Below are 112,465 nucleotides of genomic sequence, written 5' to 3' on the forward strand. Positions count from 1 at the left end.
CATGATGTCGTTGGCCGGAAAAGGAATTTCTGCGGGCAGCGTACCCACCTGCACCACCCGCCCGCCACGGCGCACCGCAGCCAGGCAACTGGCCAGCGCAGCCGGGTGGCCGGCGGCTTCCAGTGCTACATCGACGCAGCCCTTCCATGTGGAGGCATCGGGCAAAGCTTCGTCAGCGCCCACGGTCAAGGCCATCTCGCGCGCCCGCTCGCTGGGGTCGCAGGCAATCACGCGGCCGGCACCGGCCAGGCGCGCGGCAATCACCGACATGCAGCCAATGGTGCCAGCCCCGGTCACCAGCACGGTAGCGCCCAGCACTTCACCCGCGCGGCGCACCGCGTGCAGGCCGACCGACAGCGGCTCGGCGCAGGCAATCTCACCCAGGCTCACGTCCTCGTCGATGCCGGTGAGCTGGGCTTCATTCATCACAAAGTGCTCGCGGAAGAAGCCGGGGATGTGCGGGAAGATGGCCGCACTGCCCAAAAAAACCATCTTCTCGCACAGGTTGCTGCGCCCTGCGCGGCAGGCAGGGCACACGCCGCAGGGGTGGGCCGGGTTCACAGCCACTTTCTGGCCCGCTTTCACCTTCGTCACGCCTTCGCCCACTGCGTCCACCACACCCGACGCTTCGTGCCCGGGCACAAAGGGCGCGCGGATGGCGAAGATGCCGGCACGGCCGTGCTGGTAGTAGTGCAGGTCCGACCCGCAGATGCCACCAGCGCCCAAGCGCAGGCGCACCTGGCCGGGGCCTGGCTCCTGGGTGCTGAGTTGCTCGATGCTCAGGTTCAGCGGGCCGTTGAGGGTGCAGGCAAGGCTCATGGTGGTGTCCGGTGGGGTTAGGCTTCGGCGGGCGTGGTCCAGCCGGCCGAGAAACGTTGGTGCGATTTGTCCAGGTGGCCACTCATGGCGGCGCGGGCCATGTCGGAGTCGTGGGCGGCAATGGCTCGCACCACGGCGCGGTGCTCGTCCACCGCCTCCTTCCAGGTGGCTTCGCGCTCAAAGTGGCCGCCCAGGGTGGTGAACAGCGGGCCATTGCGCTCGTCAAACAGCTGGGTCACCACCGCTTGCAAGGCGCTGTTGTCGCTGGCCTGCGCAATGCGAATGTGAAAGGCCCGGTCGCCACGGATGGGCAATGTGCGCGCCGCAATGTCGGCTTCCATGTCGCGCAGGGTTTCCAGCAGGTCAGGCACCAGCGTGGGGTCTGTGCTTTTGGCGGCCAGAGCGGCCAGCTCACATTCGATCAGCTGGCGCGCGCGAATGATTTCCAGCGGACCGGGGGTGTTGTCCAGCATACGCACGCTCTCACGGCCCACCACCACGATGCCGGAGCCCATGCGCACTTCGATCAAGCCTTCCACTTCCAGCGCAATCAGCGCCTCACGCACGGAAGGGCGGGACACGCCCATCTTGGTGGCTAAGTCGCGCTCGGCCGGCAGTTTGCTGCCTACCGCAAATTCACCGCTCTGGATCAATTGGCGCAGCTGATCGGCAATCTGGCGGTACAGCCGGCGTGGCTCTATGGGCTGGAAGGGCATGCGGGGGATTTGGCTAAAAGGTAAATTGGTCTGACCAGTTGGCCGGATTGTGGGATGAATCCGGCCACAGGCGTTCTAGGGTTTTCCCGACAGCGTGTGCTGCAGGCGTAAAAAAACCGCCAAGAAGGCGGTTTGTGCTATCAAGTTAGGAGCTGTTCGCGCAGTTCCTATGAGGGCTAGGTGCCAATTTGACTATAAATCCAGCACCAGCCGCGCACTGCTGGCGCGCGAGCAGCAGGGCAAGAACTGGTCGTTCGCAGCCTGCTCGTCGGGCTCCAGGTACTGGTCGCGGTGGTCCGGCGTACCGGCCTTGATGCGCGTGAGGCAGGTGCCGCACACGCCCTGTTCGCAGGACATGGGAATGTCAATGCCGGCGGCATGCAGCGCCGCCAGCGCGGTTTGGTCGGGCAGCACCTTGATCACCTTGCCCGTGCTGGCAATCTCCAGCTCAAAGCTGCCGTCCTTGCTATGGTCCACCGGGGCGGCGCCAAAGTATTCGCGGTGCAAACGCTCTTCGGGCCAGCCGGCAGCGCGGCCGGCGTTCAGCACGGCGTCCATAAAGCCCTGCGGGCCGCACACATACAGGTGCGTGCCGGCTGGCGCGCTGGCCAGCGTGGCGGCAATGTCCAGCTTTTGCGCGGCATCGCCGTCGTCAAAGTGATGGTGGCTGTGGGCGGCAAACGGCGCTGCGCTCAGCCGCTCCACAAACGCCGTGCGCGCGCGGCTGCGGTTGCAGTGGTGCAGTGCGAAGGATTGGTCCGTGGCGGCCAAGTGCTCGGCCATGGCCAGCATGGGGGTGATGCCAATGCCACCGGCCAGCAGCAGGTGGTGCGGCGCCGCAGCCTCCAGCGCAAACAGGTTGCGCGGCGTGCTGATGGTCAGCGTGCTGCCCTCGGCTACCAGGTCGTGCACTGCGGCCGAGCCACCGCGCGACGCCGCATCGCGCAGCACGCCAATCACATAGCGGTGCGTTTCACTTGGCGCGTTGCACAGCGAGTATTGGCGCTGCAGGCCATTGGGTAGGTGTACGTCAATATGCGCGCCGGCCGTGAAGGCGGGCAGGGCACCGCCATCCAGCGCTACCAGCTCCAGGCTGCAGATGTCTTGCGCCTCGGTGCGCTTGCGCGCCACGCGCACCTGCAGGGTGGGGTGGGTACTCATGCTGCCGCTACCGGATTGCGCTCGGCCGCCACGATGCGCTCAATCACTTTGCGCGACTGCACGCCACCGGCGTCAATGTTCAGCATCAGCAGCTTGCGGTCCGGGTAGGCCAGCAGGTTGTGTTGCTGGCGCTCCAGCATCTCCTGGTCTTCGGCAAAGATCTTGCCCTGGCCTTCACGGATTTGCGCAGTCAGCGCCGCGTCCTGCGGCTTGAACTTGCGCGCCATGCCCCAGAAGTAGTGGATGGACGTGTCTGTTTCGGGGGTGATGAAGTCCACCACCCAGCTGGCGGCCTTGAACTCGTCCGGCGCCTTGTAGCCGCCATGGCCATGCAGCGCCACGCCCACTTCGATCATGATGTGGCTGGGCGGCGTGAAGTGGCAAATCTGCCAGCGGTCCACCAACTGGTCGTCAGGCAGGCCGTTCATGCGCAGCGCCATCTTCCAGAACGGCGGCGCCTCAATGCCTTCCATGAAGCGCTCGGTGATCACATGGTCGCCGTCCACGCGCGTCTGGCAGGGCACCTCGTCAATTTCCTTCTGGCCGATGCTGGTGCTGTGCACATAGGTTTCGTGCGTCAGATCCATCAGGTTGTCGATCATCAGGCGGTAGTCGCAGGCGATCTGGTAGAGCCCGCCGCCATAGCCGAACTGCGGGTTGCCCAGCCATTCAAATTTCGGGATGTCGGCCACATTGGCCTTGGTTGCGTCTCCGGGCCAGACCCAGACGAAGCCGTGTTCCTCGTGGATAGGAAAGCTGCGGATGGCAGGGAAGCCACGCGTACGCTGGCAGGGCATGGACACGGTTTTGCCATCGCAGCCCATGGCCAGGCCGTGGTAGCCGCAGACCAGGGTGTCACCCACTACCTTGCCCAGCGAAAGTGGGGCGCCGCGGTGCGGGCAAAAGTCCTCCACCGCCGCAACAACGCCTGCGCTGTTGCGGAACAGGGCCATGGGCAGATCGCAGATACGGCGGCACATGGGGCGGTCGGTTGGGACCTCTTCGCTGCGGGCGGCAACGTACCAGGTGTTGAGAGGGAACATGGCGCGGCTCCTTTAATAGTATTTCATTCAGTATGCTGAATGACGCAAATCATAGACACAAGTCAAATCCCCGGCTAGGGGGTACGGATGAGGGTTTTCCCTTGCCAGGGTTCAGTCGGTGCTCTCAGCCGGGGTGTCGGCCGCCGTCGTATTGAGGTGCACAAACTTGCGCAGCAGGCGCAAAAACTCGTCCCGCTCGGCGGGCTCCAGCGCGTCCAGCAACTGGGCATACATGGGCTGCACGCGTGGCAACATTTCGGCCAGCACCGCCTCGCCCAACGGCGTGAGGCGCAGCGCGCGTTGGCGCCGGGGCAGCAGTTCCCGCACGATCCAGCCCTTGGTATCCAGCCGCGCGGCGATGTCGGCGGTGGTGGAGGTGTCCAGCGCCACCCGGTCCGCCAGCGTCACCTGGTCGATGCCCGGGGTGTCCTGCAGGGCACGAAGAATGGCGTACTGCACCGGCGTGATCTGCTTGCCATGCGTCTTGGCAAAGGTGCCCACCGCCAATTGGTGCGCCCGCCGTATCAGGTGGCCGGGTTCGGCTTGCAGGGGGATGGGGGCGGTGCTGGGGCTGTTGGGCATGGAGAGGAACTATAAAACAGCAGTCATATTGGGCTTTACACCAATTTATATGAAACTGATAATTATCGGAATTAGCTAAAAGCGCCTAAATATGAACACCTCCGACCAGATCTTCCACCGCAAGACCTACGCTGAGCAGATGGCGCAGCAGCTGCTCCAACCCTCACCCTTGCACATGAACGTTCGCTCGGGTGTCTTTTTATCCGGCATCCGCCGGGTAGGCAAAACCACTTTCTTGCGCCGTGACCTCGTGCCCGCGCTAGAGGCTTTGGGAGCGCTGGTCATTTATGTAGACCTATGGGCCGACCGCAGCAAAAGTCCTGCCGCCTTGGTGTTGGAAGCCGTGCGCAATACCTTGCTACAGCTGCAAACCCCCGGCTCCGGGCTGCTGCAGCGGTTCAAAGGGCTCAACCTGGGCGCTGCGGGCTTTAGCTTCGGGTTTCAGCTCGATAGCCTGGGCACCACCAGCGGCACCACGCTGGCCCAAGCGTTTGCCGAGCTGGTGGCCAAGGCGCAAGTGAATGTGGTGCTCATCGTGGACGAGGTGCAGCAAGCGCTAGGCAGCGAAGACGGCAACAGCCTCCTGCACGCCCTTAAAGCAGCGCGCGATGCGGTGAACTCCCAGCCCGGCACGCCTGGGCATTTCTTGTTTTTGGGCACCGGATCACACAAATCGCTGATCACCGACATGGCGACCCGCCGCGCACAGCCGTTCACCGGTGCGCTCACCACGGCGTACCAAGTGTTGGAGCAAGACTTTGTGCAATGGCAGCTGGACGCCATCGCCACCACGCCCGGTGTGGTGCTGCCCAGCGTGGCGGTGGCTTGGGCGGGGTTTCAGCTCATGGGTCACCGGCCTGAGGAATTGTTGAAAGCACTGGTGCAACTGCAAACTGGCTCCGCCTCTTCGTCCACTCCTGCTGACCAAGCGTTTCCCATCATCTGCGCCACGCTGGCCTCGGTGGCGGCGGACGTGGAGCTGCGTGCGATTGAAGAATTCGGCGAACTGGGCCAAGCCATTTTTGCGCGCATTGCCGAGGGTAGTGAGTCCGGTGTGTCGGGTTTGTTTGGTGAAGAAGCGCTGGCCGCGTATGCCGAGCGCACCGGCTCGCAAGTGCTACCCCCGCAAGTGCAAAACCTGGCCGACCGCATGATCAGCGCCAACCTCATTGCCCGCCCGGGCCACGGCGTTTACACCGTGGCCGACCCCTTTGTGCGCAAAGTCTGGCTGGACCGGCACAAGCTGCTCAAGTTGTAAATATGCGCTTGCAGAGATGAATATGCTATTGATTTGGTAGCTGCTTGCGCACATTCCATGAGGGCTAGAGGCCGATTTAATACCTAAACCCCTTCCACCCGGCTCCCCGTCCGCCCCCAGCGCCGTGCGGCTTCTTCCGGCCTTTGGCCTTGCTCCATGAGCGCGCCTAGCGGCGCCAACAGGGCCTTCAAATCTGCTTCGTCAAACTTGGCGGCACCCTCGGTGTCATGGCCGAGCACGCTGTCGGACAGGGCGAGTTTGCGGGCCTGCAGTTCCAGCATGCGTTCTTCGATGCTGCCTTCGACCACCAGCTTGTAGACGAACACTGGCTGGTCCTGGCCGATGCGGTGGGCGCGGGCGGTGGCCTGGTCTTCCACCGCCGGGTTCCACCACGGGTCCATGTGGATGACGGTATCGGCGGCGGTGAGGTTCAGGCCCACGCCACCGGCTTTGAGGCTGACCAGCAGCACCGGCACCTCTAGGTTTTGAAAACGCTGCACGACCTTGCCGCGTTGGCCCGGTGAGGTGTTGCCGGTCAGGCTCAAAAACGGCAGACGCAGGGCGGAGAAGGTATCCGCAATCAGCTCCAGCAGCTCGGTAAACTGCGAGAACACCAGCACGCGGCGGCCTTCATCGACCAGCGGGACCAATAGGTCCGTGAGCGCATGCAGTTTGGCGCGTTCCATGTCGGGCGCGATGTCGCTGCCTTTCACCAAATAGGGATCGCAACACACCTGCCGCAGCTTGAGCAGGGCATCGAGGATGCTGATCTGTGCCCCGGCAAAGTTCTGGCGTTGCAGCACGCGGCGCACTTGTTTGTCGGCGGCAACGCGCACGCTCTCGTACAGCTCGCGCTGGCGGCCCTGCAGTTGCACGCGCTGGATGACTTCGGTGCGCGGTGGCAGCTCGGTGGCCACGTCTTGCTTGCGGCGGCGCAGGATGAAGGGGCGCACGCGCTGGGCGAGCAGGGCGGCGCGCACCGTTTCGCCGTTTTCTTCAATCGGCTTGCGCCAGCGGGCGGCAAAGCTGCGCTGATCGCCCAGAAAGCCGGGCATCAGCCAGTCGAACTGGGCCCAGAGTTCGCCCAGGTGGTTTTCCAGCGGCGTGCCGGTCAGGCACAGGCGGTGGCGGCTATGCAACTGGCGCAGGGCGCGGGCGCTGCGGCTGGCCGCGTTTTTGACCATTTGCGCCTCATCCAGAATGACCAGATGAAAAGGCTGCGCGGCCAGCGCCTCGATGTCGCGCCACAACAGCGGGTAGGTGGTGAGCACCAGGTCGTGCGCGGGCATGGCTGCAAACAGCGCGGCGCGGTCCGGGCCGTGCAAGTTCAGCACCCGCAAATCCGGCGCCATGCGGCGGGCCTCGGCCTGCCAGTTGAACAGCAGCGAGGTGGGCAGCACGACCAGCACCGGGCGGTCCAGCCTGCCAGCCTGTTTCTCCAGCAGCACATGGGCCAGCGCTTGGGCGGTTTTGCCCAAGCCCATGTCGTCGGCCAAGATGCCGCCCAAGTGTTGTGCGCGCAGGTATTGCAGCCAAGCCAGGCCTTCGAGTTGGTAGGGGCGCAGTTGTACCTGCAAACCGGTAGGCGCAGCTACCGGCTGGGGCTGGCCTATGGTGTGCAGGCGTTGGGCCAGCGCGGCCAGGCCCACATCGCCTTCCAACTGCCAGCCTTGGTGTGCGCCTACGCGCGAGGCGTCCAGCAAGCTGGCGCGCAGGGTGTTGATGCGGCGGGCTTCCCATGCGCCAAGCTGGATGGGGCCCTTGGTCGCCATGCGTTGCGGGTCGGTGAGCAAGTCCACCATGGCGCCCACGATGGCTTTGAGCGGGCCCGCTTCGGCGTCGATGCGCTTGCCACCTGGTGCGCGCAGCGACACGGTGGCCAGGTCGTCCAGCGTGTCGAGGTAGTTGCGGACCAGCCAGCGCGGGTCGCGCTTGATGAGGTTGGCCAGCATGGGGGCGAGGTCCAGCGTCTCGCCGTCAATCTCAATGCCCAAGCTCAGCAGCCATTCACCCTCGCGCCCGAGCAGGGCCAGCTTTTCGACGCCGCGTGCGGGTTTGGCCAAGGGGCTGTCCAGCTCTTTGCCCAGCACCTCGCCGGTGTCGGGGCTGAGGATGAGCTTCCAGCGCTCCACGGGCACGCTCTCGTGCGCAAAACCGGGTTGCACCACCACCGTCCAGCCTTTGGCCTGCAGCTGAGGCACCTGGTCGCCCCAGAAGTCGCCAAAGTGGTCTTCCTGCGGCAGTGTCCACACGCTGCCCAGATGCGGGCGCTGCTTCTGGCTGCGCCACTGGAGGGTGGCGTCGGCCAGCGGCATAAAGCCCATGTCCCACACCGCGTCCATGGCGTCGGCCTCGGCCACCAGGTTGCGCTGCAGGCGTACCAGCGGGCCGCCGGTGTCGAACAGGTCTTCAAACTCCGCCGGGCGGCTGTTGAGGATGGAGCTGGGGGCGGGCGTCTCCCAGCGGTCGCCGGCCGGGGTGCGGTACGTCCAGTCGAACTGCGCCAGCGTCACGCTGTCGCCGCGTGGGCCCAACTTGCCTTGGGGCTTGAGCCCCAGCAGGCCTTCGCCCCGGCCCAGCGTCATCAGCGTGATGCGGGGGCGGAACTCGCCGATGACGGGGCCATCCGCGTCGGGCTCCGGGGGGCTGGGGTTGGCAGGCAAATGCGGTGTGCGCTTGCGGTTCATGGTCAAAATGGCTGCTAGCGCTCGTGGAGTGTGCGCAAGCAGCTATCAAAAGAAGAGCAAATCTCCGTCAACACCCGCAGGTTAAAGGCCCATGCTTTGCAGCGTGACCAGGCCCTTGGGCGTCTTGAGCGTGGCGCTCAGGTTGGCCGGGCCTTCGGTAATGGCCACGCCTTCCAGACCGATGGCCGCGTAAGCGGCTTGCAGCTTGGCCGCGCTTGGGTGGCTCACCGCGATGCTGTCCAGGCTGACGCGGCTGCGCGGCAGGCTGTTGCGTGGGTGCAGGCGCAGGGGCTCGGCGTCGTCCGGCTTGCCCCATTGGATGAGCGTGGGCAGGCAGCCTTCAAAGAGGCGGTAGCCGTCTTCACGCACGGTAATTTGCCAGTGCAGCACGCCTTTGCGCGAGTGGCGGCTGGCGGGCATGGCCGGGCCGCGGTCGATGCCGATGTTCTTGAGGGCAATGCGGGCGGCTTGCAGTTCATCGGTGCCGGCCACAAAGTGCACCAGTCGCGGCTCTTGGGCCACTGCGGCACGAAGCTCGGGGTTGTCCAGGTCAAACCAGCGTTTGGCGTGGGGGTTGGCCGGGCCTTTGGCGCCGGGGTTGATGGCAATGATCTCGAAATACGCCAACGGGTGGGCGGGCGTGGCGATCTTGAAGAGCTTGTTGTGGGTGCCGAACTGACTGTGTTCACCGCCGGCTTCCGGGGTGATGCCGAGGGTGGCTTCGCACCACTGCACACCCTGCTCCAGGGTGTGGGCTGCAACGACGAGGTGGTCTATCTGTGTTTTCATCGCCGCACGATACCACCCCGGCGCAGCCCCAACGCTTTAGCGGCTGACCCAGCTCACCAGGAAGTTCAGCAGCTTGGTGCGGCCCGGTGTGTAGGGCGGGAAGAACATGCGGATGCTGGGCAGCCAGCCGCCCTTGAGCACAGCACGCTCGTGCGAGAAGGCCTTGAAGCCGTAAATGCCGTGCGAGCTGCCGATGCCGGAGTTGTTGACCCCGCCGAAGGGCAGGTTGCCGTGGGCCACGTGCAGCACGCAGTGGTTCACACAGGCGCCCCCGGAGCTGGTGTTGGTGAGCACGGTGTCGATGTTGCTCTGGTTGCTGCTCCAGATATACAGGGCCAGCGGCTTTTGGTCGGCATTGATGGAGGCAATCACCTGCTGTAAGTCGGTGTAGGGGATGATGGGCAGCACCGGACCGAAGATTTCTTCCTGCATCAGGGTGGAGTCCATGGGCACGTTGTCGACCAGGGTCGGGGCGATGTAGTTGCCGGCGGTGTCCACCTCGCCGCCACTCAGCACCCGTGCGCCGCGCGACGTGGCGTCTTTGAGCAGGCCTTCGATGCGCTGGGTGTGGCGCTGGTTGATGATGTGGGTGAAGTCCGCGTTGCTGCGCTGGCGCTGGGCGCTGTCGCCATAGCGGGCCTTGATGACGGCCTGGCAGGCGGCCACAAATGCATCGCGTACCGAGGCGTGCACATACAGGTAGTCGGGCGCCACGCAGGTCTGGCCGGCGTTGACGAACTTGCCCCACAGGATGGTTTCAGCCGCCTTTTGCAGGTCGGCGGTCTCGTCCACGATGGTGGGGGACTTGCCGCCCAGCTCCAGGGTCACGCTGGTCAGGTTCTTGGCTGCAGCCGCCATGACCACCTTGCCCACAGCGGGTGAGCCGGTAAAGAAGATATGGTCAAACGGCATGGCCAGCAGGGCCTGCGAGGTGGCCAGTGCCCCTTCAAACAAGGCCACTTCATGGGCAGGGAAGGCCTTGGCCACGATGCTGGCCAGCACCTGGGCCACGCGCGGCGCCATCTCAGAGGGCTTGAGGATGGCGGTATTGCCTGCCGCCAAGGCCGACACCAGCGGGCTGAGCATCAGGTACAGCGGGTAATTCCAGGGCGCAATGATCAGGCAGCGGCCGCGGGGCTGGTACTGCACATGGGCACTGTTGCCCATGGTGAGTTCGGTGGCGCGGATGCGGGTAGGGCGCATCCAGCCTTTCAGGTGGCTGATGTTGTGGCGGATTTCGTCCAGGCTGGGCACGAGTTCGGTGCCGTCCACTTCGAAGCGGGGTTTGTGAAAGTCGGCGGCAAAGGCTTCGTAAAGGGCCTCTTTGTGAGCCAGCAAGCTGGTGCGTAGCCGCTCCAAACGTTCAATGCGCTCCGCTGCGGTGGACCGGCGCCAGGCGAGGGCAGTGGCCCGCTGTGCCTCGAAGGTGGTTTCCATCCGTTGCGGGTCGGCATCTTGAATCGCTTGGCTCATGCGGGCTCCAAAGGTGAGGTGTGCGAGGAAGGCACGCCCGGGTTAGGCGTGCAGGGTGTCAGCCGGCATTGTGGGGGCGAAGCAGCGCCGAGTCTGTCGCATGCGCTGTGTTTTGAGCGCCCGCTCCAAACGGACTGCGGGTTGACCCTAGGGGCGTCTGGCTGGGGCGAAACGGCGTGCGCCGTGAGGTTCAGCGGGCGGTGGCCTGCTGCTGGGTGTCTTCGGGGCTGACGCGGCGTGCGCCGTCGAAGCGCTTGGCCCAGTAGCTCACGCCCATGTCTTCGACACGCACTTCTGCGCCGGGCTTGGGTGAGTGGATAAACTTGCCGTTGCCCACATAGATGCCTACGTGGCTGAAGGCGCGGCGCATGGTGTTGAAGAACACCAGATCGCCGGGCTTGAGTTCGGTTTTGTCGATTTTTTGGGTGGCGGCAGCTTGTTGCTCGGCGCGTCGCGGCAAGAGCAAACCAGCAGTTTGCTCATAAATGGCGCGGACGAAGCCGCTGCAGTCGAAGCCGGTGTCTGCGTTGTTGCCACCGCGTTTGTAAGGCACGCCCAGAAAGGCCATGGAGTTCATGACCAACTCCGTGGCACTGGCTTCCACCTTTTCACCCACAGAACCAATCCTCGACAACAGGCCACGTTCGTTCATGAAGTGCCCCATCTCATCACCTGTGCCTTGGGGGCTGGCCTGGACAGATGCGCAGGCGGCGAGCAGGGAAGTGAGGATGATTTTTCGCATGCGGCGCACTGTAGAGGGCGGGGTCTTGCTTGTCAAGCAAAGTGACTTCTCAAATTGCTTCTCTAAGTGATTGATTTATAACAACTCGGACTGAATATACAAAAGTGTATGCAGTTGTTTGTAATTAAATTTGAACAAAGTTTAATAATTAAAACAAAAAGTTTTTTGACAAACAGAGTTTGCAATAATGGACTCATGTTTGAAAGCAGGGCCTTCTCCTTCTGTGAATGATTCCCGTCGATCCCGGCAAGAGGCTATGGCGCAAACTCGGCGCGACTTGGTGCTACGTGCCGTGCGCCAGGCGGTGGCAGACGGCGGCGTGACCAACGCCAATGTGCGCGACATTGCCAAGCGGGCGGGTTACACCGCAGGTGCGCTGTACGCTTACTTTCCGAGTAAGCAGGCGTTGTTTGAAGCGGTACTGGCCGACAGCTTGGCGCGGGCGCAGGCGGCTGCCCAGTCCGCCAAGGTAGCCAAGGGCGCACCGGAAGGCGCCTTTGCCGCGCGTGCTCAGGCCTGGTTTGCCTACTTTCTGGCGCATCCGGCTGAGGCGCATTTGCTGCTGCATGTGTTGTCCAGTGACGGGCGCGGGCTAGGGTGTGTGGGGGAAGAGCTGGCCACGGCACTCATGGCGTCGCTGGCGCCAGTGACCCAGGCTTTGGTAGTGCTGGGTTGTAGCCCGATGCTGCTGCAGCGCGAAACCATGGCTTTGTTGTCCATGGCCATGGGGGTCCTGCTCATCCACGACCCTAGCAAGCTTAGTGGCACCAACGCATTGGCGGTAGAGGCATTGGCCTCTTATATAGAGAGTGTGCAGTTGCGTCTGGTGGCGGCGCCAGAGCAGCCAGCCCAGGCACTTGCCCCAGAGGGGTTTGCACAGGTAGATCTGTTTGCTTGAGGCTTGCCCGCACGGCGTTGGCTGGCGGTTATGCTCACACGCAACGCAAGGAGAGTGGCGATGTTGATTGAATTGGAAGAGAGCCAGCTGGTGCTGGTGGACTATCAGGTACGCCTGATGCCGGCCATGTTTGAGCAGGCCGCGGTGGTGGCCAATGCCGTGCGCCTGGCGAAGTGGGCGGCCCTGCTGGAGGTGCCGGTGTTCTACACCGAACAATACCCCAGTGGTCTGGGCGCCACGGTGCCCGAGTTGGCGCCGGCGCTGCAATCGGCGAATGCCCGTTTGCTGAGCAAAATGCAGTTCAGTGCGGTGGAAGAGGGGCTGGGCGAATGGCTGCGTCCACCGGCCAAGCCGGTGCAGGGCAATGCCCGTAGCCTGCCCAAACACCTGCAGAAACCTGCGGCCTCTGAGCGTGGCATGGTGGTGATTGCCGGCTGTGAGGCCCATGTTTGCCTGCTGCAAACGGCCTTGAATTTGCTGGAAGACGAATTTGACGTGTGGGTGGTTACGGATGCCTGCACCTCCCGTACCGAGCGCAACCGCGATGCTGCGTTTGACCGCCTTGCTGGTGCGGGCGCCGAACTCGTGACTACCGAGATGGTGGGCTTTGAATGGCTGCGTTCGGCCGAACATCCGGCCTTCAAGGAAATGCAAGCGCTGATCAAATAGCGCGGTCTGGGTCTTTGAGGGTGTTTTCTGGGCGCGGTGGGCACGCCGCGTCCCGGTGTCGGTGGACAGAATTCGGGCAAGTCAGCTTGTAGCAAGTTGCTTATCCATAATTATGAATTCAGTTTTGATAGGCCCGACCGGAGACACACAATGACAGGCTACGCCGACTTTCACCGCCGTTCCATCGATGACCGCGATGGCTTTTGGGCTGAGCAATCGGCCCTGATCGACTGGAACACCCCGCCCCAGCAGGTGTGTGATTACAGCAATCCGCCCTTTGCCCGCTGGTTTGTGGGTGGCACCACCAACCTGTGCCACAACGCGGTCGATCGCCATCTGGCCAGCCGGCCCGACCAGGCGGCCCTGATCGCTGTCTCTACCGAAACCAATACCGAGCAGGTCTACAGCTTTCGGCAGCTGCACGCCGAGGTGCAGCGCATGGCGGCCAGCCTGCTGGCCTTAGGGGTGCGCCAGGGCGACCGGGTGCTGATATACATGCCCATGGTGGCTGAAGCGGCTTTCGCCATGCTGGCCTGTGCGCGCATTGGTGCTATCCACTCCGTAGTATTTGGTGGTTTTGCTTCGGGCTCGCTCGCCTCCCGTATTGAAGATGCGTCACCCACAGTCATCGTGAGTGCCGATGCTGGCTCGCGCGGCGGCAAGGTGGTGGCGTACAAGCCGCTGCTGGACGAGGCCATTCGTCTGTCCAGCCACAAGCCAACTGCGGTGCTCTTGGTAGATCGGTCACTCGCTGCTATGGATTGGGTCGCTGGCCGCGACCATTTGTGGGCGGACATGCGGCAAAAACACATGGAAACGCAAGTGCCTTGCACATGGGTAGACGCCACCCACCCGAGCTACACGCTTTACACCAGCGGGACCACGGGCAAGCCCAAAGGTGTGCAGCGCGATACCGGCGGTTATGCCGTGGCGCTGGCGGCCAGCATGAAGCACATTTACTGCGGTAACGCAGGGGAGACCTATTTCTCGACCAGCGACATTGGCTGGGTCGTGGGGCACAGCTACATCATCTATGGTCCGCTGATTGCTGGCATGGCCACCATCATGTACGAGGGCCTGCCCACCCGGCCGGACGGCGGCGTATGGTGGAGTCTGGTGGAGAAGTACAAGGTGACGGTGATGTTCAGCGCGCCCACGGCGGTGCGGGTGCTCAAGAAGCAGGACCCGGCGCTGCTCCACAAATACGATCTGTCCAGCCTTCGCGCCCTGTTCTTGGCGGGCGAGCCGTTGGACGAGCCGACCGCGCAGTGGATTAGCAGTGCGCTGGGCAAGCCCATCATCGACAACTATTGGCAGACCGAGACGGGCTGGCCGATTCTCAGCATTGCCAATGGCGTGGAAACAGCCGCAAGCAAGTTTGGAAGCCCGGGCGTAGCCATGTATGGCTACAACGTGAAGCTGCTGGACGAAAACACGGGCGAGGAGCTGACCGGGGCTGATCAAAAAGGCGTGGTGGCGATTGAAGGCCCACTGCCACCAGGTTGCATGCAGACCGTCTGGCAAGACGATGCACGTTTTGTCAAAACCTACTGGAGCAGCATTCCCGGCAAGCTGGTGTACAGCACGTTTGACTGGGGTGTGCGCGACAAGGATGGCTATTACTTCATCCTGGGCCGTACCGATGACGTGATCAATGTGGCGGGCCACCGCCTGGGCACGCGTGAAATCGAGGAGAGCATTTCCAGCCATCCCAATATCTCGGAGGTTGCGGTGGTGGGGGTGGCCGATGCGCTGAAGGGCCAGGTTGCCATGGCCTTTGCGGTGGTGAAAGATGCCAACATGCTGGTGGATGATGCTGCCCGCCTCAAGCTCGAAGGCGAGGTCATGAAAGTGGTGGATCAGACCATAGGTGCGGTCGGGCGCCCCGCACGTGTGCGCTTTGTGAGTGTCTTGCCGAAAACGCGCAGTGGCAAGCTCCTGCGTCGCGCCATTCAGGCGGTGTGCGAGGGGCGGGACCCTGGCGACTTGACGACGATGGAAGATCCTGCAGCCTTGCAGCAGATCCGGGATCAGGCAGGAAGCCCGGCCTAGGGGCTATAGGCGCTTTCAGCACCTTTGGCCAATCCGGCTGCACCTTTGATGTCACCAATAGCGGTACCGGTAATTTTGTAGGTGAGGGCGGCTTTGGCTGCTCCTGCACCGCTGAAAATGCCGTTGACTATCAGGGAGCCAGACGTTGAAAAACTTGCATCGCTTCCAGAGCCGTAGCCGCTACCGCTGTAGCTTGTGCCATTGAAGACGGTATTTATGGTGATGCTGTTGATAGAGGTGTATCCGCCGCTGAAATTCACCGTCATGGATGCGCTGGAGAGCGTACCTACCTGAAGCACGCCGTTGGAAAGTGCGGTTGGTGCTGTGCCACCTATCAGGTTGTAGTCGAAAGTGCCTGTGTTGGGCATGGACAACGTGGGTGTTGGTCGCGCCAGTGCGTAGTGGGTATCGCTCAGGTTGGTCGTGTTCGCGCCCGCCGTTTTGCTGCCGACCGCCCAATAGCCCCAGCCCACATAGTCTGCGGCGAAGGGATCGCCAGATGTATTGAAGCTGGAGACACCGGTGGTCCCTGCTTTGTATAGCGTGCCGTCGGAACCGGTGTAACTCACCATGGGCAGGTCTGCCACGATGGCGACGGCAGCGCCATTGGTGTTGCTGGCCGAACCGCTGAGGGGATTGCCTTCAAAGATTGCCTGTAGTCCATTGGCGATGAAAATTTTGTCGCCCGACACGGCCTGACTCTGGGGGGCAGGAACCGCCGTCGCCGTGCTGGCGCGCTCGGTGGTACGTGCTGGATCCTCGTTCTTGTCTTTGACGACTACGGTCTCCCCTGCGGTCAGGCCAGTGCAGCCCGTGTTGGTACAGACCACAATTGCGTCCTGTTCTGCGTTCACCGTAACGGAGCCGTCGGCGTTGTAGCTGATCAAGAAAGACGATCCACGTATTCCGATAGTGGCTGTGCTGGTGATGACTTTGTAGTTGTCACGGTTGCGCTTGCCGATCAGGCCGGTGATGGCACGCATGCCGCCTTTGGCCAGTTCCACCAGAAAGCTGTCGGTCTTGGCGTCATTTTTGTCAGCATAACTTGCCAGTTTGAATTGGGAGTTGGGCTGGATGGCTACCATGCCGCCATCACTAAAACGGATCTGGGCTTGGGCACCTGCCCCTGTGACAATGTCATCCCCACTTTGTACCGAACTGCCTTTCTGGAGTGGGCTCGTGCCGCCATTGGCAGAGCGGACAGCGACATCACCAAACACGAAATTTGCGATACCGGCATTGGCCAGTGCGCTGGCAGGGAGCGCCAGGGCCAACAGCAAACTGATGGAGAGGAGGCTTGGGCGAGGTGTGAACATGCCGATGTCCTTGTGTCAGAACTCGCGTCGGGCCGAGACCGACAGAGTGTGCTTCTCGGAGGAGGATGTGCTGATGTTGGACACCGTTTGCAGGTAGTTCCATTGCGGCGTAATGCGCCAGGCTTTGGCTGGTATCCAATGCATACCAGCGGAAAGCCCCCATTGCTGGTCGTGGCGGGTATCCAGAAAGAAAGGGTCAGGGCCGTTGTAGCGGCGGTCTTCCACGTTGAGTGCTCCAAACAGAGCCAACGTGCTGCCAAAAGGCTGCTGCATGCCAAGCCGCCCGCCCACCAGTCGGTGGCCGAGATGCCCAACGCCGGGTTGGCTGGTAACCTCTTGGCCTAGGTAGGCGCTGGCGTAGACCGATAGCTCGGACCGAAACTGCTGTCCGTAGGCTGCGCCGAATACGTACCGATCGACATTGCGTGTTTTTTGGGGGTAGCTCAATTGGCCAATCTGGGCGTAAGCGTTGAATTGCCGGAACGCGTCCAACCGGTGGGTCCACTCTCCTGTGATGTTCCAGCCTGAGCGGGCTGGTGCATTCGCAATGGTGCTGTTGTCTATTTGCAAGGCTGCCGTGTACTCGTTGCGACCCGCACGGTAGCTGGCGCCCAGCGACGCATCCAATTGATTGGAATCGTAGGTTAGGGCGTTGGCATCATGTGCCCGGCTCACCGCCCCGAAGCTGCCAATGGCAGACCAGCGTGGCGCAATCGCTTTGCGGCCCGATACTTGAAACCCCAAGCCCGAGAAGCCGCTGGCGATAGGTTTCAAGCCAAACACCTTGCTTGTAGGTCCACTGTTCACGTTGTTGTCATGGCCCAGTATGGCTTCAACGTAGGCGCGGGTCGAAGATCCAGCTTCAGATTCAATGCGGTCAATGGTTTGCAGGAGCTGGTCGATGGTACGGGCGGCTTCGATGGGGATTCCTTGGGCTTTTGCTTGGCCCAACATGGATTTGGCGCTCGTGTTGTCGCCCACGGCATACAGTGCTCGCCCCAGCTCCGCCCGGGCCCGCGCGTTATTGGGCGACACCATCAGGGCTCGCTCCAGTGCGAATATGGCGCGCGTATAGTGCCCGGCCTGATTGGCAGCGATGCCCAATACCAAATCAAAGTCTGGGTCGCCCGACCGCTCCATCTCCTTCGCCTCCAGAAGTTCGAAGGCTTGCTGGGCTCTTCCTGCCTCTGTCAAGGCCAAGGCCTGGTCCAGTGACGCATCCCAAGCGGCATGGGCTGGTATGCCGAGTAGCAGGCCTGAGAGCGTTAGGAGCGCTAACGAGCGGGTTGGCAAGCGCATGGAGCGGGCTCTCCGTCGATAAATGCAGGGGGAAAAGCGGCTTTTTGGCTCGACCAGGCCGCGCCAGTGCAATGAATTTTAAGTCCGTGGAGCGCTGGCAGTGGGAGAAATCCGTGTCGAAAAATTAGCTTTGCCCGCTCACGCATATGGTGGCACAATCCGCCCTGCAATGAAGGCCCTTCCCATGCCACAGTCGCATCCGCCAATCGGTTCAGCCGTGTCGCGGAAGGTTAATTAACCAGCTTTAACCAGCTAATGTTCCCTGAAGGGGAACGGAGGTCAGCGAAATATGAGTGATTCCAGCTCCAATGGTTCTGGTACGGCTTCGTCCGTGTACCAAACCTACCAAGGCAATACCTACCTGTTTGGTGGCAATGCCCCGTACGTCGAAGAGATGTACGAAAACTACCTGGCCAATCCTGGCAGCGTTCCCGATACTTGGCGCGATTACTTCGACGCACTGCAGAACGTACCCGCTGCAGACGGTTCGACCTCCAAAGACGTTGCCCACATGCCAGTGATCAACGCTTTTGTTGATCTTGCCAAAAAGGGCGTTAAGCAGACAGTGATGGCGACGGGCGCGGATTCCGAAATGGGCCGCAAGCGTACGGCAGTGCAGCAGTTAATTGCGGCTTACCGCAATGTCGGCGCTCGCTGGGCGGACCTCGACCCCCTCAAACGCATGGAACGCGACAAGATTCCTGAATTGGAGCCATCTTTCTACGGCTTCAGTGATGCAGACCAGGAAACGGTCTTCAACATCAGCAACACTTTCTTCGGCAAAGAGTCCATGAGCCTGCGTGAGCTCATGAACGCTTTGCGGGAAACCTACTGTGGCACCATCGGCGTGGAGTACATGTACACCACCGACCAAAACCAGAAGCGTTGGTGGCAGCAGAAACTGGAGGCCAGCCGTAGCAAGCCCCAGTTCAACGCAGAAAAGAAAAAACACATCTTGGAGCGCCTGACCGCAGCGGAAGGCCTGGAGCGCTATTTGCACACCAAGTATGTGGGTCAAAAGCGTTTCTCGCTTGAAGGTGGTGAAAGCTTTATAGCCGCCATGGACGAGCTGATCCAGCAAGCTGGTGCCAAAGGCATTCAGGAAATTGTGATTGGCATGGCGCACCGTGGCCGCTTGAACGTGTTGGTCAACACCTTGGGCAAGATGCCTGCGGACTTGTTTGCCGAATTCGATCACACTGCCCCAGAGGATCTGCCTGCCGGTGACGTGAAGTACCACCAAGGCTTCAGCTCGGACGTATCGACTGCTGGCGGCCCCGTTCACCTGTCCTTGGCCTTCAATCCGTCTCACCTCGAAATCGTGAATCCGGTGGTGGAAGGTTCTGTGCGCGCCCGCATGGATCGCCGTGATGACCCCAAGGGTTCCCAAGTGCTTCCCGTGCTGGTCCATGGCGATGCAGCCTTCGGCGGCCAGGGTGTCAACCAGGAAACTTTGGCGCTGGCCCAGACCCGTGGCTACACCACCGGCGGTACGGTTCATCTGATCATCAACAACCAGATCGGTTTCACCACCTCTGATCCGCGCGACATGCGCTCTAGTGCGTTTTGTACCGACATCGTGAAAATGGTGGAGTCGCCCGTCTTGCACGTGAATGGTGATGACCCTGAAGCCGTGGTGTTGGCGACCCAGCTGGCGTTGGAGTTCCGTATGGAGTTCCGCCAGGATGTGGTGGTGGACATCACTTGCTACCGCAAACTGGGTCATAACGAGCAAGATACGCCTGCGCTGACCCAGCCTTTGATGTACAAAAAAATTGGTGCCCACCCTGGTACCCGCAAGCTGTACGCCGACAAACTGGCTGCCCAAGGCCTGGGTGCTGAGCTGGGCGATGCCATGGTCAAAGAATACCGCGCTGCCATGGATGCTGGCAAGCACACGGTGGACCCTGTGCTCACCAACTTCAAGAGCAAGTATTCCGTGGACTGGTCTCCATTCCTCGGCAAAAAATGGACGGACGCTGGCGACACCGCTATTCCATTGACGGAGTGGAAGCGCCTGTCTGAAAAATTGACGACTATCCCGGAGAGCGTGACTCCTCACCAGCTGGTGAAAAAGGTCTACGACGATCGCGCGGCCATGGGCCGCGGCGAAATCAACGTCGACTGGGGCATGGGCGAGCACATGGCCTTCGCGTCCTTGGTCGCCAGTGGTTACCCCGTGCGCTTGTCGGGTGAAGACTGCGGACGCGGTACCTTTACCCACCGCCACGCCGTGATTCACGATCAAAAGCGCGAGAAGTGGGATGCCGGCACCTACGTGCCTTTGCAGAATGTGGCTGACAACCAGGCTCCGTTTGTTGTGATCGACTCCATCCTGTCTGAAGAGGCGGTGTTGGGCTTTGAGTACGGTTACGCGTCTAACGATCCCAATACCTTGGTGATCTGGGAGGCCCAGTTCGGCGACTTCGCCAACGGTGCCCAGGTGGTGATTGACCAGTTCATTGCATCCGGTGAAGTGAAGTGGGGCCGTGTGAACGGCATCACCTTGATGTTGCCGCACGGTTACGAAGGCCAGGGCCCCGAGCACAGCTCGGCTCGCTTGGAGCGCTTCATGCAATTGGCCGCTGATACCAACATGCAGATCGTGCAGCCCACCACGGCCAGCCAGATCTTCCACGTGTTGCGTCGTCAGATGGTGCGCAATCTGCGCAAGCCGCTGATCATCATGACGCCCAAGAGCCTGCTGCGTAACAAGGACGCGACATCTCCGCTCTCCGAGTTCACCAAAGGCGCATTCCAGACGGTCATTCCCGAAAGCAAGGAACTCAAGGCCGACAAGGTCAAGCGTGTGATTGCCTGCTCCGGCAAGGTGTATTACGACCTGGTGAAGAAGCGCGAAGAAAAGGGCGAGAACGATGTCGCCATCATCCGTGTGGAGCAGCTGTACCCCTTCCCGCACAAGGCATTTGCGACCGAACTGAAGAAGTACCCCAATGCCACTGACGTGGTGTGGTGCCAAGACGAGCCTCAGAACCAAGGTGCATGGTTCTTCGTGCAGCACTACATCCACGAAAACATGTTGGAAGGCCAGAAGCTCGGCTACTCCGGACGCGCAGCGTCCGCGTCGCCGGCAGTGGGCTACTCCCACTTGCACCAAGAGCAACAAAAAGCTCTGGTCGAAGGCGCATTCGGCAAGTTGAAGGGCTTTGTTCTGACCAAGTAAGTCAGTAGCACTTCATTCCCAACACATTACGGAAAGAATTTGATATGGCAATCGTAGAAGTCAAAGTCCCACAGCTGTCTGAATCTGTGGCGGAAGCAACCTTGTTGCAATGGAAAAAGAAAGTCGGCGAGGCAGTTGCTGTCGACGAAATCCTGATCGAAGTCGAAACCGACAAGGTTGTGATGGAAGTGCCCGCTCCAGCAGCCGGTGTTCTGGTGGAATTGGTGGCCGCCGATGGCGCTACTGTGGCTGCCGAGCAGCTGATCGCCCGCATTGACACTGCTGCCGTCGCTGGTGCCGTGGCACCTGCTGCTGCTCCCGCTGCTGCGCCTGCAGCTGCAGCTCCAGTGGCCGCTGCTGCCGCAGCCGGCAACTCCAAGGCCGGCGTGGCCATGCCCGCGGCAGCCAAATTGTTGGCTGACAACGGCATTGCTGCTTCCAGCGTTGAAGGCACAGGCAAAGACGGTCGCATCACCAAGGGTGACGTGTTGGCCGCCGCCGCTGCTCCTAAAGTGGTAGCTGCTGCCGCAATCCCCACGGGCGTTCCCACCAAATCCTTGCCTCAAGTGGCGGCGCCTTCCGTGAACCTGGGCGACCGCCCTGAGCAGCGCGTGCCCATGAGCCGTTTGCGTGCGCGCGTGGCTGAGCGTCTGCTGCAGTCCCAGTCCACCAACGCGATCCTGACCACCTTCAACGAAATCAACATGGCTCCGGTCATGGAAATGCGCAAGCGCATGCAAGAGCGTTTTGAGAAGGAACATAGTGTGAAGCTGGGCTTCATGAGCTTCTTCGTCAAGGCGGCTGTGCACGCCCTGAAGAAGTTCCCTGTGTTGAACGCGTCGGTGGACGGTACGGACATCGTCTATCACGGCTACTTCGACATCGGTATCGCCGTGGGTTCCCCCCGTGGCTTGGTGGTGCCCATCCTGCGCAATGCGGACCAGATGAGCTTTGCTGACATCGAGAAGAAGATTGCCGAGTTCGGTCAGAAGGCCAAGGACGGCAAGCTGGGCATTGAAGAAATGACCGGGGGTACCTTCTCCATCTCCAACGGTGGCACCTTCGGTTCCATGATGTCCACCCCCATCATCAACCCGCCCCAGTCTGCCATTCTGGGTGTGCACGCCACCAAGGACCGCGCCATGGTCGAGAACGGCCAAGTGGTGGTTCGCCCCATGAACTATTTCGCCATGTCCTACGACCACCGCATCATCGACGGCCGCGAAGCTGTGCTGGGCTTGGTGGCCATGAAGGAAGCGCTGGAAGATCCCGCACGACTCCTGTTTGACATCTAAGACGGTTTCAAGGGCAGCCAGGGCTGCCCTTGATCTATGTGTCTGCGTACATTTGATTGGAATTTTTCATGAGCAAGAACTTTGACGTGATCGTCATTGGCGGTGGCCCCGGTGGCTACATCGCCGCTATCCGTGCCGCCCAGTTGGGCTTCAACGTGGCCTGTATCGATGAGTGGAAGAACGCCGCTGGCGGTCCTGCTCCAGGTGGTACCTGCACCAACGTGGGCTGCATTCCTTCCAAGGCGCTGCTGCAATCGTCTGAGCACTTCAACCACGCCAACCACCACTTTGCCGAGCATGGCATCGAGGTGAAGGGTGTGAGCATGGATGTGGCCAAGATGATTGCCCGCAAGAACACCGTGGTGAAGCAGAACAACGACGGCATCCTGTACCTCTTCAAGAAGAACAAGGTGGCGTTCTTCCATGGTCGCGGTTCATTCGTTAAGGCGGCGGAAGGTGGCTACGAGATCAAGGTGGCCGGCGCGGCTGAGGAGGTCATCACGGGCAAGCAAATCATCATCGCCACCGGCTCCAATGCCCGCGCGTTGCCCGGCACACCGTTCGACGAAATCAACGTGCTGTCCAACGACGGTGCGTTGAACATCGGCGCGGTCCCCAAGAAGCTGGGCCTGATTGGTTCCGGCGTTATTGGCCTGGAAATGGGCTCGGTGTGGAAGCGCTTGGGCGCAGAGGTCACCATCCTCGAAGGTCTGCCCACCTTCCTGGGTGCGGTGGACGAAGGCGTGGCCAAGGAAGCCTTCAAGTCCTTTACCAAGCAGGGTCTCAAGATTGAGCTGGGCGTGAAAGTCGGCGAGATCAAGAACGGCAAGAAGGGCGTGTCCGTCGCCTACACCAACGCCAAGGGCGAAGCCCAGACGCTGGATGTGGACAAGCTTATTGTCTCCATTGGTCGCGTGCCCAATACCATCGGCCTGAACACCGAAGCCGTCGGCTTGGCGCTGGACGAGCGCGGTGCGATTGTGGTGGACGCAGACTGCAAAACCAATCTGCCCGGCGTGTGGGCGGTGGGCGACGTGGTGCGTGGCCCCATGCTGGCGCACAAGGCGGAAGAAGAGGGCGTTGCCGTAGCGGAGCGTATTGCTGGCCAACAGGGTCACGTCAACTTCAACACCATCCCTTGGGTCATCTACACCAGCCCCGAGATCGCGTGGGTGGGTCGCACCGAGCAGCAGCTCAAGGCGGATGGCGTGGCTTACAAGGCTGGCCAGTTCCCGTTCCTGGCCAACGGCCGTGCACGCGCATTGGGTGACACCACTGGTTTCGTGAAGTTCCTGGCCGACGCCACGACGGATGAAATCTTGGGTGTTCACATCGTAGGCCCTCAAGCCTCCGAGTTGATCTCTGAAGCCGTGGTAGCGATGGAGTTCAAGGCCAGCGCGGAAGACATCGCACGCATTTGCCACGCCCACCCCTCGTTGAGTGAAGCCACGAAAGAGGCTGCGTTGGCGGTCGACAAGCGCACATTGAACTTCTGATCAAAATTAGTGCCAAATAAGCTGCTAGGTCGCATGAATAGTGCGCTAGCAGCTTCTCTTTTTGTAGCATACCGGAGCTTGTTTTGAGCGTCAAAGAAGCCTATTCGGCGGAGTTGAAGGCCCGTGGATACACCGCAGACCCCGCACAATTGCGGGCCGTCGACGCGCTGGAGCGCTGCGCGCATGACTGGGCGGTGTACAAATCCAAGCGCTCCAATGCCCTGAAGAAACTGATCAATCGGCCTGAAATCCCGCGTGGGGTTTACATGTACGGTGGCGTCGGCAGGGGCAAGAGTTTTTTGATGGACTGCTTTTTCAACGCAGTCCCCTTGAAGCGCAAGACCCGATTGCACTTCCATGAATTCATGCGCGAGGTGCACCGCGAGCTGGTGGATTTGCAGGGGACGGTGAATCCCCTGGACGAATTGGGCAAACGCATGGCGAAGCGCTATCGCCTGATTTGCTTTGACGAGTTTCACGTGGCGGATATCACCGATGCCATGATCCTGCACCGCTTGCTGAATGCCTTGTTTGACAATGGCGTGGGCTTTGTGACCACGTCCAATTTCAAGCCTGACGACCTGTACCCCGGTGGACTGCACCGCGACCGTATATTGCCAGCCATTGCACTGTTAAATGCCAAGTTGGAAGTGCTGAACGTGGATAACGGCACCGATTACCGCCGCCGGACTTTGGAGGACGCCAAGCTTTACCACGTGCCCTGCGGTTCTGAGGCTGACGAAGCCATGGCTGCCACCTTCAGCGCGTTGGCCGAGATGCACGATGAAGATCCTTTGCTGCACATTGAGTCGCGTGAAATCAGGGCGAGACGCAAAGCAGGTGGCGTCGTATGGTTTGATTTCAAAACCCTCTGCGGGGGGCCTCGCTCACAAAACGACTACCTGGAGATTGCTTCGCAATTTCATACGGTTTTTTTGAGCGACGTTCCCCACATGCCCGTGCGTATGGCGTCTGAAGCAAGACGTTTTACTTGGCTGGTGGACGTGTTGTATGACCGGCGCGTCAAACTCATCATGTCGGCTGCGGTAGCGCCCGAAGCGCTTTACACCGAAGGGCCCATGTCGCATGAGTTTCCGCGCACGGTGTCCCGCTTGACGGAGATGCAGTCCAAGGAGTTTTTGGACCTGGAGCGTCGAACGGTGGATACCCGACTGACATGATTCGCACGCGCATGATCGGGCTTGTGTTGGTCTGCGGGGGATGCATTTGGGCCCCGGTGCTTGGCTTGGCGCAGGAGGCAGCCCAGTCCCAGTATGACGACATCACCTCAGCGCGCACGCGCGCAGAGGCCGACTTTGCCGAACAAGAGCAGGCGTGTTACGGGCGTTTCACGGTCCAGTCTTGCCTGGACCGGGTTGCCGCCAAGCGTCGAGCGCTGGAGCGTGATCTCAAAAAACAAGAGGACTCATTGAACGCTGCCCGGCGCCAGCAGCGTGCCCAAGAGCAGTTGCAGCGCAGCGCAGAGAAGGCGCGTGACCGGGAAACCCCTATTGTTGAGTCGCCGGACTTTGCTGCGCGACGCCAGCTGGTTCAGAATGAGAAACAAGAAGCCCATCGTCGGCTACCGTTACCTTCCGTGGCTGTCAGCAAACCGTTGCCAACAGCGCCATCATTGGCTGAGCAGTCTGCTATGAAAGACGCTCATGCTGCCAAGCAGCGTGCCGCGCAAGAGCGGCGCACAGCGCGCGACGAGCGCTTACGAGACGCCAAGGAAACAACACCCGTCTTGCCTCTGCCCCAGTAAGCGGGCGGCGGATTCCGCATGTACAAATCAGGCGTGAAGGGATTCGACTTTCACGACCACCAGCGACAAATTGTCGCCCCCACCGTGGGCACGTGAACGCGCCTTCTCGATCAGGAATTCGGTGGCTTCGCGTGCCGACAAGGTGGACAGCACAGAGCCCAACTCGCCGTTGTTGAAGTAGTGCCAGACGCCATCGCTGCAAGCCAATAGGACGTCCCCCGCGCGCAGCTTGGGTATGAAATGGAAGTCCACGGGCGGATCACTCTCGGTCCCTAGGCAGCCCATCAGGATGTTGGACTGGGGGTGTACGGCAGCCTGTTCTTCGGTGAGTTCTCCGCGGTTCACCAGTGCCTGCACATACGAATGATCCATGGTGCGCTTCACGAAGCGATTGCCGTGGTAGTGGTAGACCCGGGAGTCGCCTGTATGGGCCCAGTGGCAGTCGCCACCTGGGTTGATCAGGAATGCGGCCAGTGTGCTGTGGGGCTCCTCCTCAGAGGAGATGGCCGTCAGCTTAATAACAATATGGGCTTCCTGCACCACCTGCATCAGGGTGGCTGCAGCGTCATCGGTATCCGGGTCGTAGCGCTCAAACAGTTGCTTGGCCGTCATCATCACCTGGTCTGAAGCCTTGCGTCCACCGCTGCGGCCACCCATGCCATCGGCGACTACGGCCAACAGACAGCCGTTCACCCGAGGGTGCTTGAGCAGAGCCACCTGGTCCTGCTGGTATTCGCGGTCACCCTTGTGGATGCCGGTAGAGGCGGTAAGACGGTATCCGGTCGTGGCCATGGTGTGCGAACAAATAGGGTGTTTGGGGTTGTGGGGTGCAGTCCGGCCGTATTATCGAGCGGGCACCTTGTAGTTCGGTGCCATTTAACCACGTACTTCTCCCCATTTACCCTTGGAAACGAATCACCACTCCCCGCAGCGCCGCCTGATTGAATTGCGCATGGAGCACAGCGATCTGGATGCGCTGATTGACCGTGCCCATGAGGACGCTCCGACCGACGAGTTGATGATGCGCAGGCTTAAAAAGCGCCGGCTTGCCCTGCGTGATGAGATTGCGCGTTTGCAAGGCGCTTTGCAACCCGACGAACCTGCCTGAATCGTGACGCTTACCCAAGCCGTTGAGCAGGCCATGGCGGCCCAAGGTCCACTGGCACGTTCGGTAGAGGGGTTCAGGCCGCGCGAAGGCCAGCGGGTGATGGCCGATGCCATCGCAAAGACGCTGGAACAGGGGGGGGTGATGGTGGTGGAGGCTGGGACCGGGGTTGGTAAGACCTTTGCGTATTTGTTGCCGGCCTTGTTGAGTGGTGGGCGTACCCTGATCTCAACGGCAACCAAGGCCTTGCAAGACCAGCTGTTTGGCCGCGACATTCCGCAGTTGCTCGCTGCCCTGGGGCTGCCCACCCGCGTGGCGCTGCTCAAGGGCCGAACCAGCTACCTGTGCCTGAGTCGCCTGCAACAGGCAAGGCATAGCGGTATGTTGCCCCGCCCTGCAGATCTGCGAGCATTGGCATCTGTAGAGCACTGGGCCTTGGTGACACGCAACGGTGATTTGGCGGAGCTGGCGGCTCTGGATGAACAGTCACCAGTCATTCCGCTGGTTACATCGACCCGGGAGAACTGCACAGGTACACAGTGTTCCCAGTTCCAAGGCTGTCATGTCTACCGGGCCAGGCGTGAGGCGATGGCTGCCGACGTGGTAGTGATAAACCACCACCTGTTTTTTGCAGACTGGAATGTGCGCGAATCTGGGGTTGCAGAGTTGTTGCCCACCGTAAACGCCGTTGTGTTTGATGAAGCGCACCAACTCAATGAAATTGGCATCCAGTTTCTGGGCCGCCAGTTGGGAACGGGGCAGTTGCTGGCGTGGGGGAGGGATTTGGTCACGCTCGGGCTGCTGCATGCGCGGGGATTTGCCGATTGGCAAGAGCTTGCCATGCGCCTGGAAGGGGCGCTGGCAGAGTGGCAACTGGCGTGCAAGGCACCAGCTGCCCCTCAAACCCGATTGCGATGGGTAGGGGAGGCACCTCAGGGTGTTGTGCCTGCGCAGTGGCATCAGGTCCTGGCTCAAGTGGATAGGGCTTTGGCTGATGCCATTGCCGCATTGACCAGCGTGGCAGGGGCAGCAGAGGCCCTTGTTGCCCTGCATTCACGGGCCCTGGCGCTAGTAGAGCAGCTGACGCATTTCCGTCAGCCCCCAACAGACGGCGGTGTGCGGTGGATTGAAAGTGGCATACGCTTGCGGATGCAGGAGTCGCCGTTGACGATTGCGGATGCACTGCGTGAGCGTCTGATCGAGAGTGGCGACGTGCACGCAGGCCCTGCGTGGGTTTTTACGTCTGCGACCCTGGGTCAGGATGCCGGTTTGGCTTCTTTCGTGTCTACGCATGGACTGGAAGGGGCCCAAGTCCTGCAAGTTTCAAGTCCCTTTGACTATGCGCGACAAGCGTGCCTCTATGTTCCTGCAGGCTTTCCCAAGCCTTCAGATACGCGCCATAGCGACGAGGTCGCAGAATTGGTCGGGCAGGCAGCGCATCTATTGGGGGGGCGGACCCTCGTTCTGACGACCACCTTGAGGGCAATGCGGCGCATTGCTGACATATTGCGCGCCCGCTTGCCCGAATCCGGCTCCTTGCAGGTGCTGTTGCAAGGCGAGGCATCCAAACGCGAATTGTTGGCCCGCTTTACAGGAGCGGGTGAGTCTGGCTATGTCCTGGTCGCTACGGGCTCCTTTTGGGAAGGTGTGGATGTGCCTGGCGATGCTTTGCAGTTGGTGGTGATTGACAAAATTCCTTTTGCCCCTCCCGATGACCCGGTGGTGGAGGCGCGCTGCCTTCAGCTGGAAGCAGAGGGTAAAAGTCCCTTCACCTGTTACCAGCTACCCCAAGCAGCCATGGCGCTCAAACAAGGCGTTGGGCGCTTGATCCGGCGTGAGACAGACCGTGGCGTGTTGGTGATTTGTGACGTGCGGTTGCTGCAGATGGGTTATGGCCGAAGTCTGCTGGCGAGCTTGCCAGACATGCCTCTGCTGGGACATGTCGAAGAGTTTCACCAAGCGCTGCGTGCGCTTACCAAACCTTCCACCATGGATCCGTATTCGTCTTTCCGCCTCTGAGTACATAGTCAGATTGCGGATAGTTCTTTTCCAGAATTCGCTTGGCATCATCACGCAGTTGCTCCATGCCCAATGCGTCATACGATTTGTACAAGATGAACAGCGCCTCCTCGATGGCGGGCACGTCGCGGTAGTCCGTGACCGCTTGTTGAGCCCGGTTGGCAGCAGCAAGGTAGGCACCACGCTTGTAGTAGTAGCGGGCCACATGCACTTCGTACTGTGCCAGGGAGCCAACGATATAGGCCATGCGTTGCCGAGCGTCGGGTGTATAGCGTGAATCGGGAAAGCGCGAACTCAACTCTTTGAAGGATTCAAACGATTCTTTTGCCGCCTTCTGGTCCCGCTCAGACAGGTCCTGTCGCGTAATGGACGAGAGCAGTCCCAGGTCATCGTTGAAGTTGATGATGCCCTTGAGGTAGAGGGCGTAGTCTAGTGCCGGACTCGCAGGGTGCAGTTTGAGAAAGCGGTCTAGTGTCGCAAGGGCTTGCGCAGGCTCGGCCGCTTTGTAGTGCGCATATGCTTTATCCAGCTGTGCCTGTTGGGCCAGCGGTGTACCGGCAGCACGAGCCTCCAGTTTTTCAAGCAACGGAACAGCCTTGTCCCATTGGGAGGAGCCCATTTCATCTTTGGCTTCGGCGTACAGGCGGTTGGGGCTCATGCCGGCTGTCTTGTCGATAGGGGTCGATGAACATCCGGCTACGACCAGCGATACGGCCGCCCATAGTGAGGCATAAACGACCGATAATTTCACACGCAGCATCTTGGGGACCTTCTTGAATCAGACCGGCGGAATTATATCGACGCATACCAGTGAGCCCGATTCGGAAGACGAGGCATTGGATGGGGTTTCTGAGGTTGAGCTTCGCAAGGTTTCGGTCAATGCGGAACAGCATGGTGAGCGTATCGATCGTGCCCTGGCTCTTGCTGCTGGCGAGTTTTCTCGCAATTACCTGCAGCAATTGATCGATGAAGGGGCCGTGACCCTCAATGGCCGGGCGGTTGGCAAACCCGCTCTGCGCGTCAAGGCTGGCGACGTCATTGCAGTGGAGCTGCGACCTACCCAGCAAAGCCAAGCCTTCAAGGCCCAGGCCATGGATTTGGAAGTTGTCTACGAAGACGCCCACCTTTTGGTCATCAATAAGCCAGCCGGTTTGGTGGTGCATCCTGCACCGGGGAACTGGAGCGGGACCCTGCTCAATGGTTTGTTGGCCAGAGATCCTGAGTTCGCAAGTGTTCCGCGAGCCGGTATCGTGCATCGGCTGGACAAGGACACCAGTGGATTGATGGTTGTTGCTCGTACGCGTGCGGCTATGGATGCCTTGGTCAAGGCGATCGCCGCACGTGAAGTCAGTCGGCAATATTTGGCGCTGGCCCACCAGCCTTGGAGGGGTGGGGCACAGGTAACTGTGGACAAACCCATCGGACGAGACCCCCGCAATCGCTTGCGTATGGCTGTGGTGGATTTATCGGTTTCCCCGGGTAAGCAGGCCAAGACGGATGTGTTTTGGCAGGCCAATTCGGTCGCAGGATGTTGGGTCCGTTGTGCCTTGCATACTGGGCGAACACACCAGATTCGCGTGCATATGGCCTCGCTGGGGCATCCCTTGGTCGGTGATGTGCTGTACGGAGGGCGCCCCGAGTCCGGTATGCACCGGCAGGCCTTGCATGCATTTCGTCTGGCTTTTCACCACCCGGTTACCGGGGTGTGGCAGGAATTCCATGCCGAACCGGCCGCTGATTTTCTGGCTCTTTTGGCCTTGTGGGGGCTCAGTTACAATCCCAACGCAGGTCCGGGAGGACACTGATGCGCCCAAGCCCACCGCTTGTGGCCAGCCACCCATGCGCTGCCAACGCGCCGATTGCCAACGACGATCATTGTGATCGCTCAATTTGCTGGTGACTTTTTCGAAACGTCGTGACTATGAACATGGTCGATGCCAAGCGAGTCCTTGAGACCGCTTTGATGTGTGCACAACAACCATTGCCGCTGAAAAACATGCGGGAGCTGTTTGCGGATGCGATTGGTGTGGATTCCATCAAGCAAATGCTGGAGGATTTGCGCAATGATTGGGCCGGGCGCGGCATGGAGTTAGTCAATGTGGCTACAGGGTGGCGCTTTCAGAGTCGTCCCGAAATGCGGGAATTCCTTGATCGCCTGCACCCTGAAAAACCTCCCAAGTACACCCGCGCCACGTTGGAAACTTTGGCCATCATTGCGTACCGCCAGCCTGTGACCCGGGGTGATATGGAGGATATTCGCGGGGTAACGATTAGCTCTTTGTTGATCAAGCAGTTGGAAGACCGGGGTTGGGTCGAGGTGATTGGTCACCGTGAGGCGCCCGGCAGACCTGCCCTGTTTGCTACCACCAAGCAGTTTTTGGATGATTTAGGGATTGCTTCTCTAGACCAGTTGCCTTTGCTGGAGCCCCCTGCCCAAGCAGGTGATGCACTCGTTGAGATGGCATCGGCCCTGGAAGACCCCGTCAGCCCAGCTACAGCAGGTGATGCGGGTCCTCAAATGACGATGTCCCTCGACGCACCCCTTACCCTTGAATCTGAAATGGGTCCCACACATGAATGAAGCCCCTGAAATCATGCCTTCTGATGCCACCGAGCAGGTCCAGACGCCGTCTGTAGCTGGGGTGGCGCCGCCCGTGGAGGCAAAGGTAGCTACCGATAACAGCACCGTGTACCGGTTTGAGGACGTGGTGTCCGGCCAGTTTGATGCTGACGATGCTGCCGAAGAGTTGTCTCCCCCAAAACGGGTGTTGCAACCTCAGGCAGAGACTCCCAAGTTACACAAGGTCCTTGCGCAGTCCGGAATGGGATCTCGCCTTGAGATGGAGCAACTTATTCTTGAGGGCCGTATATCCGTCAATAACGAACCGGCCCATATCGGTCAGCGCATCCAGTTTGGCGACAGTATCAAGGTTAATGGCAAACCGATTCGCTACCGAATTGATCCGCCGCCAGCACGTGTAATTGCGTACCACAAGCCTGCGGGTGAGGTGGTGACCCATGATGACCCGCAGAATCGCCCCACTGTATTTCGCAAGCTGCCCAAGTTACAGCAAGGCAAATGGCAATCGGTTGGGCGTTTGGACTTGAATACTGAAGGTCTCTTGCTCTTCACCAGCTCTGGCGAATTGGCCAACAACCTCATGCATCCGCGTTTTGGACTCGAGCGCGAATATGCAGTACGCGTTTTGGGGGCCTTGAGCAAGGAAGAGAAGCAGGCTTTGCTCGATGGTGTTCAGTTGGACGATGGCATGGCGCAATTCGGCTCTATCGAGGAGGGCGGTGGCGAAGGGTCCAACTGTTGGTACCGTGTCACGATTTCGGAGGGGCGCAACCGAGAAGTGCGCCGTATGCTGGAGTCTGTGGGACATGCAGTGAGTCGGCTGATCCGAATTCGCTATGGTGCCATGGTGCTGCCTCGTGGCCTGAAGCGAGGCGCTTGGATGGAGCTTGACGATGGAGATATCCGCGCCTTGGCGCAAGCCGCTGGAGCTGCGCGCCCTCGGGCAGATAGTCCCGGCGATGGTGCAGGGCGCACTGCAAGGGCGTCAGGCAAACGCAACCCCGCTCGCGGCCGATCGTCAGGGGGGCGAGGGCCTTCCCATCCAAAAGCCAGTCCTGCTCCAGGCACGAATTCTGGCCGTGCGGGCAGTCGCAAAGAAAAGCCTGTCGATCGCCAGGCAAGCGCCCAACCTGATCCCATGAAAACGTCTTTTGGGTATATCGGTGCCGACAGTTTCTCACGTCAACGCCAAGAGGGCACTGGCCGACCCCGCGGCGGGCAGGGTGGGCAGCGCAGAGGCGGCCGGAGTCGTTAATCGCAGTGTAAAATCCAGCGCTTTGCCTTTGCTAGGGCAAATGTCTCTTCACTCATAACAGGAATCCTATGGCTATCGAACGCACACTCTCCATCATCAAGCCCGACGCAGTTGCCAAAAACGTGATCGGCCAAATCTACGCCCGCTTTGAGGCTGCTGGCCTGAAGGTTGTTGCTGCGCGTATGGCGCACCTGTCTCGCGGTGAAGCAGAGGCTTTTTACGCAGTTCACAAAGCTCGTCCTTTTTTCAAGGATTTGGTCGATTTCATGGTTTCCGGTCCCGTGATGATCCAAACCCTGGAAGGTGAAAACGCCATCCTGAAAAACCGTGACCTGATGGGCGCTACCGATCCCAAGAAGGCTGCTCCCGGCACCATTCGTGCTGATTTTGCAGACAGCATTGATGCCAACGCCGTGCATGGTTCTGACGCAGCGGAAACCGCCGCTGCCGAAATCGCGTTCTTCTTCGCTGGCATGAACGTGTACTCCCGCTAAGACATGCAATGACGGCCAATCTTCTTGAATTCGATCTTGAGGGATTGGCCGCTTTTTGCGAGCGGCTTGGGGAGAAGCGTTTCCGGGCTACGCAGCTGTTTCGCTGGATTCACCAAAGAGGGGCCTCATCCTTCGATGACATGAGCGACCTAGCCAAGTCTTTGCGCGAAAAACTGAAGACTTGTGCCGAGATGAAGCCGCTGGCGGTGATTACCCAGCACATATCGGCAGATGGCACCATCAAGTGGTTGTTCGACGTTGGTGGTGGTGACGCTGTGGAGGCGGTTTTCATTCCGGAAGATGATCGCGGTACGTTATGCATCTCCTCCCAGGCGGGCTGTGCGGTCGGTTGTCGTTTTTGTTCCACCGGGCACCAGGGCTTTAGCCGCAATCTGACTACTGGCGAGATTATTGCCCAGTTGTGGTTCGCGGAACATTTTTTGCGCAAACACCTTGGTGTTAGTCAGCGCGTTATTTCGAACGTGGTGATGATGGGAATGGGTGAGCCGCTGCAAAACTATGCAGCGTTGGTTCCCGCACTGCATGTGATGCTCAATGACAATGCCTATGGGCTGTCGCGGCGCCGGGTCACAGTATCAACCTCGGGCGTAGTGCCCATGATGGATCGCTTGGGTGCTGACTGCCCCGTCGCATTGGCTGTCTCTCTGCATGCGCCCAATGACGCTCTGCGCGACAACTTGGTTCCTTTGAACCGCAAATACCCTTTGTCTGAGTTGCTGGATGCTTGTCGCCGTTACTTGGCTTTTGCACCAAGGGATTTCATTACCTTTGAATACTGCATGCTCGACGGTGTCAACGACACTCCCGCGCATGCGCGAGAACTGGTTGCGTTGGTGAAGCTTGTAGATGGGCATGCTGTTTCCTGCAAGTTCAACCTGATCCCTTTCAATCCGTTTCCGGCCTCCGGGCTCAAGCGCTCCAGCGCAGCTCAGGTGCAGGCCTTCTCCAAGATTCTGAGTGACGCTGGTATCGTGACCACCGTACGGAAAACACGCGGTGATGACATTGACGCTGCCTGCGGTCAGTTGGCGGGTGATGTGAAAGACCGTACGGATGTAGCGAAGCGCATGTCCAAGCAGCGAACCGTTATGCTCCAGCCGGTAATGGAAATAGCTCGCACTGAGCCGACAAAGGGAACCAATGCCTGATTTGTTTTTCTCTGCCCGTTCGTTATGGCACTGCCTTAAAAGTCTATTGGTGCTGGGTGCCTTGGCGCTGATAATTTCAGGTTGTGCCTCCAGTTCGCAGCCCGCAGCCCCCGGAAGTGATTTGTTGACAGAGTCGGATGAGACTTTGGCACGAAAACGTGCTCGAATCCGACTAGAACTGGCAGTGGGGTATTACAACAACGGGCAGACTACGATCGCGCTAGATGAATTGAAGCAATCTATTGCCGCGGATCCCACCTTGTTGGAGGCCCACAATTTACGTGGCCTCATATACATGCGATTGAATGATGCCTCACTGGCGGAAGAGAGTTTTCGCAAGGCCCTGCAAATCAACCCGCAAGCTTCCTCCGTGCAACACAATTTCGGTTGGTTGTTGTGTCAGCAAGGGCGCATGGCAGAGTCGAGCCGTCAATTTCTTGCCGCCATCTCTGAGCCAAGCTATGTGGACAAGGCCAAGTCTTGGATGGCCATGGGCGTCTGCCAAGCCAAGGCCGGACAGCGGATGGAGGCTGAAGCTAGCTTGCAACGCGCATATGAACTAGACGCCGGTAGCCCTGTGACAGGCTACAACTTGGCCTTGGTACTTTTTCAACGTGGAGAGTATGTACGCGCGCAGTTCTACATCCGCCGCATCAATAACGCGGATTTGGCCAATGCAGAGTCTCTGTGGTTGGGTATCAAGGTGGAGCGAGCGTTGGGTAATCGCGATGCGGTTGCGCAGTTGGGGGCGCAGCTCAGCAAGCGCTTTCCGCAATCCAAGGAAGTAGGCTTGTTTGAACGCGGGGCATTTGATGAGTGAGGTCAGTTCTTTGCCGACGGCAGATTCGGTAGTGTCAGACGAATCGCCTGCTCTTGTTACTGCCGGGGCCTTGTTGCGGGCCGCACGCGAGGCCGCGGGGCTGCATGTGGCGGCATTGGCCGTGTCGATGAAGGTGCCAGTCAAAAAATTGGAAGCGCTGGAGGCAGATCGTTTTGACTTGCTTCCGGATGCCGTTTTTGTACGTGCCTTGGCTTCCAGTGTGTGCCGTACGCTGAAAATAGACCCGGCGCCAGTCTTGTCCAAATTGCCGCATCAACACGTTCCTCGCTTGGGGGCCAGTGAGGGCGGCATCAATACGCCTTTTCACGCAGCGGGAGAAAGGCGTTCATTTTCTGTACCTGCAGCCCTCAGGCAGCCTGCGGTCATTGTCGTGATGGTTTTGTTGGCGGCAGCACTGGGGGTCTTTCTCTTCCCGGAATGGCAAGCTGACACAGCAACCAATGCAGTGTCCATTTCCCCAGAGACTGTGCAGCTGATGCCGACAAGCAGCAGCGATGCACCGGATCCCGTTCCGCCAGTGGCGGTGGAGCCGGTTGCAATAGCCGCTGTGGCTGTCGCGTCGGCGCCAGAGGTATTGACCCAGTCCCCACCAGTCGTTGTTGCACCGGTTGCGGTCGCTGCGCCTCCATTGGGTGTGGGCAGTGCGCCTGTGCCGCTTGTCGGACAACACTTGGTGTTTCGTGTGAAAGGTGCGTCATGGGTGGAGGTTACTGACGCCAAGGGTCAAGTTTTGATGCGTAGAAACTTGATACAAGGCGATGATGTAGGCGTCTCTGGAGCGCTGCCTTTGTCGGTGGTCGTTGGGCGTGCTGACGTCACTGACGTGGAGGTAAAAGGTAAGCCCTTTAATTTGGCTGCGATTGCCAAAGACAATGTTGCAAGATTTGAGGTGAAGTAGTGGAAAGCGGCTCTCCTGTTCCGATGATTGTTCCCCAGTTGCGCGACTCCTTGCAAGCGCGTGTGGTATGGGGTGGGAATGTGGTAACCGTGGGCGGCGGTGCCCCTGTGCGCATCCAGTCAATGACCAATACTGACACAGTTGATGCAATTGCCACAGCGATTCAGGTCAAGGAATTGGCCTTGGCCGGTTCTGAAATGGTGCGCATAACGGTTAACACACCGGAAGCCGCTCAGGCAGTGCCTTACATCCGTGAACAGTTGGATCGCATGGGCATAGCGGTTCCGCTTGTTGGGGATTTTCACTATAACGGCCATCGTCTGCTCAGTGAATTTCCAGACTGTGCCCAGGCACTGTCCAAGTACCGCATCAACCCTGGCAATGTGGGCAAAGGCGACAAACGGGATAAGCAGTTTGGCCAAATGATCGAGGCCGCTGTGAAGTGGGATAAAGCCGTTCGTATTGGCGTGAATTGGGGCAGTTTGGATCAAGATTTGCTGGCGTCTTTGATGGACAAGAACAGCAAGCGCATCGAACCTTGGGATGCCAAGCAGGTGATGTACGAGGCATTGATCCTTTCGGCCTTAGAGTCTGCCGAGCGTGCTCAGGAGATCGGCCTAGCTGCGGAGCAAATCATTCTGTCTTGCAAGGTCAGTGGTGTGCAGGATTTGATCTCGGTGTATCGGGCATTGGCACAGCGTTCACGTTATGCCCTGCACTTGGGTTTGACCGAGGCCGGAATGGGCACGAAAGGAACGGTGGCGTCTACCGCTGCTTTGTCGGTACTGTTGCAGGATGGTATCGGCGACACCATTCGAGTCTCTCTGACACCAGCTCCCGGTGAAGCTCGAACTCAGGAGGTAGTGGTCGCCTCCGAAATCTTGCAGTCTCTCGGCTTGCGAAAGTTTGTGCCAAGCGTTACAGCATGCCCTGGATGCGGGCGGACAACGAGTACCACCTTTCAGGAACTCACGAAGCAGATTGATGATTTCTTGCGAGAAAAGATGCCGGTCTGGCGTTCTGCCTACCCAGGGGTAGAGAGTTTGAAGGTTGCGGTGATGGGCTGTATCGTGAATGGCCCTGGTGAAAGTAAACATGCGGATATTGGCATCAGCTTGCCAGGAACTGGCGAGGCGCCCGCCGCCCCGGTTTTTATTGATGGTGAAAAGCGCATGACCCTTCGTGGTGACGCTATCGCTGCGGAGTTTCAGGCGGTAGTCGAAGACTACATTCGGCAACGGTTCGCGCCGTCCTCCCAAAACACTTGATTTGATTGCATATGGATGAGAAGGCAGTTCCGCGCAAGGCGGAGAAGTTGGTTGGCGTAAAAGGGATGAATGACATCCTGCCGCCAGAGTCGGCACGTTGGGAGTGGTTCGAGTCGATGATTCGTGTCTGTATGGCGCGTTATGCCTTTCGCAATATCCGAACACCTATCCTTGAACACACTGCACTGTTTGTGCGCGGCATCGGTGAGGTCACAGATATCGTTGAGAAGGAAATGTACTCCTTCGAGGACCGCTCTGACAAACATGGCCAAGCCGAACATCTGAGCATGCGTCCGGAAGGGACTGCCGCTGTTGTGCGTGCAGTGGTTGAGAGCAATTTGCTCTATGACGGTGGCAAGCGATTGTTCTACATGGGGCCGATGTTTCGGCGCGAAAAGCCCCAGCGTGGCCGTTACCGTCAGTTTCACCAGGTCGGTGTCGAAGCGCTGGGGTTTGCCGGCCCGGATACCGATGCGGAAGTGATTTTGCTTGCCACTTCTCTTTGGAAAATGATTGGCCTTACCGATGTTCGCCTGGAGTTAAACAGCTTGGGTCAACCTGCAGAGCGGGCGCAACATCGTGCACAACTGATTGCTTATTTTGAGAAGCACGTAGACCAACTGGATGAAGAAGCGAAGCGCAGACTACACAGCAACCCCTTGCGCATCCTAGACACCAAAAACCCGGCTATGCAGGAATTGGTCGCTGGAGCACCGCGTCTATTGGATTTCTTGGGTACCGAGTCTCTTGCTCACTTTGAAGGACTCAAAGCCATTCTCGATGCCAACGGTATTGCCTACACCATCAATCCGCGTCTGGTGCGTGGACTCGACTACTACAACCTGACAGTTTTCGAGTTTGTTACGGACCGTTTGGGGTCTCAAGGCACGGTTTGTGCGGGTGGCCGTTATGACGATCTGGTTGTGCAGATCGGTGGCAAGCCAACACCTGCCGTTGGCTGGGCCTTGGGCATTGAACGTGTGCTCGAACTCTTGAAGGAGCAAGGCGGGCAAACCCCTCTGCAGGTGCCACATGCGTATGCTGTGGTGCCTGATGCCGCTGCCATGCCGCAGGTGTTGCGGACATTGCAACAACTGCGTGAGCTGGGCGTTTGCGTACAAATGCATGCCGCTGGTTCTGAAGGGATGGGTAGTTTCAAGTCGCAGTTCAAGAAAGCGGATGCCAGTGGCGCTGCATTTGCCTTGGTGTTCGGTGCCGACGAGTTGGCGCAGGGCCAGGTTACGGTGAAGCATCTGCGCGATGGTGTGGGAACCCAGACTATGCAGCCACTGGCTCATGTCGCGCAATGGGCGTCCAGCCTACAATTCAACGCTTAAACGGATACCTTTTATGGCAAATCACCTCGATCTCGAAGAACAAGAACAACTCGACCAGCTGAAGCATTTCTGGAACCAATATGGCAACCTGATTACGGGCTTGCTGATCGTGGTGCTGGGCGCATTCGCCGCCTGGAACGGTTACCAATACTGGCAAAAACGCACAACAGCCCAAGCCTCGGTGATGTTCGAGGAGGTCGAAAAAGTCTTGCGCAGTGGTGATTTGGTGTTGGCTGAGCGTGTGTTCAGTGATATGAAAGAGCGCTTTGGTTCGACGGTGTATGCGCAGCAGGCCGGTCTTTCGCTCGCCAAACTGGCCTACCAGGGGGGCAAGGTCGACTTGGCCAGAGGTGCCTTGACCTGGGTGGGTGCAAGCCAAGCAGATGCGGCCTATGCAGCGGTGGCCAAGCTGCGACTTGCAGGGGTTCATATCGACGCCAAGGAGTTCGAGCTTGCCTCCAAGGTTCTGGCTGAAAGTTACCCTGCATCGTTCAATGCGTTGGTGTCAGACAAGAAGGGTGATTTGTTGGTAGCGCAAGGAAAAGGCGCGGAGGCTATCCCCGAGTACCGTAAAGCTTGGGCTGGATTGGATGCCCGGGCGGAATACCGTCGTTTAGTGTCTGTGAAACTGGGGGCCTTGGGAGCATCCGAAACGGCGGTTGATTAATGATGGTGTTGTCTGTGTTGCGTCAAGTGTGCCGGAGCCTCTGTGTTGTCGCATTCGCTGCGGCGGTCGCTGCATGTTCTGGTCCGAGCAAGCCGGTACCCAAAGAATTGGGTGCCAACATCGGGCTTATCGGGGTGAAATCTGCTTGGACCGCCCAAGTCGGCCCTCTGGATGCGACCACGCAAGCGCATGTGGTTGGCGCGCAGGTCTTGCTCTCATCTGCAAATGGAACTGTGACGGCCCTGCAAGGTGAGACGGGACGTGTGGTGTGGCAATTGGGTGTTGGTGCTCCCTTGGTCTCAGGTGTGGGGGGCGACGGTCAGACGTTCGCTGTCGTTTCGGAGGCTGGTGAACTGATTGCCTTGTCTTCTGACAAGGTGCTGTGGCGCCAGCGCATGGGGGCTTTGAGTTTGACAACCCCCCTAGTTGCAGGCGCACGCGTTTTTACCCTTTCAGCGGATCGCACTGTCACGGCTTTTGATGCCGCGAGTGGTCAACGTCTGTGGCAAATGCAACGCACTTCGGATCCATTGGTATTGGGACAAGCAGGCGTCCTGATGGCTGTTGGGGACACCTTGGTGGTGGGTGTTGCAGGCCGTCTTTTGGGCTTGAATCCTCTGAATGGAGCCGCACGATGGGAGGTGCCCGTAGCCGTGAGTCGCGGTACCAACGAGGTTGAGCGCCTCGTTGACCTGGTGGCAGGCGTAAGCCGGCTGCAGAGCAATGTATGTGTCCGCTCTTACCAAGCTGCGGTTGCCTGTGTCGATGCCAGCAAAGGAGCCCTGTTGTGGAACAAGGCGGCTGCGGGGATGACAGGATTGGCAGGAGATTCCGAGTATGTTTTCGGTACCGAGGCAGATAGCAAGCTGATGGCTTGGAGTAGAAGCTCGGGTGAACGTGTTTGGGTATCTGAGACCCTGCGCTGGCGCGGCTTGGGGACGCCGTTGGTGGCTGGCCAAACCTTGGTGGTCGGCGACAGCTCAGGTTTGTTGCATTTTCTCTCGCGGACCGATGGTGCTCCGATGGATCGCGCTAGCACGGATGGTTCGTCGATCGTGGGTGCCCCGGTGCTCGTTGGTAAGACATTAATTGCCGTTACGCAAAAGGGCGGCGTTTTTGCGTTCCGACCCGAATAAGTTTGAAGGGTCTAGAAGCATGAAACCAGTGATTGCCTTGGTGGGGCGCCCCAACGTGGGTAAGTCCACGCTATTCAATCGATTAACCAAAACGCGGGATGCGATCGTTGCAGACTACGCAGGTTTGACGCGGGATCGCCACTACGGCAACGGCAAACAAGGTAAACACGAATTCATCGTGATTGATACCGGAGGTTTTGAGCCTGACGCCAGCAGCGGTATTTATCGTGAAATGGCTAAGCAGACTCAGCAAGCGGTGGCTGAGGCGGACGTGGTTGTATTTGTCGTGGATGCGCGCGGCGGATTGTCGGCACAAGACCATGACATCGCCAAATACCTCCGCAAGTTGGGTAAGCCTTGTCTGGTGATTGCCAACAAAGCCGAAGGCATGAAAGAGGGCGTCCAGCTTGTCGAGTTTTATGAACTGGGACTGGGCGAGGTTTTTCCCGTGTCTGCAGCGCATGGCCAAGGCATTCGCTCTTTGGTGGACATGGCCTTGGACCGATTGGGTTGGACCTTGCCCGATGAGACCGATACGGTTGAAGACCCAGCAGTCATCAAGCTTGCTGTCGCAGGCCGACCCAATGTTGGTAAATCCACCCTCATCAATACGTGGCTGGGTGAAGAGCGATTGGTCGCCTTTGACATGCCAGGAACGACCAGAGATGCCATTTCTGTGCCTTTTGAGCGTGGTGGGCAGCGATTCGAACTCATTGACACGGCAGGATTGCGCCGCAAGGGCAAGGTTTTTGAGGCGATTGAGAAGTTTTCTGTTGTCAAAACTTTGCAGGCCATTGAGTCGGCCAGTGTGGTGCTGTTGCTCATCGATGCGACCCAAGGCGTGACTGACCAGGACGCCCACATTGCTGGCTACATCTTGGAGTCCGGTCGTGCCGTAGTCGTAGCCGTCAACAAATGGGATGCAGTGGACGATTATCAGCGGGAGCTGGTCCGCCGTTCGTTGGAAACTCGACTGGGTTTTCTCAAATTTGCTGCGTTGCACATGATTTCTGCGCAGAAACGTCAAGGCTTGGGGCCTGTGTGGGACTCAATCGCCCAGGCGCACCGTGCCGCCAACTGCAAAATGCCAACACCTGTGCTTACGCGCTTGCTGTTGGAGGCCGTACAGTTTCAGACCCCTAAGAAAAATGGCGCATATCGCCCCAAGCTGCGATACGCCCATCAGGGGGGCATGAATCCGCCCATTATCGTGATCCATGGCAACTCGCTGGAGCACGTGACGGAGGCCTACAAGCGCTTTCTGGAGGGGCGTTTCCGCAAGGAGTTCAATCTTATTGGTACCCCCTTGCGCATTGAAATGAAGTCCTCCACCAATCCTTACGCAGACAAGGATGACCGCTAGGCCTGTGGCGATCAGCCCGGGCCAAGTCCGGGCTTGCGCGGCTGTGGTATCGTCCAACTTCATTCACTCTTGAACACGGAGAATATCGTGAGCAACAAAGGCCAACTTTTACAAGATCCGTTCCTCAATGCCTTGCGCAGGGAACATGTGCCGGTGTCCATTTATTTGGTTAACGGCATCAAACTTCAAGGCCAGATCGAATCGTTTGACCAGTACGTGGTGCTTTTGCGTAACACCGTGACCCAAATGGTCTACAAACACGCCATCTCTACCATCGTTCCCGGGCGGGCTGTGAATTTGGCAGCTGTTCCAGAAGACAACGCCACTGCGTGATGCGGGGGGCTGTTGCCCCATCCGCTTGCGCTGGTCCAGACGCCTTCACCCGTTTGACATCCCGAACTCCGCCAATCGTTGCGCCCACCATATTGGTTGGCGTCGATTTGGGTGTACCCAACTTTGATGCAGAGCTGGAGGAGTTGGGCTTGCTGGCGCAGACCGCAGGCCTGACCCCGGTAGCCCGTATTACGTGCAAACGCCGTGCACCTGACGCTGCCTTGTTTGTAGGGTCGGGCAAGGCGGATGAAATCAAGCTACTTGCACAGCAGCATGGTGCTACAGAAGTCCTGTTCGACCAGAGCCTAAGCCCTGGCCAACAGCGCAATCTGGAGCGGCACCTTGAGCTGCCAGTCAATGACCGCACTTACCTGATTCTGGAGATTTTTGCCCAGCGTGCGCGTAGTCATGAAGGCAAACTCCAGGTGGAATTGGCACGTTTGCAGTACCTCAGCACCCGTTTGGTTCGTCGTTGGTCGCACTTGGAGCGGCAGACGGGTGGGGCAGGTGTGCGCGGTGGTCCGGGAGAGAAGCAGATCGAGTTGGACCGCCGCATGATCGATGAGACCATCAAGCGCACCAAAGAGCGTCTCTCCAAAGTCAAGCGCCAGCGCCAGACACAGCGCCGTCAGCGCGAACGTCGAGATGCCTTCAATATTTCGCTGATTGGGTATACCAACGCAGGCAAGTCCACATTGTTTAACGCCATGGTCAAGGCTCGCGCCTACGCGGCCGATCAGCTGTTTGCGACTTTGGATACCACGACACGCCAACTCTATTTGGGTGATGCACAGCGCACAGTGTCCCTGTCGGATACCGTAGGTTTCATCCGAGACCTTCCGCACGGGCTGGTAGATGCTTTCCAGGCGACTTTGCAGGAGGCCATCGATGCGGACTTGCTGCTGCATGTTGTCGATGCATCCAACTCCAACTTCACTGAGCAAATTGAACAAGTTCAATCCGTGCTGGCGGAAATCGGTGCGGACCAGATTCCGCAGTTGCTGGTATTTAACAAAGTGGATGCCTTGCCGCCAGAGCTGCAGCCGCTGCGGATGGAAGATACTTACGATTTGCATGGGGTACAAACCCCCCGCGTGTTTGTGAGCGCTCGTGAAAACTTGGGCCTCCCGCTTTTGCGCCAGCACTTGGCGGCTTTTGCCAGCGCGGGCCCCAAGGCAAGCCTTGCTGATGAGTATTCCCCTGAGCCCCATGGGGCCGGTTCGTAATTGGGCACAATCCCGAACTGTTGTACGCGAGACAAAAACATGAAACTATCCCTGCCAAATCCCCCCAAGGTCTGCTGGCCTCAGTGGATGCGCAATATGTTCAACCTGAACGACTCCCGCTGGGGCCGTGGAGATGATTCTTCTGCGCCTTCCGAGCGGCCAGAAGGCGCAGCACCGGAGAGCGATCCCCCCAAACCTGCGAATCCCCCGCAAACGCAACCAGACCGTCGCGGTGCCGCGCAGTCGGGCCCACCGGATCTCGACGAGTTGTGGCGGGATTTCAGCCGCAAGCTTGGCGGTTTGTTTGGTGGAGGCTCTGGTCCAAGGGGCGGCAACGGCGGTGCTTCGGGCGGCGGGTTTCAGCCCGACATGAAGAGCGCCGGGATTGGCGTGGGACTGATCCTGGGGGTTTTGGCCCTGATTTGGTTGGGTACTGGCTTCTTCATTGTGCAAGAAGGCCAGCAGGCTGTGATCACCCAGTTTGGCAAGTACAAGTCCACGGTCAATGCCGGTTTCAACTGGCGCCTGCCGTTTCCGATTGAAAAGCATGAGCTGGTGTTTGTCAGCCAGATCCGCTCGGTGGACGTGGGACGCGACACCGTGCTCAAGGCGACCGGACTGAAAGAGTCCGCCATGCTGACGGAGGATGAAAACATTCTCGACATCAAGTTTGCTGTGCAATACCGTTTGAGTGACGCCCGCGCATTCCTGTTCGAGAGTAAAAACCCGAACGACGCTGTGGTGCAAGCTGCAGAAACTGCGGTACGCGAGGTCTTGGGCAAAATGAAAATGGACGCAGCCTTGTCAGAAGAGCGTGATCAGATTGCGCCACGCGTCCGTGCCCTGATGCAAACCATCCTGGATCGCTACAAGGTGGGCGTGGAAATTGTGGGCATCAACTTGCAGCAAGGCGGCGTGCGTCCTCCTGAGCAAGTGCAGTCGTCTTTTGATGATGTGCTCAAGGCGGGCCAAGAGCGTGAGCGCGCCAAGAACGAGGCCGAGGCCTATGCGAATGATGTCGTGCCTCGCGCGGTGGGTACCGCATCGCGCTTGAAAGAGGAGGCGGATGCCTACAAGGCCCGTGTGGTCGCGCAAGCACAGGGTGATGCGCAGCGCTTCCGCTCGGTGTTAGCAGAGTACCAGAAGGCGCCTCAGGTCACCCGTGACCGCATGTACCTGGACACCATGCAACAAATCTATGGCAACGTGACCAAAGTGTTGGTGGAGTCTCGCCAAGGCAACAGCATGTTGTATTTGCCGCTCGAGAAAATTCTGCAGATGAATGCAGCCCCGGCTTCAGATGCATCAACACCTTCCACTGCCGCCCAGCCGGCTACCCCTGCCGCGCCCATTGTGAACAATGATGCCCGCAGCCGTGACGCTGCCCGCTCGCGCGAACGCGATTCCCGCTAGGACCCGACCATGAACCGCATTGGATTTATTCTCTCTTCGCTGCTGGTGTTGCTGGCTTTGGCCAGCTCCACCTTGTTTGTGGTGGATCAGCGCCAATTTGGCGTGGTCTACGCCTTGGGTCAGATCAAAGAAGTTATTACCGAACCCGGTTTGAACTTCAAGCTGCCCCCGCCTTTCCAAAATGTTTCTTACATCGACAAACGACTGCTGACCTTGGACAGCACCGACGCTGAGCCGATGTTGACGGCGGAAAAGCAGCGTGTTGTGATCGACTGGTACGTACGTTGGCGCATCACAGAGCCAACCGAGTACATCCGCAACGTGGGCTTGAACGAAAGTGCGGGCGCCAGCCAGTTGAACCGCGTGGTGCGCAACGCTTTCCAAGAAGAAATCAACAAGCGTACGGTCAAAGAGCTGCTGTCGCTCAAGCGCGAAGCGCTGATGGCTGACGTCAAGGCCGAGGTGCTGGACAAGGTCCGTGGCGCCAAGCCGTGGGGGGTAGATGTCGTGGATGTGCGCATTACGCGTGTGGACTATGTAGAGGCCATCACCGAGTCGGTGTACCGCCGTATGGAAGCTGAACGCAAACGCGTGGCCAATGAGTTGCGTTCCACCGGTGGTGCTGAGGGTGAAAAAATCCGTGCGGATGCAGACCGCCAGCGCGAAATCACCATCGCCAATGCCTACCGCGATGCCCAGAAGATCAAGGGTGAGGGCGATGCCGAAGCTGCGCGTATTTACGCCGAGGCGTTTGGCAAAGACCCACAGTTCGCCCAGTTCTACCGCAGCCTGGAGGCCTACAAGTCCAGCTTTGCGAACAAGAGTGACGTGATGGTGCTGGACCCTTCGTCTTCCGAATTCTTCAAGGTGTTTCGCAACGGTGGTGGCAGCGGCCCCGGTGCTGCCAAGAAATAAGCCTTGAGCGCCGACACCCTGTGGATGGCGCTCGCCCTGGTGCTGGTGGTGGAGGGGCTTTTCCCTTTTCTGTCACCCGCCAGGTGGCGGCGCATGTTCACCCAGCTCTTGCAACTCAACGATGGCCAGATCCGCTTTTTCGGATTGGCGAGCATCTTGTTGGGCTTGTTGACGATTTGGTGGCTGCTGCCCTGAAATCCGGGTCTCAAGCCCGGTAAAATCGCTGTTTTAACAGCCCCCTCCAATTCCATGTCTGCTTGGGTCCTGCCGGATCACATTGCCGATGTGCTGCCGTCTGAAGCGCGCCACATCGAAGAAATACGTCGAGACCTGCTGGACATGGCGCGCTGCTATGGCTACGAGCTGGTCATGCCGCCTTTGCTGGAGCACCTGGAGTCGCTGCTCTCGGGCACCGGCGAGGCGCTCGATCTGCAAACCTTCAAACTGGTGGACCAGCTCTCGGGTCGCATGATGGGCTTGCGGGCTGACAGCACGCCCCAAGTTGCCCGCATTGATGCCCATTTGCTCAATCGCCGTGGTGTGACCCGCCTGTGCTATTGCGGCCCGGTATTGCACACGCGGCCTGCAGCGCCGCACGCCACGCGTGAGCCGCTGCAGTTCGGTGCCGAAATCTATGGTCACTCCGGGTTGGAAGCGGATCTCGAAATTCTGACCCTCGCATTGGATGCGCTGAAGTCTGCCAACGTTGGCACCCTCACCGTGGACTTGGCCGATGCTCGCATCGTGGAGGCTTTGCTGGCACTGTCGGGGCTGAGCGCCGCCCAGCAGGTGCAGGTACACGCGGCCTTGGCAGCCAAAGATCGCAGCGAGCTGGCTACCTTGGTGCAGCACTGCCCGGCTGCCACGGCCCAGGGTCTGCTTGCGTTGGTGGACCTGTATGGTGATATCGCTGTTTTGGCGCAAGCCCGCAGCGCATTGCCAGATCTGCCGGGCATCCGCGAAGCGCTGGCCAATCTGGAGTGGCTGGCTGGCCATCTGGACGGCGTGCGCGTGTCCTTTGATTTGGCAGACTTGCGTGGTTACGCCTATTACACCGGTGCACGCTTTTCAGTCTTTGCCGCCGGTGCCAGTGATGCCTTGGCACGCGGCGGTCGTTATGACGAAGTGGGTTCCGTGTTTGGCCGTAAGCGGCCCGCCGTGGGGTTCAGCCTGGATGTGAAGATGCTGGCCGGTGCCGCAGCAGTGCGTCCTTTGCGCGCTGCCGTGCGTGCGCCATGGGGAGAAGCGCCAGCCTTGCGTGCTGCCATTGCGCAGCTGCGCCAACAGGGCGAAACCGTGGTGTGTGTCCTGCCGGGGCATGAGAGTGAAGTCGATGAGTTTCAGTGCGACCGCGAATTGGTGCAAACCGCCGGTCAGTGGGTCGTAACAGCAATTTAAAGCAGAGCGAAATGAATACAACCAAAGGTCGAAATGTAGTGGTCGTGGGCACCCAGTGGGGCGACGAAGGCAAGGGCAAGCTGGTCGATTGGCTTACCGAAAGCGCCCAGGGCGTGGTGCGCTTCCAGGGGGGCCATAACGCCGGACACACACTGGTCATCAACGGCAAGAAGACCGCCCTGCACCTGATCCCCAGCGGTATCATGCGCCCCGGTGTGAAGTGCTACATCGGCAACGGTGTGGTGCTATCCGCCGCCAAGCTGTTTGAAGAAATCGAAGGCTTGGAGAAAGTTGGCGTTGAGTTGCGTTCGCGCCTGCGCATCTCCGAGGCCTGCCCGCTGATTTTGCCGTTCCACGCCGCACTGGACGTGGCCCGCGAAGCCTTCCGTGAAAAGGGCGGCACCGCCAAGATCGGCACCACTGGCCGCGGCATTGGCCCCGCCTACGAAGACAAGATCGCCCGCCGTGCCCTGCGTGTGCAGGACCTGAAATACCCCGAGCGCTTTGCCGCCAAGTTGCGCGAACTGCTGGACCTGCACAACCATGTGCTGACCAGCTACCTGGGCTCGGCTGCGTTTGACTTCGGCCCCACGCTGGCACCTTACATGAAGGACGGCCAAGTGCAGTTCGACCCGGTGTACGCCGAAGCCATGCGCCACGCCGAACTGCTCAAGCCCATGATGGCCGATGTGTCGCGCGAATTGAACGACGCACACGCCCACGGTGCCAACCTGCTGTTTGAAGGCGCACAGGGCACGCTCTTGGACGTGGACCATGGCACGTACCCGTATGTGACGTCCAGCAACTGTGTAGCCGGCAACGCCGCTGCGGGCGCGGGTGTGGGCCCAGGCATGCTGCACTACATCCTGGGCATCACCAAGGCCTACTGCACCCGTGTGGGCGGCGGGCCGTTCCCCACCGAGTTGGACTGGGAAAAGGAGGGGACACCCGGTTACCACATGAGCACCGTGGGTGCCGAGAAGGGCGTGACCACCGGCCGTTCGCGCCGCTGCGGCTGGTTTGACGCCGCGCTGCTCAAGCGCTCGGCGCAGGTGAATGGCTTGTCCGGCCTGTGCATCACCAAGCTGGACGTGCTAGATGGCCTCAAAGAGTTGCAGCTGTGCACCGGCTACGAGCTGGATGGCGAAGTGGTGGACATTTTGCCAATGGGCGCGGACGACATTGCGCGCTGCAAGCCCATCTACGAAACCCTGGAGGGCTGGAGCGACAGCACCGTGGGCGTGACCCAGTACGACAAGCTGCCCGTGGCCGCGCGCCTGTACCTGCAGCGCATCGAACAGGTCACCGGCGTGCCCATCCACATGGTGTCCACCAGCCCCGACCGCGACCACACCATCATGATGCGCCACCCCTATCTGGCCGATTGATGCTCCTTTTTTAAGTCAAATAGCCCTCTAGCCCCCGTAAATACTGCGCAAGCAGCTATAAATTTAGGAGTATTCTGATGTTGACAGAAGACGGCAAGCACCTCTATGTGAGCTACGACGAGTACCACAACCTGATCGAAAAACTCGCCATCAAGGTGTTTCAGTCGGGTTGGGAGTTCGACACCATCCTGTGCCTGGCCCGTGGTGGCATGCGGCCTGGCGACATCCTGTCGCGCGTGTTCGACAAGCCCTTGGCCATCATGTCCACCAGCTCATACCGTGCCGAAGCCGGCACGCAACAAGGCAATCTGGACATTGCGCGCTTCATCACCACCCCCAAGGGTGAGATCGCTGGGCGTGTGCTGCTGGTCGATGACCTGGCTGACTCTGGCCACACGCTCAATGCGGTGATCAACCAGCTCAAGAACAATTACAAGCCCATCACCGAGCTGCGTAGCGCCGTGATCTGGACCAAGGCGGTTTCGGTGTTCACACCGGACTACTCGGTTGAATTCCTGCCCACCAACCCCTGGATTCACCAGCCTTTTGAGGGCTATGACTCGCTGCGTCCGCAGCAATTGATCCAGAAATGGAGCGTGTAGAGCCCCCACGCTCTACCGCTGCGCGGGTCGCTGCCCCCCACGGGGGCTAATTTTGCTTGGGGCGGCCCGGCGCAAAATTGTCTTTTTCTCCGAGAGCTTTTCCCATGACCCAGCAGATCACCGATCTGATCCACCACCCCTACGTTCCCCCCGAGGGCTTTGAAGCGCCGCAGCCCGGCGTTTTCAAGGCTTCGACCGTGTTCTTTCCGACTGTGGCCGCCATGCGCAGCCGTGAGTGGAAAGACAAGTCCGCCTACACCTACGGCCTGCACGGCACACCGACCAGCTACGCGCTGGAAGAACGTTTGGCCACGCTCGAAGGTGGCAGGCAGTGTTTGCTGGTGCCCAGCGGTTTGGCTGCGTTGGGTCTGGTGGCTTTGTCCCTGCTCAAGAGCGGTGATGAAGTGCTGTTGCCCGACAACGTGTATGGCCCCAACAAGTCGTTGGTCGAGGGCGAGTTGATGGGCTGGGGCATCACGCACCAGTACTACAACCCCATGGACCCCGAGGACCTAGAGGCACAAATCTCCAGCCGCACCAAGCTGGTCTGGCTGGAAGCAGCTGGCTCCGTGTCGCTGGAGTTTCCCAATCTGGTGGAGATGGTGCGCATTTGCCAGCGCCGCAAAGTGCTGACCGCGCTGGACAACACCTGGGGCGCAGGCCTGGCCTTTTGTCCGTTTGACCTCGTACCAGGCGCCAGCCCGGCCGTGGGTGTCGATGTCTCCGCCCACGCGCTGACCAAATACCCTAGCGGCGGCGGTGATGTCCTGATGGGTAGCGTCATCACGCGCGACGCTGGCTTGCATCTCAAACTCAAGCTCACCCACATGCGCTTTGGCATTGGTGTGGGCATGAACGATGTGGAACTGGTGCTGCGCTCCCTGCCCAGCATCGCCTTGCGCTACCGCGCCCACGACGCAACCACCCGCGCTTTGGCGACCTGGGCGCAGACGCAGCCTGAGTTTGTGCAGGTGCTACATCCGGCGCTTGAAGAGTCTCCCGGCCACGCGCACTGGAAGGCCCTGTGCGGTGGTGCCGAGGGCACGGCAGCCGGCTTGTTCAGCGTCATTCTGGACCAGCGCTTCACCCAGGCGCAGACCGATGCGTTCTGCGACGCCCTCAAGCTCTTCCGCCTGGGTTACAGCTGGGGCGGGCCCATCAGCTTGGTGGTGCCTTACGAGCTGGAAACCATGCGCAGCGGTTGGCCAGCGCATTTGCTGCCCGGCACCTTGGTACGTTTTTCCATTGGCCTGGAAGACGTGGCCGACCTGCAGGCCGACATTGCGCAAGCGCTGAACGTGCTGCGCTGAGCCAACCAGGCGCAGCTGCCGGGTGTTCGCCTGGCATCTGCGTGTTTTCCTCAGTAGGCAAGGGGCCGCAGCGTCTTTAAGCTGTGGCCATGCAGCCCTCGCCCCCCCCAGAGTCTCCCGAGCAAAGTCTCCCCGTGATGGCACAGCCGTATGTGCCACCGCCTTCCGACGCACCGCGCAAGACCATTGTTGCGCTGGGCTGGGTGCAGCCTTTTGTCTGGCTGCGCAAGGGCGGAGCGGACCTGATGGCGCACCCCGGCATCGCCGCCTTTTACGGCGTGGCCTTTTGCACCATGGCCATCGTGCTGGCCGCAGTGTTTCGCTCCAAGCCTGAATACACCATGTCGATCGCCTCAGGCTGCCTGCTGGTGGGGCCGTTTTTGGCCATGGGCCTGTACGAGGTGAGTCGTCGGCGAGAACTGGGCATTGCGCCGGAACTCGGGGCGTCGGTCACCTGCTGGGACCGCCACCTGGGCAGCATGGGCCTGCTGGTCTTGGTGCTGGTGGTGCTGGAGCTGCTGTGGGGCAGGGCGTCACTGGTGGTGTTTGCCGTGTTCTTCAACACCGGCATGCCATCCACCACCGGGGTGCTGGAGGCGGTATTCAACCCGCAGAATTGGGAATTTGTGGCTGCCTATGCGGCAGTGGGTGGCGCGTTTGCCATGTTGGTCTTCTCCACGGCGGTGGTCTCCATCCCCATGATTCTGGACCGCGATACCGATGCCATCTCCGCCGCCATCACCAGCCTGGAGGTGGTGTTCCACAACACCGGCGTAATGGTGCTGTGGGGGCTGTTGCTCACCGCGTTGGTGGTGTTGGCCATGTTGCTGCCCTGGAGTCTGGGCTTGGTGGTGGTGGGGCCTTGGCTCGGCCACGCCAGTTGGCACGCCTACCGTGGCGCCGTGCAATGGCCCGGGGATGTTACAGTGGCTTCCACACATTGAAAGAACACCTTGGCAACACCCAATTACGGTTACGAAAAACGTCAGAAAGAACTGGCCAAAAAGAAGAAGAAAGAAGACAAGCTCAAGAGCAAAGCCGAGCGCAAGCAGCTCGGCGAGATGCCCGAGTCCGAGGGCACTGACGAAGCATCCGACTCCCCTGCGCCTGACGCTGCGGGCAGCGACAACACCTGAGGCCGCGCCTCAGACTCCCCCAACTGTTTACGCCTGGCGCTTTTAGTGCGCCAACAAGGCCTTGGCCACCGCTTGCATCGCTTGCGGTGAGCGCTCTGTTGCCTCAATGCTGCGGGCCGTGCCGAAATGCCGAAAGTTGTTCTGCATGGACTTGAGGTAACTCGGGTCGTAGTGCTGGGTCAGCAGGTCTTGCACCACGGGGCGGAAGTCGCCAGCCGCCACCAGGTCTTTCCAGCCTTGCACCACCACCTTGCCACGGAAGTCGGCCATCACGTCCAGCCGTTGGCAAAAGTAGGCCGTGTCCTGCACCAGGTGGTGGTAATCCTCCAGCAGCAGCGCGATGCGCTCTGCCGTGGGCAGGCTCAGCTGGATACAGGGGCTGTTGTGCATGCGCTCCACCAGCGCTGTTGGCAGGGTCAGGTTGCCAATCTTTTTGCTTTCGCTCTCCACATACACGGGCTGGCTGGCGTCGAACTTGCGTAGGGCGTCCCACACCAGCGTGTCAAAGCGTTTTTGGGTGGGCTGTGGCAGGCCAGGTACGGCGCCCAAGAGGGAGCTGCGGTGGTTGGCCAGGCCTTCCAGGTCCAGCACCTGCGCGCCCTCGGCCGCCAGGGCGTGCAACAGGCGGGTTTTGCCACAGCCCGTGGTACCGCATACCACCTCAAACTGCAGGCGCTGGGCCTGCAGCACGGTGTCCTCCAGCATGGCGGCGCGAAAGGCCTTGTAGCCGCCTTCCACCAGCGTGACCTTGAAACCAATCTGGTCCAGCACCAAGCTGAGCGAGCCGCTGCGCTGGCCGCCGCGCCAGCAGTAGGTCAGCGGCGCCCAGTGTTTGGGTTTGTCCAGCGCGTGGGCTTCGATGTTGCCGGCGATGTTGCGTGCCGCCAGGATGCCGCCCAGTTTGCGCGCCTCAAACGGGCTGACCTGCTTGTACATGGTGCCCACAGTCACGCGCTCGTCATCGTGCAGCGTGGGCCAGTTTTGCGCACCGGGGAGGTGGTCCAGCGCATATTCACCCTCGCTGCGCGCATCAATCACCGCGTCAAACTGATCCAGTTGGGCCAGTGCCTGGGCGGCCGGCATCAATTTCAAACTCATGAGGGCCTAGCGCAGCAGCGCGCGCACGGCGGGCCACATGGTGTTCAGGATGGTCGGGTGCGCCGACTCGTTGGGGTGGATGCGGTCGGCCTGGAACAGTTTGGCCGCGTTGGATACGTCCGCCACGCCCTTCAGCAAAAACGGCACCAAGGCGGCCTTGTTGGCCTTGGCCACGGTGGCGAAGGTGTCGCTGAAGCGCTTGGTGTAGTCCTGCCCGTAGTTGGGTGGCACCTGCATGCCTGCCAGCAATACCTTGGCACCGGCGGCCTGGGCGGCCTGGGTCATGGCTTGCAGGTTGTCTTGCGTCATGGCCAGTGGCAGGCCGCGCAAGGCGTCGTTGCCGCCCAGTTCAATCACCACCACTGTAGGCTTGTGCTGGGCCAGCAGTGCGGGCAAGCGGGAGCGGCCACCCGAGGTGGTGTCGCCGCTGATGCTGGCGTTCACCACCTTAGTTTGCGGGCTCTCCTTGGCCAGGCGTTGCTCCATGAGCGCCACCCAGCCGGTGCCGCGCTTGAGGCCGTATTCGGCACTGAGCGAGTCGCCCACCACCAAAATGGTGTGTGGCTTGGCCTGCGCCAGAGAAGCCCCTGCAAATCCCGCCAAAATAAGCAGCGCGATACAGTGTCGTCGAACTACAGAGAGCCCCATGTCTGATTCCATCATTTCGGTTGACCATGTTTTCAAGGCGGTGACTGATTCCACCGGCACGCTGGAGATCCTGCGCGACATTGATTTTGCACTCAAAGCCCGCGAGACCGCGGCCATCGTCGGAGCATCCGGGTCTGGCAAGAGCACATTGCTCTCTATCATCGCCGGGCTAGACACCCCCACCAGTGGCACCGTGCGCCTAGCCGGGCACGACATATTTGCCATCGACGAAGACGCCCGCGCCGCGCTTCGCGCCAAGCAGGTGGGTTTTGTGTTTCAGAGTTTTCAGCTGCTGGGCAACCTCACGGCGCTAGAAAATGTGATGCTGCCGCTGGAACTGGATGGCCGCAAAGACGCCCGCAGCGCCGCCACCGAGATGTTGGCCCGCGTGGGCTTGTCGCAGCGCCTCAATTCGTACCCCAAGGTGCTGAGCGGTGGCGAGCAGCAGCGCGTGGCGCTGGCGCGTGCCTTTGTGGTGAAGCCTGCCGTGCTGCTGGCCGACGAACCCACCGGCAGCCTGGACTTCGCCACCGGCGAAAAAATCATGGAGCTGATGTTTGACCTGAACCGCGAACAGGGAACGACCCTGGTGCTGGTCACCCACGACCGCGGCATTGCCGCCCGCTGCGACCGCCGCATCACCATCGAGGCGGGCAGGGTGGTCGCAGAGCCGGTGGCTGAGGTTTAAGCCATTTTGGCCTCTAGAGCCCGTGGATATTGCGCGAACAGCTCCTGAAAACGTAGCAAACATGGTGCCTTTGTGACCTGGAATGGTGTGCGCAAGTACCTGCAAACCGCTTGGCGCTGGCAGCGTGGCCGCCAAGGAACGGGCTACGACAAGATGCTGCTGCTCACCGCACGCTGGCCGCTGCCCTTTGACAGCTATTTGATCCGCTACCCCGAGGGCTCGGAGATCCCGCCGCACACCGACCCGGTGCAAGCCGGGCGCCACTACCGGCTCAACATCGTGCTCAAGTCGTCCCCATCGGGGGGCGAGTTTGTCTGTGCCACGCCCATCTACGCCAGCCGCCGCATCAAGCTGTTTCGCCCCGATGCCTGCGAGCACAGTGTGACCCGGGTGGTGGGTGGCAGCCGTTATGTGTTGTCGGTGGGCTGGGTGCGCAAGGCGTAGGCCCGATAATCGGGGTATGTCATCCCCCAAAGTGCTATTCGGCTTTCACGCCGTGGGCGTGCGCCTGAAGACCGCCCCCAAATCCATCATTGAAATCTTTTACGAGCCCACGCGCCGCGACGCGCGCATGCGCCAGTTTCTGGAAAAGGTCGCAGAAGCGGGCATTCGCGTGGTCGAAGCCGACGGCATGCGCCTGGCCAAGATTGCTGGTAGCCACGGCCACCAGGGCGTGGCCGCCCGCGTGCAAGAGATCAAACAAGTCCATTCGCTGGACGAGCTGCTGGAAAACCTGGAAGCCGCCAACGCGGACCTGCCAGTGGCTGAACGCACCAACCCGCTGATCCTGGTGCTGGACGGCGTGACCGACCCGCACAACCTGGGTGCCTGCCTGCGTGTGGCCGATGGTGCGGGCGCCCATTGCGTCATCGCGCCCAAAGACCACGCAGCCGGCATCAACGCCACCGTGGCCAAGGTGGCCAGCGGCGCGGCCGAGACCGTGCCGTACTTCATGGTGACCAACCTGGCGCGCACGCTCAATGAGCTGAAAGAACGCAACATCTGGATCATCGGCACCAGCGATCAGGCCACTGGCACGCTGTACCAGGCCGACCTCAAAGGCCCCGTGGCCCTGGTACTGGGTGCCGAGGGCGATGGCATGCGCCAGCTCACCGCCAAGACCTGCGACCAGCTCGTCAGCATTCCCATGCAAGGCGCGGTGGAAAGCCTGAACGTCTCGGTAGCCAGCGGCGTCTGCCTGTACGAGGCGCTGCGCCAGCGCACCGCAGTCGCTAAATAAGGAATCGCCCAGGAAGTGCCATGATTGCTATGAAATCAGGAGCTTTTCGCGCAATATTGGTGGGCCTCATGGCCACTTTTTTATTAATGGGCTGCACCCAGGAGCAGCAAAACAAGATCAGCCGCGACATCCAGAACTGGACCGGCACTGACGGCGTGCTGGAGTTTTATGCGGGCGACAAGCTGGTGCGCCGCTTCCTCAAGATCGACAAACTCAGCACCGCCATGGGTACCGACGACGGCAAACCGCGCAACTACCGCTTTGGCTACGGCGTGCTGGACGAAAACCTGAACATGCAGGCCGACCCCGGCGAGAAGAAGGTCTACTTCGAGATCAGCGATTTCGGCTCGAACTACATCTTCTTCGAGAACCCGCGCTAAACGGCCCCGCCATGCCCGCATCCACCGCGCCCCTGAAATTGGCCGCCGTGGCCTGCGTGCTTTTGTTTGTTGGGCTGGGCGCGTACCTGGCCCCGCTACAACCCAGCGTGGTGGCACTGCAGCTCACCTTCACGCCTGAAGCCTTTGCCCGAGTGCTGCAAGCCTGGGGCCCCGAAGGCGTGCAGCGCTTTCGCAACCACTTGGTCGTGGACGGGCTCCTGATGCTGAGTTACGGCGCAGCAGGTTATTTGGCCGTGGTACGCACCCATTTTTTTGAACCCCTGGCGAATAGGCTACCCCTGCGCTGGGTAGCTCTGCTGTTGCCAGTGGCGGCGGTGTGTGATGCGGGGGAGAACCTGCTGCACTGGGAGCTGACGGGTATCGACGCGTTGGCTGCGCCTGCGGTCGCCGCTTGGTACTTGGCAGCGGGGCTTTGCGCGGCGTTCAAATGGGTCGGTATTGGGGTGTTTGCATTGGCCGCATTGATCGCGCGGTTGCGGCGCTAGTTGGACTTTGAGTTAGCAGATCTCCATTGGCTGATTGCGACCCAAAACGGAAATCAGTCGGTTCATACTGATTGCTTGACAGCAGTCATTCTCCTCCGGCCCATTATGGTGGATCGATTGACGGCCGGTATGGGGCGGAATTGGTACGAGAATAAGTTGACGCTGGGGTCTCCAGGACTTTTCCTATGCGCCTAGTCCGAAGATTGCCCAGACAGCGGTATCTGGCGTGTGGTTCACGAAGCAGTGTGACTCACCCTTGGCGGAAAATTGCAGATCACCAGTAGAAAACCCAACACGCACCGTCCCGCGCACGAACTCACCTTGTCCGGTCACGACAACATAGACCGCGTCGCGATCATGCGGGGATTGTGGATCCGGATCCGGTGGACGGTACCAATGCGCTTCAAGACCGGAGGTGTTCAGCACCTGTTTGCTCAGTCGGTCATCTGGCACCGGCAGCGCGTCGCCCTGAGCAGTGGTCACGCGAGTGGGCATAGGCGGCGTGTTCATATCAGCTTTCGGTGCTGGACAAAGCTGCTCTTGTCGGCGATCTTGTCGTAGAGGTGCATGGCATCGGTGTTGGTCTCGTGCGTAAGCCAATGCACGCGGCTTGCTCCTTTCGCCTCGGCTGTGGCATAAACATAATCAATCAGAGCCCGTCCCATGCCCTTACCACGCTGCTCTGGCGAAGCAAACAGGTCTTGTAGGTATACGTAATCTCCCGCTGTCCAGCAACTACGGTGAAAGATGTAATGGACCATGCCGACCAGCATACCGTCTTGCTCGGCCACGGCGCAGTGCATGGGTTCTGCGGGATCGAGAAATCGGGCCTAAGTTGTCTGATTGACAGCCTCAGTGAGGCTCAACTTGTAAAAGGTTTTGTAACCCTGCCACAAGGGAAGCCACTGCGCATAGTCTTGTTCTGTTGCAATACGAATGTCCATGGTTTTTCGTTCAGAGTAGGTCGAGTGGACTTACTGTCGTGCTGTCGGAAGGCCAGTGGGAACGCGAGATACCAGCCTCTGGCGGATGTTTACCAATGACATGCATTGCGTGCCATCCGGCTCAAAATTGTCTTCCGAGAGCCAGGTTTCCAATGCGGCTTTGATGACGGGCCACTCACTATTAATGATGGAGAACCACGCAGTGTCGCGTGAACGGCTCTTGTAGATCACTGCTTGACGGAAGATGCCCTCAAACGTGAAACCGAGACGCAGTGCTGCGCTGCGCGAAGGTGCGTTGAAGCTGTCGCACTTCCACTCATAACGGCGGTAGCCGAGTGTCTCGAACACATGCTTCATCAACATGTATTGCACTTCAGTGGCGGCTGGAGTCCGTTGCAACAGGGGCGAGTAATAGACGTTGCCAACTTCCACCACGCCAAAGTTTGGATCAACACGCATCAAGGTGAGGTAACCCACGGCAGACTGGGTCTTACTGTCAACGATGGCAAAGAACAGAGGGTCTCGGCTTGATTGTATGGATTCCAGATATGCCATTAGAGCCCCCATTGTGGCGAAGGGTTCACTGAAGAGGTACGTCCAGTCGCGATCATCAGGAGCGGTCGAGAGGGCGGCAAACAGTTCGGGACCATGGCGCTTTGCGTTGATAGGCTCAAGGCGGCAGAACTGCCCTTGCAGGGTGGTGGGTGTTGGTGCCTGACGGGGCGTCCATTGGAGTAATGGATCACCGATCGGCTGGTTGAATTCATTGAGGCGTGGCATGGTTTGGAAGCTCTTGCGGAAGTGAGAAGAGCACACTGTAAGCACATCATGGCCTGATATAAAGTGCCAATAACAATGATTCTTATAGTGCCACGAACCATGAACTCTCAGCCTTCACTGTTGGAAGCGCCTCTCGACAAAAGTAGCACCGAGCCTTTGCAGCGACAACTATGTGCTCGCATCAAGAGTGCCATCGTGGACGGGCGCCTACCTGCGGGTGTGCGCTTGCCGGCCACACGGGTGCTCGCACAAACTCTAGCCATATCTCGCAATACTGTCAGCATTGCATATGAACAGTTACTGACTGAAGGCTATGTGTTGTCCGATCGCCAAGGCACGGTAGTCGCAACGCTACGCCCTTCTGTGTTCCCACACGCGCGTCGTCATGACCTGCCCCGCAGCGAGGCACTACTTTCCCATCCAAATCTGGCCGATCGTCTTAAGAGCCTGCGTCCCACAGCATCAGTGGCGGCCGACCTGACCGCTATGCGCCCGGGCGTGCCTGCACTCAACCAGTTTCCGCTGGCGCAATGGCGCAAGGCTTTGGACAACGTTACCCGCACTGACACACCCTACATGCTCAATTACGGTGACCCGTTGGGGCAAAGTGCACTGCGCTCTGCGATTGCCGAACATTTGGCGCTTACTCGGGGCGTGCACTGTGAAGCAGCGCAGGTGGTCATAACCGAAGGAGCGCAAGAAGCACTGGCGTTGTGCGTGCGCTTGCTTACCAATCCGGGTGACACGGTTTGGATGGAGGACCCTGGCTATCGGGGTGCTAAGTCCGCTTTCTACGCTGGTGATGTTCGCGTACGTCCCATGCGACTGGACACTGAGGGCTTGCAGTTCACCAGCAGTGACTGGCGCAATCACACGCCGCGGGTGGTCTACACAACGCCATCGCATCAATACCCTCTGGGCAACGTGATGTCGGTGGCGCGCAGACTTGCGCTGATAGCAGCAGCGCAAGCGCACAACGCATGGATTATTGAAGACGACTACGACAGCGAGTTTCGGTTGGAGGGCGCACCCATAGGTGCCATGCAAGGTCTGGTGGATGACGCCCCAGTGCTATACGTGGGCACGTTTTCGAAAACTATGTTCCCCGCCTTGCGCTTAGGATTTTTGGTCTTACCCACCCGATTGCTCGCAAGGTTGGAATCGCCTTTGCGCGAACTGCTTCGCGGTGGCCACAGCCACGAACAGTTAGCGATGGCGAAGTTCATCACGTCCGGCCAATTTGCCCGCCATCTGGCCCGCATGCGCCGCTTGTACAGAGAGCGCCAGCAAGTCCTTCGGCATGCTCTTACACAACATTTGGGTGTGCCGCACAGTCTAGAGGGCGGACGTTGCGGATTGCATTTTTGCGTACGATTTGATGCGATGTACCCGGATACAGCTGTCGCCGAAGCCGCTCGGCGCTACGGTATGGCGCCGCAAGCCCTGTCTGCCTTCGCGCTCTCAGCCACACCAGAAGACAACGGGCTGGTTTTAGGCTACGGCAACACGCCGATTGAGACCATGGTATCTTTGGTATCTCGCTTGCGACGAATTCTTCACAGTGTCGAATTGAAGCCAAATTTCACTGGCTAGAAGCACGCAACCACACGGGAATTGAGCCGTCATCGTCCCCAAACACGTCCCAGATGCTGCCGTGCGGGGCCGATTTCGCAGCGGCCACCAACGTCTTCGCGAGTTCGCGCCGGGCAATGGTTCGCTTCATGTCTAGACGGTGCGTCGCCGGGGTGACTGCGATTGCACGTGCCTGACCCATGGTGTCATCCGCGTTGACCAGCCTTGCCGCTCTCACAATGACGTAAGGCAGTCCACTTTGAGCCAGCGCGGCTTCGCGATCCACCACGTTTTTCTGCATTCCTCGCTTGGCAAGGTTGAGCAAATGCCAGACCCATGAAGGCTTGTCCGGTCCAATCACGGACAGCAGCACGATCTTGGGATGTTTGGTTTGTTTTTTGGCTGCATGGATTGAATTCATGAATCCGTCGAACATCAAGGATCGAACTTCCTGCCGGGATGCAAACCGCTTGTGAATGTCCGCCGTAAAGAAGACAGCATCGAAGTCTCCATCCAACGCTCGTGCTATGGCATTTGGTTCGGTCACATCGGCGCTGTACGGCTCGATAAATTCTGTTGCGGGTAGCGGCCGCCGAGAGATTGCTCGAACGTGCTGCCCACGGCTAGCAAGAAGGCGGACGATCTCCAGCCCAGTCCCACTGCTGGCGCCAATCACTGCAAATTTCTTCATTGAGATGCCTTTGGTATCGTTTAGTCTTTCTGGGTGTTCAGGCAACTTGCTGTAGCACTTTGACTGCAGCAGTGTGCAAACCTGGTGCGGCGGCAACAAAATCGGAGCTGGCCAGCGTCCACGGCGCGCCATGCCAGTCCGTCACTACGCCACCGGCCTCGCGCACCAGAAGCGCTCCAGCTACCAGACCTGAGAGAACGTTGCTGGATTGCCAAAAAGCGTCCAGACGTCCAGTCGCCACGTGCACCAGTTGCATGGTGGCGGGTACTGCTGTTTTGACCAATAAGGCCTGTTCCAGCATGGCTGCCATTGAACGGGCCAGACGAGCCCGTGTAGACGTATCTTCATCTGGTGTGGCTTGACCTGTGCTAACGAGCGCCGCTCGTAAATCTTGTTTGCAGGATGTTTGCAGTGGCTGGCCATTCAGAAAGGCTCCATGACCGCGCAGCGCGGTGTAGACCCTGAAGGTCAATGGCTCGTCCACCACCGTTAGTACGACTTCGTTATCACGCACCAAAGTGGCGGTCACACTCCAGTCGCCCATGCCATGGATGTGGTTTACGTTGCCCTCCACCGGGTCCACTACCCACCATTCGCCAACCGGCAGAGGTCCTGTGGCTTTCTCATCCTCCAGCCAGTTGGCCTTGGGGCGGATCGCCTGCAGCAATTGACGCAAATGGCCTGTGGCCGCCTCGTCATTGGCATCGATCATCGCAAGCAGACTGGGCAAGTCTGCTGGGCGAGCACTGGCGTCAAAACGCTGGAGAAGGACCTGCCCCGTCTGGTGGACGGCTTGCGCCGTCTGCGCCAGCAGTAGAGCGTCTTCAGAATGGGAGAGAGGCTTGTTCATAAATTTGTCCTTGCGCTGTGATTGCGATACCTCAATAATATGAGCCATCGCTCATTATTGAAACTCGCATTTATGCCAAACACCCAGCACCGGGCCGCAACTGCCTTGGCCCCTCGGAAAAAGCCATTGCAGGCACGATCTGCGGCGACCGTGCAAGCCATCTTGGAGGCCGCCGCTCACATTCTGGACACAGATGGCTTGACGGCTTGCTCCACCAACGCAGTGGCATTGAAGGCTGGCGTCAGCATCGGCTCTCTGTACCAATACTTCCCTTCCCGCGATGCCATCACCAAGGCGCTAATCCTGGCACAAACAACTGCGTTACTCGAACAGGTGGAAGCCATTGACACCCGCCAGGGGGGCCGAGCCGCAATGCGGCAGTTAGTGGGGGTTGCCATCGCACAGCAGCTCGATCGGCCGGCCCTAGCCAGAATTCTGGATGTTGAAGAGCAACGCCTCCCCATCGAACCAGACTTGCAAAGCTACGTTGCCAGGTTGCACGCTGCGATGCGCGGGATCCTGGCGCAACCAGACATGCCACCCGACGCACGGCAGCCCGAAGTCGCTGCCGACGTACTAGCCATCATCCGGGGCCTGGTGGATGCTGCGGGTGGACGTGGCGAGAGCAACTCTGAGTCCTTGGCACGGCGGGTGCTGCGCGCAGTTTTTGGTTATCTGGATGCCGGTGGTGGGTGAGTGATGGCACATTCACTTGACGCACTTCCACTAAGATTCGTTTCTGTTTTAGAGCCCTGTTCGACCCCACGCAGTATTCGACAACGCCCAACCGCCCACCGGTAAGCGGTAATTGGTCACAGGATTGGCGGGTGAATTCAACGCTCGCAGCGCACCGACGTGATCGTGCGCTTGGCGTGGCGGGTCGATGGATGCTCGACGAGTTGCGTCGAAACCTCGTCTCGTGATCCAACGGAACACCGGAAAGCGGCCCCTCGCGAACGCCTGCTCCTGGCCCCAAGCTGCCGTCGACCCATAGAGCAAATCCCTAGAACGGAAAAGTGGCCGCTCAACGCCCGCGTTAGGCGAAATAACCTATCTCCGAGTCAGCGCGCACGTCGGTAGTGCATGGCGACCGCACCGCAGCGCAGCGGCTTCGCCGTAATCAGTTCGAGCTGCCGGGTGCTGGGCAGCCCGCTCTCATACAGAGTAGGGCCGTGACCGGCAATCCTGGGGTGGACGAGGAACTGGTACTCGTCGATCAAATCCAGCCTCTCCAGCTCGGTCGCAAGCTTGCCACTGCCGAGGAGCACGCCGCTAGGGGTCGCGTCTTTGAGTTTTTCTATGCTCCCGCGCAGGTCACCGGCAATGTGGTGGCTGTTGTTCCAAGGGAAGTCCTTTCGCGTGGAGGACACCACGTACTTTGGTTTGGCCTCCAGTTTGACCGCCCATTCGCGCAGGGCTAGTGGTGCTTCCGTATGACCGCGGGCGACAGCGGGCCAGTAGCTCTCCATCATCTCGTAAGTGATGCGCCCCCACAGCATCGCCCCGCTCTCGTCCATAAGCCGGGTGAAAAAGGCGTGTGTCTCGTCGTCGGCAATGCCTTCCTGGTGGTCGATGCAGCCGTCCAGGGTGACGTTGATACTGAAGGTTAAGAGTCCCATGGTGTCCTCCGTTCAAGAGGCGCGATTTTTAATGATCGTTCGCGCCGTTGCCAAAAACCGTTTGGCGCCCCAGCCCTAAATCCACCCCATCCATCCCGCAATTGCCCCCGCACCCAATAGCCACAGCAGGTGAATGCGGGTTTTCCAGACCAGCAGGGTACTCACTGCGGTCACGGCCCACAGGGCCAGGTGGTGGGTGTCGGCCTTGTGGTTGGCGGCCAGGATCCAGCCGGTAGCGACCAGCAGGGCGATGACCAGCGGCGCCATGCCTTGTTTGAAGGCGCGCACGGCGCGCATCTCGCGGTTGCGGTGGCCCCAGCGCGATGCGGTGAAGGTGAGGATGCTGCTGGGCAGCATGATGCCCAGCATGGACAAAAACACGCCCAGCATGGCCAGCGCCACCGCGTACCAGCCTGCGCCCAAGCCGCCTGCAGCGTTGAGGCCAATGGTCCAGCCCAGCAGGGGCACAAACAAGATGTTGGGGCCGGGCGCAGCTTGCGCCAGTGCAATGCTGTTGCTGAACTGTTCTGCGTCCAGCCAGCCTTGCTCCACCACCAAAAAGCGCTGCATGTCAGGCGCAGTGGTGATGGCGCCGCCCACTGCCAGCAGCGAAAGCGACGCAAAGTGCATGAACAGCTCCAGCCACTGGGCTGCGGTCAGGGTGATGCTCATGACGCCTCCTTGTGGGCCGCCAGGCGGCCCAGGCACACATAGGCCCAAGTGCAGCCCAAGCCGCCGATGCCCAGCAGCACCCACAGCAAGGGCACGCGCAGCAGGGCCACGGCCACAAAGGTGGCGGCCATCAGTGCCAGGCAGGCGCCCAGGCCCATTACATTGCTTTTAAGCGCCGGTACCAGGCGCAGCCCGGCCGCGATGATGAGTCCCGCCGCCACGGCGCCCATGCCGCGCAGCGCGCCCTGGGCTTGCGGGTTGTCGGCCACGCCGGCAAAGGCCGCCCCCAGCAACAGCACCAAAACCAGCGGAAAGCTCAGCATGCCGGCCACACCGGCCAGCGCGCCGCGCCAGCCAAAGTAGCGGTCGCCCAGCATGAGCGAGAGGTTGACCACATTGGGGCCGGGCAGGATTTGGGCCACGGCCCAGTCTTCGACAAACTCTTCGGCGGTGAGCCACTGTTTGCGTTCCACCAGCTCCCGCTGGGCCACGGCCAGCACGCCGCCAAAGCCTTGCAGGGCGAGCAGCGAGAAAGAGATGAACAGATCGGTTTTGGAGCGGGGTGCCGGGCGCGGGGCAGGGGGAATGGCGGGTGGGGTGCTGGGTGGCATGCAGGCGGTTTAGGTGGGTTGCCCCACCACAGTGAACTGGGCGCTATTGTCGCGCAGCCATTGTTCTGACCGTGAGCCGTCTTGCTGGCGCGGATGAAAATCCTCGCGCAGGTAGGCGCGCCACTGCGCCCGGTTGCTGGAGATAAAGCCGTCTTTGCCAAACAAGAAGCGGCCCGCACTGCGCCAGGTGCTCCAGCGGAACAAGGCCTTGTCATGCCACAAATTGCGGATGGTCTGGCGCGTCACATCGCTGAAGAACGTGAAGGTGATGTAGCGAAACAGGCGCAAGCGCCACTCGTGGTTGCCGCCAATGGCCTGGTACACGTCAAACGCGGTGCTGCGGTGCTCGCTCTCTTCGGCGCTGTGCCAGAGCCACAGGGTTTTGAGCCGCTCCTCGCTGCCCTCCAGCGCCTCGGGGTGGGCCAGCATCCAGTCGGCAAAGATGGCGGTGAGGTGTTCGGTGGCCGCCGTGGCGCCCACGTGCACACGCACGTCCATGTGCGCACTGGCCTGCATGCGTTTGGCGGCGCGGCGCTCCAGCGTGTTGGTAAAGCCTTGCGATTCCAGGTGCCCGTTGAACAGGCTGTGGATACGGCGGTGGGTGGCCTCTTGGCCCACAAAGCCCTGCACCTCGGCGGCAAAGCGTGCGCGCTGGTCCTCAGGCAGGGTCTTGAGCCCGGCGCGCACAGAGTCCATGAAGTACTGCTCACCCAGCGGAAAACTCATGGACAGGGCGTTGAAGAACGCCGAGCGAAAGGCATCGCCCCCATTCCAACGCACGGCAAAGGGCGTGCTCAGGTCGATCAGCAGTTTGCGAACCACGAGGTCAGTCATCACTGGGCTCCATCCAGGGTAGGTGGCAAGTCTGCCAGCTCGCGCAGCACCCAGGCATTCACATCCGGGTCCAGGCACATTTGCAAATGGCCAATGCCGGGGAACACCGTGGCCGTGATGCCCGGCAGTGTTTGCGGCCGCTGCGGGTAAACAATATTGTCTTGCGGGGTGATGGCAATGCGCAGCAGGCTGCGAACTGCGTCATCCTCCCCCTGGGCCAGTGTTGCCAGCCAGGGGCTGCCCCATAGCATTTGCAGGCCATTGGGCGTGCCGCTGCCTTTGGCAAGCTTGGTGCCCACGTGCGGGGTGCCCAGCGTGAGCACGCGGGCCACACGGTCGGTGCCGTGTTTGCGCATCCAGGCCCGGATGGCCAGGCCGCCCATGCTGTGGCCGACCAGAGCCACCTGGGTTTGCCCGCTGTTGAGCAGCGCGCTGGTCACAGCAGATTCAAGAATGGGGGCGTAGTCATCAATAGACGCAAACACTGGCTCCAGGTCCACCGCAAATACGGCGTGGCCCTGGGCGCGCAATTGGGCGGCCGTGGTGTCCCAAATGCGGTGGTTGCACAGGTAGCCGTGCACCAGCACCACCGGCACCCGCGGGGTGCTGCCGGTGGCGGCCTGGTAGCGGGGCGCACGGCGCTCCCACGGTTGGCGCAGCAAAAATACCACCACACCCGCCACCATTTCACCACCCAGCGCGCGCCACCAGTCGCGCCAGGGCTCAGGTGCGCGGGTGATCAGGGCGGTCAGCACATCAGTCAGCAGCATGGTGGCTACTGGCACCAGCAGCGCCAGCGCCAAGGCAGCCAGCGCCGAGCCCCATAGCCAGTAGCCCACCACGGCACCTGCCAGGGTTTGGACCAGCAAAATACGGCGCAGCAGTTGGGCAAGCATGGGGCGGGGCTCTTTAGTACTGGGGTTGGTGGCGGCGGATGGCCGCCTTCACATCATCCCCCAAAGCAAAGCCCGGGCCAAATTGGGCTGCCAACTCAGCCGCGCGTGCCTCAAAGGCCTCGATGCCCATGCCGTAGATGAATTGCATGGCACCGCCCGTCCAGGCAGGAAAGCCGATGCCGAAGATGGAGCCGATGTTGGCGTCGTGCACGCTGGTGAGCACGCCCTCTGCCAAGCAGCGCGCAGTTTCCACGGCCTGCCGGTAGAGCAGGCGGTCTTTCAGGTCGGTGATGGTCCAGTGGGCATCGGGCTTTTCGAACAGGCCCTTGAGCTCGGGCCAGAGGAATTTCTTGGCGCCTTTCTCAGAAGGGTAATCGTAGAAGCCAGCACCGCCGGCGCGGCCGGGGCGCTTGTGCTGCTTCACCATTTTCTCGACCACGATTTCACCGGGGGTGGCGATGTAGCTTTTGCCCTCGGCTTCAAAGTCTTTTTTGGTCTGGTCCATCACGTGCAGGCTCAGCGTGAGTGCGGTTTCATCCAGCACGGCCAGCGGGCCCACGGGCATGCCACTCTGGATACCGGCGTTCTCGATGGCGGCAGCAGGAATGCCCTCGCCCAGCATGGCCGCGCCTTCCATCACAAAGGTGCCAAATACCCGGCTGGTGAAGAAGCCGCGCGAGTCGTTCACCACAATGGGGAACTTGCCTAAGGCCTGCACATAGTCGTAGGCGCGGGCCACGGTTTCGTCGTCGGTCTCTTGGCCCTTGATGATTTCCACCAACTTCATCTTGTCCACGGGGCTGAAAAAGTGGATGCCGATGAACTTGCTGGCATCGCGGCTGGCCGTGGCCAGCCCGGTGATAGGCAGGGTGGAGGTGTTGGAGGCGAAGAAGCCACCGGGTGCCAGCAAGGGTTCTGCTTCTTGCGTGACCTTGGCCTTGAGTTCCCGGTTTTCAAACACGGCTTCAATGATGAGGTCGCAGCCCTGCAAGTCGGCAACGCTGCCGGTCGGGTGAATCAGGTCGAGGATCTGTTGCTGCGCCTCGGGCTTCATGCGGCCCTTGTCCACGCGACCCTGGGTGATCTTCGCGGTGTAGCTTTTCCCTAGGTCTGCCTTTTCCTGGCTCACGTCTTTGAGCACTGTTGCAATCCCTTTGCTGGCCTGGCTGTAGGCAATGCCAGCACCCATCATGCCGGCGCCCAGCAGGCCCACCTTGGCGGGCTTGAAGCGGGGCACGCCAGCCGGGCGGCTCTGGCCGCTTTTGATGGCGTTGAGGTTGAAGAAGAAGGTGTTGATCATGGCCTTGGCTTGCGAGCCGGACATGAGCTTGGCCAAATGGCGGCTCTCGATGCGCAGAGCCGTTTCAATATCCACCTGCAGGCCTTCCACCATGCAGGCGATGATGGCCTCGGGCGCGGGGTAGAGGCCACGGGTGTTCTTCTTGATGACGGCGGGCGCAATGGGCAGCATCCCGGCGACGGCGGGCGAGGAGGGTAGGCCTCCCGGCACCTTGTAGCCCTTGGCCTCCCAGGCGTGTTGGGCTGTGGGGTTGGCGGCAATCCAGGCCAGTGCCTTGGCTTTCATCTCGGAAGCTGCATCGGGCCCAGGCGCCACCAACTCGTGCACCAAGCCCAGGCCCTTGGCCTCGGCGGGGCTGAACGTTTTGCCCTCCACCAGGTAGGGCTGCGCGCCCATTAGCCCCAGGTGGCGGGTCATCTTGGTCACGCCGCTGGCGCCGGGCAGCAGGCCCAGCGTCACCTCGGGCAGGCCAAACTGGGTTTTCTTGTCATCCACGGCGATGCGGTAGTGGCCCACCAGCGCCACCTCCCAGCCGCCGCCCAGCGCAGTACCGTTGAGCAGGCTCACCACCGGCTTGCCCAGAGTCTCTATGGTGCGGAAGTTCTTCTTCACGCGCTCGATCTCTTCAAAGATGCGCGGCGCGTCGGCCGGCGTCAGGCGCATGGCGGCCTTGAGGTCGGCACCGGCGAAGAAGGTGGTTTTGGCGGAAGCGAGCAGGATGCCGGTGATGCTGTCCTTGTCCTGCAGCACCTGCGCAGCCACGGCATCCATGTCTTCCTGCCACTGCAGGCACATGGTGTTGACGGGGGAGTCGGGCTCGTCGAAGGTGATGGTGGCGATACCGGCGTCCAGGGAATAACGAATGGTTTTCATGGTCGGTGAATGCTATTGAATTAGGAGCTGCTTGCGCAATAGATACGGGTTCTAGAGGCCTAAAAGGCTCTAAATCCGCTCGACGATGGTGGCAATGCCCATGCCGCCGCCCACGCACAGCGTGGCCAAGCCGTAGCGCAGCTTGCGGCGGTGCAACTCGTCAATTAGCGTGCCCAGAATCATGGCGCCGGTAGCCCCCAGCGGGTGGCCCATCGCAATGGCGCCGCCGTTCACGTTCACCTTGTCGTGCGGCACCTTCATCTCTTTCATGAAACGCATCACCACGGCGGCAAAGGCTTCATTCACCTCAAACAGGTCGATGTCGTCCACCGTGAGCCCCGCCTTGGCCAGTGCTTTGCGGGTGGCAGGCATGGGGCCGGTGAGCATGATGGTCGGGTCGGCGCCGCTGAGGGCCGTAGCAACGATGCGCGCGCGCGGTGTCAGGTTGTGCGCCTTGGCGGCCGCCTCGTTGCCTACCAGCACGGCGGCTGCGCCGTCCACAATGCCTGACGAATTGCCCGCGTGGTGCACATGGTGGATGCGTTCCACCTGCGGGTAGCGGGTGAGGGCCACGGCGTCAAAACCCATGCCGCCCATGTCGGCAAACGCGGGCTTGAGCCCGGCCAGGCCTTCCAGTGTGGTGCCGGGTTTGATGAACTCGTCGCGCGCCAGGATGGTCAGGCCCAGTGTGTCTTTCACGGGGCGCACGGATGCGTCAAAGTAACCCGCCGCCTGTGCCTTGGTGGCGCGGCGTTGGGATTCGAGTGCGTAGGCGTCTACGTCGGCGCGGGTGAAGCCTTCGAGCGTGGCAATCAGGTCCGCGCCAATGCCCTGCGGCACAAAGGCGGTTTGCGAATTGGTCTCGGGGTCCATCGCCCAGGCGCCGCCGTCGGAGCCAATCGGCACGCGGCTCATGCTCTCCACACCGCCGGCCACCACCAGGTCTTCCCAGCCCGAGCGCACCTTTTGGGCGGCCATGTTCACGGCCTCCAGGCCGGAGGCACAAAACCGGTTGATCTGCACGCCCGCGGCCTGGAAGTCCCAGCCCGCCTTGAGCGCGGCCACTTTCGGTATGACCGAGCCCTGGTCGCCCACGGGGGACACCACGCCCATCACCACGTCGTCCACGCGGGCGGTGTCAAAGCCATTGCGCTCTTGCAGTTCGGTTAACAGGCCGGCCAACAGGGTGACGGGCTTGACCTCGTGCAGGCTGCCATCTTTCTTGCCTTTGCCGCGCGGGGTGCGGATGGCGTCAAACACAAATGCTTCGCTCATGGGGTTGTCTCCTCGGGTTTTCGTTTGCAGGTCAGAGCCTGTCTTTGTGGGCTGATTTGCAGTATATTCTTTTTACCAAGCAAATGCTTTGTAAAAATAATACCCAACGACCCGAGGAAACCCCATGATCGAACGCAGCCTGTTTTCCCCCGACCACGAGTCCTTCCGCGACAGCTTTCGCCGTTTTATGGAGAAAGAGATCGCGCCATTTCATGCCGACTGGGAAGAGCAGGGCTATGTGGCCCGCGAGGTGTGGAACAAGGCCGGCGAGAACGGCTACCTGTGCATGTCCATGCCTGAGGAATTTGGCGGCTCAGAGGCCGACAAGCTGTACTCCGTGATCCAGATGGAAGAGCTGGCGCGGGGGGGCTTCACTGGCATCGGCTTTGGTTTGCACAGTGAGATCGTGGCGCCCTACATCCTGCACTACGGCACGCCCGAACAAAAAGCCAAGTACCTACCCAAGCTCGCCACCGGCGAGATGGTGGGCGCCATTGCGATGAGCGAGCCTGCTGCAGGCTCAGACTTGCAGGGCGTCAAGACCACGGCGTTGGAGCAAGCGGATGGCAGCTACCTGCTCAATGGCAGCAAGACCTTCATCACCAACGGCTGGCATGCCGACTTGGTCATCGTGGTGGCTAAGACCAACCCCGCTGCGGGCGGCAAGGGCACCAGCCTGATGCTGGTGGAGCGCGGCATGCCGGGCTTTAGCGTGGGCAAACGCCTCAAGAAGGTGGGCATGAAGGCGCAGGACACCTCCGAGCTGTTCTTCGACAACGTGAAGCTGGGCCCCGAGCACCTGTTGGGCGGCGAAGCCTGGAAGAACAAGGGCTTTGTTTGCCTGATGCAAGAGCTGCCCTGGGAGCGCCTGCAGATTGCTGTGGGTGCGGTGGCCTCTGCGCAAGCCGCCATCGATTGGACGGTGGACTACGTGAAAGAGCGCAAGGTGTTTGGTGCGCCCGTGGCGGCCTTCCAGAACACCCGCTTCACCCTGGCCGAGCTACAAACCGAGGTGCAGGTGGCGCGTGTGTTTGTGGACAAATGCTGCGAGCTGATTTGCCAGGACAAACTGGACACCGCTACCGCCAGCATGGCCAAGTACTGGACCACCGACCTGCAGTGCAAGGTGATGGACGAATGCGTGCAGCTGTTCGGCGGCTACGGCTATATGTGGGAATACCCGATCGCCCGCGCCTATGCCGACGCGCGCGTACAGCGCATTTACGGCGGCACCAACGAGATCATGAAAGAGGTGATCACGCGGTCCATGGGCCTGGGCGGCAAGTAAGCCGGGCGGGGCAGAGCTCCGCTACACTGCGGCGAAACTTTTTTGGAGCCTGCCCATGACCGCTTCTGCCGCTGCCCATAGCCTCACCTTGGAACGCAACTTGCCGGTGCCGCGTGCCGCGGTCTGGCGCTGCTGGACGGAGCCCGCGCTCCTGGTGCAATGGTTTTGTCCCAAGCCTTGGGGGGTGAGCGAAGCGGTGATGGAGCTGCAGGCGGGCGGTCGCTTCTTCACCCACATGGTGGGGCCCAACGGTGAGCAGGTGCCCAACGAAGGCGTGTTCCTGGAGGTGGTGCCTGGCCGCAAGCTGGTGTTTACCGACGCCTTTCAGGCGGGCTGGGTACCGGCCAAACCCTTCATGGTGGGCGAGATCACGCTCGCTGATACACCGGAAGGCCACACCCACTATGTGGCGCGCGCCCTGCACTGGAGCGCGGAAGACAAAGCCCAGCACGAAGCCATGGGCTTCCATGAAGGCTGGGGCGCTGCCGCAGACCAACTGGTGGCATTGGCCCAAACCCTGTGAGTGCGGCCGACAGCGCGGCCACCGCGCCCGCACTTCCCAACCCCTTCCCCATCCGCGTTTACTGGGAAGACACAGATGCCGGTGGCGTGGTGTTTTATGCCAATTACCTGAAGTTCTTCGAGCGCGCCCGCACTGAGTGGCTGCGTGCTGCGGGCGTGGGCCAGCGGGCCTTGCGCGAATCGACAGGTGCCATGTTTGTGGTGGCGGATGTGCAAATGCGCTACCTGGCCCCTGCCAAGTTGGACGACCTGATCACCGTGAGTGTGCAGGTCGCCGAGCAGGGCGCTGCCAGCATGGTGCTGGTGCAAGAGGCCTGGCGGGGCAACACGCTGTTAGCCCAGGGCCGCATTCGCATCGGCTGCGTGCAGGCCGACACCCTCAAGCCCCGGCGCATACCGGCGCAGGTGTTGCAGGCTATTGCTTCTTGACCCTGGCCTGCGCGCCGCGGGTGTGCGCGCCATGCACATGACCATGTGCCTCTCTTGGTACCGCTTGGGTGCGGGCTGCGGCAGATAGCTCATTCAAGATGCCGCAGTGCGCGGCTCCCTGCGTGACCAGGCACTGCTCGCGCAGGGCTTTGAGTTGCCGCTCCAGCGCCCGCAGATCCTTGATGCGCTGGGCTACGTGGCCGATGTGTTCGTCCAGCAGTGCGTTGACTTGTTCACAGTTGTCTTCCGGTGCATCTTTGAAACCCAGCAGGGTGCGGATTTCGTCCAGCGTCATGTCCAGTGAGCGGCAGTGGCGGATGAAGGACAGGCGCTCCATGTGGCTGGCGCCGTAGATGCGGTAGTTTCCTTCGGTGCGCAGGGGCGTTGGCAGCAAGCCTTCGCGCTCGTAGTAGCGCACCGTCTCCACCTGGGTGCCAGTGGCCCGGGCCAGTTCACCAATCTTCATTGTCGGTTTCCCTCTTCATTCAGCGCCAAGCACTGTAGTGGATACAGGGTTAACCAGTGAGCCAGCCGGTCAATTTGCACGGCATTGGCAAATATGAAAACCAATCTGGGCAAATAAATACCATTCAGTTCATATGGATACTTTGCGGTATGTATATTCCGTTTGCGCCACATTTTTGGCGAGGTTGATTGATCTAACCATCATGGAGATATCGATGAAAAAGCTTTTGATTGCATCTGTTCTGTCCCTGGGCGTGGCCTTCTCTGCACAGGCCAAGGACATTGTGGATACCGCTGTGGGTGCTGGCAGCTTCAAGACATTGGCTGCAGCCCTGGGCGCAGCTGGCCTGGTGGATACCCTGAAGGGCAAGGGCCCATTCACCGTGTTCGCGCCGACTGATGAAGCCTTTGCCAAGATCCCCAAGGCTGACCTCGACGCCTTGCTGAAAGACAAAGCCAAGCTGACCGCCATCCTGACCTACCACGTGGTGCCCGGCAAGGTGATGGCCGCTGACGTGCGCGCAGGCAAGGTCAAGACCGTGCAAGGTTCTGAGCTGACTGTCTCCACCACCGGTGGTGTGATGGTGGACAACGCCAAGGTCGTCAAGACTGACATCGTGGCAGACAACGGCGTGATCCACGTGATCGACAGCGTGGTGATTCCCAAGTAAACGCCAGACGTTTTGCCCGCCGCCCAGGACTGCGTTGCACTCCTGGGCTTTTTGGTTTTAAAACAGGGCCCAGCCCACCCCCGCCATGCATCTCTCGCGTCTATCGACTTCCCGCTTGCTGGTATCTTGGTGCGCAGCGCTTGCGCTGCTGTGCGCGCAGGCCGCCCTGGCCCAAACTGCCGCACCCGCTGCGTCTGCGCCCAACACCGTTGCCGCACCCGCCGAGCTGGCGCCGTACGGCGCCAACTGGCAGGCCAAAGGCAGCGGCGTCTTGCGGTTTTTTGGCTTCAAGGCGTACGACGCCACGCTCTGGCTGCCGGGCGCCGATGCGGCGTTCAGCTTTGCCAAACCCTTTGCGCTCGATATTCGCTACGCCACCGCCATCAAGGGCCGTGACATTGCCAACACCTCGCTGATTGAGCTGCAGCGCATCAGTACATCGTCGCCCGAGCAAATCCTCGCGTGGTCCAAATGGATGGAAGCGCTATTTGTGGATGTGAAGTCGGGCGACCAACTGGTGGGTGTGCACCTGCCGGGCGAGGGCGCCCGTTTCTTCATCAACGGCAAGCTGCTGGGCGAAACCGCAGACACGGCCTTCAGCGAAGCCTTTTTCAAAATCTGGCTCGACCCCAAAACCAAGCGTCCCGAGCTGCGCGCGGCCTTGCTCTCCCAGGCCGCGGAGCCTCGGCGCTAGATCGCCCGGGCGGATTCCATGCTGGCCCCGCGCGCCCTGGTCTGGTTCAAGCGCGACCTGCGCCTGCACGACCATGCGCCGCTGGTGGCAGCGCAGCGTAGCGGCCCAACACTTGGCCTCTTCATCATCGAGCCCGAATGCCTAAATAGCCCTGAGTGCGATGCGCAGCATGTGGACTTTGTGCTGCGCAGCCTGCAAGAGTTGCGCGAGGCGCTGGCAGCGCGCGGCATGCCTCTGCTGGTGCGCGTGGGCTCGGCCGTGCCAGTGTTGGCGCAGCTGCACGCTGAGCTGGGCTTTGGCCAGCTGCTGAGCCACGAGGAGACCGGCCCGGGCTGGAGCTACGTGCGCGATGTGCAGGTGGGCCAGTGGTGCCAGGCGCAGCAGGTGCGGTGGCAGGAATTCACCCAGACCGGCGTGGTGCGCCGCCTGCGTAGCCGTAGCGGCTGGGCAGGGCGCTGGCAGGCGCGCATGGATGCGCCCTTGCAGCTGCTGCAAGGCGGCTTTTTGGCGGCAGCGCCGCTGGACCAGCCCGCGCTGCCCACCCTGGGCGAACTGGGCTTTGCGCCGCATGGCCGGCAGCTGCAGCGCGCAGGCGAGAAGGCCGCGCGCCGCACCCTGCAAACCTTTTTGGCCGAGCGTGGCTACGACTACCGCAAGGCGCTCTCCAGCCCGCTGAGCGCGGAAGACGGTTGTAGCCGCCTGAGTCCGCACCTGGCCTTCGGCACCGTGTCTTTGCGCACGGTGCACCAGGCCACCGAAGTCACCATGGCCAACACCCCGGCTCGCACACTCGCGCACGCATTGCGTGGCTTTGCTGGCAGGTTGCGCTGGCACTGCCACTTCATGCAGAAGCTGGAAGACGAGCCGGATATTGAGTTCCACAACTTTGCCCGCGTGTGCGACGGCCTGCGCGAGGATGATTTCAACCACGAGCACTTTGCCGCCTGGTGCGAGGGCCGCACTGGCTACCCCATGGTGGACGCGTGCATGCGATCCCTGCGCGCCACCGGCTGGCTGAACTTTCGCATGCGCGCCATGCTGGTGAGCTTTGCCAGCTACCACTTGTGGCTGCACTGGCGTGAACCCGGCCTGTTTCTGGCGCGGCAGTTTCTCGACTTCGAGCCCGGCATCCACTGGAGCCAAATGCAGATGCAAAGCGGCACCACCGGTATCAACACGCTGCGCATGTATTCCCCCACCAAACAGGCGCAAGACCAGGACCCCGAGGGCCTGTTCATCCGCCACTGGGTACCAGAACTGGCCCGCGTGCCCTTGCCGTATTTGGCCCAGCCCTGGACCATGGACGCCAGTATTCAGCGCCTGGCCGGCTGCACCATCGGGCAGGATTACCCGGCGCCCATCGTCGATGAAAAGCAGGCCCTGAAAGTCGCCAAAGACCGCATGTACGGCCTGCGCCAAACACCGGCTGCGCGCGAAGAAGCGGGCGCGGTGCAGGCGCGCCACGGTTCGCGCAAAAGTGGTCTGCCCCAGACTGGCAATGGCCGCCTCGCCAAGGCAAAGCGCAGCGCCCGGGCGGCACAGGCGCCATCGGGCCAGGGCGACCTGTTTACCTGAAGAGCAAACCCATGAAAAACGACAACCAAGATTTCAAGGGCAACAAGCAGTCCCTGCCCAGCAAGCCGTGCGCCGTGTGCGGCCGCACCATGACCTGGCGCAAGGCCTGGGCCAAGAACTGGGAGTCAGTGCGTTATTGCTCCGACGCCTGCCGGAGCAAGAAATGAGCGCGTCCGCCCCAGGCCACTCGATCCCCATGCCCACCAAGGTTCGACATCTCGTCATCGTCCTGGGCGATCAGCTCGACGCGGAGTCGTCGGCATTCGATGGCTTTGATGCCACGCATGACGTGGTGTGGATGGCCGAGGTGGCGGAAGAGTCCACGCACGTCTGGTCGGCCAAGCAACGCACGGCGGTGTTCTTGAGCGCCATGCGCCACTTTGCCGCAGACCTGCGTGAGCGCGGCTTGCCCGTGCACTACACCGCGCTAGACGATGCCCGCAACCCCGGCACACTGGCCGCCGCGCTACAGCAGGCTATTGCCGCCTTTCAACCCACGGGCCTGGTGCTGACCGCGCCGGGCGATTGGCGCGTGTTGCACAGCCTGCGCGCGGTGGCTAGCCAGAATTCGCGGCCGCTGGATCTGCGCGACGACACACATTTCTTCAGCACCGTGCGCGAGTTCGCTGCCCACGCCCAAGGCCGCAAGCAACTGCGGTTGGAGTACTGGTACCGCGAACTGCGGCAAAAGCACGGCATCTTGATGGAGGGCAGGGCGCCCATCGGCGGGCAGTGGAGCTTTGACGCCGACAACCGCGAATCCTTTGGCAAAGCCGGCCCAAAGAACGTGCCACCGCCTACGCGCTTTGCGCCAGACGCCATCACGCAAGAGGTCATCCATTTCGTTAGCACCCGCTTTGCCAGCCACCCCGGCACGCTGCACAGCTTTGGCTGGCCGGTAACGCGCGCGCAGGCGCTGCAGGCCTTGCAGGCTTTCATCACCGAGCGGCTGCCGCTGTTTGGCCAGTATGAAGACGCCATGTGGGCGGGCGAGGCCTGGCTCTACCACTCGCACCTGAGCTGCGCGCTCAACCTCAAGCTGCTGAACCCGCGCGAAGTGGTGCAGGCGGCAGAGGCGGCCTACCACGCGGGGCGTGCGCCCATCGCAGCGGTGGAAGGCTTTGTCCGGCAGATATTGGGCTGGCGCGAATATGTGCGCGGCATCTATTGGACGCAGATGCCCCGCTACCTGGAGCACAACGCGCTGGACGCGCAGGCCGAATTGCCCGCCTGGTACTGGACGGGCGATACCGACATGGCCTGCCTCAAAGACGCCATTGGCCAAACCCTGGAGCACGGCTACGCCCACCACATCCAACGCCTGATGGTGACCGGGCTGTATGCGTTGCTGCTGGGTGTGCGGCCGCAAGCCGTGCACACCTGGTACTTGGCGGTATACGTGGACGCGGTGGAGTGGGTGGAGCTACCGAACACGCTGGGCATGAGCCAGTTTGGCGACGGCGGGCTGATGACCAGCAAGCCCTATGTGGCCAGTGGCAAGTACATCCAGCGCATGAGCAACCACTGCCAAGGCTGCCGCTTTGACCCGGCCCAATCCACCGGCTCCCAGGCCTGCCCCTTCACCACCCTGTATTGGGACTTTTTGATTCGCCACGAAGCCCTGCTCAAGCCCAACGCCCGCATGGCCATGCAGCTCAAAAACCTGGCCCGGCTGGACGCGCCCGCGCGCGACGCCATCCAGCAGCAGGCCGCCCAGCACCGGCTGGGGCAGGGTGTTTTAGTGCCAAATTGGCCTCTAGCCCAGGTAGATACTGCGCAAGCAGCTATCAATAACGTAGCGTTTTGGGCGGGGCTGGCTGCTGTCAGGCCTCGCCCGTCGCCAGCTCAAAGCCTTCGTCCAGCCAGCCGGTGATGCCACCGGCCATGATCTTCACCGGCCGGCCCAGCCGCGCCAGCCGCAGGGCGCCACGGGCGGCGCCGTTGCAGTGGGGGCCGGCGCAGTAGGTCACAAACAGGGTGCCGGCCGGCCACTGGGCCATCTTGCTTTCCACGATCTTGCCGTGCGGCAGGTTGATGGCGCCGGGCACATGGCCGCGCGCAAACAGGGCCGGGGAGCGCACATCCAGCAGCACAAAGTCTGCGCCCTGGGCCAGTGCATCGTGCGTGTCCCAGCAGTCGGCTTCAAAGGTGAATTCGGCCGCAAAGTGCGCCTCGGCCAGGGCAGAAGGGGCGGCAGGGATGGCGGTGACTGCGGTGGGCATTTCGGTTTCTCCGGTGGGTGGTTGATGCCTCTATGGTGTTGGTGCGGGCCGCTTTCTACAATTGGCGCAAAAGCCATTTATGACAAAAAACACGCCAAACCTGCAATCCGCGCCAACGGCACCTTCGCCCACCACCGGCCCGCTGGTGGTGGCGCCTGTATACGACGGGCTTTGTACCTTTGAGTTTTCCATCGTGGCCGAAATCTTTGGCTTGCACCGGCCCGAGATGGGCCCGGGCTGGTACCGCTTTGCCAGCGCCGCCATCGAGCCCGGCCCGCTGCGCGCCCACGGCGGCCTGCGCGTGAGCTGCGATGGCGATGCCAGCCTGCTGGAGCAGGCCGACCTCATCGTCATGGCGGGGTGGAAGGGTGCGCAAGTGCCCGTACCGGACGGACTCAGCCAGCGCTTGCGCGTCGCCTGGCAGCGCGGAGCGCGGCTCGCGTCCATCTGCTCCGGTGCCTTTGTGCTGGCGGCCACCGGCCTGCTGGACGGCAAACGCGCCGCCACCCACTGGCGCTACGCCAAGGCGCTGCAGGCGCGCCACCCCAGCGTGGAGGTAGACGCCAGCGTGCTCTATGCGGAGGGCGACCGGGTCTACACGTCTGCTGGCAGCGCCGCGGGCATGGATTTGATGCTGCACATCGTGCGCAGCGACTTTGGGGTGGATGCCGCCAACAGCGTGGCCCGCCGCCTCGTCATGCCACCGCACCGCAGCGGCGGCCAAGCCCAGTTCATCGAACGCCCCGTGCCGCAAGACGGCGACCAGCGCCTGGTGCAACTGCTGGAGCAGGTGCGCACCGACCTGCAAGCGCCATGGACGGTAGACCAGATGGCCAGCCGCGTGGCCATGAGCCCGCGTACCTTTTTGCGCCGCTTTGTGGAGCTCACCGGTCAGTCCCCCGGGCAATGGGTGGTGGCCGAACGTGTGGAACACGCCAAGCGCCTGCTCGAAGGCAGCGCGCTATCGGTGGAACGCATTGCTACCGAGGTGGGGCTAGGCAGCTTGCAGGCGCTGCGGCACCACTTTCAGCAGCAACTAGGGCTGTCGCCGCGAGAATACCGGGGGATGTTTGGAAGGTAAATTGGCAGATAAGCCCTGTGCTTATTGCGCGAGCAGCTATGAAATAGATAGCGCACGAGTTCGTGTAGAGCATGCCGTTCTGTTGCGGCATGTTCAAATCCACACCTTGCCACCTGCAAATCAGTTATGCCTCAGTCTCTTGGTCTGGAGATGACAGCGCTTTTGGATCTACCGATTAGTTCACTGGCAATTTCTGAGGCAATACGACGGCTCGCCAGATCTGTATTGAACTGGTCCTCACGCAAGAGCTCTGCACAGGTCATCAATTCGTCCCGGGTTGCGTTCAAGCCGACAACTGCCTCCAGCAATGCCTCGCGCGCCAGTTCATTCTTGTTCACGCCGTCCATATTCCATATCCCCGATATTGACTAGGAATGGGTAAGAAACCATCGCTGCAGTTTATTGGTTTAAAGCTCGTGGCCTCACACTAAAAACTCGCCCAATTCTCGTCGCCAGCAGCCACACCCGCACGGGTGGCCAACTTTGGCGTGTGCTGCAATGGCACCGGACTCGGCCGACTCGTTCGGTTGGCAATTCCTACTGGGGAGCGCTTCTTTTCCCCCACAAGCACGTCGTTGGCACTTCTTGCTGCGCGCACTGGGGTAGGCTTGGGCTTGACTTGTTCCGATGGTTCGTGCCCAAGCGTAAATAGACTCACTGTCTCTACCAACTCTCCTGCCTGGCTCTTCAGGCTGCTGGCGGCGGCGGCCATCTGTTCTACCAATGCAGCGTTTTGCTGTGTAACCTGGTCCATCTGCTGAACCGCTTCACCAATTTGTCCCACGCCAGAGGCCTGTTCGCTGCTTGCCGCACTAATTTCACCCATGATGTCAGTGACTCGTTTTATGGAGTCCACAACTTCAGTCATGGTCTCTCCCGCCTGATCAACCAAGACAGAGCCTTGCTCCACTCGCTCAACACTCGCACCAATCAAAGTCTTAATCTCTCGCGCGGCTTCTGCAGACCGTCCAGCCAGGCTGCGTACTTCACTCGCTACGACGGCAAATCCTCTGCCTTGTTCACCGGCTCTAGCGGCTTCCACTGCTGCATTCAGTGCAAGGATGTTGGTCTGGAAGGCAATGCCATCGATGACAGAAATGATGTCTGAAATCTTGCGACTTGATTCATTGATTCCTTTCATGGTCTCGACTACCTGACCCACCACGTCGCCACCCTTGACCGCGACGACAGACGCGTTGACAGCCAACTGGCTGGCCTGTCGCGCGTTTTCTGCGTTCTGTTTGACAGTCGAAGCAAGCTCCTCCATGGAAGCAGCCGTTTCTTCGAGTGCACTGGCTTGTTGCTCAGTACGCGCACTCAAATCATGATTCCCAGAAGCTATTTCGGCGCTTGCCGTAGAAACACCTTCCGAGCCTTGGCGTACGCTACTCACCACACGAGTAAGAGAGCTCTGCATCCGTGCAACTGCCGCCATGACACTGGTCGTATCGCCGGCTCGCACCACGAGCTGGCTAGACAGGTCGCCATCGGCCACTTTTCCAACAACATTGCAGAGCTCAGCGGGTTCGCTGCCAAGTGCGTTTGTCAGGCTGCGGGTAATGAGCACGCCAGCGGTGATTGCGGCTGCAAGGGCCAGGAGGCACCCCAGCATCAAGTAACTGCGCTGCGCTGCGTAGTCGGCTTGGCTGGCGGCCACAATTTTGGCGGCTTGATCTGACGTGTAAGTCGAGTACTTCTCGGATACCGCCACCAACTTTGCCAATAGCGGCCGGCACTCGGCGTTCATTTTGGCGATAGCTTCTTCGCGCTTGCCACTCAGCGCCATATCCACGATGGACAGCGCCACAGGCGAATAGGCCAACTCAATGTCAGCAATTTCGGCAACCATTTTTTTGGCTTCTTCAGTAGTCCCTGGCTGTTCAGCAAGTTTCTTGAGCTTCGCCAGATTCGTTCCCACATCGGTATGGGCCTTGGTAACAACAGCCTTTTCCACACCTTGGTCCGCGGGGTTGCTCACCAGTACCAAGTTGCGCGCGGCAATTGCGCGGAGGTCTATGGCCTCACGAACCAAGTGTGCCGTTTCCGCGCTAGCGTTAACTCCGTTGACGTAGGATTCAAAGCGTTCATTTGCGTCGCCCAAATCTTTGATCGACAACGCTGCAATCAGCAACACCAGAAAGGCAAGCCCACCAAACGCCCAAGTAAGTTTTGCTCGTACGGTCAATTTGTTCATTAAGTGTCTCCAAGCGACTGTATTTTTTCGAATGGGCGAAATCCCGCCGCGTCTCGTGCCGCGCTTACAGCGCATCAAGAGACACCGGGCAAACACTCTGAGAAGAGGTGCTACCGTAGTTGTATTCTCGGGAGAGACTAGGGGATATGAAATCCCTCGAATGGAGGGTTTATCTAATACGTTTGTATTAGTTTTTCACTTGTTTGTAGGCGAAATTGCATGGTCTACAGCAAAGCGAATGACCTCTGCGGTGCTATGCAGGCCGAGCTTGACCATCATTTTTTGACGATGGGATATCACTGTATTGGTCGCAACGTTCAGTTTCTTCGCAATCTGGGCGGACGTCATGCCCTCTGCAATCATCGCGAGAATCTGACTTTCTCGTTTCGTCAAGCTCGCTAGCACGGCCGTGGATTCGCTTCTCTTGGCCGAACTGTCTTTGATGAGACCTTCGATCTGTCTGAGCAAGTCCAATCCCTGCTCATTCAGGCGTTTGCGTTGGGTGACGTCTTGGGCCGTGCCAATCATTCGAATTGGCTTACCGTCTTTCTCTCTAGAGGTCACCTTGCCAAAGACCGAGACGTTTACCCAGTGCCCCTCCTTGTGCTTCAACCGAAGTTCACTTTCAAATCGTGCGGTTGCTCCGTGTAAATGGGCGGAGATTTTTTGCTTGTAGAGCTTCAGGTCACCGGGATGGACCAGTCCTAGCCAAAGGTCTTTTCTGGCACCCAGTTCTTGATGGGTATAGCCCAAAATGTCTGACCACCGATGCCCAGGCGTCACCCGGCGTTCGATAACATTCCAGTCCCATAAGACCAGTCCAGACCCCATGAGTGCAAGGTTCAACCGCTCCTCATTCTCCCGCAGGCTCTGCTCAATTTCTTTGATTTCCGTGACGTCGCGACCTACGGATTGAATTTCTTGAAGATTGCCGTTGGTGTCGAATAGTCCCCGGTTTACGAATTGAAACCAACGCCACTCACCCGTCCCTATCTGTACTCTGTTTTCGATGGTGACAACCTGATTGGTAAGCGACATCGTCCCCAGCTTTTCGACAACGATGGGCAGATCGTCCGGGTGGGCAACAGGTTGCCAGCGAAATCCAATCAACGCTTCGCGGGATTTTCCGAACAAGCGGCAGTACACCTCATTGACGAAGCTAAACGTTCCATCCGGGAAAAACCGGGAAATAGCCTCGGTTTGGTCTTGGACAATCGTTCGATGGACTTCAAGTTCCTCTTGCAAAGCGCGGCGCTCGGTTTCATCAACGAAAGAACCGAAGAAAATTTCAGGTTGCCCCTTGACTTGCGCAATATTGCATTGAAACCAGCCAGCGCTGCCGTCTTTGCGTTTGCGAGGGTGTAGCCCTGTGTACGCCTTTTCTTGGCTGAGGGTCGCTTTTACTTTATTGGCAAACAAGTCGTAGCTGCTTTGGTCAATAAACAGGACACGTGTTGGCTGGCCAATCAATTCGCCGGACTCATAACCAAACATTTGGTGGAAGGCGTCATTGGCCCACACAATGTGTTGGTCCTTTGCCGCCAGAAGCGCATTGAAGTCGCTGTTGAGAATAGCCGAGGAATAATTAAGGAGAGATGCATCCATGGGGGTCACATTGCCAGGGTGATGGGTTGTAGTCTTCGTTGGTTTGAAGATGGGCGCAATCGACTTGGAACCGATCCCCCCATGGCAGCCAAGACCTTTAAAGCGCGCTGTCCGCGCAAGCAGCAAGAACTCGAATGACGATAACAAATGAAGTCAGGCAAGAGTCCTGGGGTCTCGTTGGAGATCGAACTTGTTCGATAAAAGGGGACGGCACGCATAACCCCGAAGATACCTGACCGGTACTTGGGTGCATGTACTGGCGATGGGATAACACTGTTTCCACCATGTAGGGACCGCCGCTCGCATAGCGCGAATTTATATGCCAAATTGGCCTATAGCGATTATGAATATTGCGCGAACAGCTATGAAATACATAGCGTTTCCAATGTCGCCTGGCTGCGCATTCCTAATTGTCTTCCCCTTGCGCATAATGCATCTGCCAGCGAACGTACACAAGTTTTTCCACCCAACCCTAGGAGATTCCCATGGCCAACGCCCTGAACTGGTTTGAGATTCCCGTTTCCGATTTCGGACGCGCGCAAGCGTTTTACGAAACCATCTTGGGGACCAAGATGGAGCGCATGGACATGGGGCCCACGGTGATGGGGATGATCCCTGCCGACCAAGCCTCTGTGGGTGGGGCCATCGTGTTTGACGGGACCAGCCAGCCTTCTGCCAACGGCACGGTGGTCTACCTCAACGGGGGCGCAGACTTGGCCCCCATCTTGGGTCGTGTGGAAGCCGCGGGCGGCCGCATCTTGGTGCCCAAAACCGAAATCGGCAACGACTTCGGTTTCTTTGCCCACTTTCTGGATTCCGAGGGGAACAAGGTGGGCCTGCACTCCATGGCGTGAGGCCGCAAGCAAACCTTTTACCGTTGTAGTCAAACGCAATGCATCAGAGCTCCGATGCATCTTTGGCATCGTGTTTCTTGAATACAACGGCGGTAGAGCAGGCCGCTTCCGTGATGGACAGGTAGACCGATACATCAAGATTGTCCGAGGCCCATTGGACAGATTGCTGGACGCTGTTGCCCGTGTCGAATTGGCCGTTCGTAGCCTGTTTGCCTTGCCAAGCTTCGAGTGCTGCGATGGTGTCTGACCATGGGGTGCGGGCGCGGCATTGTGCGTCAGGGGCGTTGCTCACTAGTTCAATGCGTTGCACCAGACCGCTTTTCACATAGAAGGTGGTGTCGAAGGTCTCTGTTCCGATGTAAGCATCACGTTGGATCCAACGGCCCCGGGTGTTCCGGGGGCCTACAGCAGGCTTGGCGACTTTCTCCAAGGTGCGGATGCTGCCAATCAGATCGCGCTCAGGTGCCATCAGCAAGTCGCCATACAGTTCACACACGCGCCCGCACCCGGCGGGCTGGGTGACAGACCAAGCCGGTGCCCAAAACAAGGTGGAGACCCACAAGACGTGGTGTATCCAGGGGCGGGCATGGTTGCGCTTGGCGCTTGGTTTGGGTTGGTTCGGGAGGCTAATCATTCGGTTCATCGTCATTGCGGGTGCCCAATTCCCGAACGGGAGTGCGGTTGTGAAAGGGGCGTCGCAGGAGGCTGTTGCGTTTGGCGCGCAATGGGCGATCCTTGCAGACCAGCACCGGAACGGTGGCCTTGGATATGAGCCCCGGGACAATGCTGCCATTGAGCAGGCGCACCACGGCGTTGTGGTCTTCGTTGCCCACCACGATCAGGTCGCAGTGCCGTTTGATGGCGGCGTCGGCCACTGCGTGGGCGGCATCACCTGCCATGGCGGTTGCGCGGTGGCTGTGCACCCCGCAGCGCTCTGCCCACGCGCTTGCAGCGGCCAGCAAGCGCGAGGTTTCCGCAGCCGCTTTGGCCTGCAAGCTTTCAGCAGACCCATCGACCACCGGGAGCATGTCCACAGCAGGGTAGTCGTAGTGCGGCAGCACCCCGAAGAAAAATATGTCGGCACGTTGGGTTTGTGCCATTTCAATGGCGTGGTCGATGGCGGATTGGGTGACGGGACGGTCGTCCACCACGACCAGGATTTTTCGGACCATAACGAAACCTCAGGCTTTGGGCAGGCGGGTGAGTTGTAGTTCTGCCAGCGACGTGTACAAGGGCGCACTGATAAGGCGCGACACGGCACTGGCAAACAGGGCGCTGGCCATCAGGCTCAGCACCAGGGCGTGGCCGTCCACCATTTCCATGACGATGATGAACGCGGTGAGCGGGGCTTGGGTGACTGCGGCCAAAAAAGCGGCCATGCCCAAGGCGATGAGGGTGGGCGGGTTGGCGTACGCAGTCCATTGCGCCACATCGCCGCCCACCGCGCCACCAATGGCCAGCGAGGGTGCAAAGATGCCACCGGGTACGCCCGCCCAGGCGGTGAGCCAGGTGGTCACGAACTTGAGCAGCACATACAGGGAGCTGGTGTCACCGGTGTTCTCCAGTGAGGCTTTCGTATGCGCGTAGCCGCTGCCAAAGGTGTCGCCCGCTGTAACCACGCCAATCACGGCAATGCTTAACCCGCATGCTGCGGCAAAGGCCACCGGCCGTGCCCTGCGCTGCGCGCTGAACCAGTCCAGTGAATTGCCGGCCAATGACACCACCAGCAAGCGGGCAAACAAACCGCCCAGAAGGCCGCAGGCCAGCGATACCAGGATGCCCGGTAGCAGCGCATTCCAGCCAAACCCCTCTACCTTGATGACACCAAAGTAGCTGCCATTCCCGTAGGCCGAGATACCCATCAGTCCCGCCAGCACGATGGCGGCAATGGTGAGGCCGTGGTTGCGCTGTTCCGGTTTGCGGGTGAGCTCTTCAATGGCAAACATCACGCCGCCCAGAGGCGTATTGAAGGCCGCAGCAATGCCGGCTGCACCTCCCGCCACCAGCAAGCTGTGTTCACTGATCTGGGAGCGCTTGGGCAACCAGCGGCGTACGCTGTGCATCACACCCGCTGCAATCTGCACCGACGGACCTTCGCGCCCCAGTGACAAACCGCCCAGCAGCCCCCAAGCGGTGAGCACCACCTTGGCCACTGCCAGGCGCAGGGATACAAATAGGCCGCGTGTGTTGTCGTTCACGCTGGGGTCTTGTGCCGCCATCACTTGCGGAATGCCGGACCCGGCTGCGCCAGGCGCGTAGCGCCGAGTGACCCACACGATGGCTGCTGCGGTGAGTGGCGTCCACAGCAAGGGGGCCCACCAATAGCTGGATTGCAGGGAGAAGAAGAGGGCGAGCGCGTGCTCGCTGAGCCAGGTGAAGCCCACCACGGAAAGCCCCGCCAGCGCGGCAAAGGCGATAAACAGGGCGCGGCCACGCCACAGGTGGACGTCGTATAGCTCGTTGCGGAAGGCCGAATAAATATGGGGGTGCGGTCGCATTGTCTGGCTGCCCGTGGGGGTGTTTTTGCAAATCATACATTGATACAAATGTAATTTGTTATATTTGCACAAATGTATTTGAAAAACGAACAACCCGAGGAGACACCTATGAAAGTGGGATTGATCGGATACGGCAAGGCGGGCAGCGCAGTGGCCCAGGTGTTGAGTGAAGACCCGCGCTACGCGCTGCAGTGGATTGCCACGCGCAGCGGTACTCCAGCTGCGGTAACGCTGGGTGACGCCCGTGTTCCCGTCACCGCGTTGTCCAAAGACAGCCTGGCGGACTGGCTGGACCAGCACCCGGTGGATGCTTTGGTGGATTTTTCGAACGCGGCATCGGCGGCTATTTACGCAGATGAAGTGGCGCGCCGCAGGCTGATGCTGGTTACGGCCATTTCGTCCTACGACGACGCGCAGCTGGCGGCCATCCGTGCACTGGGAACACACACGCGGGTGCTGTGTTCGCCCAACATCACCGTGGGTATCAACTTTTTGATCATGGCCGCGCGCCTGCTGCGCGAGATTGCGCCGTTCGCCGATGTGGAGATTTTGGAGCAGCATTTTCGGGACAAACCGGAGGTGTCTGGCACGGCCAAAAAGATTGCCGAGAGCTTGGACGTGGGCGGCGACAAAATCACGTCCATGCGCCTGGGGGGCATCGTGGGGCACCACGAGGTGATATTCGGTTTTCCGTACCAAACCGTGCGGCTCATTCACGACTCCATCAAGCGGGAGGCCTTTGGTACCGGGGCTGCGTTTGCCCTGAACGAATTGCGCCACTGTGCGCCCGGTTTTTACACCTTTGATGACTTGCTGATGAAGCGGGTGCGTGCGCACTTGCTGACCGGCGCTGCTACAGCGGACTAGCCGCTCTGTGGCGAGGGGGCGATTTATGATGCGGGCACCTTCCACAGCCCGGTGTGTTCATGAAAGCCTCCCTGCCATCCACCAACCCTATCGACCCCGCCGCGCTGGCGCTGCGGCAATTTCGTGTGGTGTTCAATGCAGTCCGCACGCATTTCAGGCAGGTAGAGACAGACACCGGTCTGGGCGGCGCCCAAGTCTGGGCGTTGAGTTTGATTCGGCAGCACCCCGGCTTGGGTGTGGGGGAAATTGCTACCCGCATGGACATTCACCAGTCCACCGCCAGTAACCTGATCAAGGTGCTGCTGAAGAAAGAGCTGATCACCATGCTGAAGTCCGAACAGGACAAGCGTGTGGTGGAATTGCGTGTGACGCCCGAAGGCAAGAAAGCCTTGAAGAAAATGCCCGGCCCATTCGAAGGCGTGCTACCCGATGCCTTGCGGCAGCTGGACGATGCAACCTTGAACAACCTGAACCGTGATCTGGCCAAGCTGGTGGTGTTGTTGGCGGCAGATGATGAGGCTGGCAACATCCCGCTGGCGCATCTATAGGGTACTGACGGTTCCGTACGCAAACAGCCTATACCGGTTTTTGCCTGCAATTTTGGCGTCGTACATGGCCTGGTCGGCCTGGCGTAGTAGATCGCCGGCAGAGCAAGGCTGGCCCGTGTAGATGGTGGCGCCCACGCTGGTGGTGCAGATGTGGGTGATATCCGATAGCTGGTAGGGACGGGCCAGACTGTCGATGATTTTTTGCATCACGGTTTCGACCCAGGCAGACGCGTGTGTCTCATGGTCTTGCTGGCTGTTCAGAATGACCACGAACTCGTCGCCTCCAAAACGTGCCACGGTGTCGGAGTCGCGCACACATGGCACCGAGGCGGTGCCGCTCTTGTCGGCTCCCCTGGCACCGGTGTGTGCCCCCTCGGTGGCCAGCCGGATCCACACCTTGCGTGATTTAGGGCGTGAAACCTTGCTGCGCTCGTACCGTGCGGACGAGTGGGGCGCTTGGTTCCAGGCGGCAGGGCTGGCGCCACCGCGGTTGACGGGCCCGATGTTTGATTCCTCCCTGGTACTGGCCGATGCTGCTGCGCAGGGTGCTGGGGTGGCCTTGCTGCCGGTGCGTCTGTTCAGCCGCGACCTGCAGGGCGGACGCCTGGTGCGCTTGTTCGAGGCCCAGGTGGAGCTGGGCAGCTACTGGCTGACACGCCTGAAGACGCGACGCGAGTCCGATGCCATGCTGGCTTTTCGCAGCTGGTTGGTGCAGCGATGCCAGGTGCCGTAACGCAGCTTGTCTACCCCGGCGCCAATCAGGCGTTTTTGTGCGCCAGCCGGGCCAGCAAGTCGGCCGCTGTGTGCAGACCGCGGGTCGTCCGGTTCCACCATTGCGAGAAAGAGGCGCAGGACTGTTCGACGGTGGGAAACAGCGTTGGCTCGGGTGTGCAGGTGGCCCACGGTACTAGCCAGTGGCTTAGGTGAGGCTCGGCCGTGCTGCGTACCGTGCGGGCGGCAGCCAAGGCTTGGCCTACGGCGGCCGCGTCGCCGTACCAGCAAACTGGAGTGAGAGCCGCCATGCGGGTCCCCACAAAGCGCCAGCGTCGTTCGCTCCACGGCCTCGCACGGTGAAAGTCGCCCAGGTACAGCCCCAGTACAAGGGTGTCTGGTGCCAGATCGGCAGGTAGTTCACCCAGGCTCCAAGGGTGGACCAACCATACATCACGCCCCGCGACTTGTGTGGCATTTGGGGGCGTGGCACCCAGCGCACTCGGCGGTTGGGTGTGTCGATCCGGCTCTGCGTGCAGTGCCACTGGTGGCACGTCTAGTGGCGGGGTTGCCAACGCCAGCGGGCCACGTGCCAAGAGGTCCAAGGCTTCGTAGGAGGTGTCGATGGCGCTGCCCGGGCTGTGCCAAGGCGGCGGGGCGAAGCGCGCTACGCTGTCGGCATTGAAGAGGTAAGGCTTGCTGCTGCCAGTGCCTGCCACCCATTGCCAGCTCAGGTGGTTGCTGGCCAGGTCGCCATCGAGCAGGTGGGCATACAGCCAGTCCGCGCCGGCCCGCCAATGCACCTTGCGCAGATGGACCACATAACTGGCCAGCCACATGCGCGCGTGGTTGTGCAAGGTGCCAGTGGCATAGAGGGTGTGTACCGCCATGTCCACGACCGGCACGCCGGTGCGGCCTTCGCGAACGTCGGCGGGCAACTCGGGAGTGTAGGCCTGCTCGGGCAGGGGGCCTTCGTGCAGGGAGCGGAAGATATCCGCGCCCCGGTGTTGCCAGACGTGGCGGTAAAACGCGCGCCAGCCCAGCTCGTAAACAAACTTGTGTTGAATGTCGATCGCGTGGACAGCGTTGACTGCGGTCAGCACCTCGGCCAAGCTGACAAAGCCATGGCTGATATACGGAGACAACCCGCTGACTGCGCCATCCAGCGCATTGCGGGTGCGGGCATAACGCTCTGGGTTCACCGCTCTTATCCGTTGGTGCGCGGCTGCCAATGTGGGCAACAGAGGGCCCGGATCGAACGCTGGCTCTGTGTCAACCGCAGGCAGGCCTTGGGCGGGGGCTCCGGTGTGGTGCATTCGCTTCACGGTGAATCACCTATGTCAGGATATTGCTACAAAATCAGGAGCTGCTTGCGCAGTATCTACAGGAATTTCGACTACTTTTCTTGTGTAACCCACCAGATGCCAACGCTGACCAGCAGCAGTGCCACAAGGTACTTCCACTCCAGCAGGGACTCGCCCAGAAACAGCGCCGACAGGCAGGCGCCAAACACGGGAATCAGAAAGTTGTAGACCGCTACGGTGCTGACCCGGTTGTATTTGAGCAGCACGCCCCACAGGGCAAACGCGACGGCCGATAGCAGTGCCATGTAGACCAGCAGCAGGCTGGGCGCGAGCGTGAACGCTGCAATGTGGCCGCCTGCGACCCAGCCAATCAGCACCAGCACCACGCCGCCGATGCCAAGCTGGTAGCCGGTCATGACGACCGAGTCCATGCCCTGGGAGATGCGCTTGCCGTACAGGGACGCGGAGGACAGCACCAACGCGGCCAGCACGATGAAGCCTTCCCCAAGCAGCGTGAATTCACCCTCGGTAGCCGCGCCGCCCAGCAGTCCGCCGATGTTTACCGCCAGCACCCCGGCAAAGCCCAACGCGCACCCCAGCAGCTTGCGCCAGGTGAGGGTGTCGTTGTGGTACACAAAATGCGCCAGAAGCACGCTGAAGAACACGCCAGATGCATTGAGGATGGATCCTTTGACTCCCGTGGTGTGAGCCAGGCCGATGTAGAAAAAGATGTACTGCAGCGTGGTCTGCAAGACCCCCAGCAGTGCGACCTGGCCGGTCTGTGCGCGCGGCAGCAAGAGCGCTTTGCCAGACAGTTTTGCAAATACCAGCAGCAAGAGCCCGGCGCCGACAAAGCGGTAGCCGGCAAATAGCATTTGTTCGGCAAGGTCACCGCGGCCGATCTCTAGCAGTGCGTAACCTTGCTTGATGGCGGGGTAGGCACTACCCCAGAGCAGACAGCACAGGCCTGCGAGAACAAAAACGGTGCGTGGACGGGTAAAAAAAGACACGGCGGTAAAAAGAAGCGTGCGCGGCTTAGCCGTGCACGGAAGTGGAAGAAGTGTCAGCCGCTGAAGGCGCTACGTCTGCTTGGTGCAGGGCAGCGAGTTGGCTGTCCTTCGCGCGCCAGAGCTCGGCTACCCAGGCGGAGAAGTCGGCGCGGAATTTTGGGTCTTGCCCGTAGTCGCCGCCCACGAGCCTGGGCGGAACGGGGATGGCGTGCACGCGCACCACCACGCGGTGCACCTTGCCGCAGAGAAACCCCCAGAACGTGGGAACGCCTTCGGGGTAGTAAATCGTTACGTCCAGAATGGACTGGAATTTGTCCCCCATGGCCTGCAGTGCCAGTGCCAAGCCACCGGCTTTGGGTTTGAGCAGGTACTGGTAGGGCGATTGCTGCTGGGCGTGTTTGGCTGTGGTGAAGCGGGTGCCTTCCAGAAAGTTCATCACGCTGGTCGGTATAAGGGAGAACTTGGCGCAGGCCTTGCGGGTGGTTTCCTGGTCCTTGCCGCGCATCTCGGGGTGCTTTTTGAGGAAGGCTTCGCTGTGGCGGCGCATGAAGGGGAATTCGAGCGCCCACCACGCCAGACCCATGATGGGCACCCAGATGAGCTGCTGCTTGAGGAAAAACTTAAGCAGTGGAATCCGGCGGTTCAGCAGATGCTGCAGGGCAAAGATGTCCACCCAGGACTGGTGGTTGCTGCTCACCATGTACCAGCTGTGCGGCTCCAGCCCGTCAATGCCCTGCACATCCCACACGGTGCGCTGGGTCAGGCGCATCCAGCCGCTGTTGCAGCTTATCCAGCCTTCGGCAATCGACAGAATGACAGGGTCCAGCGCCAGACGTACGGCCCTGAAGGGCAGCACCAGTTTGACGGCGGCCAACACAAATAGTAGTGGCACCCAGCACAGGATGTTGAGCAGCAGCAGGGTAAATGCAAGGGCCCCCAAAAGGGGCGCAGGCAGGAAGTTCAGCATGGATTCTCAGGGTTCAAAGAAACACAGCGTGTTTCTGCCACGGGCCTTGGCCTGGTACATGGCGGTATCGGCTTGTTTCAACAGCTCACTGGGGGCAGCGCTTTCGCCTTTGAACAGTGTAATGCCGATGCTGGGGGTCGTGGTGTGTAGGGTTTGTTTGAGCGCGTACGGCTCATTCAGGCTGGCCAGGATTTTGTGACCCACCGTGGTAGCGTGCAGGCGCGCCTCCTCAAAGTCTGGACTGAGGTCCTGGATCAGCACCACAAACTCGTCGCCACCCAGTCGCGCCACCGTGTCCACTGCGCGGATGCTTTGCTGCAGGCGCCGAGCCACCTCTTGCAGCAGCAGGTCGCCCACATCGTGGCCATGCGTGTCGTTGAGCTGCTTGAACTGGTCCAGGTCGAGGAACATCAGCGCCCCGTGTTCGCCTTTGCGTTGGCTGGCGCCCATGGCTTGCTGCAGTCGGTCGGTCAGCAGGCGGCGGTTGGGCAGGCCAGTCAGCGTGTCGTGGAAGGCGAGGTGGCGTATCGCTTCCTCGGCGCTCTTGCGTTCGCTGATGTCTCGGGCAATGGCAATAAACCGCTCTTCCTCGCCCGGAACCGTGGGTTTGCGTACCACGGACAATTCAAACCACAGCTTGCCGGCGGGCAGCTCCAGGCTGTACTGCTTGCCGTGGGAACCCCCGGTTGTTCGGGCTTCCTGCAGGGCTGACATACAGGCGTCAGCTGCATCCTTGGGCAGCACCTCATTGACCGTACAACCCATCAGTACTTCCGGAGCGTGTGCCAGCAAGGCTGTGTTGCGGCTATGTACTGCGCGGTAATGTCCTGCTGCGCTGAATTCAAACAACAGATCTGGCATGGCGGTCAGCGTGGCTTGCAATTCCGCCTGGGTGGCGTGCAGCTGCGCCTCGGCCTGCTTGCGGCCGGAGATGTCCATCAGTGTGCCCACCATCCGCTGTGGCGCGCCGTCTTTGCTGAATTGCACCACTTTGCCCCGGCTGCTGAGCCACATCCAGCGCCCATCGGTGTGGCGCGCGCGGTATTCAGCCTGGTAGGCCGGGGCGGCACCGGTCAGGTGGGCGCGCATGGCCTGCATGGCGGAGGCCAGATCATCCGGGTGGACCAAGTGGCCCCAAGCACGGGCCTGCTCACTTTCTTTAGGATCTCGGCCCAGCATTTGGCAGGCGCGCTCGTCCAGGTAGTAGCCGCGTTCACTGGTCAGGTCGTGGTCCCACCGGCCCAGGTCGGCGCCCATGATGGCCAGCTCCAACTGCTCGGTGGTGTCGCGCAGCAGAGCCTCGGCCACCTTGCGCTCCTGAATGTTGCGGGCAACGCCCAGCACACCAATGATGTGTCCTTGTCCGTCGCGCATGGGGGTTTTGGTGACCTCGAACAGGTCCCCGTGCGGGTTGATTTGGGTGGGGGTGTTGTCTTCGAAGGTGACGGCCTTGCCGGCCTGGATGGCCCACCGGTCCGAGGCGGTAAATATTTCCACCACTTGGTCGTCGAGCCAGTGTGCGTCACGCGTGCCAATAATGTCCTCAGGGGGAACACCCAGTGTGGCGGCAAAAGCGTCGTTGCAGATCAGGTAGACGCCGTCGATGTCTTTGAGCCACACTTGGAAGGGAATAGTGAGCAACAGGTTGCGCAACAGGGCTTCGTTTTTGCGCAATGCGGCGCGTGAGGCGCGTTCAGCCGTGATGTCCTCCACGGTGCCCTCGTAGAACAGCAGTGTGCCCTGTTCGTCGCGCACAGCGTGCGCATGTTCACGCACCCACATGGTCTGACCCGTTTTGAGCCGGGCCATCTCGGATACAAAGTTGGTGACTTGTCCGTGCTCGTGCATGAGCTCGGCAAATCGCTCGCGCCGCTGTGGTTGGATGTAGGGGTTGCGGTGCGCCTCAGGATCGGCCTGCATCTCCTCTTGGCTCTTATAGCCATTGAGCCGCAGGAAGGCCATGTTCACCTGCAGCAATTTTCCCTCTGGGCTACTGCGGTACGCCCCGATTGGCAGCTGCTCAAAGAGGCTGGAGCTTGCGCTGGTGGGCATGGGCGGAGGCCCTCTGGCTCTACTTCAGGCTGCCGGACAAAAACTGGGCCAAACGTTCGCTCTTGGGGCGTGCCAGTACTTCGGTCGGATGGCCTTCCTCTTCTACCTGGCCCTTGTGCAAAAAGACCAGGTGGTTGGCTACTTCGCGGGCAAAGCCCATTTCATGGGTGACCACCACCATGGTGCGGCCTTCCTGGGCCAGATTTTTCATAACCTTGAGCACTTCGGACACCAGTTCGGGATCGAGTGCGCTGGTCGGCTCATCAAACAGCATGACTTCGGGTTCCACGGCGAGCGCACGCGCAATCGCCACGCGTTGCTGCTGGCCACCGCTCATGTGGGCTGGGTAGCGGTCTTCCACACCCGACAAGCCCACCTTGGTGAGGTACTTGCGGGCCGTCTCTACTGCCTGTTCTTTGGGTATGCCCAGCACATGTACCGGGACTTCGATGATGTTCTGCAGCACCGTCATGTGGGCCCAAAGGTTGAAATGCTGAAACACCATGGCCAGTTTGGTGCGCAGGCGCTGCAGTTGCTTGGGGTCTTTCGCTTGAAGTTCACCCTTGGTGTCAGGGTGCAGCAGCAGTTCTTCCCCTGCGACGTGGATGCGGCCCTGGTGAGGCTTTTCCAGCATGTTGATGCAGCGAAGGAAGGTGCTTTTGCCGGAGCCAGAGCTGCCGATGATGCTAATCACATCACCTGCATGGGCTGTTAAGGAAACACCTTTGAGCACTTCGTTGCTGCCAAAGCGCTTGTGGATGTTTTCGACCTGGAGTTTGAGGGGCTTGGTAGTCATGGTGCAAACGGGGGCGTAAGGTGGCGATGCTGCGGGCTTATGCTCCCAGCAGTTCGCCAGTTCGGAAGGGGGTGGCACCGGCTATCTTGCCGATTTCGGCGCCGGAAAGGGCGTAACGATCGCGCACGCGGGCATAGAAGATGCCATCGACACCAGCCACCACGCGGTGGGTGGTATTGGCGATCGGATCAATTACGTCGGCCACCAAATCACCCACGCGCAGCGCCTGGCCAACGTCGGCCAGGTAGACCACTACGCCTGGCACCGGGGTACGCAGGGTCTCTGAGCCTGCCAAAGGCGTTGCCGGGCAGAGGGCAGCTGGAATCAATGGTGGTTGTGAGCAGGCCAGCACCTGGATGTGCTGCAAGAAAGCCCGGACCGCTTGCGCATCCTCTTGGGCCCAGGCGTGGGTGACATCGGCTTCGCCGCGCAACTCGATGGTGGTGCTGTTGCAGCCCTGCGGCAGGGGCGCAGAAATACCCTCAGCGCGCAGGGCTTCCGCAAGTTGCCACCAAGCGCCTGACAAACATTCGTCGAACGGGCCACTGCCCGAGTTTTTGGCCAGCAGGATGGCGCGGGCCTTGAGCAGATGGGCCAAGGGCGCCAGCTGGGGCCAGCAGGGTTCCTCGGTATAAAAATGCATCACGCCTTCGCAGTCGCAGTGCAGGTCCAGCACGTAGTCGGCGTCATGGGCCAAGATCAGCAGCGTGCGGCGCAGGCTTTGCAGTTCGGTGCCGGGTTGCCACTGGCGCAGGTAGGCGGCCATGGCACGGCGGACTGTGGCCACGTTCTCAGCGGCATCCGGCCCTATCAGGGCCTTGATTTCCTGGAACACAGCCTTGGCCATGTCCGGGTAGTGGCGGTTGAAATTTTCGCTGCTGGCCAGCTCAAAGCGGCCCATCGGCTTGTGGTCCACGCGCTGGGCCAGGCCAATTGGATTGGCCACGGGGACCAGGATGACTTCTCCCTGAATCTGGCCGGCCGCGTCTGCAGCATCTAGCAAAGACCGCAGGTGGTGGGCCACTAGCATGCCTGGCAGCTCTTCGGCGTGCAGGCTCGCTTGGATGTAGACCTTGGGGCCCTGGCCCCGCGTTCCGTAGTGAAAGCTGCTCAGGCTGCGGTGGCTGCCCAGGCTGTTGGAGAGCAAGGGGTGGTCAATGCGTTGCATGGCGGTTCAGTGCGTGCGGGGAGCCAGGTAGGCCAGGAAGCGTTTCTCTGCCAGCCGGAAGATGCCGATCAGGCAGAAGGACGCAATCAGGTAAATCACTGCAGCGGCAAGATAGGCTTCAAACGGCAGGTAGTAGTCCGAGTAGACCCGGCTGGCCGCTGCTGTGACGTCCAGCATGCTGGGAACGGCGCTGGCCAGGCTGGTGCTTTGCAGCATCATGACCACCTCGTTGCTGTAGGCCGGCAGGGTGCGGCGAAGCGCACTGGGCAGCACGATGTGGCGCATGACTTGAAACCGGCTCATGCCGTAAGCCTGGGCGGACTCAATCTCGCCCGCTGCTGTTTCGCGGATGGCGCCTGCCAGCATTTCAGCGGTGTAGCCTGCGGTGTTGAGGCTGAACGCCAACAGGGCGCAGAAGAAGGGTTCTTTGAAATGTGTCCAGGGCCATACATCATCCCATCGCGCCTGGATCCATTCGAGTTGACCCAGACCGTAGTAAATGAGGTAAACCTGAATCAGCAGCGGCGTGCCACGGATGACGTAGGTGTAGGCCCCAACGATCCAGCGCAACGGGGCCCATGGGCCAGTCAGCAAAAGCGCAAAAATCAGTGCCAGGATGGCGCCAATGCCCAGCGAGGAGAACAGTAGCCCCAGCGTGGTGAGGATACCGGTGGCGTAGAGCTCCAGATTCTGGGGCTCAAAGATCACATGCCATTTCATAGTTCACCCCGCTTGGTGCCCAAGCTGTAGCGCGCATTGAGTTTGCGCAGTGCGTACAGTGAAATGGTGGTGTACACGAGGAACAGGGCGGCAGTGAACAGGAAGAATGCAAACGGCGAGCGCGTGGCCGCACTGGCTTGTTTCGAGAGGTAGGTCATTTCCTTCAAGCCAATCAGGCTGACCAACGCGGTGGATTTGATCAACACCAGCCAGTTGTTGGTGAAGCCGGGCAGGGCGTAGCGCACCATCTGCGGCAGGGTGATGCGCAAGAATGCCTGCACGGGATGCATGCCGTAGGCGACCGCAGCTTCCATCTGGCCTTTGGGGATGGCGAGAATGGCGCCGCGGAAAGTTTCCGTCATGTAGGCACCATAGATAAAGCCCAGTGTGAGCACGCCGGCCAAAAAGGGGTTGATGTCGACAGTAGCCTTGCTACCGGCGAGTTCAAGAAGGTGGTTGAGTCCGATGGTTCCGCCGTAGAACACGAGCAGCATGACAACCAGATCGGGAACACCCCGGATGACGGTGGTGTACGTTGCCGCCACGGTGCCCAACAACGGGCGGCCGGAGAGTTTGGCGCTGGCGCCCAGCAGGCCCAGCACAATGGCGACCAGCAGTGCACAGAGCGAGACGCCGACTGTCAGGACCGAGCCTTGCAGGATGGCGACGTAATAAGCATTCATGAGGGGCTGGGCAATTAACACAACGGGGCGCAAACATGCGCCCCGTTGTGGTGAGCGGTTACAAGGTTATTCGCCGTAAACGTCGATGTTGTACTTGGCAAAGTACTTGTCGTTGATGGTCTTGTAGGTGCCGTTGCCACGGATTGCCTTGATCGCGTCGTTCAACTCGGCCTTGAGCTTGTCTTCGCCTTTGCGCAAGGCGATACCAGCGCCATAGCCGTAATACTTGGGATCCTTCAGGTCAGGACCGACCAGTTCGTACTTGGCGCCTTCAGGCTTGGAGAGGAAACCACCGGTGACTTCCATGTAGTCGGCCACAGTACCGTCCAGACGGCCGGACTTGATGTCCAGGTAGACCTGGTCTTGGGCTTCGTAGGAGTTCACGATCACGCCAGCAGGCTTCAGGTCGCCCAGGGCGTATTTCTCTTGGGTGGAACCCTTCAGAACACCAATCTTCTTGCCTTTGATGGAGGCTGCGTCTGTGAACTTCACACCTTTTTTCAGCACCAGGCGGCTGGGGGTGTTGTAGTACTTGTCGGTGAAATCCACTTCCTTCAGGCGATCGTCGGTGATGGACATGGAAGAAATGATGACGTCGTATTTCTTGGCGTTCAGGCCGGGAATCATGCTGTCCCAGACTTGCTCCACGAACTCGCATTTGCGCTTGATCTGCTCGCACAGGGCGTTGGCGATCTCCACGTCAAAGCCTGTAGGTTGACCGTCTGCCGATTTGAAGGTGAACGGTTCGTAGGTCGGATCGATAGCGACTTTGAGGGGCCCCACTTCAGGTGCGGGGGCTGCAGCAGCGGGGGCCGATGCGGGGGCAGCAGGCGCTGCAGGAGCAGCTTCTTCTTTTTTGCCACAGGCAGCCAAAACGGAGGTCACTGCCAGTGCCAGCAGGAGTTTCTTCATGAATAAGTCCTTTGGAATACCGGAAACGCATTCCCGGCGGTTTGAAAATGTAAGAAAAATCATTCTACGGGCTAAGCAGAGCAAATTTGATGCCGCCCCACGACAGTGCATTGGGGTTTTTACCGTGGAAATTCAGGCATTTCGCGCTTTCGGCTGACAAGTGGCCTGCAAAGTTCCGATTGCGCTTTGTATGCGCCCTGCCGTTTGTCCCTGAAAAATGCATTGGGTAATGCAAAACCTTACACTCTAGGGTTACCCCCGGATTCCCCCATGAACGCCCCAGTCGACGTCTCTTTTTTCGCGCGCGCTGCCAAGCCGCTGTCCAGCTACCGCAAGTACTGGGCCGCTCGTTTTGGCACGGCCCCAGTGCTACCCATGAGCCGTGCGGAGATGGACAAGCTGGGCTGGGACAGCTGCGATATTGTTTTGGTCACGGGTGACGCCTATGTGGACCACCCCAGTTTTGGCATGGCAGTGATTGGTCGCATGCTCGAAGCGCAAGGGTTCCGGGTCGGCATCATCGCCCAGCCCGATTGGACCAGTGCTGAGGCCTTCAAGGTGCTGGGCAAGCCCAATCTTTTCTGGGGCGTGACCGCGGGCAACATGGATTCCATGATCAACCGCTATACCGCGGACCGCAAAATTCGTAGTGACGACGCCTACACGCCAGGCGACGTGGGCGGTAAACGCCCCGACCGTGCCGCCATCGTCTACAGCCAACGCTGCCGCGAAGCCTTCAAAGACACCCCCATCATCTTGGGCGGCATTGAAGGTTCCTTGCGCCGCATCGCCCACTACGATTACTGGAGCGACAAGGTGCGCCGTAGCATTGTGGTGGATGCCAAGTGCGATCTGTTGCTGTACGGCAATGCTGAGCGCGCGATTGTCGAAATCGCCCACCGGCTTGCTGCTAAGGAGCCGGTGGAGCAGATCACCGACGTGCGCGGTACCGCCTTCTTCCGCCGCGAAACGCCGGAAGGCTGGTTCGAGATCACCTCCACCACGGTGGACGAGCCGGGTCGCGTGGAAGCCCACATCAACCCCTACATGACGACCTCGGAGCAGGCAAGCGCCAATGGCGCCACCTGTTCCAAGGAAGACGAAGCCCAGCGGGTGGCAGAAAAAGCTACAAAAGAAGGAGCTGTTCGCGCAGTATCCATGCGGGCTGAAGGCATAAAACCCTTGAATTTTGTACCCAACCCCGCGTTGCATGGCCTGGGCAAGTACAAGGTGCCGCCGCGCGAACGCTCGGTCATTCGCCTGCCCAGCTACGAGCAGGTCAAGAGCGACCCCATCCTCTACGCCCACGCCAACCGCGTGCTGCACATGGAGACCAATCCCGGCAATGCCCGTGCCTTGGTGCAGGCACACGGGGAGGGCGCAACGGCGCGCGACGTCTGGATCAACCCACCGCCCATCCCGTTGACCACGGCCGAGATGGACATGGTGTTTGACCTGCCCTACGCCCGCAGCCCGCACCCCAGCTACGCTGACGAAAACGGCAGCCACGACGGTGCGACCAAAATCCCGGCCTGGGAAATGATCCGTTTCAGTGTGAACATCATGCGTGGCTGCTTCGGCGGCTGCACCTTCTGCTCCATCACCGAGCACGAAGGTCGCATCATCCAGAGCCGATCGGAAGAGTCCATCATCAAAGAGGTCGAAGACATCCGCGACAAGGTCAAGGGCTTTACCGGCACCATTTCCGACTTGGGCGGCCCCACAGCCAATATGTACCGCCTGGGCTGCCGCAGCCCCGAGATCGAGGCGGCTTGTCGCAAACCGAGCTGCGTCTATCCCGGCATCTGCCAGAACCTGACCACCAACCACGACCCGCTGATCAAAATTTACCGCCGTGCGCGCGCGCTCAAGGGCATCAAGAAAATCCTGATAGGTTCTGGCCTGCGCTATGACTTGGCCGTGAAGAGCCCGGAGTATGTGAAAGAACTGGTGCAGCACCACGTGGGCGGCTATCTCAAGATCGCGCCTGAGCACACCGAGCAGGGCCCGCTGACCAAGATGATGAAGCCGGGCATCGGCAGCTATGACAAGTTCAAGCAGTTGTTCGAGAAGTTCAGTGCCGAGGCGGGCAAGAAGCAGTTCCTGATTCCGTACTTCATTGCCGCCCACCCCGGCACCACGGATGAAGACATGATGAACTTGGCCATCTGGCTCAAGAAAAATGGCTTTCGCGCGGACCAGGTACAGACCTTCTACCCCAGCCCCATGGCCACGGCCACGGCCATGTACCACTCAGGCCGCAACACCCTCAAGCGCGTGCACCGTACCGCGCAGAGTGAGGACGAGACTGTGGACATCGTGCGGGGTGAAAAACGCCGTCGCCTGCACAAGGCGTTTCTGCGCTACCACGACCCCAATAACTGGCCGGTGTTGCGCGAAGCGCTGAAGGCGATGGGGCGGGCAGATCTGATCGGCAATGGCAAGCACCACCTGATCCCTACCTTCCAGCCGCTGACCGATGGCGGCTACCAAAGTGCCCGCAAGAAAAACTCGACCGCGGCGCCAGCCAAGGCGTCGACGCCTGTAAAACCCGTCAAAGGCCGCATGCTCACCCAGCACACTGGTTTGCCCCCGCGCGTGACCGGTTCGGCCAAGCCCAGTGCCAAACTGAACCGCAAGCCGCGCTGAGCGGCTCAGCGGGGTTGCTTACTCCAGTGCGCTGCTCTCGCTGGCGCCTTGGGCCTTTTTGTCGCGCACATTTTTTTGCACCGTGACGGCGGCGTACAAGGCCAGCACAAACGACATGGCGTAGTACCCTTTTTCTGACAGCAGCAGGGTGGCGTTCCACAGGCCTGTGGCCAGCAAGAGCAGTGACAGGCCCACGGCGCCGTAGCAAATGCCATAGTAGGCGCCAGACACCGGAATGCCTTCGAGCTTGTCACGTACACACTTTTGTAGCGAGACAGCGGCAAACAATCCGAAAGCCAGCAAGGTGAAGTAGTAGCCTTTTTCGTTCAGCTGCATTTCAGCGTTCCACAAACCCAGCAGAAAACCGGCCGTGCCCAAGCCCAGGCAGGCAAAGGTGGCGCCTACGTATGCGCCCGAGGAGGATTGTGGAAACTGGATCGAAGTTTTCATGGTGATGGTGTGACAGTAAGGGACGATGATTACAAACCAAGAGTTGCCGCTGCCTGTAAGGCGCTAAGCTATTGTTATGGGAGGCAAAATTTGCCGTCGCCATTCTCTCAATAAATTGCACGGCAATATTACAAAAATGATCAGGGTAATCACGCGATATGCAATCTTTGTGCTGGTGCACGGCGCGGTACTGGCGCAGCCACCGGTGCAGTTCAACAACAGCCCACAAGCACTGCAGCAATACGAAGCCAGTACGCTGGACAGCTTGACGGAACGCTGTACGGCCAGCAAGACTGAGCACTACCAATCGCCCGAAGAGGTGCGATCCTTGCGCAATGGTTATGTTGACGTTGCTGACCAGAACCCGCAAACCGGGCTGTATTCCATCTTTGTGTTTGATCAGGACAAGCGCAGCTTCACCTTGATCGATGGGCAGGTGCTAAAACCCAACGGTCGTTTGTGGCTGCGCTTGGCTTTGCCGCGCGACTATGGTCGGTGTCGCATAGTGCGTGACGCGCAAGGGGCTGAGCGCCTTGAAGTGGTGCATCTGGAGCGCAACTATGTGTCCGATGTGCAACGAATACAGCGTCTGCGCAAAGAATCTCTGGATTTGGCTGTCACCTTAGCCGCCACGCCTCAGCCCGCCATTTGCCAAGATGCCAAGTTGGCTGGCCGCGTGTGGGTCGACGGTAAGCCGCATGCCCTGACAAGCTGTCCCGACGTACAGCTGGCACTGCACACGCGTATGCGCAAGCTGGTGCGCAAGGTATTCGAGCGCTGATACCCATGCTGCAATGGCCCGAGTTGTTCTCTGATGTGTCGGTAACTTCCGACAATGTGGGTTACATATTGCCTTGCCGTGTTTGCCCAAGGGTTTTGACTAAATAAACTCTCTTGATAATGTACTAAGCTGTCCGTCAACCAGAGACAAGCGCTGGCATCCTGGATGCTGGCGCACCCACACCATGACGCTTCAAGACCACGACCTGTCCGCACTGACGCGGGCGGAGCACGCCGATCCTTTCAGTGTGCTCGGAATGCATAGCCGCCCGGATGGATTGGCAGTGCATGCGCTTCTGCCGGGGGCTGAACAAGTCGAATTGGTCGACAGGGCCAGCGGCCAAGTGCGTGCCACGCTGCAGCGACTGGCAGGCGACGTAGTGTTTGGCACGGTGCTGGCTGAGTCGGCTCCGTTTGCGTACCAGTTGCGGGTTCAGTGGGTGGACGGCCCGCAACAGCTGATCAACGACCCGTACAGCTTTCCTTTGGTCTTGCAAGACTTGGACCTCTGGCTGCTGGCCGAAGGCACGCACCAGCGTCCGTTTGAATGCCTTGGGGCACACTTGGTCTGCATCAACGGCGTGTCGGGTGCGAGTTTTGCAGTCTGGGCGCCCAACGCGCGCCGCGTGTCGGTGGTGGGTTCGTTCAACCAGTGGGATGGTCGGCGACACCCCATGCGCTTGCGGCGCGAGTGTGGCGTGTGGGAAATCTTTATCCCTGATGTTGCGCAGGGTGATCTCTACAAGTTTGAGATCTTGGGCGCGCAAGGCCAAATCGCCGTCAAGGCTGACCCCTTTGCTTTCCATGCTCAGCTGCGGCCAGACACCGCTAGCGTGGTCTACCCGTTGCCGCCGCGCCTGCCCATGCGCGTGGAACGGGCTGCGGCCAACGCGTTAGACAAACCCATCAGCATTTACGAGGTGCATTTGGGCTCCTGGCGCAAGGCCGATGGCTGGCGCTGGCTCAGCTACCGCGAGCTGGCTGACACGCTGATCCCTTACGCCAAAGAGATGGGCTTCACCCACCTGGAGCTGCTGCCCGTCAGCGAACACCCGTTTGACGGTTCCTGGGGCTACCAGCCACTGGGCTTGTTCGCCCCCACCTCGCGCTTTGGCACACCGGAGGACTTCAAGTATTTTGTGGACGCAGCCCATGCGGTTGGCTTGGGCGTGATTCTGGACTGGGTGCCCGCGCATTTCCCCAGCGACGCGCATGGCCTGGCCGAGTTTGACGGCACGCACCTGTATGAATACGCCGACCCCAAGGAAGGTTTTCACCAGGACTGGAACACGCTGATCTACAACTTTGGCCGTACCGAGGTGCGCAATTTTTTGGTCAGCAACGCGCTCTACTGGCTGGAGCGCTACGGTATCGACGGTCTGCGCGTGGATGCCGTAGCCTCCATGCTGTACCGCGACTACAGCCGCCAGGAAGGTCAGTGGATTCCCAACAAGCATGGCGGGCGCGAAAACTTGGAGGCCATCGAATTCCTGCGCCGCATGAACCACTCCGTGGGCACCGAGCGGCCCGGCTCCATCACACTGGCCGAAGAGTCCACCGCCTTCCCCGGCGTGAGCCGCCCGCCGAGTGGGGACCTGCAAAGCGGCGGGCTGGGTTTTCACTACAAGTGGAACATGGGCTGGATGCACGACACGCTGAAGTACGCCTCGCTGGACCCGGTACACCGTCGTCACCACCATAACCAGCTGACCTTCGGGCTGATGTACGCTTTCACCGAGAACTTTGTGCTGCCGCTCTCGCACGACGAGGTGGTGCACGGCAAAGGTTCGCTCCTGGGCAAGATGCCGGGCGACGAATGGCAGCGCTTTGCCAACCTGCGCGCGCTCTATGGCTTCATGTGGGCCTACCCCGGCAAGAAGCTGCTGTTCATGGGCGGCGAGCTGGCCCAACCCACCGAATGGGCGGATGGCTCCGAGCTGTCCTGGTCACTGGAGCAGAAGCCGGCCCACCAAGGCGTGCAGCGTCTGGTGCGGGATTTAAACCGTGTCTACCAAGCCTTCCCGGCATTGCACCAGCAGGATGTGCAGGGCGGAGGGTTCGAATGGATTGCGCATGAAGATGCCTCCCAGTCGGTGGTGGCCTTTGCACGCCATGGCCTGCGGGGCGAATGTGCGGTGGTGGTGTGCAACTTCACGCCTCTGCCGCGCCATGGCTACCGCATTGGCATGCCCCATGCTGGCACTTGGCGCGAGTTGATCAATACGGATAACGCCGTCTATGGCGGCAGCGGTGTGGGCAATGGCGAGCTGGCGACTGAGGCGGTGGCCGACCATGGTCGCTCCCAATCGGTGGTCTTGAGTTTGCCTCCGCTGGCATGCCTGCTGCTTACCCCCGTAGTCCCTGCTATACGCCACCTGGACCCCTGACTACATGCCACTGGAAGCCGGCCATACCTACACACTGGGCGCACAGCTGCGCGACGGTGGCGTGAATTTTTGCCTCGCTGCACCCAACGCACAGGCTGTTGACTTGTGCCTTTTTGATGAAGGTGCCACGCACGAGGTGCAACGCCTGGCGATGTACGGCCCGGTTGACGGTATCTGGCATGGTTTTTTGCCCGGCGCGCAGGTTGGCTTGGTGTATGGCTGGCGTGTGCATGGCCCGTGGGAGCCGGCACAGGGCCAGCGTTTCAACCCCGCCAAGCTCTTGCTGGACCCGTGTGCCCGTGAGGTGTTGGGGCGATACGACGGCGATGACATTCATCTGGGCCATGTGCCCGGGGAGCCGTTGCGTGCTGATACACGTGACAACGCAGCTACGGCACTCAAGGCGCGGGTTGTGCAGGACCTGCCACCAGTGTCCGGGCGTGTGCGGGTAGATGCAGCACGGCGGGTCATCTACGAAGTTCACCTCAAGGGATTTACCGCCATGCACCCGCAGATTCCCGACGAATTGCGTGGCACCTATGCGGGCATGGCGCATCCAGCTGCCATCGCACACGTCAAGGCGCTGGGCGTGACCAGCGTGTGTCTCATGCCCGTGGCGCAACGGGCGGATGAGGTGCGGCTGCTGCGCATGGGGCTCTCCAACTATTGGGGCTACAGCCCGATTGCGTGGAATGCCCCCGAACAGCGCTATTGGAGTGGGGTAGCTGGCACCAGTCCGCGCAGCGAAATGCGCGCCTTGGTGGATGCCTTGCATGCGGCGGGCCTGGAGGTGATTCTGGACGTGGTCTACAACCACACCGCAGAAACCGATGAGTTAGGCCCCACGCTGAGCCTGCGCGGTATCGACAACCAGACCTATTACCACTTAGACCCGGGCAACCCTGGCCTGTATGCCAACTGGACGGGCTGCGGCAACTGCGTCAACCTGAACGAGCCCTTGGTGCTACGCACCGTGATGGACAGCCTGCGCGGATGGGTGCAGGAGTTTGGTGTGGATGGTTTCCGTTTCGATCTGGCGCCGGTGTTGGCCCGCGCCGGTGTGGAGCAGCAGAACCGGTTTGAACCCCAAGCCCCATTCCTGCTTGCCGTCGCGCAAGACCCCGTGCTGCGCCATTGCACCATGGTGGCCGAACCCTGGGACATCGGGCCGGGCGGTTACCAGCTGGGCGGCTTTCCGCCGGGCTGGCTGGAGTGGAATGACCGCTTCCGCGACACCCAACGTAGCGCCTGGCTTCAGCACCATGCCACGCGTGCGGACCTTGCGCACCGGCTGGCGGGCTCTGCCGAGTCCTTTGCCCCTGCCCGTCGTGCCGCGCACAGCAGCGTGAACCTGGTCACGGCCCACGACGGCTTCACGCTCATGGATCTGGTGAGTTACACCCAGCGTCACAACGAAGCCAATGGCGAAAACAACCGCGATGGACACGGCCACAACCTCAGCGTGAACAACGGTGTGGAAGGGCCGACCGGAGACAGCGAAGTCCTGGCCCGGCGCCTGCGCCAGAGACGCGTCTTGCTGGCCAGTCTGCTCTGGTCGCTGGGTACGCCCATGCTTTTGGCGGGAGATGAGTTTGGCCAAAGTCAGGGCGGCAATAACAACGCCTACTGTCAGGACAACGCCACCACTTGGCTGGACTGGGCGCGTGCTGATCGTGGCCTGATGGATTTTGTGGCGCACGCCATTGCGCTGCGGGTCGAGCTGCCCTTGCTCCAAAGTCGCGCTTGGTGGCGTGGCATGGACGCCATGGGCTCGGCACGTGGCCCCATTTCTCAGTGGTGGGGCCCGCAAGGCCAGACCTTGGTGCACACCGATTGGCACCACCCCCAAGACAACGCCTTGGTGCTGCAACTCAGCTCTGGGGCGCTCGACCCGCAGCCCTCCGCCGCCTGCCTGTTGCTGCTCAACCCACGCCCGCACACTCTAGAGTTTGTGTTGCCTGCGCCGCCCGCAGGCGGTCCATGGCTGCAGCGCCTGGAAACCGACAGTGGCAACACCATTCCCCATGCGCTGGGAGCGCGGCTGTGGCTGCCGGGGCAGAGCCTGTTGCTGGCCAGCGCCACCGCTCTTTAGATTTTTCCAACGAGTCCACCATGCCCATCATTACCTTGCCCACCACGCCGTTTGAAGGCCAGCGTCCCGGTACCTCGGGACTGCGCAAAAAAGTGACTGTGTTCCAGCAATCACGTTACCTAGAGAACTTTGTGCAGGCGCTTTTCGACGTGCTGCCCGATGCCTCAGGTCAGACCTTGGTGGTGGGCGGCGATGGGCGTTTCCACAACCGGGTGGCGGTGCAGACCATTCTGCGCATGGCAGCGGCCAAGGGCTATGCGCGCGTGCTGGTGGGGCAGGGCGGCATTCTGTCCACGCCCGCTGTGAGTGCAGTCATCCGCAAACATGGCGCCAGCGGCGGCATCGTTCTCTCGGCCAGCCACAACCCCGGCGGCCCGGATGGCGACTTTGGCATCAAGTACAACGTGTCCAACGGCGGTCCCGCGCCCGAGAAGGTCACCGACGCCATTTATGCCCGCACCCAGCAGGTGACCCAGCTGCATATGACCGATACCGCTGATGTGGCACTGGACGCAGTGGGTAGCAGCCGTATCGAGGGCACCGACATTGTGGTCATAGACCCGGTGGCAGATTACGCCGAGGTGATGCGCGGCCTGTTTGACTTTGCCGCTATCCGCCGGCTGTTCGCCAGCGGTTTTCGCCTGCGCTATGACGCCATGTGCGCCGTGGGAGGGCCCTACGCCAAGGCGCTGCTGGAAGGTGAGCTGGGTGCGCCTGCGGGCACGGTGGTCAATGCCGCGCCGATGGAAGATTTTGGCGGCCTGCACCCCGATCCCAATCCGGTAAATGCTGAAGACCTGATTGCCCACCTGTTTGCCGACAACGCTCCCGATATGGGCGCCGCCAGCGATGGCGATGCGGACCGCAATATGGTGGTGGGCCGCAGGTTTGTGGTGTCACCCAGCGACAGCCTGGCAGTGCTCGCTGCCCATGCGAGCAAGGTGCCCGGTTACCGGGCCGGCATTGCTGGTGTGGCGCGCTCCATGCCCACATCTACCGCGGTGGACCGCGTGGCCAAGGCCATGGGCATTCCCTGCTTTGAGACGCCCACGGGCTGGAAATTCTTTGGCAACCTTATGGACGCCGGTAAGGTCACCTTGTGTGGCGAAGAGAGCTATGGCACGGGTTCCAACCATGTGCGCGAAAAAGACGGCTTGTGGGCCGTACTTTTCTGGCTCAACTTGGTGGCCACCACGGGCCAGACGGTTGAGCAGCTGGTGCGCGGGCTGTGGAATGAGCATGGCCGCTGTGTCTACTCGCGCCATGACTACGAGGCCATCCCCACCGACAAGGCCGACGCGCTGATGCGTGAGTTGCGCGCGAGCTTGCCCACGTTGGGTGGTACCTCCGTGGCCGGCTTGCCCATTGCCTTTGCCGATGACTTTGCCTACACCGATCCGGTGGATGGCAGCGTGAGTCAACGGCAGGGCGTGCGTATCGTCTTGACCGATGGCTCGCGCGTGGTGTTCCGCCTCTCGGGAACAGGCACCGAAGGTGCCACTTTGCGGGTTTATTTGGAACGCCACGAACCCGACGCCTCCCGCCAGGACCTGCCTGCACAAGAAGCCTTGGAGCCACTCATTGCCCTGGCTGAAGCAGTGGCCCAAGTGCGGCGATACACCGGCATGGACCGCCCCAGCGTGATGACCTGATTTTTTGCCCCTACAAAGACACCCCAAAAAAAACCACGAGGAGACCACCATGAGCACACCAACAGACAACTTCCGCGCCCAAGCCTTGCAGGAGCGCCACATGCAACCGCACATGCTGGTTCGCCGCACCATTGCCCTGGTGTTGGCCGGGGGGCGCGGTTCGCGCCTCAAACAGCTGACCGACCGCCGCGCCAAACCTGCCGTGTACTTTGGCGGCAAGTTCCGCATCGTGGACTTCGCGCTGTCCAACTGCGTGAACTCCGGTATCCGCCGCATCGGCGTAATTACCCAGTACAAGTCGCATTCGCTGCTGCGCCACCTGCAGCGCGGCTGGAGCTTTCTGCGTGCCGAGCTGAACGAAATGGTGGACCTCTTGCCCGCGCAGCAACGCGTCGACGAAGAGCACTGGTACCGCGGCACGGCCGACGCCATTTACCAAAATCTGGACATCATCCAGAGCAGCCGTCCTGAATACGTGGTGGTGCTGGCGGGCGACCACATCTACAAGATGGACTACTCGCTGATGCTCAAGGACCACGTGGAGAGCGGTGCCGGTTGCACCGTGGGCTGCATTGAAGTACCGCGTGCCGAGGCCACGGCCTTTGGCGTGATGGCGGTGGACACCGCCCGCAAGATCACCGACTTTGTGGAAAAGCCCGCCAACCCGCCTGCCATGCCTGGCAACGACACCGTGTCGCTGGCCAGCATGGGCATCTACATCTTTGACTCCCAGTACCTTTACGACCTGCTGGAAGATGATCTCGCCAATCCCGAGTCCAGCCATGACTTCGGCAAGGACGTGATTCCGCGAGTGGTGCGCGAGGGCAGGGCAGTGGCCCACCCCTTCTCCATGTCTTGCGTGTCGTCCACGCCCGATGCCGAGCCCTACTGGCGCGACGTGGGCACGATTGACGCCTTCTGGTCCGCCAATCTGGATCTGGCCTCCGTCACCCCCGAGCTGGACATCTACGATACCAACTGGCCCATCTGGACCAGCCAGCGCCAGCTGCCACCTGCCAAGTTTGTGCAGGATGCCGACGGCAAGCACGGCCAGACCATCAACACCATGGTCTCGGGTGGTTGCATCGTGTCGGGCTCCATCGTCAGCAACTCGGTGTTGTTCTCCAATGTACGTGTGCATTCCTTCTGCTTGATCGACCAGGCCGTGCTGCTGCCTGAGGTGACCATTGGCCGAGGCTGCCGCCTGAGCCGCGTGGTGGTGGACCGTGGCTGCACTCTGCCGGAAGGCCTGGTGATTGGCGAAGATGCGGAGGCCGATGCCGCGCGCTTCGAGCGCACCGAGAATGGCGTAGTCCTGGTCACGAAGGACATGCTGATGAAACTGAGCGCCTCCTGAGCCGCTGCGCTGCCATTGCAACGTCTACGCCATTTTGAAGAAAGAGCCCATGCGCATCCTGCAAGCCAGTGCCGAGATATTCCCCCTGCTCAAAACCGGCGGGTTGGCCGACATTGCGGGGGCGCTGCCGGCTGCCCTGCAAGAGGCCGGCTGCGATGTGCGGGTGATGCTGCCGGGTTTTCCCGCCATCAGCGCCGGGCTCGAGGGCGCGATGCCTGTGGCTAGCTTCGCCATGCCCTGGGGCGAGCGCGTGGAGGTGGTCTACGGAACCCTGCCTGCGCTGGCCCGTGGCGCTCAAACCTTGGGCGCCTACGTGCTCATGGCGCCTGGCTTGTATGACCGACCCGGCAACCCCTATGAGGACGCCAATAAGCGCGCCTATGCCGACAACCACCGCCGCTTTGCCGCGCTAGGCCTGGCCGCTGCCCATGTCGCGCACGGGCTGGACGCACACTGGCGCCCCCAGTTGGTGCACAGCCACGACTGGCATGCCGCGCTGGCGCCGGCCTGTCTGGCCCTGTGGAACGAGGGGCAGGGCCCGCGTGTGCCTTCGGTCTACACCGTGCACAACCTGGCCTACCAAGGCGTGTTTGGTCCCGAGCTGTTTGGCGATCTGGGCTTGCCGGGCCGCGCCTTCCATGTGCATGGCATGGAATTCCACGGCAATCTGTCCTTCATGAAGGCAGGCCTGTTCTATGCGGACCACATCACCACCGTGAGCCCCACCTATGCCCAGGAAATCCAGGGGCCGGAACAGGGATGCGGACTCGATGGCCTGCTGCGTGCGCGCCAGCAGCAGCTCAGCGGCATCCTCAATGCGGTGGACGACTCCGTCTGGAGCCCCAGCTCCGACGCCTTGATCAAGCACTCCTTCGATATACGCCACATGGCGGGCAAGGCGCAAAACAAGGCCTTGCTGCAAGCTGAAATGGGCTTGGCGGTGGAGCCCGATGCCCCACTGTTTGCGGTGGTGAGCCGACTGACCGACCAGAAAGGCCTGCCCTTGGTGCTGGCCGCGGTGGACGAGATCGTGTCCCGCGGTGGCCAGTTGCTGGTGCTGGGCAGTGGCGAAACTTGGCTGGAGCAGGCCTTTGTGGCGCAAGCGCGTGACCATGTTGGCCGTGTGGCCGTGAAGCTGGGCTATGACGAGGCCTTTGCCCACCGCATCTTTGCGGGCAGTGACGTGACGCTGGTGCCGTCGCGCTTTGAGCCTTGCGGCCTGACCCAGATGTATGGCCTCAAGTACGGCAGCTTGCCGCTGGTGCGCCGCGTAGGCGGCTTGGCCGACACGGTGGTCGACAGCGACCTCGAAACCCTGGAAGACAAGACCGCCACTGGCTTTGTCTTCGACGCCTTTGACGAAACCCACTACCGACGCGCGGTACGCCGGGCCTTTGCGCTCTACCACCGCAAGGCCGAATGGAACCGCGTGCGCCATACGGGCATGAAGCTTGCCTTCGATTGGACTACCGCCGCCGGGCACTACACCGCGCTTTACCAAAAGCTCATTCACCTATGACAACGATCTCTACCCCGACCGTGCAAACCCCCGTGAACTTTGAATTTGACGCGCCCGGCCGCGACCTCGAATCCCTGAAACGTTCCATCGCCAACAAACTCATGTTCGTGGTGGGCAAAGACCCGGAAGCCGCCCGCCCCGAAGACTGGCTGCATGCGGCGGCCTACGCTGTACGTGACCAGCTGGTCGAGCGCTGGATGACCACCACCCGCGCCCAGTACGCCCAGGACGCCAAGCGCGTGTACTACCTCAGCATGGAGTTTTTGATCGGCCGCACATTCAGCAATGCCATGCTGGCCGTGGGCCTGCGCGAGCGGGTCAAACAAGCCTTGGCGGATTTTGGTGTGGACATCGACGCGGTCACCGAGCTGGAACCCGACGCTGCTTTGGGCAACGGTGGATTGGGCCGACTGGCAGCGTGCTTTCTGGATTCCATGGCCACGCTCAACATTCCCGGTTTTGGCTACGGCATCCGCTATGACTACGGCATGTTCAAGCAAACCATTGTGGACGGCCGGCAGGTTGAAGTGCCCGACTACTGGCTCACCCACGGCAACCCTTGGGAGTTTCCGCGCCCTGAGGTGACCTACCGCGTGCAGTTTGGCGGCCATGTGATCAAAGAGGGTGAGGTCTACAAGTGGGTGGACAGCCACGATGTGCAGGCCATGGCCTATGACACCATCATTCCCGGCTACGCCACCAAGGCCACCAACACCTTGCGCCTGTGGTCTGCCAAGGCCACGCAAGAGATTGACTTGGGCGCCTTCAACCGCGGCAACTACATGGCGGCGGTGGAGACCAAAAATCACTCCGAGAACGTCTCTCGCGTGCTCTACCCGGACGACTCCACGCCCTCGGGCCGCGAGCTGCGCTTGCACCAGGAATACTTCTTCTGCAGCGCCAGCGTGCAAGACTTGCTGCGGCGGTATCTGCGCACGCACAACAACTTTGAGAACCTGCCCAACAAGGTCAGCATCCACCTCAATGACACGCACCCGGTGTTGGCCATTCCTGAACTCATGCGCTTGTTGCTGGACGAGCACCACCTGCCTTGGGCCGACGCCTGGCGCCTGTGCCAAGGCGTGTTCAGCTACACCAACCACACCCTCATGCACGAGGCGCTGGAGACCTGGCCGGTGGAGATGATGGGCCGCATCCTGCCTCGCCACCTGCAGATCATTTACGACATCAACGCCCAGTTTTTGCACCAGATTTCGCTGCGCGGCGGCAGCCCCGAGCTGTTGCGCAAGGTCAGCTTGGTGGACGAGGCGGGCGAGCGCCGCGTGCGCATGGCCTACCTGGCTGTCATCACCAGCCACTCGGTCAATGGCGTGTCGGCCTTGCACTCCGAGCTGATGAAGGAAAGCATCTTCTTTGACTTTGCCAAGCTCTGGCCCGAGCGCTTCAACAACAAAACCAACGGCATCACCCCGCGCCGCTGGCTGGCGCAGGCCAACCCCGCCTTGTCGGCCGTGCTGGACAAGCAGGTCGGCACTGGCTGGCGCCGTGACCTGACCCAGCTCAGCGGCCTGAACGCGGTGCTGACGCAACCCAAAGTCATCGAGGCCTTCCAGGGCGCCAAGCTCGCCAACAAGCAGCGTCTCGCCGCCTGGGTGCAGGCCAATATGGGCCTGACCGTCCCCACCGATGCGCTCTACGACGTGCAAGTCAAGCGCATTCACGAATACAAGCGCCAGCTGCTCAATGTGCTGCATGTCATCACCCGCTACCTGCGCATCATCCACAACCCCGGCGCGGTGACGGTGCCTCGCGTGGTAGTGTTTGCGGGCAAGGCCGCATCGGCCTACCACATGGCCAAGCAGATCATTCACCTGATCAACAGCGTGGCCAAGGTGGTGAACAACGACCCGCGCGTGGGTAACCTGCTCAAGGTGGTGTTCATCCCCAACTACAGCGTGAGCCTTGCCGAACGCATCATCCCGGCGGCTGATTTGTCGGAGCAAATCTCCACCGCGGGCACGGAGGCATCAGGCACCGGCAATATGAAGTTCGCCCTGAACGGTGCGCTCACCATCGGCACGCTGGACGGGGCCAACGTCGAAATCCTGGAGAACGTGGGTGCCGACAACATCTTTATCTTCGGCCTGACCACGCCGCAAGTGGCCGCAACCCGCGCCGCGGGCTACCAGCCACGCGCGATTGCCGAGGGCAACGCCGAGCTGACGGCGGTGCTCGAAGCCATCCGCGATGGCGTCTTCAGCCCCGATGAGCCCGGCCGCTTCCAGGCCATCTATGATCTGCTGGTGAACTGGGGCGACCACTACCTGCTGCTGGCCGACTATGCGGCCTACATTGCCGCACAAGAGCAGGTGGATGTGGCTTACCAAAACAAGGAAGCCTGGACCATCAAAGCCCTGCGCAACGTGGCTGCTATGGGCCCGTTCTCTGCGGACCGTACGATTGGCGAATACGCAGACAAGATCTGGAAAAGCAAGCCGCTCGAACTGGCGAGCTAGGTGGCGGACAGGGCCAATTTCACAAGAAGTTGGCCTCTCGCCCCCGTGGATACTGCGCAAGCAGCTATCAATTAGATAGTGCTCAGGCGTTTCGCCAGAGTATGTAGCTGCCTAGCAGCGCAATGTTTCCCACGACGGACAGCCAGAAAACCATCTGAAAACTCCGCTTCGCTGTCTTGTGCCGCAGCACCCGCTGGGCCAGCCACGCGGCAGGCCAGCCACCCAACAGGCTGAGCAAGTGCAAGGTGTTTTCCGGGGTGCGCCACTGGCCGGTGCGGGCAGCGTATTTGTCGCGCGCGTAGAGCGCGAAGGTGAGCAGATTAAGGGTGGCCCAGGCGGCAAGCCACAGGGCCACGGCGGACACTTATCCGCCCAGCGCCACGTAGACGTTCTGCACGTCGTCGTTGCCGTCAATCGCGGCGAGGAAGGCTTCGACTTCTTCCAGCGCTTCGGCGCTGAGGCTACTGGGGTCTACGGGGTTTTTGGCCTTGTAGCCCAGCTTGGCGGACAGCACGTTGAAGCCGAAGTTGGGCAGGGCGCGGCTCACCAGGTCCAGGTCGGTCGGGTCGGTGTAGAAGACGGTGTTGCCTTCTTCGTCGCCGGGCTCAAAGTCTTGGGCACCGGCTTCGATGGCCGCCACTTCAGCATCCGAGTCGGCGGCGGTGGGGGCGGCTTCGATCATGCCCAGGTG

The 112,465-nt window shown here is 60.5% G+C and carries 110 protein-coding genes and 1 pseudogene (2 of these 111 cut by a window edge); 63 read left to right on the forward strand and 48 right to left on the reverse strand.

Going from position 1 to position 112,465, the window contains the following annotated elements; genetic code table 11:
- From CHU94_RS09205 to CHU94_RS09225, 5 genes are all read right to left on the reverse strand, one after another.
- Positions 1-819 carry the 5' portion of an L-idonate 5-dehydrogenase gene (locus CHU94_RS09205; protein ID WP_094478947.1) on the reverse strand. 195 nt of this gene lie to the left of the window's left edge, so only the first 819 of its 1,014 coding nucleotides appear in the window; it begins with the start codon at positions 817-819; its stop codon lies off the left edge, out of view.
- Between the two features lie 17 nt (positions 820-836).
- Positions 837-1,535 (reverse strand): FadR/GntR family transcriptional regulator, encoded by a 699-nt coding sequence (locus tag CHU94_RS09210; protein WP_176451978.1) that lies wholly within the window; start codon positions 1,533-1,535, stop codon positions 837-839.
- 192 nt (positions 1,536-1,727) lie between these two features.
- Positions 1,728-2,696, reverse strand: a complete 969-nt coding sequence (locus tag CHU94_RS09215; protein WP_094478949.1) for a PDR/VanB family oxidoreductase — start codon at positions 2,694-2,696, stop codon at positions 1,728-1,730.
- Positions 2,693-3,739: an aromatic ring-hydroxylating dioxygenase subunit alpha gene (locus CHU94_RS09220; RefSeq protein WP_094478951.1), complete on the reverse strand. Its 1,047-nt coding sequence runs from the start codon at positions 3,737-3,739 to the stop codon at positions 2,693-2,695. Before CHU94_RS09220 ends, CHU94_RS09215 begins: the two co-directional genes overlap by 4 nt.
- A 111-nt stretch (positions 3,740-3,850) precedes the next feature.
- Positions 3,851-4,321, reverse strand: a complete 471-nt coding sequence (locus CHU94_RS09225) for a MarR family winged helix-turn-helix transcriptional regulator (protein WP_094478953.1) — start codon at positions 4,319-4,321, stop codon at positions 3,851-3,853.
- Positions 4,322-4,412: 91 nt separating this feature from the next.
- Here CHU94_RS09225 and CHU94_RS09230 point away from each other — a divergent pair, with 91 nt between their 5' ends.
- Positions 4,413-5,579: an ATP-binding protein gene (locus tag CHU94_RS09230; protein ID WP_094478955.1), complete on the forward strand. Its 1,167-nt coding sequence runs from the start codon at positions 4,413-4,415 to the stop codon at positions 5,577-5,579.
- Positions 5,580-5,662: 83 nt separating this feature from the next.
- Here the strand turns inward: CHU94_RS09230 and CHU94_RS09235 are convergent, their stop codons facing one another.
- The 4 genes from CHU94_RS09235 to CHU94_RS09250 form a co-directional block, all read right to left on the reverse strand.
- Entirely contained in the window at positions 5,663-8,266 is a 2,604-nt protein-coding gene (locus CHU94_RS09235) for a DEAD/DEAH box helicase (protein ID WP_094478957.1), read from the reverse strand.
- Between the two features lie 81 nt (positions 8,267-8,347).
- Complete coding sequence (locus tag CHU94_RS09240) at positions 8,348-9,055, reverse strand: VOC family protein (RefSeq protein WP_094478959.1); 708 nt, start codon at positions 9,053-9,055, stop codon at positions 8,348-8,350.
- 36 nt (positions 9,056-9,091) lie between these two features.
- Entirely contained in the window at positions 9,092-10,528 is a 1,437-nt protein-coding gene (locus tag CHU94_RS09245; RefSeq protein WP_094478961.1) for an aldehyde dehydrogenase family protein, read from the reverse strand.
- Positions 10,529-10,718: 190 nt separating this feature from the next.
- Entirely contained in the window at positions 10,719-11,270 is a 552-nt protein-coding gene (locus CHU94_RS09250) for a C40 family peptidase (RefSeq protein WP_094478963.1), read from the reverse strand.
- 256 nt (positions 11,271-11,526) lie between these two features.
- Here CHU94_RS09250 and CHU94_RS09255 point away from each other — a divergent pair, with 256 nt between their 5' ends.
- The 3 genes from CHU94_RS09255 (at position 11,527) to CHU94_RS09265 (ending at position 14,889) form a co-directional block, all read left to right on the forward strand.
- On the forward strand, positions 11,527-12,168 hold the full coding sequence (locus CHU94_RS09255) for a TetR/AcrR family transcriptional regulator (RefSeq protein WP_176451979.1): 642 nt from the start codon (positions 11,527-11,529) through the stop codon (positions 12,166-12,168).
- A 60-nt stretch (positions 12,169-12,228) separates the two neighbouring features.
- Positions 12,229-12,837, forward strand: coding sequence for an isochorismatase family protein (locus tag CHU94_RS09260; protein WP_094478967.1), 609 nt, complete (start codon positions 12,229-12,231; stop codon positions 12,835-12,837).
- 150 nt (positions 12,838-12,987) lie between these two features.
- Positions 12,988-14,889, forward strand: coding sequence for a propionate--CoA ligase (locus CHU94_RS09265; RefSeq protein ID WP_094478969.1), 1,902 nt, complete (start codon positions 12,988-12,990; stop codon positions 14,887-14,889).
- Here CHU94_RS09265 and CHU94_RS09270 read toward each other — a convergent pair.
- A complete protein-coding gene (locus CHU94_RS09270; RefSeq protein ID WP_094478971.1) occupies positions 14,886-16,205 on the reverse strand; it encodes a FecR domain-containing protein in 1,320 nt (439 codons plus the stop codon). The genes CHU94_RS09265 and CHU94_RS09270 overlap by 4 nt on opposite strands.
- Positions 16,206-16,220: 15 nt before the next feature.
- Complete coding sequence (locus tag CHU94_RS09275; RefSeq protein WP_094478973.1) at positions 16,221-17,504, reverse strand: tetratricopeptide repeat protein; 1,284 nt, start codon at positions 17,502-17,504, stop codon at positions 16,221-16,223.
- 289 nt (positions 17,505-17,793) lie between these two features.
- Here CHU94_RS09275 and CHU94_RS09280 point away from each other — a divergent pair, with 289 nt between their 5' ends.
- The 5 genes from CHU94_RS09280 (at position 17,794) to CHU94_RS09300 (ending at position 25,244) form a co-directional block, all read left to right on the forward strand.
- The gene (locus CHU94_RS09280; protein ID WP_094478975.1) at positions 17,794-20,688 is read left to right on the forward strand and encodes a 2-oxoglutarate dehydrogenase E1 component; all 2,895 of its coding nucleotides are present in this window, start codon (positions 17,794-17,796) and stop codon (positions 20,686-20,688) included.
- Positions 20,689-20,732: 44 nt separating this feature from the next.
- Positions 20,733-21,983 carry a 2-oxoglutarate dehydrogenase complex dihydrolipoyllysine-residue succinyltransferase gene (gene odhB, locus CHU94_RS09285; RefSeq protein ID WP_094478977.1) on the forward strand — a complete coding sequence of 417 codons (1,251 nt, stop codon included), beginning with the start codon at positions 20,733-20,735 and terminating at the stop codon, positions 21,981-21,983.
- Positions 21,984-22,051: 68 nt separating this feature from the next.
- Complete coding sequence (gene lpdA / locus CHU94_RS09290) at positions 22,052-23,479, forward strand: dihydrolipoyl dehydrogenase (protein ID WP_094478979.1); 1,428 nt, start codon at positions 22,052-22,054, stop codon at positions 23,477-23,479.
- A gap of 83 nt (positions 23,480-23,562) precedes the next feature.
- The gene (zapE, locus tag CHU94_RS09295; RefSeq protein ID WP_094478981.1) at positions 23,563-24,660 is read left to right on the forward strand and encodes a cell division protein ZapE; all 1,098 of its coding nucleotides are present in this window, start codon (positions 23,563-23,565) and stop codon (positions 24,658-24,660) included.
- Positions 24,657-25,244, forward strand: a complete 588-nt coding sequence (locus CHU94_RS09300; RefSeq protein ID WP_094478983.1) for a hypothetical protein — start codon at positions 24,657-24,659, stop codon at positions 25,242-25,244. The genes zapE and CHU94_RS09300 overlap by 4 nt, the downstream gene beginning before the upstream one ends.
- 27 nt (positions 25,245-25,271) lie before the next feature.
- On the opposite strand, the gene CHU94_RS09305 is transcribed toward CHU94_RS09300, so the two are convergent.
- A complete protein-coding gene (locus CHU94_RS09305; RefSeq protein WP_094478985.1) occupies positions 25,272-26,036 on the reverse strand; it encodes a PP2C family serine/threonine-protein phosphatase in 765 nt (254 codons plus the stop codon).
- A gap of 112 nt (positions 26,037-26,148) precedes the next feature.
- Here CHU94_RS09305 and CHU94_RS09310 point away from each other — a divergent pair, with 112 nt between their 5' ends.
- The gene (locus tag CHU94_RS09310; protein ID WP_094478987.1) at positions 26,149-26,352 is read left to right on the forward strand and encodes a YdcH family protein; all 204 of its coding nucleotides are present in this window, start codon (positions 26,149-26,151) and stop codon (positions 26,350-26,352) included.
- A 3-nt stretch (positions 26,353-26,355) separates the two neighbouring features.
- Positions 26,356-28,368 (forward strand): ATP-dependent DNA helicase, encoded by a 2,013-nt coding sequence (locus CHU94_RS09315; RefSeq protein ID WP_369597393.1) that lies wholly within the window; start codon positions 26,356-26,358, stop codon positions 28,366-28,368.
- Here the strand turns inward: CHU94_RS09315 and CHU94_RS09320 are convergent.
- Positions 28,322-29,128 carry an outer membrane protein assembly factor BamD gene (locus tag CHU94_RS09320; RefSeq protein ID WP_094478989.1) on the reverse strand — a complete coding sequence of 269 codons (807 nt, stop codon included), beginning with the start codon at positions 29,126-29,128 and terminating at the stop codon, positions 28,322-28,324. The two genes, CHU94_RS09315 and CHU94_RS09320, sit on opposite strands and share 47 nt — an antisense overlap.
- Positions 29,129-29,204: 76 nt before the next feature.
- Here CHU94_RS09320 and CHU94_RS09325 point away from each other — a divergent pair, with 76 nt between their 5' ends.
- From CHU94_RS09325 to CHU94_RS09435, 23 genes are all read left to right on the forward strand, one after another.
- Entirely contained in the window at positions 29,205-30,173 is a 969-nt protein-coding gene (locus tag CHU94_RS09325; protein WP_255033906.1) for an RluA family pseudouridine synthase, read from the forward strand.
- 116 nt (positions 30,174-30,289) lie between these two features.
- Positions 30,290-30,949, forward strand: a complete 660-nt coding sequence (gene scpB / locus CHU94_RS09330) for an SMC-Scp complex subunit ScpB (protein WP_094478993.1) — start codon at positions 30,290-30,292, stop codon at positions 30,947-30,949.
- Complete coding sequence (locus tag CHU94_RS09335) at positions 30,942-32,204, forward strand: pseudouridine synthase (protein WP_094478995.1); 1,263 nt, start codon at positions 30,942-30,944, stop codon at positions 32,202-32,204. Before scpB ends, CHU94_RS09335 begins: the two co-directional genes overlap by 8 nt.
- A gap of 68 nt (positions 32,205-32,272) precedes the next feature.
- Entirely contained in the window at positions 32,273-32,698 is a 426-nt protein-coding gene (gene ndk, locus CHU94_RS09340) for a nucleoside-diphosphate kinase (RefSeq protein ID WP_094478997.1), read from the forward strand.
- Positions 32,699-32,706: 8 nt separating this feature from the next.
- Positions 32,707-33,867, forward strand: coding sequence for a 23S rRNA (adenine(2503)-C(2))-methyltransferase RlmN (gene rlmN / locus CHU94_RS09345; RefSeq protein ID WP_094478999.1), 1,161 nt, complete (start codon positions 32,707-32,709; stop codon positions 33,865-33,867).
- Positions 33,860-34,687, forward strand: a complete 828-nt coding sequence (gene pilW, locus CHU94_RS09350; protein ID WP_094479002.1) for a type IV pilus biogenesis/stability protein PilW — start codon at positions 33,860-33,862, stop codon at positions 34,685-34,687. Before rlmN ends, pilW begins: the two co-directional genes overlap by 8 nt.
- Positions 34,680-35,606, forward strand: coding sequence for a helix-turn-helix domain-containing protein (locus CHU94_RS09355; protein WP_094479004.1), 927 nt, complete (start codon positions 34,680-34,682; stop codon positions 35,604-35,606). Before pilW ends, CHU94_RS09355 begins: the two co-directional genes overlap by 8 nt.
- Before the next feature lie 23 nt (positions 35,607-35,629).
- Complete coding sequence (gene ispG / locus CHU94_RS09360) at positions 35,630-36,874, forward strand: flavodoxin-dependent (E)-4-hydroxy-3-methylbut-2-enyl-diphosphate synthase (RefSeq protein ID WP_094479006.1); 1,245 nt, start codon at positions 35,630-35,632, stop codon at positions 36,872-36,874.
- Between the two features lie 11 nt (positions 36,875-36,885).
- Positions 36,886-38,211 carry a histidine--tRNA ligase gene (gene hisS, locus CHU94_RS09365; protein WP_094479008.1) on the forward strand — a complete coding sequence of 442 codons (1,326 nt, stop codon included), beginning with the start codon at positions 36,886-36,888 and terminating at the stop codon, positions 38,209-38,211.
- Between the two features lie 13 nt (positions 38,212-38,224).
- The gene (locus CHU94_RS09370) at positions 38,225-38,878 is read left to right on the forward strand and encodes a tetratricopeptide repeat protein (RefSeq protein ID WP_094479010.1); all 654 of its coding nucleotides are present in this window, start codon (positions 38,225-38,227) and stop codon (positions 38,876-38,878) included.
- Between the two features lie 2 nt (positions 38,879-38,880).
- The gene (bamB, locus tag CHU94_RS09375; protein ID WP_255033907.1) at positions 38,881-40,014 is read left to right on the forward strand and encodes an outer membrane protein assembly factor BamB; all 1,134 of its coding nucleotides are present in this window, start codon (positions 38,881-38,883) and stop codon (positions 40,012-40,014) included.
- A gap of 19 nt (positions 40,015-40,033) precedes the next feature.
- Positions 40,034-41,377, forward strand: a complete 1,344-nt coding sequence (gene der / locus CHU94_RS09380) for a ribosome biogenesis GTPase Der (RefSeq protein ID WP_094479014.1) — start codon at positions 40,034-40,036, stop codon at positions 41,375-41,377.
- Positions 41,378-41,446: 69 nt separating this feature from the next.
- A complete protein-coding gene (gene hfq / locus CHU94_RS09385; RefSeq protein ID WP_094479016.1) occupies positions 41,447-41,710 on the forward strand; it encodes an RNA chaperone Hfq in 264 nt (87 codons plus the stop codon).
- A gap of 89 nt (positions 41,711-41,799) precedes the next feature.
- Positions 41,800-42,936 carry a GTPase HflX gene (hflX, locus tag CHU94_RS09390; RefSeq protein WP_255033908.1) on the forward strand — a complete coding sequence of 379 codons (1,137 nt, stop codon included), beginning with the start codon at positions 41,800-41,802 and terminating at the stop codon, positions 42,934-42,936.
- Between the two features lie 39 nt (positions 42,937-42,975).
- Positions 42,976-44,349 (forward strand): FtsH protease activity modulator HflK, encoded by a 1,374-nt coding sequence (hflK, locus tag CHU94_RS09395; protein WP_094479018.1) that lies wholly within the window; start codon positions 42,976-42,978, stop codon positions 44,347-44,349.
- 9 nt (positions 44,350-44,358) lie between these two features.
- Positions 44,359-45,264 carry a protease modulator HflC gene (gene hflC, locus CHU94_RS09400; protein ID WP_094479020.1) on the forward strand — a complete coding sequence of 302 codons (906 nt, stop codon included), beginning with the start codon at positions 44,359-44,361 and terminating at the stop codon, positions 45,262-45,264.
- A gap of 3 nt (positions 45,265-45,267) precedes the next feature.
- Positions 45,268-45,459, forward strand: a complete 192-nt coding sequence (locus CHU94_RS09405; RefSeq protein ID WP_176451980.1) for a DUF2065 domain-containing protein — start codon at positions 45,268-45,270, stop codon at positions 45,457-45,459.
- Positions 45,460-45,513: 54 nt separating this feature from the next.
- Positions 45,514-46,662 carry an ATP phosphoribosyltransferase regulatory subunit gene (locus CHU94_RS09410; protein WP_094479024.1) on the forward strand — a complete coding sequence of 383 codons (1,149 nt, stop codon included), beginning with the start codon at positions 45,514-45,516 and terminating at the stop codon, positions 46,660-46,662.
- Positions 46,663-46,673: 11 nt separating this feature from the next.
- Positions 46,674-48,050, forward strand: a complete 1,377-nt coding sequence (locus CHU94_RS09415; protein ID WP_094479026.1) for an adenylosuccinate synthase — start codon at positions 46,674-46,676, stop codon at positions 48,048-48,050.
- Between the two features lie 77 nt (positions 48,051-48,127).
- On the forward strand, positions 48,128-48,652 hold the full coding sequence (locus CHU94_RS09420) for a phosphoribosyltransferase (protein ID WP_094479028.1): 525 nt from the start codon (positions 48,128-48,130) through the stop codon (positions 48,650-48,652).
- 104 nt (positions 48,653-48,756) lie between these two features.
- A complete protein-coding gene (locus CHU94_RS09425; protein WP_094479030.1) occupies positions 48,757-49,962 on the forward strand; it encodes a PLP-dependent transferase in 1,206 nt (401 codons plus the stop codon).
- Positions 49,963-50,051: 89 nt separating this feature from the next.
- The gene (locus CHU94_RS09430) at positions 50,052-50,906 is read left to right on the forward strand and encodes a DUF2189 domain-containing protein (protein ID WP_369597394.1); all 855 of its coding nucleotides are present in this window, start codon (positions 50,052-50,054) and stop codon (positions 50,904-50,906) included.
- Positions 50,907-50,915: 9 nt separating this feature from the next.
- Positions 50,916-51,098, forward strand: a complete 183-nt coding sequence (locus CHU94_RS09435; RefSeq protein ID WP_094479032.1) for a hypothetical protein — start codon at positions 50,916-50,918, stop codon at positions 51,096-51,098.
- Positions 51,099-51,140: 42 nt separating this feature from the next.
- Here the strand turns inward: CHU94_RS09435 and mnmH are convergent, their stop codons facing one another.
- Together mnmH and CHU94_RS09445 are read right to left on the reverse strand one after the other, a co-directional pair.
- A complete protein-coding gene (gene mnmH, locus CHU94_RS09440) occupies positions 51,141-52,196 on the reverse strand; it encodes a tRNA 2-selenouridine(34) synthase MnmH (protein ID WP_094479034.1) in 1,056 nt (351 codons plus the stop codon).
- 6 nt (positions 52,197-52,202) lie between these two features.
- The gene (locus CHU94_RS09445; RefSeq protein WP_094479036.1) at positions 52,203-52,844 is read right to left on the reverse strand and encodes an arylesterase; all 642 of its coding nucleotides are present in this window, start codon (positions 52,842-52,844) and stop codon (positions 52,203-52,205) included.
- Here CHU94_RS09445 and CHU94_RS09450 point away from each other — a divergent pair.
- The 5 genes from CHU94_RS09450 (at position 52,843) to CHU94_RS09470 (ending at position 55,658) form a co-directional block, all read left to right on the forward strand.
- A complete protein-coding gene (locus CHU94_RS09450) occupies positions 52,843-53,532 on the forward strand; it encodes an ABC transporter ATP-binding protein (protein ID WP_094479038.1) in 690 nt (229 codons plus the stop codon). The genes CHU94_RS09445 and CHU94_RS09450 overlap by 2 nt on opposite strands.
- Before the next feature lie 72 nt (positions 53,533-53,604).
- A complete protein-coding gene (locus tag CHU94_RS09455; RefSeq protein ID WP_176451982.1) occupies positions 53,605-53,976 on the forward strand; it encodes a 2OG-Fe(II) oxygenase in 372 nt (123 codons plus the stop codon).
- Positions 53,977-53,992: 16 nt separating this feature from the next.
- Positions 53,993-54,772, forward strand: a complete 780-nt coding sequence (gene rlmB / locus CHU94_RS09460) for a 23S rRNA (guanosine(2251)-2'-O)-methyltransferase RlmB (protein WP_094479042.1) — start codon at positions 53,993-53,995, stop codon at positions 54,770-54,772.
- Between the two features lie 68 nt (positions 54,773-54,840).
- Complete coding sequence (locus CHU94_RS09465) at positions 54,841-55,152, forward strand: hypothetical protein (protein ID WP_255033909.1); 312 nt, start codon at positions 54,841-54,843, stop codon at positions 55,150-55,152.
- An 11-nt stretch (positions 55,153-55,163) separates the two neighbouring features.
- Entirely contained in the window at positions 55,164-55,658 is a 495-nt protein-coding gene (locus tag CHU94_RS09470) for a hypothetical protein (RefSeq protein ID WP_094479046.1), read from the forward strand.
- A 183-nt stretch (positions 55,659-55,841) separates the two neighbouring features.
- Here CHU94_RS09470 and CHU94_RS19055 read toward each other — a convergent pair whose 3' ends face one another.
- From CHU94_RS19055 to CHU94_RS19515, 3 genes and pseudogenes are all read right to left on the reverse strand, one after another.
- A complete protein-coding gene (locus CHU94_RS19055; RefSeq protein WP_141211433.1) occupies positions 55,842-56,153 on the reverse strand; it encodes a cupin domain-containing protein in 312 nt (103 codons plus the stop codon).
- An 11-nt stretch (positions 56,154-56,164) separates the two neighbouring features.
- Positions 56,165-56,602: pseudogene (locus CHU94_RS19510) on the reverse strand (N-acetyltransferase family protein).
- A 30-nt stretch (positions 56,603-56,632) separates the two neighbouring features.
- Positions 56,633-57,382 carry a GNAT family N-acetyltransferase gene (locus CHU94_RS19515; protein ID WP_094479048.1) on the reverse strand — a complete coding sequence of 250 codons (750 nt, stop codon included), beginning with the start codon at positions 57,380-57,382 and terminating at the stop codon, positions 56,633-56,635.
- A 99-nt stretch (positions 57,383-57,481) separates the two neighbouring features.
- Between CHU94_RS19515 and CHU94_RS09485 the strand changes: the two genes are divergently transcribed.
- Positions 57,482-58,975: a PLP-dependent aminotransferase family protein gene (locus CHU94_RS09485; RefSeq protein WP_094479050.1), complete on the forward strand. Its 1,494-nt coding sequence runs from the start codon at positions 57,482-57,484 to the stop codon at positions 58,973-58,975.
- Here CHU94_RS09485 and CHU94_RS09490 read toward each other — a convergent pair.
- Together CHU94_RS09490 and CHU94_RS09495 are read right to left on the reverse strand one after the other, a co-directional pair.
- The gene (locus CHU94_RS09490) at positions 58,965-59,645 is read right to left on the reverse strand and encodes an SDR family oxidoreductase (RefSeq protein ID WP_176451983.1); all 681 of its coding nucleotides are present in this window, start codon (positions 59,643-59,645) and stop codon (positions 58,965-58,967) included. The two genes, CHU94_RS09485 and CHU94_RS09490, sit on opposite strands and share 11 nt — an antisense overlap.
- A gap of 37 nt (positions 59,646-59,682) precedes the next feature.
- Positions 59,683-60,495: an inositol monophosphatase family protein gene (locus CHU94_RS09495; protein ID WP_094479382.1), complete on the reverse strand. Its 813-nt coding sequence runs from the start codon at positions 60,493-60,495 to the stop codon at positions 59,683-59,685.
- Positions 60,496-60,645: 150 nt separating this feature from the next.
- On the opposite strand from CHU94_RS09495, the gene CHU94_RS09500 reads away from it, so the two are divergent.
- Complete coding sequence (locus CHU94_RS09500; RefSeq protein ID WP_255033892.1) at positions 60,646-61,191, forward strand: TetR/AcrR family transcriptional regulator; 546 nt, start codon at positions 60,646-60,648, stop codon at positions 61,189-61,191.
- Positions 61,192-61,556: 365 nt separating this feature from the next.
- Here the strand turns inward: CHU94_RS09500 and CHU94_RS09505 are convergent, their stop codons facing one another.
- The 7 genes from CHU94_RS09505 to CHU94_RS09535 all read right to left on the reverse strand — a co-directional run bounded on the left by CHU94_RS09505 (position 61,557) and on the right by CHU94_RS09535 (position 68,575).
- Positions 61,557-62,114 carry a dihydrofolate reductase family protein gene (locus CHU94_RS09505; RefSeq protein WP_094479054.1) on the reverse strand — a complete coding sequence of 186 codons (558 nt, stop codon included), beginning with the start codon at positions 62,112-62,114 and terminating at the stop codon, positions 61,557-61,559.
- A 75-nt stretch (positions 62,115-62,189) separates the two neighbouring features.
- Complete coding sequence (locus CHU94_RS09510) at positions 62,190-62,786, reverse strand: chromate transporter (protein ID WP_094479056.1); 597 nt, start codon at positions 62,784-62,786, stop codon at positions 62,190-62,192.
- The gene (locus CHU94_RS09515; protein ID WP_094479058.1) at positions 62,783-63,397 is read right to left on the reverse strand and encodes a chromate transporter; all 615 of its coding nucleotides are present in this window, start codon (positions 63,395-63,397) and stop codon (positions 62,783-62,785) included. The genes CHU94_RS09510 and CHU94_RS09515 overlap by 4 nt, the downstream gene beginning before the upstream one ends.
- A gap of 9 nt (positions 63,398-63,406) precedes the next feature.
- Complete coding sequence (locus CHU94_RS09520) at positions 63,407-64,231, reverse strand: metal-dependent hydrolase (RefSeq protein ID WP_094479060.1); 825 nt, start codon at positions 64,229-64,231, stop codon at positions 63,407-63,409.
- A complete protein-coding gene (locus CHU94_RS09525) occupies positions 64,231-65,127 on the reverse strand; it encodes a triacylglycerol lipase (RefSeq protein WP_094479062.1) in 897 nt (298 codons plus the stop codon). Before CHU94_RS09525 ends, CHU94_RS09520 begins: the two co-directional genes overlap by 1 nt.
- Before the next feature lie 13 nt (positions 65,128-65,140).
- Complete coding sequence (locus CHU94_RS09530; RefSeq protein WP_094479064.1) at positions 65,141-67,300, reverse strand: 3-hydroxyacyl-CoA dehydrogenase NAD-binding domain-containing protein; 2,160 nt, start codon at positions 67,298-67,300, stop codon at positions 65,141-65,143.
- Positions 67,301-67,369: 69 nt separating this feature from the next.
- Positions 67,370-68,575: an acetyl-CoA C-acetyltransferase gene (locus tag CHU94_RS09535; RefSeq protein WP_094479066.1), complete on the reverse strand. Its 1,206-nt coding sequence runs from the start codon at positions 68,573-68,575 to the stop codon at positions 67,370-67,372.
- Between the two features lie 124 nt (positions 68,576-68,699).
- Between CHU94_RS09535 and CHU94_RS09540 the strand changes: the two genes are divergently transcribed.
- Genes CHU94_RS09540 through ybgC form a run of 3 tightly spaced genes read left to right on the forward strand, consistent with a single transcriptional unit; the run spans position 68,700 to position 70,814 of the window.
- Positions 68,700-69,863, forward strand: coding sequence for an acyl-CoA dehydrogenase family protein (locus CHU94_RS09540; RefSeq protein WP_094479068.1), 1,164 nt, complete (start codon positions 68,700-68,702; stop codon positions 69,861-69,863).
- Positions 69,864-69,918: 55 nt separating this feature from the next.
- On the forward strand, positions 69,919-70,386 hold the full coding sequence (locus CHU94_RS09545) for an SRPBCC family protein (protein WP_094479070.1): 468 nt from the start codon (positions 69,919-69,921) through the stop codon (positions 70,384-70,386).
- Positions 70,383-70,814: a tol-pal system-associated acyl-CoA thioesterase gene (gene ybgC, locus CHU94_RS09550; protein ID WP_176451984.1), complete on the forward strand. Its 432-nt coding sequence runs from the start codon at positions 70,383-70,385 to the stop codon at positions 70,812-70,814. Before CHU94_RS09545 ends, ybgC begins: the two co-directional genes overlap by 4 nt.
- Here ybgC and cadR read toward each other — a convergent pair.
- Positions 70,801-71,280, reverse strand: a complete 480-nt coding sequence (gene cadR / locus CHU94_RS09555) for a Cd(II)/Pb(II)-responsive transcriptional regulator (protein ID WP_094479074.1) — start codon at positions 71,278-71,280, stop codon at positions 70,801-70,803. The genes ybgC and cadR overlap by 14 nt on opposite strands.
- 214 nt (positions 71,281-71,494) lie before the next feature.
- On the opposite strand from cadR, the gene CHU94_RS09560 reads away from it, so the two are divergent.
- The 5 genes from CHU94_RS09560 to CHU94_RS09580 all read left to right on the forward strand — a co-directional run bounded on the left by CHU94_RS09560 (position 71,495) and on the right by CHU94_RS09580 (position 76,092).
- Positions 71,495-71,950, forward strand: a complete 456-nt coding sequence (locus tag CHU94_RS09560) for a fasciclin domain-containing protein (RefSeq protein WP_094479076.1) — start codon at positions 71,495-71,497, stop codon at positions 71,948-71,950.
- Positions 71,951-72,035: 85 nt separating this feature from the next.
- Positions 72,036-72,644 carry a chalcone isomerase family protein gene (locus CHU94_RS09565; RefSeq protein ID WP_094479078.1) on the forward strand — a complete coding sequence of 203 codons (609 nt, stop codon included), beginning with the start codon at positions 72,036-72,038 and terminating at the stop codon, positions 72,642-72,644.
- Between the two features lie 18 nt (positions 72,645-72,662).
- Positions 72,663-74,219 carry a deoxyribodipyrimidine photo-lyase gene (locus CHU94_RS09570; protein ID WP_217901298.1) on the forward strand — a complete coding sequence of 519 codons (1,557 nt, stop codon included), beginning with the start codon at positions 72,663-72,665 and terminating at the stop codon, positions 74,217-74,219.
- A gap of 11 nt (positions 74,220-74,230) precedes the next feature.
- Complete coding sequence (locus tag CHU94_RS09575; RefSeq protein ID WP_094479080.1) at positions 74,231-74,386, forward strand: DUF2256 domain-containing protein; 156 nt, start codon at positions 74,231-74,233, stop codon at positions 74,384-74,386.
- Positions 74,383-76,092 (forward strand): cryptochrome/photolyase family protein, encoded by a 1,710-nt coding sequence (locus CHU94_RS09580; protein ID WP_255033893.1) that lies wholly within the window; start codon positions 74,383-74,385, stop codon positions 76,090-76,092. Before CHU94_RS09575 ends, CHU94_RS09580 begins: the two co-directional genes overlap by 4 nt.
- Here the strand turns inward: CHU94_RS09580 and CHU94_RS09585 are convergent.
- Complete coding sequence (locus tag CHU94_RS09585) at positions 76,043-76,441, reverse strand: rhodanese-like domain-containing protein (RefSeq protein WP_094479082.1); 399 nt, start codon at positions 76,439-76,441, stop codon at positions 76,043-76,045. The genes CHU94_RS09580 and CHU94_RS09585 overlap by 50 nt on opposite strands.
- Before the next feature lie 79 nt (positions 76,442-76,520).
- On the opposite strand from CHU94_RS09585, the gene ftrA reads away from it, so the two are divergent.
- The gene (ftrA, locus tag CHU94_RS09590) at positions 76,521-77,522 is read left to right on the forward strand and encodes a transcriptional regulator FtrA (RefSeq protein ID WP_094479084.1); all 1,002 of its coding nucleotides are present in this window, start codon (positions 76,521-76,523) and stop codon (positions 77,520-77,522) included.
- Between the two features lie 131 nt (positions 77,523-77,653).
- On the opposite strand, the gene CHU94_RS09595 is transcribed toward ftrA, so the two are convergent.
- The 3 genes from CHU94_RS09595 to CHU94_RS09605 form a co-directional block, all read right to left on the reverse strand.
- Complete coding sequence (locus CHU94_RS09595) at positions 77,654-77,869, reverse strand: hypothetical protein (protein WP_094479086.1); 216 nt, start codon at positions 77,867-77,869, stop codon at positions 77,654-77,656.
- Positions 77,870-77,949: 80 nt separating this feature from the next.
- Positions 77,950-79,716, reverse strand: a complete 1,767-nt coding sequence (locus CHU94_RS19660; RefSeq protein WP_094479088.1) for a methyl-accepting chemotaxis protein — start codon at positions 79,714-79,716, stop codon at positions 77,950-77,952.
- A gap of 195 nt (positions 79,717-79,911) precedes the next feature.
- Entirely contained in the window at positions 79,912-81,321 is a 1,410-nt protein-coding gene (locus tag CHU94_RS09605; RefSeq protein WP_094479090.1) for a PAS domain S-box protein, read from the reverse strand.
- 485 nt (positions 81,322-81,806) lie between these two features.
- Here CHU94_RS09605 and CHU94_RS09610 point away from each other — a divergent pair, with 485 nt between their 5' ends.
- Entirely contained in the window at positions 81,807-82,175 is a 369-nt protein-coding gene (locus CHU94_RS09610; RefSeq protein WP_094479092.1) for a VOC family protein, read from the forward strand.
- 43 nt (positions 82,176-82,218) lie between these two features.
- Here the strand turns inward: CHU94_RS09610 and CHU94_RS09615 are convergent, their stop codons facing one another.
- The 3 genes from CHU94_RS09615 to CHU94_RS09625 are packed head-to-tail and all read right to left on the reverse strand — an operon-like array spanning position 82,219 to position 84,673.
- Entirely contained in the window at positions 82,219-82,809 is a 591-nt protein-coding gene (locus CHU94_RS09615) for a hypothetical protein (protein WP_094479094.1), read from the reverse strand.
- Entirely contained in the window at positions 82,802-83,347 is a 546-nt protein-coding gene (locus tag CHU94_RS09620; protein WP_094479096.1) for a universal stress protein, read from the reverse strand. The genes CHU94_RS09615 and CHU94_RS09620 overlap by 8 nt, the downstream gene beginning before the upstream one ends.
- 9 nt (positions 83,348-83,356) lie before the next feature.
- Positions 83,357-84,673 (reverse strand): chloride channel protein, encoded by a 1,317-nt coding sequence (locus tag CHU94_RS09625; RefSeq protein ID WP_094479390.1) that lies wholly within the window; start codon positions 84,671-84,673, stop codon positions 83,357-83,359.
- 108 nt (positions 84,674-84,781) lie between these two features.
- On the opposite strand from CHU94_RS09625, the gene CHU94_RS09630 reads away from it, so the two are divergent.
- On the forward strand, positions 84,782-85,540 hold the full coding sequence (locus tag CHU94_RS09630; protein WP_094479392.1) for a 4-hydroxy-tetrahydrodipicolinate reductase: 759 nt from the start codon (positions 84,782-84,784) through the stop codon (positions 85,538-85,540).
- 59 nt (positions 85,541-85,599) lie between these two features.
- The gene (locus CHU94_RS09635) at positions 85,600-86,088 is read left to right on the forward strand and encodes a MarR family winged helix-turn-helix transcriptional regulator (protein WP_094479098.1); all 489 of its coding nucleotides are present in this window, start codon (positions 85,600-85,602) and stop codon (positions 86,086-86,088) included.
- Here CHU94_RS09635 and CHU94_RS19250 read toward each other — a convergent pair.
- Positions 86,083-86,358 carry a diguanylate cyclase gene (locus CHU94_RS19250; RefSeq protein ID WP_255033894.1) on the reverse strand — a complete coding sequence of 92 codons (276 nt, stop codon included), beginning with the start codon at positions 86,356-86,358 and terminating at the stop codon, positions 86,083-86,085. The two genes, CHU94_RS09635 and CHU94_RS19250, sit on opposite strands and share 6 nt — an antisense overlap.
- Here CHU94_RS19250 and CHU94_RS19255 point away from each other — a divergent pair.
- Positions 86,351-86,821, forward strand: a complete 471-nt coding sequence (locus CHU94_RS19255; RefSeq protein WP_176451986.1) for a LysR substrate-binding domain-containing protein — start codon at positions 86,351-86,353, stop codon at positions 86,819-86,821. The genes CHU94_RS19250 and CHU94_RS19255 overlap by 8 nt on opposite strands.
- A gap of 25 nt (positions 86,822-86,846) precedes the next feature.
- Here the strand turns inward: CHU94_RS19255 and CHU94_RS09645 are convergent, their stop codons facing one another.
- The 9 genes from CHU94_RS09645 to CHU94_RS09685 form a co-directional block, all read right to left on the reverse strand.
- Positions 86,847-88,001, reverse strand: a complete 1,155-nt coding sequence (locus CHU94_RS09645; RefSeq protein WP_369597395.1) for an FAD-binding domain-containing protein — start codon at positions 87,999-88,001, stop codon at positions 86,847-86,849.
- Between the two features lie 194 nt (positions 88,002-88,195).
- A complete protein-coding gene (locus tag CHU94_RS09650) occupies positions 88,196-89,113 on the reverse strand; it encodes a DMT family transporter (RefSeq protein ID WP_094479104.1) in 918 nt (305 codons plus the stop codon).
- Between the two features lie 25 nt (positions 89,114-89,138).
- The gene (locus tag CHU94_RS09655; protein WP_094479106.1) at positions 89,139-90,080 is read right to left on the reverse strand and encodes an acyltransferase; all 942 of its coding nucleotides are present in this window, start codon (positions 90,078-90,080) and stop codon (positions 89,139-89,141) included.
- 6 nt (positions 90,081-90,086) lie between these two features.
- The gene (locus CHU94_RS09660; RefSeq protein ID WP_094479108.1) at positions 90,087-92,132 is read right to left on the reverse strand and encodes a diguanylate cyclase; all 2,046 of its coding nucleotides are present in this window, start codon (positions 92,130-92,132) and stop codon (positions 90,087-90,089) included.
- Positions 92,133-92,151: 19 nt separating this feature from the next.
- The gene (locus CHU94_RS09665) at positions 92,152-92,928 is read right to left on the reverse strand and encodes an ABC transporter ATP-binding protein (RefSeq protein ID WP_094479110.1); all 777 of its coding nucleotides are present in this window, start codon (positions 92,926-92,928) and stop codon (positions 92,152-92,154) included.
- A 37-nt stretch (positions 92,929-92,965) separates the two neighbouring features.
- Positions 92,966-94,096: a succinylglutamate desuccinylase/aspartoacylase family protein gene (locus CHU94_RS09670; protein WP_094479112.1), complete on the reverse strand. Its 1,131-nt coding sequence runs from the start codon at positions 94,094-94,096 to the stop codon at positions 92,966-92,968.
- Positions 94,097-94,102: 6 nt separating this feature from the next.
- Positions 94,103-94,816: an ABC transporter permease gene (locus tag CHU94_RS09675; RefSeq protein ID WP_094479114.1), complete on the reverse strand. Its 714-nt coding sequence runs from the start codon at positions 94,814-94,816 to the stop codon at positions 94,103-94,105.
- Positions 94,813-95,499: an ABC transporter permease gene (locus CHU94_RS09680; RefSeq protein WP_094479116.1), complete on the reverse strand. Its 687-nt coding sequence runs from the start codon at positions 95,497-95,499 to the stop codon at positions 94,813-94,815. Before CHU94_RS09680 ends, CHU94_RS09675 begins: the two co-directional genes overlap by 4 nt.
- Before the next feature lie 66 nt (positions 95,500-95,565).
- On the reverse strand, positions 95,566-96,411 hold the full coding sequence (locus tag CHU94_RS09685) for an ABC transporter substrate-binding protein (protein ID WP_094479118.1): 846 nt from the start codon (positions 96,409-96,411) through the stop codon (positions 95,566-95,568).
- Between CHU94_RS09685 and CHU94_RS19260 the strand changes: the two genes are divergently transcribed.
- Both CHU94_RS19260 and CHU94_RS09690 read left to right on the forward strand, forming a co-directional pair.
- Complete coding sequence (locus CHU94_RS19260; protein ID WP_176451987.1) at positions 96,410-96,568, forward strand: hypothetical protein; 159 nt, start codon at positions 96,410-96,412, stop codon at positions 96,566-96,568. The two genes, CHU94_RS09685 and CHU94_RS19260, sit on opposite strands and share 2 nt — an antisense overlap.
- A gap of 113 nt (positions 96,569-96,681) precedes the next feature.
- A complete protein-coding gene (locus CHU94_RS09690) occupies positions 96,682-99,060 on the forward strand; it encodes a YgiQ family radical SAM protein (RefSeq protein ID WP_094479120.1) in 2,379 nt (792 codons plus the stop codon).
- 18 nt (positions 99,061-99,078) lie between these two features.
- Here the strand turns inward: CHU94_RS09690 and yiaA are convergent, their stop codons facing one another.
- On the reverse strand, positions 99,079-99,510 hold the full coding sequence (gene yiaA, locus CHU94_RS09695; protein WP_094479122.1) for an inner membrane protein YiaA: 432 nt from the start codon (positions 99,508-99,510) through the stop codon (positions 99,079-99,081).
- Between the two features lie 136 nt (positions 99,511-99,646).
- Here yiaA and CHU94_RS09700 point away from each other — a divergent pair, with 136 nt between their 5' ends.
- From CHU94_RS09700 to CHU94_RS09730, 7 genes are all read left to right on the forward strand, one after another.
- Positions 99,647-100,291 (forward strand): hypothetical protein, encoded by a 645-nt coding sequence (locus tag CHU94_RS09700; RefSeq protein ID WP_094479124.1) that lies wholly within the window; start codon positions 99,647-99,649, stop codon positions 100,289-100,291.
- A 184-nt stretch (positions 100,292-100,475) separates the two neighbouring features.
- A complete protein-coding gene (gene glgB / locus CHU94_RS09705; protein WP_094479126.1) occupies positions 100,476-102,677 on the forward strand; it encodes a 1,4-alpha-glucan branching protein GlgB in 2,202 nt (733 codons plus the stop codon).
- A 4-nt stretch (positions 102,678-102,681) separates the two neighbouring features.
- On the forward strand, positions 102,682-104,769 hold the full coding sequence (gene glgX / locus CHU94_RS09710; RefSeq protein ID WP_094479128.1) for a glycogen debranching protein GlgX: 2,088 nt from the start codon (positions 102,682-102,684) through the stop codon (positions 104,767-104,769).
- Between the two features lie 20 nt (positions 104,770-104,789).
- Complete coding sequence (locus CHU94_RS09715) at positions 104,790-106,421, forward strand: alpha-D-glucose phosphate-specific phosphoglucomutase (protein ID WP_094479394.1); 1,632 nt, start codon at positions 104,790-104,792, stop codon at positions 106,419-106,421.
- Between the two features lie 100 nt (positions 106,422-106,521).
- Positions 106,522-107,778 (forward strand): glucose-1-phosphate adenylyltransferase, encoded by a 1,257-nt coding sequence (gene glgC, locus CHU94_RS09720; protein WP_176451995.1) that lies wholly within the window; start codon positions 106,522-106,524, stop codon positions 107,776-107,778.
- Between the two features lie 49 nt (positions 107,779-107,827).
- Positions 107,828-109,297, forward strand: a complete 1,470-nt coding sequence (glgA, locus tag CHU94_RS09725) for a glycogen synthase GlgA (RefSeq protein WP_094479130.1) — start codon at positions 107,828-107,830, stop codon at positions 109,295-109,297.
- Positions 109,294-111,774: a glycogen/starch/alpha-glucan phosphorylase gene (locus tag CHU94_RS09730; protein ID WP_094479132.1), complete on the forward strand. Its 2,481-nt coding sequence runs from the start codon at positions 109,294-109,296 to the stop codon at positions 111,772-111,774. Before glgA ends, CHU94_RS09730 begins: the two co-directional genes overlap by 4 nt.
- Before the next feature lie 82 nt (positions 111,775-111,856).
- Here CHU94_RS09730 and CHU94_RS09735 read toward each other — a convergent pair whose 3' ends face one another.
- Complete coding sequence (locus tag CHU94_RS09735) at positions 111,857-112,138, reverse strand: DUF1294 domain-containing protein (RefSeq protein ID WP_094479134.1); 282 nt, start codon at positions 112,136-112,138, stop codon at positions 111,857-111,859.
- On the reverse strand, positions 112,139-112,465 hold the final stretch of the coding sequence (locus tag CHU94_RS09740) for a YebC/PmpR family DNA-binding transcriptional regulator (RefSeq protein WP_094479136.1). The gene runs 387 nt beyond the window's last position; only the last 327 of its 714 coding nucleotides appear in the window; its start codon lies off the right edge, out of view; the stop codon is at positions 112,139-112,141.

The organism is Rhodoferax sp. TH121 (assembly GCF_002251855.1).
Taxonomy (GTDB): domain Bacteria; phylum Pseudomonadota; class Gammaproteobacteria; order Burkholderiales; family Burkholderiaceae_C; genus Allorhodoferax.

Coding starts and splice junctions, on each gene's coding strand:
- CHU94_RS09520 (WP_094479060.1), bottom strand. CDS start 64,231: ATGACTGACCTCGTGGTTCGCAAACTGCTGATCGACCTGAGCACGCCC.
- CHU94_RS09210 (WP_176451978.1), bottom strand. CDS start 1,535: ATGCCCTTCCAGCCCATAGAGCCACGCCGGCTGTACCGCCAGATTGCC.
- CHU94_RS09230 (WP_094478955.1), top strand. CDS start 4,413: ATGAACACCTCCGACCAGATCTTCCACCGCAAGACCTACGCTGAGCAG.
- CHU94_RS09620 (WP_094479096.1), bottom strand. CDS start 83,347: ATGGTCCGAAAAATCCTGGTCGTGGTGGACGACCGTCCCGTCACCCAA.
- CHU94_RS09665 (WP_094479110.1), bottom strand. CDS start 92,928: ATGACTACCAAGCCCCTCAAACTCCAGGTCGAAAACATCCACAAGCGC.
- CHU94_RS09470 (WP_094479046.1), top strand. CDS start 55,164: ATGCCCGCATCCACCGCGCCCCTGAAATTGGCCGCCGTGGCCTGCGTG.
- CHU94_RS09700 (WP_094479124.1), top strand. CDS start 99,647: ATGATCAGGGTAATCACGCGATATGCAATCTTTGTGCTGGTGCACGGC.
- CHU94_RS09595 (WP_094479086.1), bottom strand. CDS start 77,869: ATGGACGGCGTGAACAAGAATGAACTGGCGCGCGAGGCATTGCTGGAG.
- CHU94_RS09255 (WP_176451979.1), top strand. CDS start 11,527: ATGGCGCAAACTCGGCGCGACTTGGTGCTACGTGCCGTGCGCCAGGCG.
- CHU94_RS09580 (WP_255033893.1), top strand. CDS start 74,383: ATGAGCGCGTCCGCCCCAGGCCACTCGATCCCCATGCCCACCAAGGTT.
- bamB (WP_255033907.1), top strand. CDS start 38,881: ATGGTGTTGTCTGTGTTGCGTCAAGTGTGCCGGAGCCTCTGTGTTGTC.
- CHU94_RS09610 (WP_094479092.1), top strand. CDS start 81,807: ATGGCCAACGCCCTGAACTGGTTTGAGATTCCCGTTTCCGATTTCGGA.
- CHU94_RS19255 (WP_176451986.1), top strand. CDS start 86,351: ATGACCACGAACTCGTCGCCTCCAAAACGTGCCACGGTGTCGGAGTCG.
- CHU94_RS19055 (WP_141211433.1), bottom strand. CDS start 56,153: ATGCCCACTCGCGTGACCACTGCTCAGGGCGACGCGCTGCCGGTGCCA.
- ispG (WP_094479006.1), top strand. CDS start 35,630: ATGATTGTTCCCCAGTTGCGCGACTCCTTGCAAGCGCGTGTGGTATGG.
- CHU94_RS09535 (WP_094479066.1), bottom strand. CDS start 68,575: ATGAGCGAAGCATTTGTGTTTGACGCCATCCGCACCCCGCGCGGCAAA.
- ndk (WP_094478997.1), top strand. CDS start 32,273: ATGGCTATCGAACGCACACTCTCCATCATCAAGCCCGACGCAGTTGCC.
- CHU94_RS09235 (WP_094478957.1), bottom strand. CDS start 8,266: ATGAACCGCAAGCGCACACCGCATTTGCCTGCCAACCCCAGCCCCCCG.
- cadR (WP_094479074.1), bottom strand. CDS start 71,280: ATGAAGATTGGTGAACTGGCCCGGGCCACTGGCACCCAGGTGGAGACG.
- der (WP_094479014.1), top strand. CDS start 40,034: ATGAAACCAGTGATTGCCTTGGTGGGGCGCCCCAACGTGGGTAAGTCC.
- CHU94_RS09485 (WP_094479050.1), top strand. CDS start 57,482: ATGAACTCTCAGCCTTCACTGTTGGAAGCGCCTCTCGACAAAAGTAGC.
- CHU94_RS09680 (WP_094479116.1), bottom strand. CDS start 95,499: ATGAATGCTTATTACGTCGCCATCCTGCAAGGCTCGGTCCTGACAGTC.
- CHU94_RS09425 (WP_094479030.1), top strand. CDS start 48,757: ATGACCCAGCAGATCACCGATCTGATCCACCACCCCTACGTTCCCCCC.
- CHU94_RS09570 (WP_217901298.1), top strand. CDS start 72,663: ATGCTGGCCCCGCGCGCCCTGGTCTGGTTCAAGCGCGACCTGCGCCTG.
- CHU94_RS09675 (WP_094479114.1), bottom strand. CDS start 94,816: ATGAAATGGCATGTGATCTTTGAGCCCCAGAATCTGGAGCTCTACGCC.
- CHU94_RS09505 (WP_094479054.1), bottom strand. CDS start 62,114: ATGGGACTCTTAACCTTCAGTATCAACGTCACCCTGGACGGCTGCATC.
- CHU94_RS09275 (WP_094478973.1), bottom strand. CDS start 17,504: ATGCGCTTGCCAACCCGCTCGTTAGCGCTCCTAACGCTCTCAGGCCTG.
- hflK (WP_094479018.1), top strand. CDS start 42,976: ATGAAACTATCCCTGCCAAATCCCCCCAAGGTCTGCTGGCCTCAGTGG.
- CHU94_RS09625 (WP_094479390.1), bottom strand. CDS start 84,673: ATGCGACCGCACCCCCATATTTATTCGGCCTTCCGCAACGAGCTATAC.
- CHU94_RS09410 (WP_094479024.1), top strand. CDS start 45,514: ATGTCTGCTTGGGTCCTGCCGGATCACATTGCCGATGTGCTGCCGTCT.
- CHU94_RS09265 (WP_094478969.1), top strand. CDS start 12,988: ATGACAGGCTACGCCGACTTTCACCGCCGTTCCATCGATGACCGCGAT.
- scpB (WP_094478993.1), top strand. CDS start 30,290: ATGAACATGGTCGATGCCAAGCGAGTCCTTGAGACCGCTTTGATGTGT.
- CHU94_RS09545 (WP_094479070.1), top strand. CDS start 69,919: ATGACCGCTTCTGCCGCTGCCCATAGCCTCACCTTGGAACGCAACTTG.
- CHU94_RS09430 (WP_369597394.1), top strand. CDS start 50,052: ATGCAGCCCTCGCCCCCCCCAGAGTCTCCCGAGCAAAGTCTCCCCGTG.
- CHU94_RS09515 (WP_094479058.1), bottom strand. CDS start 63,397: ATGCCACCCAGCACCCCACCCGCCATTCCCCCTGCCCCGCGCCCGGCA.
- CHU94_RS09320 (WP_094478989.1), bottom strand. CDS start 29,128: ATGCTGCGTGTGAAATTATCGGTCGTTTATGCCTCACTATGGGCGGCC.
- rlmN (WP_094478999.1), top strand. CDS start 32,707: ATGACGGCCAATCTTCTTGAATTCGATCTTGAGGGATTGGCCGCTTTT.
- CHU94_RS09490 (WP_176451983.1), bottom strand. CDS start 59,645: ATGAAGAAATTTGCAGTGATTGGCGCCAGCAGTGGGACTGGGCTGGAG.
- lpdA (WP_094478979.1), top strand. CDS start 22,052: ATGAGCAAGAACTTTGACGTGATCGTCATTGGCGGTGGCCCCGGTGGC.
- CHU94_RS09260 (WP_094478967.1), top strand. CDS start 12,229: ATGTTGATTGAATTGGAAGAGAGCCAGCTGGTGCTGGTGGACTATCAG.
- CHU94_RS09670 (WP_094479112.1), bottom strand. CDS start 94,096: ATGCAACGCATTGACCACCCCTTGCTCTCCAACAGCCTGGGCAGCCAC.
- CHU94_RS09530 (WP_094479064.1), bottom strand. CDS start 67,300: ATGAAAACCATTCGTTATTCCCTGGACGCCGGTATCGCCACCATCACC.
- CHU94_RS09565 (WP_094479078.1), top strand. CDS start 72,036: ATGCATCTCTCGCGTCTATCGACTTCCCGCTTGCTGGTATCTTGGTGC.
- CHU94_RS09240 (WP_094478959.1), bottom strand. CDS start 9,055: ATGAAAACACAGATAGACCACCTCGTCGTTGCAGCCCACACCCTGGAG.
- CHU94_RS09465 (WP_255033909.1), top strand. CDS start 54,841: ATGGCCACTTTTTTATTAATGGGCTGCACCCAGGAGCAGCAAAACAAG.
- glgX (WP_094479128.1), top strand. CDS start 102,682: ATGCCACTGGAAGCCGGCCATACCTACACACTGGGCGCACAGCTGCGC.
- CHU94_RS09280 (WP_094478975.1), top strand. CDS start 17,794: ATGAGTGATTCCAGCTCCAATGGTTCTGGTACGGCTTCGTCCGTGTAC.
- pilW (WP_094479002.1), top strand. CDS start 33,860: ATGCCTGATTTGTTTTTCTCTGCCCGTTCGTTATGGCACTGCCTTAAA.
- CHU94_RS09605 (WP_094479090.1), bottom strand. CDS start 81,321: ATGGATGCATCTCTCCTTAATTATTCCTCGGCTATTCTCAACAGCGAC.
- CHU94_RS09220 (WP_094478951.1), bottom strand. CDS start 3,739: ATGTTCCCTCTCAACACCTGGTACGTTGCCGCCCGCAGCGAAGAGGTC.
- CHU94_RS09250 (WP_094478963.1), bottom strand. CDS start 11,270: ATGCGAAAAATCATCCTCACTTCCCTGCTCGCCGCCTGCGCATCTGTC.
- rlmB (WP_094479042.1), top strand. CDS start 53,993: ATGTCATCCCCCAAAGTGCTATTCGGCTTTCACGCCGTGGGCGTGCGC.
- CHU94_RS09615 (WP_094479094.1), bottom strand. CDS start 82,809: ATGATTAGCCTCCCGAACCAACCCAAACCAAGCGCCAAGCGCAACCAT.
- CHU94_RS09300 (WP_094478983.1), top strand. CDS start 24,657: ATGATTCGCACGCGCATGATCGGGCTTGTGTTGGTCTGCGGGGGATGC.
- CHU94_RS09690 (WP_094479120.1), top strand. CDS start 96,682: ATGAACGCCCCAGTCGACGTCTCTTTTTTCGCGCGCGCTGCCAAGCCG.
- CHU94_RS09335 (WP_094478995.1), top strand. CDS start 30,942: ATGAATGAAGCCCCTGAAATCATGCCTTCTGATGCCACCGAGCAGGTC.
- glgA (WP_094479130.1), top strand. CDS start 107,828: ATGCGCATCCTGCAAGCCAGTGCCGAGATATTCCCCCTGCTCAAAACC.
- hflC (WP_094479020.1), top strand. CDS start 44,359: ATGAACCGCATTGGATTTATTCTCTCTTCGCTGCTGGTGTTGCTGGCT.
- CHU94_RS09415 (WP_094479026.1), top strand. CDS start 46,674: ATGAATACAACCAAAGGTCGAAATGTAGTGGTCGTGGGCACCCAGTGG.
- CHU94_RS09270 (WP_094478971.1), bottom strand. CDS start 16,205: ATGTTCACACCTCGCCCAAGCCTCCTCTCCATCAGTTTGCTGTTGGCC.
- CHU94_RS09420 (WP_094479028.1), top strand. CDS start 48,128: ATGTTGACAGAAGACGGCAAGCACCTCTATGTGAGCTACGACGAGTAC.
- CHU94_RS09585 (WP_094479082.1), bottom strand. CDS start 76,441: ATGCCCACCGCAGTCACCGCCATCCCTGCCGCCCCTTCTGCCCTGGCC.
- CHU94_RS09715 (WP_094479394.1), top strand. CDS start 104,790: ATGCCCATCATTACCTTGCCCACCACGCCGTTTGAAGGCCAGCGTCCC.
- CHU94_RS09245 (WP_094478961.1), bottom strand. CDS start 10,528: ATGAGCCAAGCGATTCAAGATGCCGACCCGCAACGGATGGAAACCACC.
- CHU94_RS09450 (WP_094479038.1), top strand. CDS start 52,843: ATGTCTGATTCCATCATTTCGGTTGACCATGTTTTCAAGGCGGTGACT.
- CHU94_RS09730 (WP_094479132.1), top strand. CDS start 109,294: ATGACAACGATCTCTACCCCGACCGTGCAAACCCCCGTGAACTTTGAA.
- CHU94_RS09525 (WP_094479062.1), bottom strand. CDS start 65,127: ATGCTTGCCCAACTGCTGCGCCGTATTTTGCTGGTCCAAACCCTGGCA.
- CHU94_RS09685 (WP_094479118.1), bottom strand. CDS start 96,411: ATGAAGAAACTCCTGCTGGCACTGGCAGTGACCTCCGTTTTGGCTGCC.
- CHU94_RS09575 (WP_094479080.1), top strand. CDS start 74,231: ATGAAAAACGACAACCAAGATTTCAAGGGCAACAAGCAGTCCCTGCCC.
- CHU94_RS09540 (WP_094479068.1), top strand. CDS start 68,700: ATGATCGAACGCAGCCTGTTTTCCCCCGACCACGAGTCCTTCCGCGAC.
- CHU94_RS19515 (WP_094479048.1), bottom strand. CDS start 57,382: ATGCCACGCCTCAATGAATTCAACCAGCCGATCGGTGATCCATTACTC.
- CHU94_RS09660 (WP_094479108.1), bottom strand. CDS start 92,132: ATGCCCACCAGCGCAAGCTCCAGCCTCTTTGAGCAGCTGCCAATCGGG.
- yiaA (WP_094479122.1), bottom strand. CDS start 99,510: ATGAAAACTTCGATCCAGTTTCCACAATCCTCCTCGGGCGCATACGTA.
- CHU94_RS09355 (WP_094479004.1), top strand. CDS start 34,680: ATGAGTGAGGTCAGTTCTTTGCCGACGGCAGATTCGGTAGTGTCAGAC.
- CHU94_RS09655 (WP_094479106.1), bottom strand. CDS start 90,080: ATGCTGAACTTCCTGCCTGCGCCCCTTTTGGGGGCCCTTGCATTTACC.
- CHU94_RS09305 (WP_094478985.1), bottom strand. CDS start 26,036: ATGGCCACGACCGGATACCGTCTTACCGCCTCTACCGGCATCCACAAG.
- glgB (WP_094479126.1), top strand. CDS start 100,476: ATGACGCTTCAAGACCACGACCTGTCCGCACTGACGCGGGCGGAGCAC.
- CHU94_RS09215 (WP_094478949.1), bottom strand. CDS start 2,696: ATGAGTACCCACCCCACCCTGCAGGTGCGCGTGGCGCGCAAGCGCACC.
- CHU94_RS09635 (WP_094479098.1), top strand. CDS start 85,600: ATGAAAGCCTCCCTGCCATCCACCAACCCTATCGACCCCGCCGCGCTG.
- mnmH (WP_094479034.1), bottom strand. CDS start 52,196: ATGAGTTTGAAATTGATGCCGGCCGCCCAGGCACTGGCCCAACTGGAT.
- CHU94_RS09560 (WP_094479076.1), top strand. CDS start 71,495: ATGAAAAAGCTTTTGATTGCATCTGTTCTGTCCCTGGGCGTGGCCTTC.
- ftrA (WP_094479084.1), top strand. CDS start 76,521: ATGACAAAAAACACGCCAAACCTGCAATCCGCGCCAACGGCACCTTCG.
- CHU94_RS09370 (WP_094479010.1), top strand. CDS start 38,225: ATGGCAAATCACCTCGATCTCGAAGAACAAGAACAACTCGACCAGCTG.
- CHU94_RS09510 (WP_094479056.1), bottom strand. CDS start 62,786: ATGAGCATCACCCTGACCGCAGCCCAGTGGCTGGAGCTGTTCATGCAC.
- CHU94_RS09630 (WP_094479392.1), top strand. CDS start 84,782: ATGAAAGTGGGATTGATCGGATACGGCAAGGCGGGCAGCGCAGTGGCC.
- CHU94_RS09495 (WP_094479382.1), bottom strand. CDS start 60,495: ATGAACAAGCCTCTCTCCCATTCTGAAGACGCTCTACTGCTGGCGCAG.
- CHU94_RS19660 (WP_094479088.1), bottom strand. CDS start 79,716: ATGAACAAATTGACCGTACGAGCAAAACTTACTTGGGCGTTTGGTGGG.
- CHU94_RS09445 (WP_094479036.1), bottom strand. CDS start 52,844: ATGGGGCTCTCTGTAGTTCGACGACACTGTATCGCGCTGCTTATTTTG.
- hisS (WP_094479008.1), top strand. CDS start 36,886: ATGGATGAGAAGGCAGTTCCGCGCAAGGCGGAGAAGTTGGTTGGCGTA.
- CHU94_RS09225 (WP_094478953.1), bottom strand. CDS start 4,321: ATGCCCAACAGCCCCAGCACCGCCCCCATCCCCCTGCAAGCCGAACCC.
- CHU94_RS19260 (WP_176451987.1), top strand. CDS start 96,410: ATGAATAAGTCCTTTGGAATACCGGAAACGCATTCCCGGCGGTTTGAA.
- odhB (WP_094478977.1), top strand. CDS start 20,733: ATGGCAATCGTAGAAGTCAAAGTCCCACAGCTGTCTGAATCTGTGGCG.
- glgC (WP_176451995.1), top strand. CDS start 106,522: ATGCAACCGCACATGCTGGTTCGCCGCACCATTGCCCTGGTGTTGGCC.